Here is a 115,343-nt window from a genome sequence, read left to right as displayed (position 1 = left end):
TGATTACGAAAAACGCATTCAAATTAGTAAAGGAGAACAGCATTTTCATGCAAAGTTAAAGCCTGAAGTTACCGAGTTAAAAACAGTTGAAATTAATACCAATGCGCAAGCCATTAGGAAAAGTAGCGAAGCGAGAAATATCGACATTGTTGACCAAGAATTTGTGCAGCGCCATCTGGGCGGGAGCTTGATGAAAACACTTGATAGATTACCTGGAATTAGCAGTATTGGCATTGGCTCTGGGCAATCGAAACCCCTGATACGTGGTATGGGATTTAACCGTGTGGTGGTGGTAGATAAGGGGATTAAGCACGAAGGGCAGCAATGGGGCGCCGATCACGGTCTGGAAATAGACCAGTTTGCGGCTGGCGAGATAGAAGTAATTAAAGGCCCTTCCTCTTTTGTTTACGGTTCTGATGCCATTGGTGGCGCTATTAATTTGAAACCAGTTTCCGTACCGCTTAATCAAGACTTGGGGGGCAGCGTTAATTTGATCGGCAAAACCAATAACAAACATTATGGTGGTTCTGTAAATCTCTTTGGCAGTAATAAAAAATGGTTTTTCGATAGTAGAGTTACCTATCAAAACTATGCAGACTACCGTGTACCAACAGACAAAGTTTACGTTTACGACTATGCTGTAAATCTGCATAACAACCAATTACGCAATACTGCAGGAAGAGAAACGGGCTTACACTTTAGCACAGGCTATGTCGGTAAAACTTTTAAAACAGCATTTTATGCTAGCAATAGCTATGCAAAAACTGGATTTTTCGCCAATGCACACGGTTTAGAACCACGCAATGTGGATGAAGCTTTACATGACGCCTCTGATCGTGATATTCAGTTACCATACCAGACTGTTAATCACTTTAAGTTGATTAATCGCACTGAGTTTAACCATTCAAATAGTAAAACCGAACTAGAATTGGGCTTCCAACATAATTATAGACAGGAATTTAATCATTACACCGCACATGGTTTTATGCCGCCAGTTTATCCTACAAATATGTCTATCCCCATTAATTTGGAACGGGTTTACCACAAGTCTATTTATTCTGGAAACTTAAGGCATAGCTTTAGCATCAACAAGCATCAGTTACAGATTGGATTTAATGGAGATTATCAAGACAATAACATTAGCGGGTGGAGTTTTTTAATCCCAGCTTTTCAACAATTTAATGCTGGTCTGTTTGCTTACGATAAATATATCATTAACAATGATTTGATATTACACGGCGCATTACGCTATGATTATGGCACTTACCAATTTGAAAGATATGACGATTGGTTTCCTTCTCAACGTGAAGTAAATGGTATTAAAACAGAGGAAGTATTAACCAGAACCAGAGATTTCTCTAGAAACTTTAACAGTTTTGTTTGGTCGGTTGGTGCCAATTATAATCCTGGAAAGCTAAATGTTAAAGCAAATATTGGCAAGAGTTTTAGGATGCCTATCGCTAAAGAGTTAGCTGCAAACGGCGTAAACTACCACTATTTCAGTTTTGAGAGAGGAAATGAAAACTTAGATCCAGAGGTTGCCTACCAAGCCGATTTTGGAATTACTTGGACAGAGAAAAAATGGTCTGTTAATTTCAATCCGTTTTACAACTATTTCCCCAACTACATTTACCTGAACCCTACACCTTACCACGATCGCTTTTACGGAGCAGGAAATCAAGTTTTTGAATACCAACAAAGTAGCGTAGTGCGTTACGGTGCCGAATTGAAAGTTAATTATCAATTGCTACCAAGTTTAAGCACTGAGTTTTTAGGTGAATATCTGTACAGCGAACAGCTTTCGGGAGATAAGAAAGGCTTTACGATACCCTTCTCTCCTGCTCCATCTGCTTTGCTCAATTTAACGTGGTCGCCAAAATTAGGTGAAAAATTAAGCAACACGTATTTCTCTGTGGATTATCGCTTAACTGCAAGACAAGAGAATATCGTTCCGCCAGAAAAGAAAACACCGGGCTATCAAATAGTGAATTTACAGCTTGGCGGCAGCTTGGTTTTTAACAAACAAAACGTAGATATGAGTTTGCAAGTTCAAAATCTATTTGATGCCAAATATCTTAATCACACTAGCTTTTATCGGCTAATTGAATTGCCAGAAGCAAGCAGAAACGTAGTGCTATCCTTAAAAATACCTTTTAAAGTAAATGACCAATAATCAAAATTATCAATTAACAAAATCACAATAATCAATAATTCAATAATTCAATAATTCAATTAAGAAATGAAAACAAGAAAAATTACCCTAGCAGCCATGCTTTTATTTGTAGCAGCTTTTACCGCATGTAAAAAAGATAAGGACGATCCTATTCGAGAAGGAATAGAAAGAGCTGAACTTATTTTCACAGAAGTGGATGGTCATGCACACGGCGACCACTTTCATGACCTTGCCGACCGTACAAATGGCAAACAAACTGTGGTTAAGTTCAACAATAAAGGTGCTGCTATTTCTGGTGGACACCTACATCTAGAAGCCGAAGCTGTTTACAAGCTACAGCTGAAGGCTTGGGACTACACTGGCAAAGAAGTACAAAACGATTTTATCACAAACAAAGCAACTGCAGATAATTACAAGGCATTTTTAGTTGGCGGCAACTTCATTCTGAATGCAAATACAACCAACGAAAGCGGTGCTATTTTTCAACCAAGAGAAACCACTTATGGCGACGGCACAGCGGTATCTGGAAGTGGTGGCATTGCAACTACCGGTGTGGTAAGCTACTTCACCATTGGTCACAGTAATGAGGGAGCTACTAAAAATGTGAGTTTTATACTCAGAAAAGTAAATGCTGGCGTTAAGGCCACCATCACTAGAGCCGACTGGAACCGTAGCGATTACGCAACAGCATTTGCTGGACAAGACGTGCTGAAATTGAACTTTGAGATACACGCAGAACATTAAAATTATATCGAAAGGAGGATACCGACTAATCATTACCTTCCTCCTTTCATCTTAAAATAACTAATGATGAAAAAGACTTTAGCTTTATTTGCCCTAGTATTACTGATTTTCGCTGCTTGTAAGAAAGATAATCACGAAGAAAAAGACACTCAATATCCTGAAATTCTAGCAACAGCTAATTCATTTCCAACGCAATGTGGTGTGGTTACACGTGGGCAAACTTTCACTTTTAAGGCCACTTTTAGTGACAATAAAGAATTAGGAGCTTTTAGCTTGGATATTCACCACAACTTTGATCATCACAACCACAGTACAGAAGTTAACCAGTGTACTTTTGAAGCTAAGAAAGCTCCTATAAAGCCTTTCATATTTATTCAAAACTACAATATCCCAGCAGGCTCAAAACAACACGAAGCTACAGCACAAATTGTTGTACCTGCAGATGTTGACCCTGGAGATTATCATTTTATGATACGTTTAACAGATAAAGAAGGATGGCAAACCATTAAAGGATTAAGCATTAAGATACAATAGATGAAAGCAATTAGGATTTTAGCAATTCTCCTCAGTTTTACATTGATGAGCACAGGATGTAATCATGACCATAGCCATGAGGAAAAATCATCCGAAAAAGAGAAAGTAAATCAATCGCAAGGCGATGAAAAAGCACATGGCAATCATCGTCATTAAAGATAATAGTTTGTTTAGGTTGGTAGCAATAGCCCCGATGGATGTCGGGGCTTTGCTCGTTTATACCTTTATATAGATTTTCTTTTTATCTAATACCACACCAATAATCCACATCACCAACATATATACAATAGCAAACCATAATGAAGCATTAATTGGAGTTAGCCAATCTGTAAAACCCGCTTTGTACACAATACCCTTTAACGGTCTGCCATCAATACGAATTACCCCCATTGCACTTATGACTAACCAAGCCAGTACGTAAATAAATAAAGGGTTTTTGCCAAACACTTCGAAGAAATAAGCCCAACGTTTAAGCTGCCAAATCTCAATAATGAGCATTAATAGACCAATAATAATTAGGCAGTAGCCAAGTGAGCAAAGTACGTAAGTGCTAGTCCACAAAGCTTTATTGATTGGAAAGTAACTGCCCCATACTAATGATATAATTACTGAAACTGTGCCTACAGCAAACAATTTCCAAACAGAAGATAGATTATTACCGTTTTTTTGAATAAAAATTCCAGTAAAATAACCAGCAATTACATTTACAATAGCTGGCAACGTACTTAATAAACCAAGTGGGTCAAAAGGAATGGGATAATGTTTGTAGATATTTTTTATAGGCAAGTAAGCTAAATCTACTTTTCTTATTGCATTTCCTTCTAAACTGTAAGGGTCTGGTTGGTCTCCGAAGAAATACAATATGGCCCAGTAACCTAAAAGAATAGCAATGCTTGAAACAATTACAGTCGATTTTTTGAAGTAAAAAACCATCAAACTAGCCAAGCAATAACATAATGCAATACGTTGCAGCACGCCCCAAAGTCTAATATCCAATAAATTATTGAACACCATTTGATCTCCTTCGTAATGGAAGAATGGAAATCCATTTAGGAACAAACCTATTAAAAAGATGATTGCAGTTCTTTTAAAAACTTTTGGTAAAAACTGCGAAGAACTCAATTTCCCCATCTTTTTAAGGCTAAAGCTTAATGCGTTACCCACTACAAATAGAAACGCGGGAAACACCCAATCCGTAGGTGTAAAACCATGCCAATCTGCATGTCTTAGCGGAGCATAAATATTACTCCAATCACCGGGAGTATTTACCACAATCATTAAGGCAACGGTCAATCCCCTTAATACATCTAAAGAGAGGTATCTATTCTGCATTGGCTGTAAAGTTTGCTCGGCCATATCTTTAAAGCTATGAAGTTAACAAATGACTGCTATCCTTATCTAAGAACAACACCGCATTTGGGTGTGTTCTTAATATTGTAGCAGGATTTTCCGTACTGATTTCACTATTTAAGGTATGATTTACTGCTTCAGCTTTAGTTGGACCCGGAACTACGCAATTGATATACGTAGCACTTAACAAAGCTGGAATGGTTAACGTTAATGCTTCTTTTGGCACCTCATCCAAAGTCGCAAAACAACCATCGTTTACTTGCTGTTGTCTGCAAACTTCGTCTAGTTCTACTACTTTTACAATGTGCTTATCTTCAAAATCTGCTACTGGAGGGTCGTTAAAAGCCAAGTGTCCATTCTCTCCTATACCCATGCACACCATATCAACTTTGTTTTGATTTAATAAAGCTGCATACCTTTCGCATTCGGCAGCAATATCATCGGCATTGCCATTTAAATAGTTTACAGATTTAAAATTGAATTTATCAAATAATCGATGTTTCAAGAAATTACCAAAACCTTGCGGCGCATCGGCAGCTAAGCCAATATATTCATCCATGTGGAAAGCATTTACACGGCTCCAATCTAGGTTTTCATAATCTAGTGCTGCTAGAAATTCGTTCTGTGAAGGCGCTGCAGCAAATATTACATTAATTTCATCCTTCGTCTTTAGAAGAGCAGTTATTTCTTTAGCAAATTTCTCTGAAGCAGCCGCTCCCATGCTTTTTCTGTCTTCGTAAATTCTTACATCTAGTTTGGTTTCAACAAGGTTTGTCATCTTAATTTATTAGGGTTGATTGAGTTTTTTACTTAATTGATAGAAGCATTCCATTTCACTATCAATTAAATATTTAGCTAAATTAATATTTTTCGTGTACGTTAACGAAAAATTTATATTTTTGTTTAGTACACGTTTTTCAACAACCAAATAAATTAAGGAGCCATCACATGATGCTTCAAACCTGAACTATTAAAAATAATGAAGAAGACGATTTCGCAAAGGTATTTATCCTTAGATGTTTTACGAGGATTAACCGTTGCCTTAATGATTGTAGTAAACACTCCCGGCAGTTGGAGCCACATTTACGCACCTTTTAAACACGCAGAATGGCATGGTTTTACCTTAACAGACCTTGTATTCCCTACTTTTCTTTTTGTAGTAGGTAATGCTTTGAGCTTTAGCTTAAAAAAACTAGAAGAGGTTTCCTTTGGAGATTTCTTTAAAAAAGTAGCTAAACGAGCACTCATTATCTTTATCATCGGGCTACTACTCAATCTCTTTCCATTTGTAGTATTTGGCGAAGATGGCAGTGTTTCTTTAAAAAACTTTTTAGAGGTTAGGATATTTGGGGTTTTGCAGCGTATCGCCTTGTGTTATTTCTTTGGAAGTTTAATCATCTATTTCTTTAGAAAAACAACATCCATTGCCGTTATAAGTGCAGTAATATTACTTACTTACTGGGGTATTTTATACTATTTTGGTCAGCTGGGCAACCCTTACAGTTTAGAAGGAAATGCAGCCAAAGCTTTAGATGATTTCCTCTTCAACAGCAAAAATTTATATCAGGGTTTTGGTGTTGCTTTTGATCCAGAGGGATTACTGAGCACTTTTCCTGCCATCGTAAACGTATTAATTGGTTATCTTACTGGCAAATATCTGCAAAAACAAGGGAATAATCCTACCGCTGTTTATCGCTTAGTGGGTGTGGGCATAGCCTTTTTAGCCTTAGGTTTTGTGTGGAACTACAGCATCCCTATCAACAAACCTATTTGGACCAGCTCTTATGTACTTTTTTCTTTGGGTTGGGATTTAGTAATCACAGGCTTATTAATCGCATTAATTGACGTACTTAATTTCAAAAAATGGACTTACTTTTTTGAGGTTTTCGGTAAAAATGCACTGTTTATCTACATTCTCGCTTGGATAATTATGAAGCTTTTATACCTCATTAAAATTGATGGCTCTTCTTTACCATCTTTATTCTACAAAAATGGTTTAACCAGTTGGTTAGCCGATAAAAATGCTTCCCTAGTATTTGCAATATTATATATGCTGTTGCTTTGGATAATAGGATTAATCCTCGATAAGAAGAAGATCTACGTAAAAGTTTAATATCACCAGAACTAAATATAAAATATATGAAACAAAAATTATTTACGAGCTTTTGCCTTTTGTTAATTGCCGTTCAAACCTTTGCTCAGAAAAAGACACTACTTCAAAAAGTTAATTTAACTTGGAATATCATAGAAACAAACCATAATAACAGTGGCAATACACTTTCAGAATTGGTTTTAACGAACCCATCCTCTACTCCATTTCCCGCTAAAGGATGGAAAATATACTTTAACTCTGGCAATCCGCGTAATGCAGGTGCAGATTCGCTAAACTTACAAATTACCCACTTAAACGGCGATTTGTTTACGGTGTCGCCTGGCAAAAACTTTAAAGGCATTGCACCAAAACAATCTGCTAGTGTTAAAATATTATCGAGGAGTTTAAAAAACATCACCGATTATTCAGAAGGTTTTTACATCGTTTACGACAGTCAACCGTCAAAACCAGTAGCGTTATCTCTAAAAAATGTTTCTAAGGTTGATTATAGTGAGCAAGAAAAAGCGATTGCCAAGCAAATATTTGAGCAAAATAAATCAATTAAAAAAATAGCTACTTTTGCTGTAAGCCCTATTTTACCCACGCCTGTAAGCTACGAAAATCTTGGTGGTCAGTTTTATTTAGATCTCGATATTAACGTGATAGCCGATCCTGTTTTCGAAAAAGAGAGAGCCTATCTGATAGCAGAACTAGAAAAAGTGTTGGTTTCAGACAGGGTGACTCCGACCAAAGCTAAAGGAGCAAAAAACGGAGAATTTGATCCCTCAACAATTACCGTTGCTGCCTTAAGAGACGAGCTGATTATCTTAAAATTAAACCCAGCTTTGGGGTTAGAAGCTTACGAATTAGCCATTAATGAGAAAGGAATTCAAATCACAGCGGCTAAACCTGCTGGCATTTTTTATGGCATACAGTCTTTAAAAAGCTTAATGCCTGCCGATGCGTGGAAAGCTAGACAGTCGCGTATGGCACTCCCTTTCTGTAAAATTAAAGACGAACCAAGATTTGGGCATCGTGCTTTTATGATGGATATTTCGAGAAACTTCCAGCCAAAAGCACAAATTCTGAAAGTTTTAGACGTGCTATCGTTCTACAAAATCAATGTATTTCACCTGCATTTTAACGACGATGAAGGTTGGAGAATTGCCATAAACGGCTTGCCAGAATTAACCGAAGTGGGTAGCAGACGCGGACATACTTTAACTGAAAACGCACATCTGTTCCCCTCGTATGGTTCTGGTCCAACGGTGAACAATCCTTACGGAAGCGGTCATTTAAGCAGAGCTGATTTTATTGAAATTTTGAAATATGCTAATGCTAGACATATCAAGGTTATCCCAGAATATGAAACACCAGGACACGCCAGAGCTGCCATTAAAGCGATGGATGCTCGTTATAAACGTTTGATGAAAGTTGGAAAACCGAAAGAAGCCAAGCAATTTTTACTACGAGATTTAGAAGACCGATCTGTTTATCGTTCGGTACAAGGTTTTAACGATAACGTAGTTAACCCTGCACTACCATCCGTTTACAATTTTATTGGAAAAATTATTGATGAAACCGTAGCCATGTACAAAGATGCTGGTGCACCATTGCAAACTATTCATTTTGGTGGCGATGAAGTTCCTGCTGGTGTATGGGAGAAATCTCCAGCGGTTAAAGCTTTATTAGAAAAAGACAAGTCTATTGAAAATGTAGATGAGTTGTGGCATTATTATTTTACCAAGGTAAATGCCTTACTAAAAGCTAAAAATCTTTACCTCTCGGGATGGGAAGAAATTGGCTTGAAAAAGCAGTTGGTAAATGGCAAAAAACAGATGGTTTTAGATACTCGTTTTGCTAACGAAAACTTCCATACCGATGTTTGGAATAACTTAAAAGGTAACGAAGATTTGGCTTATAAATTGGCTAACGCCGGCTACAAAGTGGTATTAACCAATGTAAGCAACATGTATTTAGATTTGGCCTATAATAAAGATTACAACGAAATTGGTCAGTATTGGGGTGGTTATGTTGATGTAGATAAGCCTTTCAGTTTTGTGCCATTTGATTATTACAGCAACCAAGCCGAAGATCAGTACGGTAATCCATTACCTAAAAATTACTATAGTGGAATGGACAAACTAAACGAAAATGCGAAAGCAAATATTGTAGGCTTACAAGCGCCATTGTGGAGCGAAGTATTGCACAGCAAAGAGCGCTTCGAATATTTGTTTTTACCGAAGATAATAGGTTTGGCAGAACGTGCATGGGAGAAAGAACCTAAATGGAGTACCATATCTCAATCAAACGATGATTTGCGTAAACAGTTGTATAATTACAGTTGGTCTACTTTTATCTACAAAATGAGTAAAAACGAGTTACCTCGATTAAACCATTACGCTGGTGGTTTCCAGTACCGTATACCAACGCCTGGTTATGTGGTTAAAGATGATAAAGTTGAAGCCAATGTTTTGTACCCAGATTTAACAATACGATATACTGTAGATGGGTCTGAACCCACCGCTCAAAGCCTTAAATATGCAACTTCAATTGCTTACCAAGATAATATGAAGTTAAGGGTATTTAATGCTGATGGTAGAGGTGGTAGAACGGTGAAAGTGGTGAGATAGAAACACTTAAATCAACGTGAGTTTTGAATGTTTTTATTGTCTATCAAAAGGATTACGTCTGTGTGTTAATATATATATCTAACAAGGTACCTAAAAGCTGATGCTGAAATGAATTCAGCATGACGAACTGCCCATATACCGTCACCCTGAATTTATTTCAGGGTCAGTAGGGAGAATTAAGACCAAAACTCAGATTAATTAAAAAAACTCCTATTCATTTGATTAGGAGTTTTTTGTTTTATATACTTTGATGATTTATAGATTTGTATAGTTTTAGGATGATAAATAACACGCTACTAAATTTGTAAAATCGTTCTATTCTGTAGAGATTAGGATTATAAAGTATTGCATATTGGATAATTATTATTGATTTAAATTATACCGATGAATTCACAACGTATTCAAATTTTCCTTCTTGCCATTTTAACATTTGCAATAGGTTGCAATTCCTCAACTACTGAAAAGAGCTATATTTTGACAAAAGAAGAGAGAAATATTTGTGACTCATTACGACTTGACACTACAATTATCAAAGATATAAGAGATCTTAATACGAGTAAAATTGAACCCTTCCATTACTCTCTTTCAAAAATCATAACTAAAGACTCTGAAATTGAAGCAGATCCAATTTTTCTGAAAGGACTTGTTTTTTCTGAAGCTAATACTAAATCATATGACTTAGTATTTTCATTGAAGGATAAATTCAAACAAAAAGGATATAGCATTTTCCTTTTAGAAAACAACTTCAATAATAAACCTGACAACATTGGGGTTCTCAATACGATAGACAAGTTTACTATCCTTAAGCAGGTTGCAACTGACGGTATAAATTGGAACATAACTAATGATAGCTTAATATCAATAATAAAAGGTTTCGACAAAAAGTATTCCCTTGAACTTATTGGTGCTTCAGGTGACTGGTGTGAATTTATTATTCATAATGAGCCTAAAAATTGGGATGAATTTGCTAAAGAAGTTTATAAAGTGTGTCCAGACGTAGTTGATCAGGGAGCAGGCTCGGTTGAAGTTTTAGCTGACGAAATGAAAAAAACAAAACGACTATATTTTTGGTGGGATTAAAACTGCTGCTGATACGTATTCTTGCCTCGCTCTTCCAGATTTGTAATCTGGAAGCCCTATCAAAGGATTTGTAATCCTTAAACGAACTAATGTAGATTATAAATCCACCGATACAACTTCGCGATTACAAATCGCGAAGAGCAAATGTCTTTGTCATTTAGAGCATAGCGAAGACCGCGAAGCAGCTACGAAGTAAATCTATTAGACTAAAAGTAGATGTCTCGTAGCCTCGACATGACATAGGAGAATAGAAAACAGCTTAGTTTAAAGCCATCGGCAAACTATTAACTAAACTCCAGCTCTCCAAAAAATTCTTTCCTGTGAAAATCAGGTTTTTCGGCTTCTATCATATTCCAAGTAAGGAAATGAGGTTGCGGTAAACCATCGCCACATTTATAGAAATTACCTTTTGCTTTTAGGTTATTAAAAGAAGTGATTTGATGTTTGGTAAAAATCGCTTTAGGTATTACTAACATAATTTCCCAATCGAAACCGGTATTGCTATTAATGGTACTATTGGAGTTAATTTTAGAAGAAAAACTCAATTGCTTAATCACATCGACAGGCAATAATCTACGCCCATGCCTACCAGTTCCGTAACCTATTTTGGTAAAACCTAAGCAATTGAATTCTAAGTTATAATAGCCATGCTCATCAAAAGCAATAAAAAGCTCTACACAGCTGTCATTATGGATATTCCCGTTAGTTACTTCATTTGCTAAAAGGTATTTTTCGGCAATCACATATTTCAATAAAATAGATTGACCGTTATGCGCCATCGAAAACTTAGCATCGGCATTTGCCTGATAAGCAGGCCACGGATTACAATCAATAGGTGTTGTTTTCAAAGCATCCATTAACTGACTGATTTGTTCAACTTCCTGCACTCCATCTGTATCTAAAAAAGGTATCTCTAATCTTCTCACACTTTTTGTTATTAACCACAAAGACACTAAGGACACAAAGCTCTATTTCTAAAGCGAGCAAATTTTAGCGCTAAATAATTCAAAATATTATTCTTACTTAGTGTTCTTTGTGTCTTTGTGGTTTGTTATCTAAATTGCTATCTTCTCTTTACTGTAAACCACATTGCCTTTAACAATAGTGGTATCTATATTAATCTCCTCATCAAAAATTACGATATCGGCATCTTTACCTTTTACCAACTCTCCTTTCCTATCCTGAATATTTAAGATTTTAGCCGGTGTGGCACTAGCCATTTTAACGGCATCCAACAAAGAAACATCGGCTAATGCCATCATATTTCTCACCAATCTATCTGTTGTCGCTACGCTACCCGCAAACGCAGTACGATCTGGTAATTTGGCAACACCATCTTCGATAATGACGTCCAAACCATCTTTATAACTACCCAGTTTGCTTGGCCCTTCGGGCATTCCCGCACCTCTCATGGCATCGGTGATTAGGGCGGTGTGTTCTGTACCTTTTATTTTGTAAATTAATTTTAACAATGGCGCAGGTAAATGAACACCATCAACGATGATCTCAACCGTCATATCATCCATTAAATAAGCGCTTTCTATTACTCCCGCGTAGCGATAAGCGTAACGCCTAGAAACTCCCGACATACACGAATAAAAGTGTGTAGCATGGGTAAAACCAACTTCATAAGCTTTTACAACTTCTTCGTAAATGGCATCAGTATGGGCAATTGCAGCAAGCACGTTGTTTTGTTTCAAGAACTGACCAAACTCAATAGTTCCTGGCAATTCTGGGGCAGCACTCCACCTTTTAATATGTTTTGAAGCCGCCAGTATTTCTTTGTACTCTGCCGGATTTGGATTGCGGATATACCTTGGGTCTTGCGCTCCCTTTTGCGACATCGCAAAATACGGCCCTTCAATATGGATACCTAGAAAATCTGCGCCTTCTCGATTTAGAGCATCAGCCTGTTCGTAAATGGCAAGTGTGGTTAGTAAATCTTCTTTCTCGCAACTTAAAGTGGTTGGCATTAAAGCCGTGGTACCGTATTGCGCATGTGTTTTAGCAATGGTTAGAAAAGCTTCCAAGGTGTTGTCCATAAAATCGTGACCGCCACCACCATGTACATGCATATCTATAAAGCCTGGAGAAACGTATTTCCCTTGTGCATCTATTTCTACAGCGTTAGCTACCTCAATATTTCTGGCACTTATTTCTGCTATTTCTCCATCTGAAATTAATAGCGTACCATCATTTAAAACCCCATTTGGAGTGATAATATTGCCATTAAATATTTTGATATAATTACTCATGGGGGATTATTTTTTAGAAGCCCAACTTTTTAAAGTGTGACCATAGAAAGCGTAAAAAATTAAGTAGGCATAACAAGGGATCAATACCCAATAAGCTTCTCTTAAACTGTGGTAATCTGCCCAATAACCATATAATAGAGGCATAATAGCGTTACCACAAAGTCCCATAATTAAAAGGGATGCGCCTGTTTTAATGAACCTGCCTAAATTATCTAGTGCCAAAGGCCAAACACCTGCCCAAATCATAGAATTGGCGAAACCTAATAACACAATAAACCATACCGAAATATCGGTTTGATGACCGAACAAGGTAATTTGCCCGGAAAACAGTAGGATGCAACAGCTTAAGGTTAAACCCAATAAGGTGCAAATCTTCAGCGCTGTTTTTTGAGAAATAAGTTTTGGAATAAAGCTTATTCCCAATAAATAGCCAATAATAGTTGCGGTTAAAGTATAAGATGGAAAAGTTTTAGCTTCCATGAAATCCATTCCGTGGTGTGTGGCATAGTTTACAATACTATCTACCGCAATTACCTGTGAACCTACGTGAAAGAAAATCGCGATAGCGCCCAAAACCAAATAAGGAAAGTCTAGAATGCTATTTTTACCGGCATTTGCAGTAGAAACCTCATCAGATTCGCTATCCGTATCTATTTCTGGCAGTGGAGAATATCTTACAAAAAAGCCGAGTACCAAAAGTATTAAAGCAACTACACTGTAAGGCATTACCACACGTTGGATTAGTTCATCTAAAGCCGCAGCTTTTTCCAAACCTTGCATTAATTCTATTTGCTTAAACAAAGCGCTGTCTGTGGATTTTAACACCACCGCAGAAAAAAGCAAAGGCGCCAAAATACCCGCCATTTTATTACAGATACCCATTACGCTAAAGCGCTGCGCAGCTCTTTCTTTTGGTCCTAAAATGGTAATGTATGGATTGGCGGCTGTTTGTAAAATCGCTAAACCAATACCTAAGGTGAATAATCCTGTTAAGAAAATACCATAAGTTCTAGTTAAGCCGGCCGGGACAAAAAGCAGTGCACCGATACACATTGCCCAAAATCCAATCATCATTCCTTTTTTAAAGCCTACTTTTTTAAGGAGATAACCGGCGGGCAACGACATCACCAAATAAGCGATATAAAATGCAAAAGCAACTAAATAAGATTCGAAATGATTAAGCTCGCAAGCAATTTTGAAAAACGGAATAAGGATGGCATTGATCCAGGTTACAAAACCAAATATGAAAAACAGCAATCCTATTAAAGCAATAGAAATGAGCGTATCTTTCTTACTTAGCGAAGTTACCTGAATGGGGTTTTGTGATGACATTTTACGGGAGATTATGATGTGTTATTTTAGTTTGTTTAAACGCGCTACCAAGTCTATGTACCTAAAGTTTCTTAGTCTGGTTTCTTCTTTGATTTCATCATCATGCAAAAGCGACGCATTCAATTCTTTAAAGTCCTTGTCCACTTCTGCCGTGTTTAGTGCAGCCAATTTCTTCCATAGCCCAGCAGCATCAGTTAGTTTAAAAGTTGGTTGATTTAAGGCTACCTCTACTTCCATCGTGACCAAATAGTTATAACGAATATTAGACATAAGCAAGTAGTGGCTAAACTCATTTATATTTTTGGTTGGCTTCAATTTTCTTAAGGTATTCAGCGTAAACAAAGCACTGTCTCCCAATTGTTGCACCGTGAAATTTGGCTTGTTTACTTTACCTTGATTTACTTCGTAAGGAGCCAATTTTAGGGCATTCCAAAATGTTTTAGCATCAGCTTTGCTAAAACCATATTTTTCTACTGCATATTTCTCTACAAACTCATTCGGCTGAAATGGTTTTTCTGAAGCAACTGCATTTAAGAAACCATCGATTAATAAGTTAAAGCCCGATATTGGATAAACTCTTCTGATGGCATGCAAATCGATGAAGTCGCTGTGCGATTCTGCAATTTGGGTGTAGATACCCGAAGTAGACCATGAAGTCATTACCATTCCTTTATAGCCCAATTCTTTTCCTTGTGGGATAAATGTTTTGATGTTATTGAAGTGCTTAGCCCAATCGGTTAAGAAGTAATTATCTGGGTAGCTTCTAATGGCTGGCGAACCCCAAATTTCGAAGCCGCTTTTCATTAGCTTTTTGTGATCGCCAAAACGGTCTAATTCCCAACCGTAATTCCAATCTATAAAAATGGTTTGTTTGGGTAGTGATTTTAAAGCATCTGGATATTTTAAGGCGATATCTGCCCAAACTACAGGTTTTTTACCTAATGCAACTACCAATTCGCAGAGCATTTTGATATAATCACCGTATAAACGTCCCATGCCTAGCGAATCAGCTTTACGTTTAGATTCCGGTGAACGTCCCAACAAATAAGTTTCATCGCCACCAATGTGGAAATATGGTGATTTATGTGTACTTACCATATCCGCAAACAAATCGGCAAATAATGCTTTACACTGTTCTTCCTTGATTGGGTTTACCTGAGAATAATCTTTTTGGTCTTCCCTTAAATCTTTGTAGCGGTAATGTTTAAGAATATATTCTACGTGACCGAAACTCTGTTGCAGGGGTATAACATCAATTTTTAACGAATCGCAATAAGCGATGAAAGATTTTACCTCGGCTCTGCTGTAAGCATATTTATTAGAAATTACGGCATGTTTTTCATAGGGATAGGTTGCCTCCCACTCCATTACCAAGGTATTAATACCATTTTGGCTGAGTTTCTCTGCAAATGCCTTTAATGCAGGCATTTTCATGGCCTGTATCCTTAAATCAAGATGGAAGCCTTTTATTGGGAACTCTCTGGCAACAGCAGCATTGGTTGCATTGACATTTACCGTAAAACCCAAAAATACCGTTATTAAAACAATCAACCTCACTACATTTACTTTCATTACCACAATTCTTTTTAGTTTAAACCTAACCATTTGAGATGTTATTTAGACAATGGGTTTAAGAACATCAAACACTAAAATTATTAATTAAAAACAGCATAATGTGGTCTCAGATTTACATCCCCCGATTGTGTCTGAGACCGTCATCATTACACTGATATCTTTATGTTACTTTATAAATTTTGCAGCACTATTATTTCCTTTAGCGCCAAGTTTAATTAAATACAATCCTTTAGGCAATGCACTTACATCAAGCTTTGCTTGGTTTAAACCTTTAGTAAAATTCATTTTTTGAGAAATCAATTTCTTTCCGTTTAAATCAACAATGGTGATATCAGCATTTGTGTTTTCGGTAGCTTGATAAGTGAGCAATAAATGATGATCTGCATTTACAGAAGCTGCTAATTTACTTGTTGTCAAATCAAAACTTACGATTACCGGACCATATTCTTTGCTATTTCCGTTTAAGTCTACTTGCTTCAATTTATAGTAATTATTTCCGTTTAAAGGATTTTGATCTACGAATTGATAGTTGCTGTTTCCGTTAGTAGTTCCTTTTCCGTTTACTTTATCAATTGCTTTGAAAACACCATCTTGCGATGCTCTTAAAACCTCGAAATAATCATTGTCTTTTTCAGATGCGGTAGCCCAGTTTAATTCTGCGCCATTACTTGTTTTCTTTCCTGTAAACGAAGTTAAATCTGCTGGTAAAACACTTTCAGGTATCCAACCGAATTTGATGTTACTGATAGATATGTTACCAACACTACCAGATTTTAAGTTATATCCAGATATAAACATAGCATCTATTTTAGTATCTGCCGCTATTTCTGCTGATGCAGGAATATTAGAAATTTGATTTGGTGCTGTAATCTGTACAATTAACAACACACCATTTACATAAACATTATAAGTTCTCCCTGGTAATGTAATCGGTGCACCCCCTAACCTACTATACTGTTTATCAGTAGCAGTGTTGTTGCAATAAATTTCTACATCTAAATCAGATGTTTTGTTAAATATTGTGTTGCTGTTGCTTGGGGCATCTGCACCAGTATAACCGTAGGGAGAACCAACATTTGTTCTATAATGGCGTACTCCTCCGTTAGGAAGACCCCCAATTTGAAATCTAAACCCTCCAAATATTCCAGTCAGTACTTGATCCCACATTTGACTATTATTTTCAAAAATGTTATCGGCTGATGATTTACCAAAAGCTATAGTGATTTGAGTACGTTCTGAAGCATTAGCGACAGGCTGAGTATCAGCATTATTGAAATTCAATCTAAAAAAGATACTTGTAACTGCAGACGTATTTTCTAGACCATAAATAGCGAACTTATTTGCGTTTCCTGCTAGGTTACTAGCTGAGAAAGTTAGCTTTGAACCATCGATTGTAAACCCAGGACCTGCACTAGCTGCTGTGTGTACTTTAGCTGTTCCAGATGATGGCGCTACTAAAAATCCAACAGAAGAAGTGGTTGATAAAGAAGTTTTAGCTAGTGCCTCCGAAGCATAGTTAGCTCCCAGAGTTCCCGCAGCAACATTATAATCAAAAGATGTAGCCTGACTAGCACCCACCCAAGTACCATAAGTAGCTTGTGCTTTAGCCAAATGTGTGCCTACCAAAAGTAGACCTGTAGATAGTAGAAGTTTTAATTTCATAATGGTTGGTTTAAAGGTTGATATGTGATTAATTTTGAGTTAATGTACCTGCCTTGATATTGCTAATAGAGAAACTTAAAGTATTTTCGGCACTACTAGCACCAGATAGCATAAAAGCATCGATAGCCATATTTGCATCTAATTCACCCGTTGCAGGAAGATTTTCTGAACCGTTTAGCTTTAAAGCCTTATCGTTTACAAAGATTTTGAATGTTTGAGCTGGTATGGCGTAAACATTTCCTTTACGAGTGAACGACTGCTCTTCTTTAGAGTTGTTGCTGTAAATCTCTACATTTAGGTTTCCGTTTTTATCGAAAATATCAGTATCGTAAGGCTTGTGCATATAAGACGATCCGCTAGCCGACCTATGCTCGGGATTGGTATAAGTGCTACCTACCATAAATCTGATAGCGCCAAATAGCCCTTCTTGCTTTCTGTTGTTGTAGGCAGCTGCATTTTTGAACAAGCTTGTTTGCGAGTTACCGAAAGCTAAAACTGCAGTACCTTTTGTTCCATCGTTAAATGATAAAGTGAAAAACAAACTGCCCACTGGCGATGATTGAGGTATATCGGTTACCGAGAATTTGGTTGGTGCTTCTGAGTTACTAGCTCCAAAATTAATCGCCGATTTATTTACCGAAAAACCAGCACCAGCAGATGGAGCAACCACTACCCTAGCTGTACCCACTGCAGGGAATGGCAAAAAGCCAGGTTTGTCTTTGCTAGCTTCAGATGTTTTTGCTTCCGAACCTGCATTAAATTTCTTGCCAGAACCTGTTCCTGTTCCCAAATCGTAGTTCCAAGAAGTAGCTTCTTTTGAGCCTTTCCAGGTACCATAAGTTTGTGCTTTAACTGCGGTTACAGCTAGGCCCAAAATGGCTAATGTTAAAAATCTAGTTTTCATATTGTTGTTTAGTTTAGTTTCCTATTAATGATTTGATTTTGATATTGCTTACTGAAAAGTTCAAAGTGTTTCCAGTGCTGCTAGCTCCCGAAACCATGAAAGCGTCAATTGGCATGTAAGGCAACAGTTCGCCTGTTGAAGCGATGTTCTGTGAACCACTATATTTAACGGCTGTTCCATTTACATACATATGAAATGATGCAGCAGGTAAAGTATAATCTACCCCATCCTTTTTGTACACCCTAGGATTACCCGTGTTGTTGCAATACACCTCAAAGTTTAGGTCGCTTGTTCTAGGGAAAACATCCACATCGTGAGATCTATGAACATAAGAGCTGCCATCTAAATATCTGTATTGCGCATTTGACGAATTGGTGCCTACCAAAAACCTAATTGCTGCAAATAGGCCTTCTTGCTTGCTGTTCGAGTAAGCATCATTAGCCTTAAAAAGATTTCCGTCGCCACCACCAATTGCCAAAATTGCAGTACCGCTTACGCTATTGTTAAACGATAATTTGAAAGATAAATTCACCAAAGTTGAGGAACCTGCAATATCATACAACGAGAATTTATTAGGAGCGGCACCATTACTTGCACCAATAGTTAATACACCATTATTAAGGTTAAATCCAGCCCCTGCATTTGCCGCCACAACTGTTCTTGCTGCGCCAATAGCTGGGTATGGTAAAAAGCCAGGAGTACCAACTTTAGATTCTGAAACTTGAACAGCTGATGTAGCAGTTAAACTCGTTCCAGATCCAGTACCAGAAGCCAAATTGTATTCCCAATTCCAAGGCAAGTAATTTCCAGTCCAATTATCTACAGGTGTGCTTAACTGCGTTCTGATCCATTTTCCCGCTTCCTTCAAGTTTTCTTCGCTCCATGGTCCATTCGGGCATGTTCCTGTTTTCCAAGCTGCACCTGTCAGCGGACTATCAGAGTAGTTCCAGTTACACCAAGAGATCTTTCGTTCTTCCATGAATTTCATCCACTTGGCCGACATTACGAAATCGTTAGCACCATCGCCCCAGCCGTCTTGTGTTCCAAATTCGGTTACAAATACCGGAACACCATTGGCAATAGCTTTAGATACGTAGCCCATTCTTCTACCTTGGTGGTTGGCACTCCATTTATCTGCCGCATAGAAGTGCATGGTGTACATGATATTTTCAAAAGCCAGCTTGTTTCCAATTACCAAATCTGGCCTCGATGCGTGTTCTGGTGTACCTACAATGATGATAGATTGAGGATCATTATTTCTGATGATGGGAACAATTTGATCTGCATAGTTTTTGATCATTGGCCAAGTAACTTCATATTGCTTGTTATTTGGCTCATTACAGATTTCGTAGATCACATTGCCTTTGCTGGCATGTTTTTTAGACATGTGCTCAAAAAACACTTTTGCTCTCTCGGTATTATAATTTGGATCTCCAGGATCTAACATGTGAAAATCTACTAAAGCGTAAACTCCTTCTTTATAGCATTTTTCTACTAAATCATCTACAAATTTGGTAAAGTAAACCGGGTCTTTTTCATAGCCTCCCTCTTGTATGTACATCGAAATACGAAGCACATCAATACCCCAACCATGCATCAGAAGATTTAACGAAGTTTCATTATAACAATTACCTCTATACTGCAAGCCATGCGTACTCATACCACGTAATTGTATGGCTGCTCCTTTTTGGTTTACAATGTTTGTACCCGCCAACTTTAATCTTCCATTAATATCAAAAGGACTACCTTTTCTAATCGATACAACTTCTTCCTTTTTTTGGTCTTCGCCATCTGGTTTAACACTTTTATCTCCCTTACAGGACATAAACACAACAAGTAGTAAGCTTAATAAATTGAGTGTCTTCATCATTTCTTTTGGTTTATCACAATTGGCAATTGAATTTTATTTCGTAGCCTCTTTGTGGGTTTTATCAATTAGTGTTAAGAGTGAGTTTTGGTTATCGCTATCATACAATAAATGCCATATCATTATCCCACCTGCATCTTTTACAGCTAGTTCTGTTTTTTCCTTTATGGTCTTTTTGCCATTATAGTAAAATGTACCACCATTGTTAGGAAAAGGTATGGCGTCTGCATCTACCCAATCTGAATAATTCTGCTGAACCGTTTGCCAAGACATTTGCCTTAACGAAGCATTGTTGGTAAAAGCTGTTCCAAAGCCATAGCCATAGAAAGGAACCCCAAGCACCAGCTTTTCTTTAACCAAACCTCGTTGCCCGTGCCAATAATTAAGGTGCTGTACTGCGTAAGACAATGGAGAATGCTGCCCGGGGTTGGTCAAATCCCATGGACCTGTAGCATCGTAAGCCATAATGTTAATGAAATTAAATGCGTGTAGCGCTCTGTCGGTAACTCTAGCTCTTGTCCACCAGGCTACTGCCGCTGTTAATAGTTTATTACGCTCTACCAAAGGTGCTTTTAGTTCGGTTATAAAAGCTTCGTAATTGGCGTCAATATCATCCCCTTCTAAGTCTACATCTATGCCATCTAACTTGTATTTGTCAACAAAGTCGATGAAGTTCTTAACCAGCGTAGCACGCTTAGTCCTAAGCAATTCGGTGTAATACCTTTGAGGACTGCCTCCCCCGCACGAAAGCATAACATACACACCTTTTTGATGAGCAGTTCTAACCACAGTATGTAGCGCAGGCATATCCGCAAATGTTGCCTCAGTAGGATTTGGATTAATAAAAGCAATATTAAGATGGGTAATTTTATCAAAATCTACTTTAACCAATTCATCTAAGATATTTGCCCTAGACCAAATATATCCTACTACTTTAAAGTTTTGTTTTTTGGGTACAAAAGTTTCCTCCGCTACCTCTTCTCTGGGTGGCGATACCTCATCTTTTTTCTGCTTTTTACAAGCGATAAGGCATAGCAATAGCATAAACAATAAATATTGAGGAAATTTCATATCAATTTTATTTGCCTGAAACTGTTGTGTTTTTGTAAGTATTATTGATGAGATTTAATAGCGAATTGCTGTCGAAACTGTCATAAAGCAATTGCCAAATCATTACACCGCCACCCTGCCTTGTAGCCAGTTCCGTTTTCTCTTTGATGGTTTTCTTGCCGTTGTAGTAAATTGTTCCAGCACTGTTTGGCAGTACAATTTCATCGTGATCCATCCTATCTGGATATTTGGTTACCACATCGTTCCAAGAAATCTGTCTAAAGGCTCTGTCTTTGCTAGGTAATTCTCCAAAACCATAGCCATAAAATGGAAGACCCACATTTAAGTTTTCTTTCTTCAAACCTCTTTCGTTGTGCCAATAAGCTAAATGCTCTTCTGCGTAAGAAGTTGGGGAGTGTTGCCCTGGCACTTCTGGTTTCCAAGGGCCAGTTTTATCATAAGCCATGATGTTGATGAAATCGAACTGCGCCAATGCTACATCGGTAATACGAGCTCTAGTCCACCAAGCAACTGCGGAGGTTAAAAGCTTCTTTCTTTTGGTTAGAGGCTTGCGCAAACCAACTACAAAAGGTTCGTAGTTCGCATCAATATCATCGCCTTCCAAATCAACATCTATACCATCTAAATTGTATCTATCTACTACTTTAATAAAGTTTTTAACCAAATCTTTCCTGTATTTCTCTGTTAACAATTTAGCATAATAAGCATGACTGCTACCTCCGCCACAAGACATTAAAACCTTAATGTTTTTCTGGTGTGCAATTTGAACTACGGTATCTACGCCTGGTACATCTTTAAAATCTCCCTCTGGTGTTGGATTAATAAAAGCGATATTTAGATGGGTAATTTTGTCAAGGTCAATTTTTTTCAAATCTTGCACTATGTTTTTTCTAGACCAAATGTAGCCTACTACCTTAAATTGTGCCTGAGAAAATTCAGCAACCAGAAGTAAACATAGGGTCATTAAAATCTTCAGTAACTTCATTATTTTATAGTTTTTGAAATTGTTGCTATGATAGAAGTTGCATCGTCTACAGTGTCATTTTCGCCAGCCCATACGTAAGCTCCTAAAACGTTCTCAGTTTTTAGCAACTGCACTTTACGCGTTATTGTTGGGATACCATTATAATACACACCTCTCGAAATAGCAGCAGTATAATCTTCATTTACATTAGCAGAATTTTGTGCTATAATTTCTCTGTACGGTATAAAATTGAAGAAAGTGTTTCCCCAGCCATTATTAATTACATTCCCATTGGCCTGCGTTGTTGTTTGTAGGTGTCTAATTCCAATTGCTGGAATACCAACAACAATCTTATTTAGTGGCACTCTTGTTTTCCAATAATTAACCCCTTCTGCCATCAATTCGTAATTAGAAGGTTGGCCGTGTACGTTTACACCTCCCCAATAAGCAGACTGTAGATAAGCCCTAACATTTATCCAATTAGCATTATTAAATTGAGCTGGTAGATATTTTGCTACTACCCAAGTAGAATATACACCGGTTGCTCTAGTTAACGTTGGAGAAGCTACAGAAACCGTAATTATTTTATTTGGCCCAAATAGCGTACGTAAACGATCTACAAAAGCTCCAATAGCTTGTATGTTACCTTGAAAAGTTGCTTCAACATCATTACCAACGTCCGACATTCTTACTTCTACCCCATCCATATGGTGTAGGTTAACAAAATCAACTACTTTTTGGGCTATTTCATCTCTCTTAGCAGCATCTCTAAGTCTTACGCCAAAATCGCTACTGTTGTAAACACTCCAACCGTCTAGAGATAAAGTTCCACTAACTCCTAATAATGCAGAAACACCTTCTGAATGTGCCTTTTGCACAAAAAATTCTATCTTTCTATCAGTTGTAGCTTCTACAAAACTTACCTCGCCACCAGGAGTAACTGCAGCACCTTTAAACGCTGCATGTGTTACATCTTTCCATCTGATATTTTCATTCATTTGCACAAAGGTTGCGCTGGCAGAAAGATAAGACATCACTACTTTAGTATATGGTTTTTGTGTGAACGAAACCTGTCCGTCTGAAAACACAAAAATGTCTTTGTAACGATTTACTGTAATTCCTTCATAAGTGGCCTCTACTTTAATTCTGTGTTCGCCAGGTGTAGTTGCTTTGAAAATGTAATCTTCGCCAGTTGCTACTTGTACGTCGTCTACTTTCCAGATCACACTCACCTTGCCAGCCGGCGTAAATTGTACCGAAGAAAAATCAATCTCATCTCCAATGTCTAGTAATTGAGTTGTACCCGGTACAGGGAATATTGTTGCAGAGCTTCCTACTAAAATTCGGGGAATAAACGTACTATTTTCCTCCTGCTCTTTAACATCGTCTTTTTTGCATCCTAAAAACAATGCAAACGAAAACAATATATACGCTAGTAATTTAATTTTTTTCATCTCTTTTGATTTTTATATTACTGTTGTTTCTACATTAATAATCTCAATATTTTATTCTTGATCCCACCAAACACGTCTTGTCCAATCGTCGGCGCCTAAGCGTTGAATTGCAGCGTTAACGTTCGTTGTATTCTGTAACTTCTCATTGTTTGGATATTCAAATCTTCTTGGAATAGTTTGCGAAGCCGAATTATTTGTTGGCGATGGAATGAGAATTGGATAGCCACTTCTTCTCCAGTTGGCATAAGTTTCATTACCGTTTAGTAATAAAGCAATCCATAACTGGGTGTTAATTTGTTGCAATTCTGAACCAACAGTTAAAGGGTTTACTGCCTTAAAGTTGCTAATTTCTGTAGCCGTTACCACTGGACCATTTGGATATAAACTCAACTGCCTCATAGCTGCTTCTACTCCTCTGTGAAAATGCTCTTCAGCAGTTCCCCCTAAGTTTAGCCCAAAACGTACCGTAGCATCAGCCAGTAATAATTCAACCTCTGCATAAGTAAGGTGAAAAAATGGCGCATCATTTCTCAGTAGGTTATGATTAAGTTGAGGTTTTAAATCTAAACTAGTTGGTGTATAAGCACTTCCATTAGCCAGTGTAATTGTTCCAGATACAGTTAGTGGATTTTCGGAATTTGTAGCACCTGGTATGCCACCAACCAAGTTCATTTTAGCTTTAACTTGTGCTGTAATGTCTTCTCTTTCTAAAAATCTGGTAGGTGCTACCGGAACAAATTCTCTATAACATTTAATAATATGATTGAAACGTGGATCACTGGTAAGTCTGAGTGCATCTAAAAACGTGTTTACCACACGTCCCATCTCATTTTTACTATTCCAAGCTGCAGATATCCCATTAGGTCTGATATCTTGATAGCTATTAGGCACATTTTCATGCCTTATCATACAGATATCAGCATTGCTAGTAAACAAACCTGCATTATATGCCGCCTGTATTTCTAGTTTTGCTTTTTCTGGATCTCTTTTCCCTAAACGCATTGCTAAACGTAGGCGGAGGGAATTAGCAAATTTTTTCCAAGCTAAAATATTTCCCCTGTAGAAATATTCGTTTGGAACTGGGTCTTTAGTTGCATCCAATTGTGCCGAAGCAGCTGCTAGTTCTTTAAAGAAATCATCATAAATCTCTTTTTGTGTATCATACTTTGGTCTTATGATACCCGCCAAATTTCCCTTTCCAGCTTCAGAATATGGAATATCACCATATAAATCTGTCAATCGGGCAAATATGTAAACCTTCATAATGCGACACATCGCATTCAAATTTGTTTTATTGGCAACACCGTTGGTACGTTCTACAGCATCCACAATGTTAACTACATCATTCTGGTAACTGTTTTCAAATGCCCTCCACATTTGACTAGGTGTTTTATTATACACAGCCCCGAAGCTCATGTTAAAAGCACCTGCAAACTGTTGCATCATTGGTATGAGCAAAAAATAATTCGTTCTTTCTTGTATACCTAAATCCCCAGAAAAGTAAGCTTGTGTAAACATCAACTGGCTTGTTGGATCTAGATTAGTTGATCTGGTAAGATCTGTATTCTGATCGGTAATTTTCTTGCAGGACAATGCACTTAAACCAACCGTTAGTAATACTATATATTTAATTTTTTTCATCTTTTTAAGTTTATCTCTACTACCTAATAAGTTTATTTATAACCGCTTGTGAGATGCTCATTTTACTTTGTTTAGAACTTTACATTAAGGTTAAAGCCCCAACCTCTACGCGTTGGTAACGAGCCATATTCTAAACCCTGACCATTACTGTTGTTGTAGTTAGAATCTGGATCTACGTTTGGTACGTCTTTATAGATGATGAATGGATTTCTGGCTACCAATCCTAAAGAAGCCCCTTTAACACCTAATTTCTTGTTTAGTGTTTGAGGTAAAGTATAGATGAATGTTAACTCTCTTACTTTTACATAACTGGCTTTATAAACAAACGGAGGAGCTACCATAGAACCGTCGGTAACGAAAGTAGACCAATATAACGAAGGGTCCATAGCTCTTGTATTGGTAACGTAAACAGGATTTGCTTCTGTACCGGTATTAATTACTCCCTTTGGTACAAATCCACCAACTTTGCCTTCTGCCTGCCATTGGGCAAATGTTTTCTTTTCTGCCAAACGTCTTTCTTCAGAAAGTATCCATTCTTCCCTACCTTCTAGCGTGGCGTTGGCAGATCCTCTAGCATGTAGAAACAAATTGGTCATCGAGAACATATCTGCACCAAATTTTACGTCTAATGCTGCACCTAAGCTAAAATTACCATAAGACACTCGGTTGGTGATACCACCAGTCCAGTCGAAAATACCTTTACCTAATACTCTCAGTGTTGGATCTATAATTGGTAATAAACTGCTAGAATTTAGGATAACGTTGCCGTCAGGGTCTCTCTTAAAATCGGTACCCATTAAGGTTGCATATTGCTCACCCGGCTTGGCTACCACTTGCAAACCAGCCCAACGTGCTTGCGACAGCGTTAAGAAATCTCCTACACGATCGGATAGAGATTTTATTTCGCTTCTATTTCTAGCAAAGTTTACACTTACATTCCATTTAACTTTGCTTTTATTTGATAATGGACTACCTGAAATCAATAATTCAATTCCGTGGTTGGTAATTACCCCAGCATTAATTAATTGGTTGGTAAATCCAGAAGATTCTGGTGCTGGCACTCTGTTAATCTGATCTCTAGAATCTGATTTATAGAAAGTTGCATCAAAATTGATTTTATTCTTAAAGAACCTCATGTTTGTACCAAACTCAATAGATCTTGTTCTTGTTGGTCTTAAATCACTTGGAGGTATAACATTAGAAGATATTTTGCCATTCAATTGTCCGTTAAATGGAAGCTGGTTCAACATGTAGTACATGTCTAACATAAACGGATCTGTATCACTTCCTACCTCAGCTATAGAAGCCCTCAGCTTTCCGAAAGATAAAATATCACTCTTTATATTAAATGCATCTGTAAAAGCAAAACTGGCAGATAAAGAGGGATAAGTATAACTGTTGTTGCCATCTGGTAAGGTAGAAGAAACATCATTTCTAATAGTAGCGTCTAAAAACAAGTAGTTTTTGAAACCAACAGTTACCAAACCATACACAGATCTAATTTCACGAGGAATGTAACTATCTAACACAGATTTATCTATGTAGCTACCCGGGGTAATTGCATCCTTAACAACCATATTGGAGAATGCGGAAACTGTCCCTTTTTGGATACGTTTGTTGATACTTCCGCCCATTCTTGCAGATAAATTAAAATCTTTATTAACCTGTTTGGTGTAGCTAGCTAAAACTTCTACTTGATTAGTGGTAAAAGTTCGCTTGGTTTGATCTAGTTGACCACCAAGAGCGCCCGGAGTGGTCATTGGTCGGTAACTCTCATAATCTAAAAAAGTGATATCGGTGGCCGCCTTTGCGTTGATACTAAAAGCTTTTGTAAACTGATAGGTAGCATTAAGCGCCCCAGTAAGTCTATCTTTATCCGTTTTGTTATACATCTCGTTAATTACCCAATACGGATTTAAACGAAATTGTCCTCCACCCCAATCCAAATAATCGCCCTGCGGATTTGTATAATTGGTGGCAAATAATTGTTGATCGATATTGTTAGCTAAACCATTAAATGCCCAACCTATATTAGATGGAGAATCTCCTAAGCCAGCTCTATTATTTACGCGTTCATCCATGTAAGAAGCTCTTACATCAAGCGTGAGTTTATTACCAAATTTAGAACGGCCAGAAAAAGTGTACGTATTTCTTCTGATATCACTTGCTGGCACAATATCATCATATCTAAGATCTGCAGCAGAAAATCGGAAGCTCGATTTGTCTGTTGAACTAGATAAAGCAATGGTATTGTTGAAAGATGATCCGGTACGGAAAAAATTCTGGATGTTATTCTCAACCAACGCATATGGTCTTGTTATGCCATCAAAACCAACATAACTAATATTAGGATCTAATCTTGCACCGAAATTAACGAACAGTGAGTTAAATGCAGTAGCTTGGTCTGTTGGTATTAATTGATTTCGGCCCTGCCCATACAGATACTGTACATCATCGTATCTAGTTAACTGTGTTTCAATGGTATTAGTACTGTTAAAATCTATTCCTAACTCTTTATTGTTCGTACCTTTTTTAGTAGTGATTAGTATTACACCGTTACCGGCCAAACTTCCATACAATGCAGCTGCAGCTGGGCCTTTTAATACAGAAATACTTTCAATATCATCAGGATTGATAGCAGAAATCGCATCGCCCATATCTACACCAGCGCCATATTGATCAGTTCCTACTTGGCCGTAGTTAGAATTATCCATAGGAATACCGTCTACTACGTACAAAGGCTGATTGTTACCAGTAATACTCGTTGCGCCCCTAATTACTACTCTCGAAGAGCCCGCAGGTCCGCCTGCACCACTATTAATTACCAACCCAGCCACCTTACCAGATAAAGAGTTCATTATGTTGGTTTCTTTAGCCTTGTTGATATCATCGCCGTCAACTTGGGTAACAGCGTAGCCTAATTCCTTTTCGCTCCTCTTGATACCAAGTGCTGTAGTTACCTGTACAGCTCTTAATAATTGTACGTCTTCCTTAAGCGAAATATCAACTCGCTTCCTTGTATCTCTGGCCACAAATGTTTGGGTAGCATATCCTGTCATCCTTACCTGTATTGTATCGCCATTAGATGCTCTAATGCTATACCCACCATCTACGTTAGTTACAACAGTCTGTTTGGTTTTCTTGTTAAGTACAGTTACTCCTGGCGATTTAAAATTATTCTCATCGCTTACTGTACCTACTACCGAAAATTGTTGCTGGATATTGACCACCCCTTTATTAGCAACAACATTTTTTATAGAAAAAGTGCTGAAAATGGTGGTTAATAATACCAGCAGGATCAATTTGAATAGTTTGTTTTCTTTCATTGTTTGCTTGGTTTAGGTTGTTATATTTTTACGTGTACGTACACGTTTTTAGTTGGAAAAATATGTTTGATTAGTATTGTCTTTCAAATTTTATCAGGGTGCACAAAACATTTACATGAACTATCTTTTCTTTTGAATGAGAAATATCGCCAGATAGTGATAATGTCTCATTAAACCAATTAAAATAATAAATCCCTTGCTCTTTATGTAGCATTAGTTTACTTTTTACAAATTTCAGGAATATAATGCTGCGAAATCCTAGTATCTTAAATGCAACAGGTAAACCATTAGCCTTTAAGTAAGATAATAAAATTACAAATGAAGAAACACAGTAAGCTTCTAAAAACCCGTGATGTTTTAACATAATACAGTAGTTAATATTTATAAACTTTATACATGAGGATATATCCCTTTGCACATACAAAATATAGAGTACAGTTATATTTGGTTATCGGTAACGTACACGAAATTAGTAATTAATATTTTACTTCCAAATTTTAAGACAAAAAAATATTGATTTGTTAGATTTTTATGCAAAAAAGAGCACTAATTGCTATAATAAAGATAATTCTCTTTGGTAATGATGTCAATTGGCATAAATTGCTCTTTCTCTATGTTTGAATGAAGCACCAAATGATAATATAAGCTCATTAAACCCCTGTAGCCCTGCTCCTGCGGCTTCTGACAGATTAAAAAATCGATAGTTTTATTTTTCAGGTAGTTGATATTATCTTCCAAAAAATCGTAACCAATTAATTTGATATCCTTGATTTTATTTTCTTCAAAATACCTAGCTACCGTAGAAACCCTAGAATTGGTTACAAATACCACATCGTATTTATCCTTTGCCAATTGCTCGTTTAATTTTTGTTGAATGTGTGCATATCCAGTTTCTTGAATATCGATTTTGGTCAATTTGTTAGTGTTTCCGTTTTGCTCAAAATAATTTCTAAAACCTTCTTCTTTACGTAGCAAGTGATGATGTAAATCTATCTCTTTTGAAATATTCACAACAAGGGTTTTCTTATTAGCTGGCGAGAGGTAGTTGACTATGTGCGCAGCTAAATAACCACTCTGGTATAAATTAGGACCAATGTAGCACAAGTTGCTGTGACCAGGAATATCAGAATTAATGAATACCAATGGAATTTTCTTTTCCTTACAGTCTTCAATAAAAGCAATGCTCTCTTCTTCGAACATTGGTGCCATTAGTATACCATCGAACTCGCCCGCTCTAATTTTTACAGCACTTTCATTAAAGGTAGCTTTGTCATTTTGATCAAAAAAGAATGGGGCTACCTCAATACCAAAATCTTTGATTTCTGCCGCTGCTTGTAAAATACCATTCAACGGAGCCTCCCAATACTTAGTTTCTGCTGACACTTGTGGGATTAAAGTGGCGAAGCGAAGTTTTTTCTTTGAAGCGAGCCTTCTGGCAAAAATGTTGGGCTGATAGTTAAGCTCTTCGATAATCTTCAGGATCTTAGCCTTTGTCTTTTCAGACACGCCTACCCTATTGTTCAGCACTCTGTCTACCGTTCCGATAGAAACATTAGCCAAACGGGCAATTTCCTTAACACCTGTAGCTCCTGAATTATTTTTTTCCATTTTAACAAAACTAATAAACTTTAGTCGATATAAATAATTGACCAAGAGAATGAGTGGTCTGTTAAATTAAAGCTTTCATTTAAATGAAAAAAGCCTCAATGCTATTTGCATCGAGGCTTGCTTTGTACCCAGGGCCGGGATCGAACCGGCACGGTTTCCCATTGGTGTTTGAGACCAACGCGTCTACCAATTCCGCCACCTGGGCATTTCTCCGTAAGCGGGAGCGCAAATCTATAAAAACACCAGCTATTACGCAAGTTTTATTTAAAGTATCGGCGAATTATTTTATTAAAATTTTGTTTCGCACAGATATACAGTGTATTAATTTGCTATAGGATCTTCTTCTTTCAGCTTTTTTTCTACATAGAAAGGTACAAATGGAAGTAAAGACGCTATAAATAACATCACAACTTTTAGAAAACTCCACTTTCTCTCTTGCCAAGCCATCACCAAACACGCAATATAAAGCACAAATAACAGTCCGTGTGCCCAACCCACATATTTTACCGCTAGCGGCATATCTGCCCAATATTTAAGCGGCATGGCTATAAACAATAATAAAATGTAAGAGATACCTTCTGCAAGGGCAACTTTTCTGAATAGATTTAAAGAAGACATAATTTGAATTTTCTGCTAAATTAGTTGATTTAGACAGAAGAGCCTCGCTTAATCTAGTTTAATGACAATACAACAACTAAAGCTTAGCCAAACTTTCCTTCAAACGTTGGATGTATTTATTTCTGTAGTAGATATCCTTGATATTCGCGAGCGTAGCCTGTTGCTGGAAAAGTTCTTGATTTTCGAACTGGGCAGTTTGATTGTTCAATTCGGTATTTAATGATTGCTCTATCTGAGCTATTTCTCCCCTCACATCCGCCAGTTTTGCAGCATCAGGATCGAATTGTAAATCCACGATGGTTTCATTCACATCCATCATCTCCATTAGGAAAGATTGAGGTAGCGTGTAATTTTCGCCTTCGCTAATTACTCCTTTCAGTTCCAATACATATTGAAGCACTTTTTGTGGATTTTTAAGTACCTGAAATGCTTTGTTGTTTAGTGTTGATAGTTCTAGAACTTCGTCTTGCTTTTCCTGACTTTCATTGATATAAAAATCTGGATGGTACTTTTTGCTCAGCGCATAAAATTGCTGTTTCACCACATTTTGATCTGGATGAAAAGAAACTGGCAATTGGTAAAGTTCGAAGTAATTCATTTTTAAAAGTGGAGGGATGAAAGGCGGAAGGTACAAGGCGTTGGGAGAAACCCTAAACCCTATACCTTCCACCTTAAAACTTTCTATATTCCAAATTTCTTTAATATATCGTTACCGAAGGCAAATACCATTAAACAGAGCAAGATCACGAACCCCACAACCTGTGCCCGTTCCATAAATTTGTCGCTCAACGGTTTTCCTTTTATCATTTCTATGATCAAGAACACTACATGACCACCATCTAACGCTGGAATTGGCAATAAGTTCATGAATGCTAAAGCCATCGAAATCAACCCTGTTAAAGTCCAAAACTTCTCCCATTCAAATGTGCTTCCATAAGCATCCATAATACCAATAGGGCTACTAATGTTACGAGCACTCAATTTACCCGTAATCATCTTCCAGATACCTTTGGCATTGTCTGTAAACGATGTCCAGCCTTTATCAACACCAATAGAAAACGATTCGAAAAATCCATAATGGATTGTTACCATTTCTGGCCTAACTGGTGGAATTACAATAGCCAAAGTTCCCTGTTTAGATACTGTTGGCGTCAATGTCAATTTTTCAGCACCTCTCCATACTTCAACTGAAATCTTCTTAGATTTATTGTTAGAAATTTCAGAGGTAATTTCATCGTGAAACTTAACAAGCTTGCCGTTAATTGCCAAGATGCTGTCGCCAACTTTCATACCTGCGGCATGGGCTGGTGCCTCTACACTTACGGGCTCCGGCTTAACAAAAATTGCTTTAATTTTATCTAAAAAGCCCATTTTTGGTTGCAACTCTTCTGGAGTTGGCACTCCAGCTATTTTCATTGCTACCATTCTAGGACCAACAAACTCTCTAATTTTATATTTACTGATGCTGTCTAAAACAGACTCTGGCACTCTTAAATCTATTGCCTTCCCTTCGCGAGAAATAGTCAACTTGGTGTTGTTCAATAACACTTTAGAGCTCAAAATCTCATCCAAATAAATCAACTTCTGACCATTTACCGCCAAAATTTTATCACCTGGCTTTAAGCCCATCTGTTTACCCACTATACCCGGACTAATACCATTTGCCAGTTTATCGTTAGGAATAAATGTATTGCCGTACTTGAAAGCCACCATCCAAAAAATGAAGATACCTACAATCACGTTTACAATGATACCGCCCAACATTACAATTAAACGTTGCCAAGCTGGTTTCGAACGAAATTCCCAAGGTTGTGCTGGTGCAGCCATCTGTTCAGTATCCATGCTTTCATCTATCATTCCTGATATCTTCACGTAACCGCCCAGTGGTAACCATCCCACACCGTATTCTGTATCTCCTACCTTAAAGCTAAAGAGTTTAAAACCCCAAGCATCAAAGAAAAGGTAAAACTTTTCAACTTTAATCCCAAAAGCTCTTGCTGCTAAAAAATGTCCTAATTCGTGTAAAATTACTAGTATCGATAACCCCAGCAACAGCTGGCCCGCCATAATCAATCCGTCCATATTTTATTTGTCGTGTATTTCTATTTTAGATGTGTAATACTCTGTTTTGTTACTAATTCTTTAGCAAAGGTTCTTGTCAGTTCATCTGCTTTTAAATAATCGTTTAATGTTGGATGAGATACAAATTCAATTTCGTCCATACATTGTTCAATTACATCACTCATTTCCAAAAAGCCTATTCTGTCCTTCAAAAATGCATCTACAACTATTTCGTTAGCTGCGTTTAGGATGCAAGGCATATTCCCTCCCCTTTCCATTGCGATGTAAGCAAGCTCAAGGTTACGAAAACTTTTTGTATCTGCCTTAGAAAATGTCAATTCTGGATATTTCAAAAAGCTAAAACGCTCGAAATCTGCCTTTAATCTTTGCGGATAGGCTAAGGCATAGTGAATAGGCAATTTCATATCTGGCAAGCCCATCTGTGCTTTGATAGAACCATCCGTAAATTGCACCATAGAATGGATAATCGACTGCGGATGAACTACCACTTCAATTTGCTCTGGTTGAAGATTGAACAACCATTTTGCCTCGATAGCTTCCAAACCCTTATTCATCAAGGAGGCCGAATCGATAGTTATCTTCGCTCCCATCACCCAATTGGGATGTTTTAAGGCTTCATTTTTAGTTATCGTAGCTAAAAAACCTCGATCTTTTCCTCTAAACGGACCTCCAGAAGCGGTCAGTAAAATTTTTTCAATTTCGTTCTGCTCCTCGCCCACCAAGCACTGAAAAATAGCGGAATGCTCAGAATCTACCGGGATGATTTTAACGCCGTGTTGTTCGGCCAATTGCATCACCAGCTCCCCTGCTACCACTAAAGTTTCTTTATTGGCAAGGCCGATGTCTTTCTTGGCTTCAATAGCAGCAATGGTTGGTTTTAAGCCTACCGAACCCATTACAGCAGTTAAAACCAACTGTGTTTGTGGTAAAGTTACTGCAGCTATTAAACCTTCTTCGCCAGCAATAACTTGAGTATTTGGCAAAGCCGATTTCACTTGTTGATATAAACTTTCGTTACCAATTACCACCAACTCTGGTTTAAATTCCAGCGCTTGAGCAATTAGTAAATCAGCATTGTGCTGTGCAGTAAGAGCGTCAACTTTGTACAAACCAGGGTTTACCCGCACTACTTCAAGTGCTTGCGTTCCTATTGAACCTGTTGAACCTAATATGGATATGTGTTTATTGTCCAATTGTAATCTTTTTGAATTGTTGCAATTCTATTTTTCATCTACAGAACCTCAAATGTACTACCTTCTTCTTACATCCCGAAGGGATGTGATGTTTATAGCATATTCGTTTCTGTTAACATACGACCCCGTCGGGGTCGCACCTAAAGCATATTTATTTTATCTATAAACATAGAACCCCTTCGGGGTTTCAAACCAATTTCCAGCGTCGGCGTCCTATTTTCTTCCAATTTTAATAATTCCTGGTATAAACACATCATCATTTGTAAGCCTTCAGTCCAACCATTCAAATAAATATTCGTCTTTATGTTCAATATTAAACTTCACCAAGAATTCCTTGTACTCTTGTTTAAATGTTTTCTTTTTATGATGTTCTTTTTGACAGCTAATATATGCTATTACATCATCTAATAAAGAATGGCTATAAGAGAACGCTCCATACCCCTCTTGCCACTGAAATCTGAATTTCGAATAATGCTTCTCGTTCACAAATTCGTTTGACGATTTCTTTATTTCTCGAACTAAATCAGACAAACAGCATGACGGCTTTAATCCAACCAAAAAATGGATATGATCCGGCATTCCATTAATTGCCAGCATTTTTTGCTCTTTGTTTTTAACAATCCCAGAAATGTATTTGTACAAATCCTCTTCCCAAATCGAGTTTATTAGGCTCTCCCGCCCTTTTACTGCAAAAACTATTTGTATGTAAATCTGAGAAAATGTTCCAGCCATATCAATCAAACAATATAATTCTCCAACCCCTCGGCTATTTTTCTATCGTTACTTAGCCTTGGCACTTTGTTTTGCCCGCCTAATTTACCTTGCGATTTCATGTAATTCACGAAAGCATCTTTGGCTAGGGTTCTTATTTTTAAAGGCTGAAGAATATTTCCTTCAATCAAGTCAAAATAGTAAATATTTTTCTGTTGCAAGGCTTTATCTACTTTTAGAGCGAACGCGATTAAGTCTGCTGGTGCTTTTGCAAATTCTACAAACCACTCGTGAAAAGGCAACTCAGCGTTCGGAGCATTTACTTGCGGAGCCACGGTAAACTCCGTAATCTCCACTCCTTCTTCATTAGCTACCGATAGCAAAGCATGTTCTACTTCTTCACCAATAACGTGTTCTCCAAAAGCGGAAATAAAGTGCTTAATTCTACCTGTTACTACAATTTTGTAAGGACTTAGGGAAACGAACTTTACCGTATCGCCAATACTGTAGCCCCATAAACCAGCGTTGGTGTTCAGAATTAAAGCGTAGTTTTTATCTAGCTCTACCTCTGCTAAACTTAACCTTGTTGGCTTCTCGTTATAGTATTCTTCCGATGGAATAAATTCGTAGAAAATTCCTGCATCTGCCAGTAACAATAAGCCTTTTTCAGTTTGGCTATCTTGATAAGCAATGAAACCTTCGGATGCCGGATACGTTTCTATTGCATCTATTTTTTTACCAATGCTAGCTTCAATTTTTGCACGATATGGTTCATAATTTACGCCGCCATATACAAACAATTGGAAGTTTTTAAAGATGTCTTTGATTTTTTTTCCGCCCGATTTCTCCGTTAGTTTATCGAAATACATCTGTACCCAAGGCGGAATACCCGAGATCAACCTCATGTCTTGATGGAACGTTTCATCCACAATGGCATCCACTTTTTGCTCCCAATCTTCAATGCAGTTAGTTTGATAACTTGGCAATCTATTCTTCTGTAAATACGCAGGCACCAAATGAGCCACAATTCCAGATAACCGACCGATATTAATCCCGTTCTTTTTCGTTAAAACCGGACTGCCTTGTAAGAATATGATTTTTCCATCTACAAAACTTGCATTGCCAGTTTCATGTATATAGGTTAATAGCGCATTACGGGCAGCTTTAACATGTTCTGGTGTAGATTCTTTGGTAAGTGGGATGTACTTTACACCAGATGTAGTACCCGAAGTTTTAGCAAAATACAAAGGTTTACCTTTCCATAAAATATCTGGTTCTCCCGCTACTACCCTTTCTATATAAGGTTTCAGATCCTCGTAATCTCTTAAGGGAATGTTAGCTTTAAAATCTTGGTAGTTTTTGATTTCCGAGAAATAATGGTCAACACCAAAAACGGTATGACTTGCTTCTTTAACAAGTTTCTGTAATGTACGTTCTTGTGCAGCAACAGCATCGGTTTTCCAACGCTCAATTCTTTTCACTACAAAAGACGCAAACACCTTACCTAAAACTGATTTAATACCCCAACCCCTAAAGGGGCTTTTTTTTTCCATAGCCATATTATCTCTCTTAAATACAAGTCCCCTTTAGGGGATTTAGGGGTTTACATGATATTATGAATAATATCAGGATGTTCATCTCCTTTATATTCGTTCATTATTTTACGATAAGCTACGGCAAAGAAAGCAGTAGAAAAAGGTACAATCACAAACGAACTAAATACCACTACAATTAACGAACTGTACTGACTAATATCGTAATCTAGAAATAGGTTCACTAGTCTAAAGCCCATCAAAATTACGATGTAGAAAAAGCCAAAAACAATAGCTTGAACCACTACCAAACCTAACAAAATCATTAAAAGTTTAATAAAATTGCCCTTTGTTGTGGCCAGGCTTAGCTTAATAGATTCCCAAGGCGAGCTGTGTTTATCTATAATAAAAAATGGAAAGAAAATTATTCTGATAAAAGTGAAGAAAATGCTTAGTACGGCTATACCTACTGCAATATTTACGATAATTTTGCCCGTTTCAGCGTAGCCATCAATTACACCTTGATTAACCAATAACTTCAACAGCAAGTCTAGCAGGTAAAGCACTGGCATCAGTAAAATACCAACAAAAAAGATGCTCAAACCAAAAAATACTGTTGCAATTAAAAACTTGATAATTTCATTTCTAGTTGGCAATGTCTCTATAATCTGTATATCAGCATTTTCGGTGTCTAACAGCTTAAAAATATATTTAATTAGGCAAAGCTCTACCACACAATAACTCATCATAAAAATTAACAGCATGATAAATTTAATCCCCATGTTTACATCTTCCATAAAGAAAGCCATAAACGTTGAAGTTGAAGCTGTTAGAAAAATTAGAAAGCAAAGCGTAGCGATAGAAAAGTAGTTCTCTTTGGTTACTTTCCAAGCTTGCATAATCACATCCTTTACAGCAAAGGTGCTTTCTTTTAAGTAGTTAATCATTGTCTTATTGTTATTCGTCTGGCGATAAGCATTTGGCGTTGATGTAAAATCGCCAAACGCTTATCGCTTTACTTTCTAAACACCACCCTCTTCACAAAATCCTGTATAAAACCTAGTCCATAAGCGGTAAGTTGGATAAAGGATGCTATTACACTCAAAAATGCAATTTTTATTGATTTATTTACCTGCCAAGCATGAAAAAATATCAACAAAAAGTAAAGTAACAGAAAGAAATTACAAACGTATGCCAAAGGGCGATATAACACATTACATGCAATGGTAAACCCCAATCCTAAAGTGAAAAATGCAGGAAAGAAATGTACTGCTTTTAGCTCTGAAGGGAAATGTTTGTAAATATTGATACGAGCCCTTCCAAAAAAGTGCAATTGTTTATAAAACTGCTTAAAACTCGTTCTGCGTTTATGATAAACTTTTGCCGCTGGAATTAAGCCAATTTTAAATCCACTTTCATGGATACGAATACTGTACTCGATGTCTTCGCCCAAACGAGTGAGTATAAATCCACCTACTTTTTCATAGACCTCTCTAGAAAGCCCCATGTTAAAACTGCGTGGATGAAATTGTCCGATATGTTTTTTATTGCCTCGAATACCACCCGTTGTAAATGGCGATGTCATGGCGTAACTGATGGCCTTTTGAACCGGCGTAAAACTTTCGTGTGCAGCGTCTGGACCGCCAAAAGCATCTAATTGGTGCTCAAACAAATAGTCCTTCACGGTTTCCAAATAATCAGAAGGAACTAAAATATCCGAATCGAAGATAATGAAGTAATCGCCTTTGGCACGTTCGAAGCCAAAGTTTCTAGAAAAACCCTGTCCAGAATTTTCTTTATAGAAGTACTTAACATCAAGCTTATTCTCAAAACTGGCAACAATATCCTTCGCATCTTTTACAGAACCATCTTCTATTACCAATACCTCAAACTGCATGTAAGTTTGTTTACACAAAGTGGATAGCAGTTCTTTAATTTCCTGCGGACGGTTGTATAAGGGGATGATTATTGAGAAAAACATACGTAAAGGTTGAAGGTAGAGGGCGGCAAGGCAGAGGGGTTAGGCGGACAAAACCTTCCGCCTTCTCTCCTTCTAGCTTATCTCTTTTTCTATTAAATACTGATTTCTTTCTGGGGCGTTACGACCAACTAACTCGGCTACAAAACCTGCTAAAAACATCTGTGAACCTACCACAATAGCCACCAATGCTAAATAAAACAAGGGTTGGTCTGTAGAATTGCGGTATGGTAAATTGTTCCAGATATGCACCTGCTTTTCTACCATAATATAGATAGCCATGATGATACCGATGAAGAAACTTAACACGCCCAAAGAACCGAAAAAGTGCATGGGGCGCTTACCAAACTTACCTACGAAGAAAATAGACATCAAATCTAAAAACCCATTGATAAATCTACTTAGGCCAAACTTGGTGACACCGTATTTACGAGCTCTGTGTTCTACCACCTGCTCTCCTATTTTAGTAAATCCAGCCCATTTGGCCAATACGGGAATGTAACGGTGCATTTCGCCATAAACTTCGATGGTTTTAATAACGTCGTTACGGTATGACTTTAAGCCACAGTTGAAATCATTCAGTTGGATGCCACTCATTTTACGCGTTGCGGCGTTAAACAATTTTGTAGGGATGGTTTTTGTAATTGGGTCGTAGCGTTTTTTCTTCCAGCCCGAGATTACATCATAACCTTCGTCTTTAATTCTACTGTAAAGTGCTGGTATTTCATCTGGACTGTCTTGCAAATCGGCATCCATAGTGATGACAACATCGCCCTGCGCCGCAGCAAAACCTACATTCAAAGCTGCAGATTTACCATAGTTACGTCTGAATTTAATAGCTCTAATACTTGCGAACCTCAATTTCAGTTCTGTAATTACCTGCCAAGAACGGTCGGTACTTCCGTCGTCAATAAAAATGGCTTCATAAGAGAAATTGTTTTTCTGCATTACATCATCTATCCAAGAAATTAACTCGGGCAGCGACTCGTCTTCGTTATATAGCGGTACTACAATTGATATGTCCATTCGTTAGTATTGAGTATTGCGCATTGCGTATCGAGATCAATCATCTAAACATACAATCGCCATAAAAAAATAACGTGCAAATTTCATCAAATAAATTGAGATAATTTGCACGTTTAAAATATAATTCGAAATGTCTTAGTTCGTTCCGAAATTTGGATCGTTTTGACCAGCAAATGGGTTTGGATTGCTACGTTTGAAAATCAATGCAAAAATAAGCGCACCAATAAAATACATAATTGCAGATATTCCGAACGCCATTACCGCTTGGCTAAATGTAGGCGTAAACTGTTGATCTAGATTTTCGCGAGTTTTATCCAACGCCTTTGCAGCTTCTTCATCACTTAAACCAAATGATTTCATGGTGGCTTCTGTCTTAGTCATTACCATTTCTTTCATCTGTTCTGGATAAGTCGTATCAATAAACTTACCGAAAAGTATGTTAAATACGAACATCAGACCCATTGCGAATACGAACATCACAAAAATTGGCCACAGGGCTTCTCCAAAAGTCCAATATCCGCCTAATTTCTTACGCATATCTAAGCAGAAAAATACAGCCAGCACCAAACCTATTATTAGGGAGAATGCTGCATACCAATAAGAACTCATTAAGCTTGGCGCCACGTACCAAGTCACTAAAAAAATTACAATGTTAATTACGCCCCAAATTAATCCGTTTTTTAAGGCTTCACTTTTGATGTTAATTGTTTTGTCCATAATTAGTTTGTTATCTAGTTTGGTTAAAATTAGTAATTAAACTATAAACAGACGCATCAAAAGCCTTATTGTTACTATATTTTTCGAAATCTTTAAAAGCTTGCTCTGTTGCCACTGGTTGTAAGAAAAATGCCATGAAGGGCACAAACAGTTCTTGCATTTCTTCTGCTAAGTTTAAAATTTTGGCATTTTCGCAAATTTCCTGAATGCTTGTTTCTGCCAATTGTTGGTTGCTTATCAAATCTTCGTAGATATGAAATTCATCTTGGAATTCATCTTCATCAACCAATAAAAACTCCTTCAAGAAATCTTCCAGTTCTGGTTTTATCTGCTCGTCGTGGCACTCGTTGATGTACAATAGCAAGTTCAATAATTCAGTTCCCCTATCAATGGTTTCATCTTCTATAGCCTCCCATTCTTTCGATTCTAGATAATCTTCTTCCAATTTATTTACATCGCTGGTAAAGAAATTGATCATCAACAAATCGAAAAATACCTCCCTTAGCTCTTCGAACTTTGGATATTCATCAAAAACTGCATCAAACTTTTCTACTTTATCCATAAAATCAGCATCAGCTTCGAAAACTGCTGTCAATTTATGCGTTATTTCAACGCTAGCTGCCTTATTTACTTCACCAAACTTGGATAATGAAGCTGTTATTGTCTTTTTTACGATGTTGTTCATTTTGCTTTTCTTTATTCGTCATTGCGAGGAATGAAGCAATGTTAAGCACCTTGTCATTCCCACGTTAGGAGGAATCTGTTTGTTTTTAGATTCTTCGCTTTGCTCAGAATGACAGGCAGGAGATTGCTTCGTACCTCGCAATGACGACGTATATTTTAATATGTTATATACTTCCCGTTATTATAAACCAATTCTACTTTTCCTTTTAATGTTTTATTGAACAAAGGCGAGTTAGCCGATTTTGATTTATTCGTTTCGTTATTGAATTTCCACTCTTTGCTAGCATTGAAAACTGTAAAATTTGCTACTGCTCCTACTTTAATTACAGGAACTTCCAATTTAAGCAAGTTTCTTGGTGCTACAGCCAATTTTTCTACAATTAACGCGGTATCTAAGCCAGCTTGTACTAATAACGGTAGTACCGTCTGCAGTGCAATAATACCGTAATTCGCAATCTCAAATTCAACATTTTTAAACTCAATTTCGTGCGGACAGTGTTGCGAAGAAATTGCATCAATAGTTCCGTCTTTCAAACCGTTAATTAAAGCCTTATTATCGGCTTTGCTACGTAATGGCGGCTTTACTTTGTAATTGCTATCGAAATCGTTCAGCAATTCTTCTGTAAATACCAACTGATGTGCGGCAACATCGCACGTTACTTTTACGCCATCTTTCTTGGCTTTTTTAATTAACGCTACCGAACCTGCCGTAGAAATATTGCTGATATGAATTGGAGCATTATGGTATTGCGCTAGGAAAATATCCCTAGAAACCTGCATTTCTTCGGCCAATGCTGGAATACCTTTCATGCCCAACAAAATAGTAGTTGCACTCTCATTAACGTGCGCTTTTCCGGCCAATGCCTTATTTTCTGGATGGGTAAACAACAAACCGTCGAAACCTAAAGCATATTGCAAAGCTCGGCTCATAAAACCATCGTCGGCAATTGCCTTTCCAGCCTCTGCAAAAGCAACGGCACCTGCCTGTTTCATATCGAACATCTCGGCCAGTTCCTTTCCTTCCAAATTTTGGCTAATTGCACCTATCGGATGTACATCTACCAAATTACCTTTAGCTCTGTTCAAAATGTATTCTACCTCACCTTTACTGTGCACTACCGGTTTTGTATTTGGCATAATGGCAATTCCTGTGAAGCCACCAGCTGCCGCAGCCGCAGTACCAGTTTGAATATCTTCTTTAGTTTCTAATCCCGGATCGCCGAAAACGCAATTCAAATCGAAAAAACCTGGCGATAGAACGGCACCGTTACCTTCAAAAACTGTCTCCGATTTCTGTGCTTCGAGTTGACTTTCAATGGCAACAATGTTTCCTTTATCAACTCTCACATCGCAAGTTTTTCCGCTAAACTCGCTATTAGCATCGGCAATGGTAATTCCCTTAATTAAGAGGCTCATGAATTTCTATTTTTATTTTTCAACTTTTAACCACATAGACACATTAGTTAACCTATGTTCCTATGTGTTTATTTTTAATCCGATAAAATCTGACCAACAATATCTCTGCAGCTATGAAAATTAAGCTCAAAATTAGGCAAAGTTTCCATAACTCAGTTCCGTTATTTTTTTCGGCTATGGCCGATGAAATATTTTCCTTTTTGACATCGATGAAATTGATACGACTTGTACCAAGACGTTCTCCGAAACGCTCTTCTAAGTCGGCTTGGCTATCATATTTCATGTTAGATTCTGCTCTATCATCATTAAAAGCAACAAGCGCTATCGTTGAGTCTGCCTTTTTAACGTTGTAAAATCCAGATTTTTGAATTTGGTCTGCTACATATAGTAACGTTTTGCCATTTTGGTGGCTGATATCGGGAATAACTTCAAAACCATCACCAATTAATTTTAAAGATTGATTTGCCCCAAGTTTAACCGATGGTAAAGTGATCAAATTATCTTTAGAAATAGTGTAGAACAATGGCTGATCTTTAGCACTTTCGAAAGCTATCTTATACATAAGCGGTACAAAAAGTGGATGTTTAGAAAGATTTCCATCCTCTTCTTCTAAACCTGTAGTCGCTAAGAAAATTTGCCCCGACGACATGGGATAGCGAGCCAAATAGGTTTTTCCAGCGGGTAGTTGTAACAAAGGTTCTTTGGCTATCCTGCTGTTATCAGTATAAGTAAAATATCGATTAGCCAAGGGTAAATCCATGTTTTTTGGTAAACTTTCGAAAACATCTTTAAACAGTGGATGTTTCAATTCTATTTGCGAAACCTTAGTTGGCTCAGTCACTAAACCTGCAACCACTGGTAAATTCAATGTGTTTAGGAATGCGGAGTAAGTGCCAATATCAACAGATGTAGATGGCAGAACAACTACTGAACCACCATTATTCACATAATTTTTAAGTTCTTGCGCTAAACCACTAGAAGGTTGGGCAATTCCATTCAGTATAATTAAGCTGTAATTTGAAAAAGCGGCGTAGTTGATGTTATTTTCAGAAACTGATGTCAATTGAAAATAAGGATCTGCATTGAAAAGTGCTTCTATGTATTTAGCAGTTTTATTGCCATTAATGCTAAGCACTTGTTGATTGGCATTGACTTGAAAGCTGAAATTCAGTTCATCATCGAACGTTAAAGGAAAATCTTTAATGCTCAACACTCCTTTTTGCCAGCCCAAACCTAAGCCACTGTAAGAAAGTGTATCGATGGCGGTTGCTCCCGCAGCTACGTTAATACTTCCAACAGCTTTCTGTTGATTGTTAATTGTTAACTTTAGCGGAACATTTTTCGCTTCTTCATTGCCAAAGTTTTTTAGACGAACAATGATTTTTTCTGAAACATTTGGCTGGTGCACAGGAGAAAGAAACCATACACTATCTACCGAAATATTAGGCAATTCGTTAGCACTTAACTTCACTAAGGCAAGCTGCGTGCTTTGCTCTTTTTTGATGGGTTCTTTGCCGGCAAAGTTTTGTTGAAAATCGGAAATTACGTAGGCATAACGATTGGCTGTGCCCGTAAAAACGCCTTGTTGTCTATTAACGACCTGCTGCAAATTCCTGCTAGCAGCAGATATCTTCACTTCATCTACTGCTTGTATAAACTCCTCCGAATTTAACAGGCGCTGGTGCTTCCCTTCAAAATCGTTAGTTAGCAGCTGGAAACGATCATTAAGCTGGTAAGCCTTTACAATTTCTTTCGCTCTGCGTTTGGCTTCATCTAACAAACTTCCCTCTTTATTTACGGCATCCATACTGTAAGAATTATCGAAATAGATGCTTATAATATTGCCGTTTGCCTTATTCGTTTCGGCGTTACCGCTGATAAATGGGCGGGCAAATGCAAGCACCAAAAAAACGATAGCCAAAATACGAGCGGCTAAAATCAGTAGGTTTTTAAGTTTTTCTCGGGATGAGTTTTGCTCTTTTACTTCCTTAAGAAATGCTACGTTGCTGAAATAGACTTTCTTGAATTTCCGGAAATTGAATAAATGGACGATTATCGGGATTGATACCGCTAAAAGTGCAAAAAGGAAGCCCGGATAGAGGAAATTCATTAAAAACCAAAGGTACAAAAGATTTTCGATTTTATCCCGTACGCAGGGGAACCATTTACAATTTTATAGCACAAAGCATTTAACGCAAAGCGATAAGGTATTAATACCCATTATTAAAAAGTAATTAACAAACTTAAACCTGAAATGTTATTTCTTTAAAGATAAAACGATGAAAACCGATAAAAACAAAACGACCAAAGAGGATAAAAGCAAAAAGCCAAGGTTGCAAACGGATAAACCGCTAGCTGAAAAGGATGAAGTAAAACAAGCGGAGGCTAACCAAAGGAAGAAAAGTGAGAAGTAGTTATAGGTAAGCAATTTTAAATAGCTTCAGTTTTAATTCTCCCCTTTCCCCTCGGAAAAGATATGCAACTTGCCTAAACCTAATTTCAATTAAAGTGGAAATGCCATTTATGTTAATACAGATTGGTTTAGCTTTTCTAAAATTTCTTTAATCGAAAACTTCGCACCGCAAATAAATTCATCGGCTGCGCCATAATAAATGATTAGTTCGTCGCCATTAACGATATGTCCATCGGTGAAAATTACCGAACCAAAAAAACCTTCTAGTTCGTAGCTTGCTGTTGGCTCCATAATTGGGTTTTCGGTGCGGGCAATAACTATGGCAGGGTTTTCCAAATCTAATAACACCGCACCCAAACAATAACGCTGATCTTCATTTGCTCCATGGTAAATCTCTAACCAGCCCTGCTCGGTTTTTATGGGCGCTGCCCCTGCCCCAACTCTAGCACTGTCCCAATAACCGGCTCTGGTTTTCACAATACATTGATGATTTCCCCAATGCAAACCATCGTGCGACTCGGCCAACCAAATGAAATTACCACCAATACTTGTGCTAGATGGCCTATGCAAAGCATAAAACTTACCATTTACTTTTTCCTCAAAAATTGCGACATCTTTATTATGTGGAGGAAAAATTAGACCATGGTTCTGGAAACTATCCCAATCAGTTGTAGTACGTAAACCTACAGCAACACCATTATCTGAAACTGCAGTGTAAGTGAGGTAAAATTTCCCTTCGATGTTACTAACACGACAATCTTCTATTCCAAACCGTTCTGCATAACCTTTTCCATGCAGTTCCAATGGTTCAGGTTTGAAATTGACACCATCATCGCTACTAAACAAATGCAAATAAGAAATAGTGGTAAGATAATCTAAGCCTTTGTAATTAATCACCCGTGGATCATCGGCAATTAAGTCGGGATCGTCCAACTTCAATTCTAAAATCTCTAATAAATCTGAAGTAGAGCGCATAGGAACGAAGATTTTTCCTTCTTGCGGGGCAACATTTTCTGCCACCCTAACCAAAAGGCAAGTTTTACCTTTCCAAGAAAACACACCCGGATTAAGTAAACAAACTACTTGTAGATTAGTAGCGCTTGGTGCCAAATCTTTGGGTTTAAGCAGTGGATTTCCTTCAAATCTACGAGCTATATCCATCGCCAACTACGCTCCTTTTTTACTTAAACTTTGCATTAATTGTTCGTACAAATCGTCGCTCACACGTTTTTCTGGTCGCATTTTCTTCACTACAGTTTTCTTACCTTTTGCCTTGGCACGAATGATTTTCATTAGCTCTTTGCTGTATTCATCTTTAAAAGCGGAGATATCAAAACCTGAACTATATTGCTTAATTAATGCCATTCCTACTTCCAGCTCTTTAGGTTTAACGGTTTGTAAGTCTGCCTCAATTTCTTTACTACTTCTAATTTCTTCATCAAATCTAATTTTAGTAATAACTAAAACATTACCTAAAGGATGGATTACACATAGATTTTCATTGTTACGCAATACAAAACGGGCAACTCCCGCTTTCTTAGATTTCTGCAACGCTTTTAACAATAAAGCATAAGCCTTTTTGCCCTGCGGTTCGGGCTGGGTGTAGTAAGATGTTTCGTAGTAGATTGGATTGATTTCTGAAATATCTACAAAGTTTTCGAGCTCTATCAATTTGGTTTTCTCTGGCATGGCACTGGCAAAATCATCGTCTTCTAAAACAACATAGTTGTCTTTGAGCAAAAAGCCCTTAACAATTCTTTCGTAGGGTACTTCTTTACCGCTACTTTCACTTACTCGTTGATATTTAATTTTCGACAGGTCTTTCCCATCGAGCATATCTAAATCTAAGTTGCTATTTTGAACTGCCGAGAACAGTTTCACCGGAATATTTACCAATCCAAAACCTATGGCTCCTTTCCAAATTGATCTCATAACCTATTTTTTAATGATTTATACCATCTAAAAAACAGCGACTAAAGCGAATAGTTTTACTAAAAAAGCGCTATTGTATCAGTCCGTGCATTACGCCATACCGTATCAGTGCAGCTGAGTTTTTGCATTTGGTTTTATCCAGTAAACTTTGACGGTGCCCTTCAATTGTACGCTTGCTAAGAAACAGCTTTTCAGACATTTCTAGATTGGTTAAGCCCTCGGCAATAAGCTGTAGAATTTCTAGCTCACGCAATGAAAAATCAATTTCATTATCTGGCATTGCCATTAAATATTGTTTGCTTTGCAGCATTTTATCCATAAACGACATGGTAAGTTCTGCGCAAAGATATTTTCGTCCCTGGCTAACAAATTTAACGGCAAAAATTAATTCTTCTGCCCCAATATTCTTCAACAGATAACCTTCTGCATTATTTTTAAAGGCTTCCATAACGTACTTTTCATGATCGTGCATAGAAAGCATCACCACCTTAACTTTCGGATATTTAGATTTAACTTCCTTCAACAATTGAATACCATCCATTTCTGGCATGTTGATATCCGCTAGAACCATATCCACTTCTTCTGAAGCCAACTGCTTCATTACCTCTATACCATTAACTGCTTCTCCAAGAACCTTAATACTTTCATCAGATTCTAAAAGCATTTTAATGCCATTTCTAACGATATTATGATCTTCAGCTAATAAGATTTTTATCATTCTTGTTCTATATTTTGATGTGCCTGAATTTTCCAAAAGGTCGAAATTATGTAAACAATAAATATCAAATTGGTGTGGTAACAATGTTGAGGGCAATAATGTTATTTGCAGCTCAAAAACAAGTATTATATGGTATTAATACCGTACAAATACCCCCTATGTTCTGAACTGTATCTTTAATATTTCGTCATATTGCCGCATTTCTTCCAATGCTTTTAGCACTTTTTCTTGTTGCTGCTTCTTGTCGAAACTTAATACAAAATCATTGGTCTGTGTAGCTTGGTCTACCGAAAAACTTACTTCATCAAAAGGAATATGATGTTTTCTAAATAACTTCTCTATCTCTGTTATCCTTGAGAGTGCTCCTACCGGCATTTTAAGCTCTACAACGGTACAGCTGCCTTTTATAAAAAAGCGTTTTTCAATCCATTTAATGCCGCCAAGCACAAAGAGAATTAGCAAGGTTGCTATCACTGCTGCCCAATACATTCCGCCACCAGCGGCCAAACCAATTACTGCCATGCTCCAAATAGATGCAGCTGTGGTTAACCCTTTAATTACTTCCTTCTTTAAAAAGATGATAGTACCAGCACCTAAAAAACCAACACCACTTACTACTTGCGCCGCCACCCTTGACGGATCGATATCGAAGCCGCTTTTGCCCAGCACATCTTCATAACCGTGAATGGAAACTATCATTGCCAAGGCCGCACCAACAGTAACTATAATATGTGTACGCAAACCAGCAACCCATTCCTTCTGCTCTCTTTCGAGTCCTATTATCCCTCCTAGAACCGCAGCTACAATAATTCTTATCAGAATTTCCTTTTCATCTATATGTGAGCTTTCCAGGTTCATTTACAGTTATTTAATACTACTTATTCCTAAAATGCAAAGTGTCTTAGTTTTGTTTTAAAATTTTTCTAAAACGTTATTAAATGTTAAGTAACTGTTTCAAAATGACATCGATATTTTATAGGTTGAGTTTTGCAATAAATCTGAACAAATACAACATCAACAAAATCTATTGGTACTCTATAGACGGATGTTTACGCACCCCTAAACATCTTGCTCCTTAGAAATTTAAACAGTTTATAAAATGCTAGAACTTATTTCGCTACTTGGTGTTTAGATAGATAATAACCAAGCAAAATGTCGAACCCATTAGACACTTCACTGATTTTAAATGCTATTCCGCTGGCGTGTTACATGCTAGACAGAGATGCTAATTTTAGCTACGTTAACGACAAAGCTTTACATTTCTTTAAAATGAAAAGAGAAGAAATGTTAGGTAAAAACGTTTGGGCAATGTTTCCCGAATCGGTAAAAACCAATTACTACAAAGAAATTAATGACGCTATAGTCCATCAAAAAGAAATTACTTTCGAATATATTTCGGTTTTTAGCAAAAGTTGGATCAAGTTATCTGTAATGCCACTGTTAGATGGTGTAGTTATTAGCTTTAGCTGCATTGAACGGGATAAACACAACGAAAACCTGTACAAAACTTTGGTAGAAAACACACCTGACATAATTACAAAATGGACCAGAGATTTAGAATTAAGCTATGGCAATTCGGCTTTTGAAGCTGCTGCAGGCATATCGCTTGCAGATGCGTTAGGCAAAACACATCAAGAAATTTGGCCGAATACAGATTTTAATGCTTTAATTAACAAGGCAAAAACAGTTATAAACGATGGAAATTCGCAAACCGTTGTAATTCCAATCACCACTACAGATCGTGAAATTTTCTACGATATTAAGCTATCTCCAGAGCTTACCGTTGGTGGAAAAGTAGAAAGCGTTATTGAAATTAGCAGAGATATTACCAGCCTTAAAATTAGCCAAGATGCTTTTAGCACTGAGCTGAGAAATAAGTACAAATCACTTTTTAATTCCATCAATCAAGGATTTTGTATTATAGACGTCATATTTGATGATCACGGCACTGGTATCGACTATCGTTTTATAGAAGCTAATCCCGCTTTCGAAAAGCAGACAGGTATAAGCAATTACGAAGGTAGAACCATGAAAGAAATATCACCAAACCACGAAAAACATTGGTACGAAATTTATGGTGATATTGTGAAAAACCAGAAATCCGCACATTTTGAATTACCTGCCTTGGCACTTATTAACGGTTGGTATGAAGTAGAAGCCTTTCCTATTTCGGTATTAGGAGACAATGTGGTTGGCATATTATTTAATGATATTACAGAAAGAAAAAGGGTGCAAGAGGTTCTAATCCAAAACGAGTTAAAGGACTTTGAAAAAAAGCAACAAAAAGAGATTTTGAAAGCTTCCCTTAATGCTCAAGAAGAAGAAAGGCAGCGCATTGCCGAAATGCTGCATAATGGCTTAGGGCAGGTACTCTATGGTGTTAAGGCTAATTTGGAGCGTTTGAAATTAGAGGATGAAAATGCGTATGAAGAAAATTTGAAAGTACTTGAACGTTCCAAAGAACTATTGGGAATGTGCATTAAGGAAAGCAGAAGAATTTCTCATGAGTTAATGCCTTCAATTTTAGAAGATTTTGGACTGAAAGCTGGTGTGAATGATATATGTGCGCAGCTTAAAGGAAAAACGCGTTTTAAATGTACTTTTTCGGGTTTAGATGCGCCCTTGGATAAATACTTGCAACTAGCTATCTACAGAATTATACAAGAACTTGCATTAAATATTATGAAACATTCTGAAGCTCATCATGCTTCTATAAATATAACTGTTGAAGACAATCAGGTTAATGTAACGGTTAAAGATAATGGTAAAGGTTTTGATGTATCAGAAAGGCGAGATAAAGGAATTGGACTAAAAACTATCGAATCGAAGGTAAAATTGCTTAATGGTAAAATGACCATTACCTCTGTACCTCAGCAAACAACTGTTCATATCCAATTCCCTTTGTAAGTTAAGCTGGTGAAAGACCACCTAAGAAATCATCATAATCGAAAGTGATAGAGTTCCAATGGTTGCGTTTAGTTGCCGTAAATCCCTTCACTTCTTCATCTTCCTCCTGCCCTCTTTTTTGTATACTTGGTTCACCATCCCAATCTTGGTCAGCGTCGCTGCCTTCAATTTCAGATTTCGGAATACCACTTAGTGCTCCTTCATCATTGCGTTCGCCATTACCACCATTCTCTTTCTTAGACGAGCCTTGCTCATCCTGATCATTTTCGTTCAAGTATTCCATTTTAATTATTTAATTATCTTTCTAAACGTAAGCGGTAGGTTTCTACCTCTTTCAAAGCTTCTAAAATGCCTGTTCTTTGCTTTTGCAATAGTTCTAAGTGATCTGCATGATTTTCTTCGTCTGCTATCACACTATCGTATTTTTCTATTGCTGCTTTTTCGCCAGTTTCTATGGCTGCTAAAATAGCTTCGTCTTCCTTGCTGCTCAGTGCTTGTTTAATATCAATCCAAGTTCTGTGCAAAGCGCCTAAAATTCCACCCTCTTTATTATTGCTTTCTCCTCCATGCAACTCAATGTGACTTTTTAATTCATTTGCATAGGCAACACGCTGTGAAGATAAACGAAGAAATAAATCTCTTAGCTCTATACTTTGGGTGGTATCACTTGCTGATAGATAGCCTTCTTTGCCATCGTTAACAATGTTTACTAGTCCTTTCAAATCTTCAATCGCTGCATTATTCGCTATCATCTTGTTCCTCCTTATCTTCGTTGTTTTTTCTATCGTTGTAGTTTGGATCCTCACCTGTTGGCTTACTTTCACCTTCAGAAGAATCTTGCTGCTCGCTTCTAACACCGGCAACAGCAGAAGATTTTTCATCTCCAATATCACTGGCATTACCTTGTGCCACATCAGCAGGCCTACGGTCTAATTCTGGCCTATCGCTTTCCAAGGCTTCTCTATTTGCCATTCTGATATTTGGATCTCCTTCCCTACCTTGAGGTTGTCCTTTTTCCCCTTCACGAGTATTCTCAACAGAAGGTTCATCTCTGTGCGATTGGTTAAAATTTTTGTTCTGTTCGAATTGAATTTCCATAGTTCAAAATTTTATAGTTTCGTTTTACTGTCTTACACTATCTCTGTTTACTGTAGTGCTTCTGTTTACCGTATCCATAGAACTTGATGCAGAATTATTAGAACCTGATCTAGTTCCAGAAGTGCTTCCAGTAGAGGTATCGCTCATGTCCATGGTATCAGCATCCATCATCATAGTGCTATCTGCCATGCTTGTATCATCCATTTGATCTTGTTTATTTTCTGAACTGCAGCCAATAGCACTTAAACATATTGCTACTGCGCTTAAAAAAATTACTCGTTTCATATTTATTGATTTTAGTTGATTTGCTAACTAAATAACAGAAATGGATGAAATGTTCTTTATATATAGAAATTGGGTATTTAGCTTTGTGCAAGGGTATTTGTCACATCAAGACACTTTTCTTGCTTTAAACAACTTTTTGATTTTTCTATTTAGATAATTTCCCTTAGAAGTTGCGGCTTTAAATTCTTTATAGATTTTTTCTGGAACCTTTTCATAAACGTAAACATCACCTGATAGGAAAACTACAATTAAAATTTTCTCGTCTGTTTGATAGTTGATATTTGCTATTACTGATGACGGCATAACAGAGTTGATATTGATGATGCGATTTACACTAAAAACCTACGTACTTTACCACACAAATACCCGTTTTAATAATAAATAGTAGTTGAAATAATGATATTGTTATATTTGGATTAAACACAATTGACATGGATAAAACGGATAAAAACAAACAGGCCATGGACAGCTTGCTGGAAAAATCAAAAGCTTTAAGGGCAAAGTCTAAAGAGACAGAAACTAAATTAAATGAGCTAAAGGCCAAAGTAGATAAGTTTATTCACTCAGATAAAACCGAATCTGATACTGAAGAAAATAAAGTTTAAACTTAAGATACATACGTTCATCACCTCAATCTTTGTAGCTAGTTAAGATTTCTTCTCTGGCACTTTTGCTCCCTCTTCCTTAGCTTCAGATAAACCAATTGCTATTGCCTGCTTTTTTGAAGTCACTTTTTTACCAGTACCTGTCTTTAGCTTACCTGCTTTCATTTCGTGTATTGCTTCGCCAACTTTTTCGCCAGCTTTTTTCGAATATTTTGCCATGATTTTCAAAATTTATTAAACACAGTAATAAGCTGTTTTTCAATATTTTGTTTAAGTTAACACAACAATCGAGTATTAGTACCTAGACCAATTTGTAAAATACTTGTTTTCTCGCTTCTTCAAACAAAATGCCCATCATTTTCATTTAGTAGATACAAATTGATATCGACATGAAAAATCTACTATTTTTTATCTATAGTGCTGCTTTTACATTTATGATTGCCTGTAGTTCGCAGTCTAAAGATTCAAAGGAGCTGGCCGATAGTATAAACTCAGCAAAAGATACAGCAACTTCTACCACAGATATTATCACCGTTCGTGAAAATGAGGCAGAATTTGCAACAAATGCTGCTGATGCGGGTTTGGCAGAAATCAACTTTGCAAACTTGGCCATTAGTAAAACCAACAACCCAGAAATTAAAGCCTACGCCAATATGATGCTAAAAGATCATGGCACTGCAAACGATGAACTAATGGCCTTAGCTAAAAGCAAAAATGTAACCTTACCGGTTGCCATGAGTGCAGAGAATCAGAAACGTAGAGAAGATATTAGCACTAAGACGGGAGCAGATTTTGACAAAGCTTACGCCAAATTAATGGAAGAAAATCACGTGAAAGTATTGGCTTTTATGGAGCACCAAGCTAGAAAAGGTACTGATCCGGATTTGAAAGCATTTGCTGCCAAAACGGTTCCAATGATTAATGCGCATTTAAATGCGATCAGAAAAATTAAGGATGGACTTAAATAATTGTTCTTAAAAACATCCGCTTCTATTTGAAAATTGCCGTTACCCAAAAAGAAAATTAAATCGATGAAAATAGCTTATATCAGTACCTCTTTACCAAACGAATGCGGAATTGCAACTTTTAATGCAAACCTATCTAATGCAATTAATCAACACAAAACTATTTCCAAAGACAGTTTTGTAATTGCTTTGAGCGATTCGGAAAGCTTGGACGCGTATAAATATCCTAGTGATGTGAAGTACATCATTAGACAGAGTAACCAAAAAGATTATTTAAGGGCAGCTGATTACATTAACACTAGCCAAGTGGATGCTTGTATTATTGAGCATGAATTTGGCATTTATGGCGGAGAAAGTGGTTTGTACTTGCTTACACTGATGGCAAGGATTAACAAGCCTATTATCACCATTCTGCACACTGTACTAAAACAACCAACTTACATTCAGCAAACCATTATACAACAAATTGCTAAACGGTCTGCCAGCATTGTGGTAATGAGCCAAAAGGCAATTGGTTTCTTAACAAGCATTTATCAGGTACCTAAAGATAAGATTAAATATATTGAGCACGGTGTACCTGATTTAGAACCTGCAAAAGATAACCCAATTAAAAAAGCTTATCCGTTTAAAGATAGCAAGGTGTTACTCACTTTTGGTCTAATTAGTAGAGGAAAAGGACTTGAAACCGTTGTTGAGGCACTGCCAGAAATTGTAAAACGTCACCCAGAAGTAAAGTACGTGGTGTTGGGAAATACGCATCCGGGCGTAGTGAAAAATGCTGGAGAAGAATATCGCGACAGCTTAAAACGTTTGGCTAAAAAACTGAACGTAGAAAATCATTTGGTATTTGTGAACAAATTTGTGGATGAGCAAGAATTACACCACTACCTTTCTGCTACCGATGTTTACATCACTCCCTACTTAAACGAAGCGCAAATTACCAGCGGAACTTTATCTTATGCTGTTGGTGCTGGTGCGGCGGTTATTTCTACACCTTATTGGCATGCCCAAGAACTGTTAGCCCAAAAGCGTGGTCTGTTGTTCGATTTTAAAGACAGTGCACAGTTAGCTACAATGGTTAGTGAGCTGCTAGAACAACCTCAAAAGCTCAACGAGCTTAAATACAATGCCTATCAATATGGTTTAACCTTACGTTGGCCAGCAATTGGCAAAAATTTCATTAAAGTACTAGAGAAAGCCATCCAAGAAAAGCAAAAAACTACTTTGGAAAACAGAAACATCATTGATGTTGATTCTATTCCAACTTTTGATTTAGGACACATTCGTCGTTTAACAGATGATACCGGAATTGTACAGCATGCTAAATATGGCATTCCTAATTTAAAGGAGGGTTACTGCTTAGATGATAATGCTAGGGCACTGATTATGGCTTTAATGGCTTTTGAGCAATACAAAAGTAAAGAAGCACTTGATTTGCTACCCATTTACTTGAGCTATATTCAGTATATGCAAAAGGAAGATGGAAATTTCCGTAATTTCTTGAGCTTTAACCGTAACTACTTAGATGAAGTTGGCTCTGAAGATTCTTTTGGCAGAACCATTTGGTCGTTAGGTTACCTGATTAATTTTGCGCCAAATAATTCTTACAAGGAATTTGCTGTAGAACTGTTTTTAAAATCAGTACCCCACTTTTCTCAACTTGAGCATTTAAGAGGCGTTGCAAATACCATCATTGGTGTAAATCACTATCTCAAAGCTAATCCACACGATGAAAGTATTGTTAATGAATTAAATCAATTGGCTATCCCTTTGGTAAATGCTTATCAAAATAATAAAGATGGAGAGTGGCATTGGTTTGAGCAAACGCTTACTTACGATAACGCTTTATTGCCTTTAGCACTGCTTTGCCATTATGAAATAAGCGGAGACAAACAATCGTTGGATATTGCTTTGGAGGCACTTGAATTCTTAACGGACAAAACTTTAAGCTTCGGTTTCTTAAATCCGGTAGGTAATGACGGTTGGCTGGAGAAAAATAAACCAATGGCACAGTACGACCAACAGGCAATTGAAACAATGGCAATGGTTTTGGTTTACTTTAAAGCTTATGAAGTAACCAAGGATGAAAAATACATGCACAATCTGTATCAAAGCTATCAGTGGTTTTTGGGCGAGAACAGCTTGAACCTCCCCCTTTATGACCATGAAACCAAAGGCTGTGCAGATGGCTTGCAAAACTTGGGCGTAAACCGTAACCAGGGAGCAGAAAGTACGTTAGCTTATTTAATATCTCATTTAGTAGTCTTTAAGGCTTTAGAAATCGAATATCGCTATTTAGCTGATGACCAAAAGTTGAAAGCAGATATGTTGGAAAAATAGAATTCTCTGCCAACTTTAGTTAGAATATATTCTAGCCCACGATTTAAATAGTGGGCTAAAAAAGTAAACACTGTTAAAATGCCAAACCTACATTTTAAGTCTTCAGAACACCCGTAAATAAATACTAGCAAATCCCTCCGACATTTCGGAGGATGAACCTATGGTAGAAGATTATAAAACGTCAACAAGTACCGTCGGGCAATATCAATTAAGTTAAGTGTGTAGCAGACCCCAGCGGGGTCTAATATTTATAGAAAAGCATTATTTTAGTCGTTCGACCCCGATGGGGTCGCATCATAAAACACATTAACCTGATGCTATAAACATTAAAATCCTACGGATTTCCTTAAATAATGACATTGCCCCTAGGGACGACCATTTGGTTGATTTAGATTTAAAGGTCGCACCTACGGCGCTTTGCTGAGATGCTGCATAAGGCTACCAAATGTGAGCTCCTCTGGAGCTATTTGCTAATTATAGTAGAAGTTAGCGATTTTTCACTACTACACCGAACTACCATTATTAGTCTCCATAATTCGCTCCAACAATCTTTCCAGATTTACGGAGGCGAAAGAAGAGCAATAATCAGACAAACCGTAGGGAATAATTAATTCGCCATTGTGGATGATAGACCCGCAAGAGTACAATACATTAGGTACGTAACCTTCCCTTTCGTCTGGATTTGGCACCAACAGCGGCTCATACAACCTTCCAATTTCTATAGATGGATCATTTAAATCTAGCAAACTTGCCCCCAAACAGTACCTACGCATTGGACCCACCCCATGTGTAATAATTAACCAACCAGCTTCAGTTTCTATTGGCGAACCGCAGTTGCCTATTTGTATAAACTCCCAAGAGTACAAAGGCGACTGCAATTTTATAGGCTGATCCCAAACGGTAATTCTATCAGAATACATGATGTAGTTATTCCAGCCATCAATTCTCGACATCATAGCGTATTTGCCGTTAATTTTCTTAGGGAATAAAGCTAGGTTTTTGTTTTGCGCACCCTTTCCATGCAGCGGACTAACCTTAAAATCGTAAAAATCGGTAGTCTGCATCAGCTTCGGAATAATAAAAGATCCGTCGAATGCGGTATAAGTTCCGTAATAAATAATACTACCGTCGTCTTTTGTAAAACGTACAAAACGGGCATCTTCTATTCCCTTACGTTCAAACTCAGAAATTGGAAAAATAACCCGATCAGAAATATCTGTATCTTTAGAAAAACAGATTTCGTGATAAGTATCCGATAGCCAAAGTATCCTATCGTATTCTAATTTCTCCGAATCTTCTTTCTGTTGTTCTTTGGCTTCGAGCACTAATTTTCTAAGCTGGGTATAGTCAAACTTATCTCCTAAATGCGCATTTACGTCTACAATTACGTTCATAGATATATGAGCATCAGCAGCCTTTTTTAAGAATAGCTTTTTGTTATAGATGGCATTTTTAACCACTTCGGCTTCATCAATATAATTTCCTGCCGGCAAAACGTGGATATTGTTGTGAGCATCAATCAAAGCTCTTCTAAAAACCACCGAAGAAATATGACCTTCTCCAACAGCTCTAAAACTAATGATTACACGCTTCTCGCCTTCTACCAAATTAGACTGGTCTGGATCTTCTACAATTGAAGGATTAAAAAATGCCGCAGATTCGATAGAATATTCATGGGTAAAATAGGAACCGATGAGATATTTAGTAAATTCATCCATCTCTTTGTATTCAATTCCCATTTCTTCTATTAACCACTGGATTTTTTTACAGTGCTTTAAAAATACTTTAGTGATGTTGCGGTGGCGCTTAGAAAATTCCTGAAGCAAGGGCGATACAATATTGAAAATTTGCCGATCTGTAAGGCTCGTTACCTTAGAAATCACTTCTCTGGCTCGTTCATCGCCGTTATAAAAAAATCTTGCTATTACTCTTCCAGGATCTGGATATACCTTAATGGGTTTTCTGCTAACTGTTATCCTCATATTAGAATTGGGTTGAAAATGGATAACAATTCACAAAGCATAGATGTTTTAAGTAATGAAAAGCATTGGCAAAAACTAAATCGTAAGTAGAATGTTAGTACTAAAAAAAGACTATGAATTCACCTCACGAAGATTTTTATATCATTGCGAAAATTGATGGGCAAGAAAAGCACCTTAACGTTATACAGCTTGAAACCACAGATGGCGTGCCGTATTATGCCTGCCATATTGGCGATACCGAAATTACGCAGCTAAGAAACGAAACTTACGGAAAATGGGAGCAGCTTTGGGGCAATCTAGACGACAAAACAATTCAGGACATTGGACTAAAAATAGAAGAAAAAATCAAATCTTCTTAAGCATAGTTCAAAATGCCGTTGGTAATGCAGAATTTAACTAAAGCAGCAGTGTTACGAACACCTGTTTTGGCAATCATTTGCAATCTATGCCCCTCTACTGTACGTTTACTAGTAAACAATTTATCGGCAATCTCCATGTTGGTGTAACCTTCGGCTATCAACTCTAAAATTTCAATTTCTCTGGTAGAAAAATCTATTTTAACTGTTTTATTGTTTGATATTTTTATGCCATAATTGCCCAACAAGCTTTTATTTAGTAATTGATGCGTTAATTCGGCACAAACGTAAAACGAATTGTACATTACCTGCTTAATAGCAAATACGAGTTCATCTTCACTTACACTTTTAAGTAAATAACCTTTAGCACCAGCTTGTATTGCCTGCGACACGTATTTTTCATGATCTAACATAGAAAGTATGAGCACTCTTACGCTTGGAAACCTATCTGCAATATGCTGAGATAATTGTAAGCCAGTCATATTTGGCATATTGATATCAGCTAATACCAAATCTATTGGTTCCTCATTAGTTTCAAGGATTTTTAAAATTTCGTCGCCATCGGCACCTTCGCCAAGTACGTTAAACTCATTGTACTTTAGCAACAAGGATTTAATGCCGTCTCGTACCAAATGATGGTCATCGGCTAATAAGATGTTAATTTTTTGATTATTCTGCGCCATTTAGAGGAATATTCATTAATACTTTTGTGCCTTTACTAGGTTGAGAGAAAACTTCAATAACGCCATTCAAAAGATGCAGGCGATTAACTATGCTCTTTAAACCAAAACCTTCTTTTAAATCAGATAGTACTTGGGTGTCCATACCTTTTCCATTATCAGTCTGGCTAACATAAAGTTCTTCTTCTTTCTGTAGCACCAGAACATTTACGTGAGTAGCGTCGGCATATTTGATGGTGTTATTTAGCAATTCTTGTACAATACGGAAAATCACCACTTCCATGTTAGTATTTAAGCGATCGCCTTTAATATTAAAGCTTAAATTGAAGGAAATTTGCTGAGGATCGAGTTTTCGTTCTAACATATCTTTCAGTGCAACTTCCAAGCCCATATCATTAAGTAATACCGGCGTTAGTTCAAAAGAAATTTGCCGCACTTTCTTTATAGCAGTGTTAAGCAAAGCCCTGCTTTCCTTTTCAGATGGACTAAGTTTCAATTGCGCCGCAAATAGCAATTGCCCAATTTCATTATGCAAATTTTCGGCAATATTTCTCCTTTCTTCTTCTTGCGCACTAATAATGGCTTTAAAAAGACGTCGCTGTTGTGCAGCCTTTAATTTAGTTTGTTCATCTATCAGCCGCTGGCGTTCTTCATTTAATATAATTTGCTCTGTAATGTCTTGTGAAATACCGATAATATGTATTGGAATTCCAAACTCGTCGCGTTTCAGGACTTTTCTTTTCGTAGCTAGCCAGTGGATTTTACCTTCGTGATCTATAATTCTATATTGCAGTTCATGCACCTCATTATCTCTCGCATTACGCAAATTTTGAATACTTTCGAAATACTGGTGTTGGTCTGCCGGATGTACAATTCTTTCGAAAAAACGCATGCCCATTTCGCTAATTTCCCTACGCCCCATTTTAAATAATTGATGGATACGCGTATTGGAATAAACCTTTCGCATCTGCTGGATATCGGTAACATAAAGCATATCTGGCACTGCATCGGCAATTTTAGAGAAAACTGTTGATTCTAGCTCAAAATTCTCCATCATTATCTGATGACCTAAATATTGTTCGATAACAGTTGTATCTTTACGTTTCTCCATAAATCTTTCCAATTTATCAACCTTAAATATAAGGAAAAATCTAAACCAACACTCTTAAAAGTTGTAACACACATCAGTTAACAGCTAACTATTTTTTCACTAAAATGTGTTATGCAATTCATAAAATAGCCTAAATCAAAAGGTTTAGCTATAAACAAATCCATATAATTGTTATAACTGCCTAATTTATTTAGTGGATAGGCAGAAATAACAATTAGAGGAACATTCGGAAAACATTCCTTAATTTTTTCGCATAAGTTTTGTTCATCAGTTATTGGTGCCGACGAATGATCTAGTAGAATCATTTGCGGATTAAAGGAGTTCAACATCCCTATCGTATTCTTCGAAACAAATTCTAGATGAAATTTTTCTGGTATTAATGCCGCAGAGAGAACAGTTTGCATACTATTCTCATCTTCAAAAATCAATAATTTACGTTTTTCAGTAGCCTCGATAGCGATATTAGTCATAAAATTTAGGTTATCTCATCAAGCATTTGACTTGTTCCCGCCATTGCCAGCTGCTCTTCTTCTTGTTGTTTATTATGGATAATCACTCTTATTAGATTTACCACTTTTTGGGCATCGCTTTCTAAAGCCTGTGCCAATAGAGAAGTGTAGGCCGTGATTTGATATTGCTGTATTTGCTGCATACCCACTATTAATCCAGCATCTCTTATAAAGCTATTTCGAGGGGTAACATCTATAATATCGTAACATTCATCAATAAGAACTTCAACATCTTTATTTGCAACTTCTTCTACAGCCACATTAATTGTTTCGAAAATACTTTCTAAGCGGTGGATATGTTCTTTGCCTTCCTTTTGGAATTTATCCAGCGTTTCGAACAGATCTTCGCAGCCCACTGCCAATTGCAAAATTGGCAATACAGCTAACCATTGCTTTTCGGCGCAGTAAACCTGTTTTAAACTATCTATTAAAGATTTACTACTAAAATCTCCTTTGTTGAGCGTCTTTTCATTGAAAGTGTTAGACTGAATTGTTACCATAACTAACTATTTAAAAATCAAAGAATAACCATCTCACTATGTGATGATTTCTATTAACTAATATCCGATATCGTATTGGTCTTAAAAAGGATATTTATACTAAAAAGCAACGTATTAATACCCTATTTAATTGTGGCTTTTTGGTTTTAAAATCATAAACAATTTACTGAAGCCTAGTGTTTTGATAAATATGAACATCACCGAATTGACCCTAAAAGAACTGAGCGAATACTGCGTAAGAGAACAAATTTCTATTGCAGTAGCAGAAAGTGTAACTGCTGGATATTTACAGTTTACACTGAGCCAAATGCCGCATGCGCTAAACATTTTTAACGGTGGAATTACCACCTACAACATAGGCCAAAAAGTAAAACATTTAGGTTTAGATTTTACTTACGGATCAATTTGCAACTGCGTATCGAGCGATATTGCAGCAACTATGGCATTGCAGGTTCGCAAGCTATTAAACAGCAAAATGGGTATCGCAATTACCGGATATGCAAGCCCCGTTCCAGAAGAGAACATAGATGAACTACATGCTTTTATGGCCATTGCAATAAATGACAAGATAGTGCATACCCATAAACTGCTTACTAAAGAAAATTCACCTGCCGAGGCACAGAAAGACTATGTTCAACAGGTGATAACAGAAGTGTTAGCTTACTTTACTAAATCGTAATCCGACCGCCAGTTACCGGCAGTACAGCTCCCGAAATGAAACTGGCTTCGGTTGATGCCAAAAATAAATACGCAGGCGCAATTTCTACTGGTTGCCCAGGACGCTCCATTGCTGTATTTTTACCAAAGTTTTCTACGTTAAATTTTGTTGCTGGAATAAGCGGTGTCCAAACTGGGCCAGGAGCTACCGAGTTTACCCTAATTCCCGTGCCTTGCTTCAACAGAATTTGACTGAGATTTGCGGTTAAATTAACTACTGCACTTTTGGTGGCAGAATAAGGCAATAGATCTTCAGATGGATCAAACGCTACTACAGAGCTGGTATTGATAATGCTACTACCTTTTGGCATGTGCGGCACTGCGGCTTTGCACAAATAGAAAATTGCGTTAACATTGGTAGCAAAAGTAAAATCCCACTCGTCAGTCGGGATATCTTCAATTTTTTTACGGCTAATGTGAAAAGCAGCATTGTTAATCAGCACGTCTATTCTTCCAAATTCCGTTACAGCTTTCTCTACAATGGCCTTACATTGGCTTTCTTCAGTAATATCTCCTTTCATTAAAATGGCCTTTCGTCCGGCTTGTGTTACGTGATCTGCGGTTTCTTTAGCATCCTTATCTTCCTCATCAGAGAGGTAACTGATTAGCACATCTGCTCCTTCTCTGGCAAATGCAATAGCTACTGCCCTGCCAATTCCCGAATCGCCTCCGGTAATGATCACTTTCTTATCCTCAAACCTACCGTAACCAACATAGCTATCTTCGCCATGATCTGCTTTGGGGTCCATCTTTTCCTCCGTACCCGGATATTTCTGCTCTGGAGTATTAAACGGTGGAGCCGGGAACAATTCTTTTGGATCTATATTTTCGCTCATAATTTCTTCATTACTATTTAAAGATGAACGATTGACTAAAAGAAAAGTTCCATCGATTTAATTTTCGAGAACAAATACTAATCGGATTGCGTATTTATACGACAATAAAAAAGCCGTAAACAAATGCTTACGGCTTCAAAAAAACATATCTTTAACTGTTGTGCATTTAGCCACAGATGCACAGATTTTTTTGTTTTTAAATAAAATTGAAGCGAAATATTGTCACTCAATAAAGTGTTCTAGTTCAAAAGTTCAATTCTTGTATGTTTTAAATCTGTATTTCATTTGTGTATCTGTGGCTAAATCTCACAAATGCACAAGAGGTATCTTTATATTAGTTAACGGCTTTTACAAAGTTCATTACAACATAAGCAGTTTTACCACTATACTCAATCGGTGATTTAATTGTCATTGCATCATCATTTGCACTGGATAACACCAAACGATAACCTTCTGCTACATTCTTAGCTTTTTCACCTTCGTACAGTTTTTTAAATTGGAAAGTTTCGTCAGCAGTGCTTACCGACCAAAAAATATTTTGTGTTTTAGCTGAGCAACTAGCACTAGCAGGCAAACTATAGCTACCGTTACCGCTGTTGGTTAATCGCCAAGTACTACCAACAAAGCATTTGTAAGAGCTTTCGCCAAGAAACGATCTCACCGCTACATCAGGAATACCTTCGAAAGTAATATTGTTTAACATCCAGTTGCCTGTAACATTACCTCTTCTAACCGCAGGTGCACCCGTAGTAGTTTTTGGAGAGCAGCTTTCTAACACCACTAACGATGCAGAAAATAAAGCGATTGCTAAAAATAGTTTTTTCATTGTTTTTGATTTTGTTTTCATCTGTAATGAAGCTATCCCGATAAATCGGAATGGTTTCATTGTTTTTCTGTTATTTTCATTTGTAAAGAAGACATTCCAATGGAATGGTTTCATAATTTGATTTTTGATTGAAGTGGAATGCTTATCAAATCCAACTCCACTTTGTATAATTTTCGTGAAACTCTTTACATAAATCTTGCCAAAAATGAGTTATTAAAGCTATTTGCGCTACATTTGTTTTAAAACATCTCAAAATCGAATTTCATGAAACCAGAAACTACTGCTATCCACGCTTCTAACCTAATAAAAACAGCCACAGGCGATGTTACTTCTCCAATTCATTTATCTACCACATATTTTAGAGGCGAAGATGGTGGCTATCCTGGTGGTCATATGTATAGTAGAGTAAGCAATCCAAATCGTTCTGCGCTGGAAAAAGTGATTACAGAGTTAGAAGGCGGTGCTGACACGTGTGCTTTTTCATCTGGCAACACTGCTGGAATGGCTGTTTTTCAAGCCTTAAAACCAGGCAGCCATATCATTGCTCCTGACGATATGTACTGGGGATTTAAAAAGCAGTTACTAACTATTTTTGCAGATATTTTGAGCTTCGACTTTGTTGATTTAACAGCGGTTGATTCCGTAGAAAGCTTTGTAAAACCTACTACTTCACTACTTTGGGTAGAAACGCCATCTAACCCTTTATTAAAAATTACAGACATTGAAGCTTTGGGTAAGATAGCCAAAAAGCATCAACTGATTTTTGCAGTGGATAGCACTTTTGCCTCTCCAATTTTACAAAATCCAATTGCTTTAGGAGCCGATATTGTGATGCATTCTACTACCAAATATATTGGCGGACACAGTGATGTTTTAGGAGGTTCGTTAACTTTTGCTGCTAAAAATGAGTTCTTCGATAAAGTTAAAAACATACAAGAAACTGGCGGTGCCGTACCTTCTCCGTTCGATTGTTTCTTATTGCTTAGAAGCATCAAAACTTTGGCTTACCGTGTGAAAGGACACTGCGAAAATGCAGAGAAATTAGCGAATTACTTAAATGAGCACCCAAAAGTAGAGGCTGTTTATTATCCAGGACTACCATCGCATCCACAATATGAAATTGTGAAAAAACAAATGAGAGGCTTTGGTGGCATGCTTTCTATTTTAACCAAAGGCGATGCTGAATTTGCCCGAAAAGTGGTTAACAGTGTGAAAATTTTTAGTCAGGCAACAAGTTTGGGGGGTGTAGAAAGTTTGATTGAGCACCGTGCTTCCGTAGAAGGGCCAACTAGTAAAACACCACAGAACTTAATTAGAATTTCTGTTGGCTTAGAGCATATTGATGATTTGATTGGGGATTTGGAACAGGCTTGGGTTAAGTTGAAAGTGTAAAGTTTAACGCATACCTAGACAACATCGTCATTGCGAGGCACGAAGCAATCTTACTACGAAAATATATAAACGTGCCTTAGGATTGCTTCGTGCCTCGCAATGACGGTCTAAATCTTAATTGAAATGACGGATTGTATATCTACCCAAACAAGTCACTGCTTAAATACCTATCACCTCTATCGCAAGTAATAAACACAATCAATCCGCTTTCTAACTCTTCCGCTAATTGCAAGGCACAATGCAAAGCGCCACCACTGCTCATACCAGCGAAAATACCTTCTTTTTTTGCTAAAGCTCGTGCTGCTAAAGTTGCATCTTGTTGGGAAACATCCATAATTCTATCTACACGTTCTGGCTCATAAATCTTTGGTAAATATTCAATAGGCCAACGACGAATACCTGGAATAGACGACTCTTCTGTTGGTTGACAACCTACAATCTGAATATCTGGATTTTTCTCTTTCAGATATCTGGAGTTCCCCATAATACTACCTGTAGTACCCATGCTACTCACAAAATGAGTGATTTTTCCCTCGGTTTCTTCCCAAATTTCTGGACCCGTAGTTTTATAATGTGCTAAATAATTATCAGGATTAGCAAACTGGTTCAGCAGAAAATAGCCCGGCTGTACTCCTTTTTCTTCTGCATAGTCTCTACAAACTTCAATAGAATCTAACAAAGTCACTTTAGCGCCAAAAGCTTCCATCGTTAAAGTGCGTTCTCTGGTTGAGCTTGAGGGCATTACCAATTCAATATCGATATCATAAATAGAAGCAATCATGGCTAAGGCAATTCCTGTGTTTCCACTTGTTGCTTCAATCAATTTGGTATTTTTGTCTACTTCTCCACGTTCCATCGCACTGCGTATCATATTCAACGCAGCTCTGTCTTTTACACTTCCACCAGGATTATTTCCTTCTAGCTTCGCATAAATTTTAACCTTCGGATTGGTGTTCAGATATCTAATTTCTGCCAATGGCGTATTTCCGATGCAATCTATAATGTTTTTCATATCTATATTTTTTACCCGCTGATTTTCGCAGATGATAACGCAGACTTAAGATGATTTATATTCTCGCCCAAAACTATTAACCATCGACTATTAACTATTCTTTTCTTTAATTTTAATCTCCACTTGATGGTAAACTGTCGAACCTTCAGGTACACTTACCGTTAACCAAACATTACCACCAATCACACTATGATCGCCAATTACCGTTTCTCCTCCCAAAATAGTAGCTCCAGAATAAATAATGACGTGATTGCCAATAGTTGGGTGTCTTTTGGTGTTCGACTTCGATTTATCCACGCTTAAAGCGCCTAAGGTAACCCCTTGGTACAATTTCACATGGCTACCAATTATGGTGGTCTCACCAATTACCAAGCCTGTACCATGGTCAATGTATAAATATTCGCCAATTTCTGCTGCCGGATGGATATCAATTCCAGTAACAGTATGTGCGTATTCGGTAATGATGCGAGGAATGTGAGGTACTTCTAACAAATGTAGTTCATGTGCAAAACGATACATCGCCACAGCAAAAAAACCGGGATAACACCTAATAATTTCAAACTCACTTTGTGCCGCCGGGTCGCCATCAACAAGCGACACCAAATCGGTATTCAACTTACGATAAACTTCAGGCAGTCTATCAAAAAACGCATCGGCAATTCCCTTATTTAACGCTTTATTAGGCGATTTTGTAGATTTCAGTATCAACTGTAGTTCTTCCTTCAATTCAAAGAAAACACCCTTCAATACATCTTGGTTGTAATTGGTAGACGCTCCCCTTTCTGGGAAAATCAGATTTAATAAAGACTGCGCCCAGTTTGCAATCATCTGATTAGATGGCACAACCTGCTGTTGGTTTTGGCGCTGAATAATGCTATTTAGAAATTCGGTGTTCAATTTTTTAAATTGTATAGTAAGTCTACAAAGTTAGTATTTTATTCTGCCACTGATATACATTAGGAACATTCAAATGTCTTTTTAGCAACGAATGCACAGATAATTTGATGTAGATAAGGTTTTAAAATATGGTTATCTGTATATCTGTTGCTAAAATCAAGTCCATAACACCAAACACAATACGTTAAAAACCAGACTAATAATTATTTTTCGAAATTTTATTTTGCAGGGAAATAAAAAACAACCTATATTTGAAACATTATTTGGAGAACCAAATAAAAGTCAATCACCGCAAGGTTATTGATTTATAAAGAAGTGGCGAGAGACAGGCTCAAAGACCCACTGGCAACCCTCAAAAAGAGAAGGTGCCAATTCCTGACCAAATTGCATGGTGCATTTTGGAAATATAAATTAATAAGATGAAACTAATTAATTCAATTTCTTCAAGAAACACGTTTCCCGAGCAGGTCGGACAAAATTCTATTGCTACTTCTATTATTGGTAATTGCTGCAACATGCAATTGATGATGTGTATGTGCATTCGCATGTACTAAAATCAAAAATCTTCCACTTGTAATTTTCTAACAATTAGGAAGGCCCTACCAAACTAGGGTACGCAACATCAACCTACGCCTAAAACCTAGGCCAACAGCAAATCGTAATTCGTAAATCTAAACTCGTAATTCCAATGTCAACTCAACATAAATTCGAAACACTACAAATCCACGCTGGACAAGATATAGACCCAACAACTGGTTCAAGAGCTGTTCCAATCTATCAAACAACATCATACGGTTTTAAAAACTCGGAACACGGTGCAAATCTTTTCGCACTAAAAGAATTTGGGAACATCTACACCCGTATCATGAACCCAACTACCGATGTTTTCGAAAAACGCATTGCCGCTTTAGAAGGCGGAGTGGCAGCTTTAGCTGTAGCTTCTGGGCAAGCGGCACAATTCATTGCACTAAACAATATCTTGCAGGCTGGCGATAATTTTGTTTCATCTAGTCACTTATACGGCGGTTCTTACAATCAATTCAAAGTTGCTTTTAAACGCTTAGGAATCTCCGTAAAATTTGCCGATGGCGATAATCCATCAGATTTTGAAGCGAAAATTGACGAAAACACCAAAGCAATTTATTTAGAAACAATCGGTAATCCATCTTTTAGCATTATCGATTTCGAACAAATTGCTGCCATTGCCAAAAAACACGATTTACCTTTAATTGTAGACAACACTTTTGGTGCTGCTGGTTATTTGTTCAGACCAATAGAGCACGGTGCAAATGTAGTGGTACAATCTGCCACAAAGTGGATTGGCGGTCACGGAACCAGCATTGGCGGTGTAATTGTTGACGGTGGTAACTACAACTGGGGCAATGGAAAATTCCCAGCATTTACTGAACCTTCTGATGGTTACCACGGTTTAGTTTTTAACGATGTGTTTGGGCAAAATGGTCCTTTCGGAAATATCCAATTCATCATCAGAGCACGCGTAGAAGGTTTGAGAGATTTTGGAGCTTCGCAATCTCCGTTCAACTCTTTCTTATTGTTGCAAGGTTTGGAAACACTTTCGTTGAGAGTTCAGCGCCACGTAGAAAACGCACTGGCTTTGGCCAAATGGCTAGAAAACCATCCGGCAGTTGCCAAAGTAAACTACCCAGGATTGGAAAGTAGTCCTTATCACGCTAACGCGAAAAAATATTTATCAAACGGTTTTGGTGCGGTATTAAGCTTCGAATTGAAAGGCAATAAAGAAAATGCAATTGCATTGGTTGACAACTTAAAATTGGTAAGTCATTTAGCCAACGTAGGCGATGCAAAAACTCTGATTATTCAACCTGCAGCAACTACGCACCAACAATTGAGCGAAGCAGAGCAGTTAGCTGCTGGCGTTACACCTGCATTATTAAGAGTATCAGTTGGCATTGAGCACATCGACGATATTAAAGCTGATTTTGAACAAGCATTTGGCGCTCTCGCTTCCTTAAACTAACACACAACAACACAACCACCAACAATGAGTACTTCGTTAACCTATAAATATCCAAAAATATTCAAGCTAGAAAGCGGTAAAAAACTCCGCAATCTGGAAATTGCATATCAAACTTATGGTACTTTAAACGCTAAAAAGGACAATGTAATTTGGGCTTGTCACGCATTAACGGCAAATGCCGATGTATTAGATTGGTGGAAAGGCTTATTTGGCACTAAAGATTTGTTCAATCCAGAAGAACATTTCATTGTATGCGCCAATGTTTTAGGCTCTAATTATGGCACTACTAATCCGCTGAGCGTAAACCCAGTGACTGGCCAACCTTACTATTTGGCTTTTCCGGAATTTACCATTAGAGATTTAGCGGCGATACATCAGTTACTTGCCGAGCACTTGGGTATTAAAACGGTAAAAACGTTAATTGGTGGTTCGTTGGGAGGTCAGCAGGCTTTAGAATGGTCTATCGCAGGCAAAACTGAAATCGAAAACTTGATTTTAGTAGCAACCAATGCGGCACACTCACCTTGGGGGATTGCATTTAACGAAAGTCAGCGATTAGCAATTGCAACAGATAGAACTTTCTACGCCAACAAACCAGATGGTGGTTACAAAGGCTTGAAAACAGCAAGAAGCATTGCTCTGCTTTCATACAGAACTTACGAAGCTTACAACGAAACGCAACTAGAAAGTGTAAACGATAAAGTGACCGATTTCAGGGCTTCTTCTTACCAAAACTACCAAGGCGAGAAATTATGCAAACGCTTTAATGCCTACAGTTATTGGTATTTAAGCAAAGCGATGGATAGCCATAATGTTGGCAGAGGCAGAAAAAGCGTAGCTGATGCACTCAAATTAGTGAAAGCAAATACTTTGGTAGTAGGAATTGAAAACGACATCCTCTTCCCTATTACAGAGCAGCAATTTTTAGCCAACAACATTAACGATGCACAATTTGCCAGCATTAAATGTGCTTACGGACATGATGGTTTTTTGATAGAAACGGATAAGCTAACGAACATTATTGGCAATTTTTTAAAGGAAAACATAAAGAAAAAAGTAATTAAACTACAACACATCGCCTAGCGGAAAAAGAAGAGCGCTTGGCATTGAGCAACATATCTCAATACGCAATACGCTTATCTCAATACTAATTAAACACATGAGCAAGAAACTTAAAATAGGATTATTTGGATTTGGAGTTGTTGGACAAGGTCTACACGATATCATAAAAGCGCAAAACCTAAATCTAGAAATTGTTAAAATAGCCATCAAAAACCCTGAAAAGAAAAGAACGTTAGATGCACATTTGTTTACCACCTCACATGATGAGATATTAGACAATCCAGAAATCAATACCATTGTAGAGCTAATTGATGATGCGGATGCGGCTTACAACATCACAAAAAGAGCATTGAGCAGCGGTAAAAATGTGGTATCGGCCAATAAAAAAATGATTGCTACACATTTGGCAGAATTAGTGCAACTGCAAGAAGATTATGGAACTTCGTTATTATACGAAGGTGCAGTTTGCGGCAGTATTCCAATCATCAGAAACCTAGAAGAATACTACGACAACGAACTTTTACACGGCATCAGCGGAATTTTCAACGGTTCTTCTAACTACATTCTTTCTAAGATATTTAACGAGGGAGCAAGTTACGATGCCGCTTTAAAGGAGGCACAAGATTTAGGTTTTGCAGAAACCAATCCTATTTTAGATGTTGGTGGTTACGATCCGAAATTCAAATTAACTATTGCTACAGCCCACGCTTATGGTTTGTTCTTAAATCCTGACAAGATCTTGAACATCGGTATCCAGAACTTAAGCGATGCAGATATCCAATACGCCAAAGAGAAAAATTACAAAATCAAGTTAGTGCCAACTACCAGAAAAATCAGCACTAAACAGGTAATCACTTTTGTATTGCCAAAGTTTGTGAAGAGCGATGATTTCCTTTACAATGTAGAAAATGAATATAACGGCGTAACGGTACAAGCTGCTTTTGCTGATAAACAATTCTTCTTCGGCAAAGGTGCTGGCGGTCATCCAACAGGTGCAGCCGTACTTTCTGATATCGCTGCATTGCGTTACGATTATCGTTACGAGTACAAAAAGTACAAGCAACAAAACGGCTTAATCCATACCGATAAAGTGAGTTTGGAAGTTTACCTACGCTACCAACATGAGTACACTGTAGAGAAACTGCAAATAGAAAACATTTCAGAGCGCTTCTCTCGCAACGATTATAAGTATGTAATTGGAAGCGTAAGTTTAAAAAGCCTTTTGGAGAACAAAGATATCTTAGTAAACAAGGATGTTTTTATTGCCCAAACAGGCAAAATTAGCTATAGCGAACAAGATATTAAAGCTATAGCCGAAGAAGGAATTTTAGTGAATGGTTAAAAGCTTGTTGGCGGGGACGCCAACAACTGAACTGCTTGCGTTGACGTCCTCGCCAACGTATCAATTAAGTCGTAACTTCAACTAGTTATTCAGTAAATTAAATTTTTATATTGTTTTGTTTTGATAGTAAAATGCCCAGATGGATGTCTGGGCTTTTACATTTTTAAAGGTCTCTTGTCAGTCTTAGCTCCGATTAATGGGAATAGGTTATCGAAGACTATTCATTTCTTGAAGAGCAATTTCAGTACAACTATTTCCCGAAAGTCTGGCTGTTCGCTACAACTCCTCGCCCTCCGCCAGCTGGCGGATTGGCTGTGGGGTTTCCACTTCCATCCAGTCTAGTTAACTTAATTCTGTGTAAGAAAGGGCGTTTTCCGACATACCCAACTCGATTGGGTATCGTAATGCGAAAGCTAGTTAAAAACAACAAGTAGATTATACCTAAACACCCCGGTCTTCGACCACCCCTCTAAAAGAGGGGAATGGCATGATTAATTCCCCTCTTTTAGAGGGGTGCCCAACGGGCGGGGTGTTTTTTTTTGCGAATTATTGCACAGTTTTTTGTTCATTAAACCTGATAGTAGCGAGCACTTTTGGCAAACCAATATGGTTTGCCAATAAGTAAAGCGGATAGCAGGGCTATAGCCTCCGATGGAATGATGACTTTCATTTTCTAGAAAAAAAAAATCCCGACAAAAAAATTCGTCAGGATAGATTTATATCATTCAAATAGAAGTCTAAGAAATTTCTCTGTTAATGTCCCAGTTCTCTAGATAATCTGCTACTCGGCGCACAAAAGAACCACCCAAAGCGCCATCTACTACCCTATGGTCATAAGAAAGTGAAAGGAACATCATGTGTCTAATTGCAATAACATCACCGTGTTCGGTTTCTAAAACTGCAGGCTTCTTTTTGATTGCGCCAACCGCTAAGATAGCCACCTGCGGCTGATTGATAATTGGCGTTCCCATCACATTGCCAAAAGAACCAACGTTTGTTAAAGTGAAAGTTCCATTTTGCGTTTCGTCTGGCTTTAGCTTCGAGATACGTGCTCTGTTAGCCAAATCGTTTACCGCTTTGGTTAAGCCCACCAAATTCAGTTGGTCGGCATTTTTAATTACCGGCACAATTAAATTACCCGATGGTAAAGCAGCCGCCATACCAATATTAATATCTTTCTTCTTAATGATTTGCGTTCCGTTTACAGAAACGTTAATCATTGGAAAATCTTTAATCGCTCTTGCTACCGCTTCTACAAAAATTGGGGTAAAAGTGATTTTTTCGTTCTCACGTTTTTCGAAAGTATTCTTCACTTTGTTGCGCCACAATACCAAATTGGTTACATCGGCTTCCACAAATGAAGTTACGTGAGGCGAAGTGTGCTTGCTCATCACCATGTGGTCAGAAATGAGCTTGCGCATTCTGTCCATCTCTATAATTTCATCGCCGCCGCTTACGCTAGTTGCAATTTGAGCTGGCTGAGCTAATTTCTCTTGTTTTGGAGTTTCTACAGCAGATTTTGCCTGCGCTAAAGTATCGCTAATTCTAGAAGTAGAACCTCCTTTTTTAGCTTGAATATGGTTTAGTAAATCTTCCTTAGTCAAACGACCCTCGGCACCAGAACCTTTAATGCCATCTAGTTCTTCAATAGAAACACCTTCTTCTTTGGCTATATTTTTCACCAATGGCGAATAAAATCTATCAGAAGATTTAAAATCTACATTAGCTGGTGCTGATGTATTTTCCGTGAGCAGTTGGCTAATGCCAGGAATTGTTTCTGCAATTGGCTCAGCCTTCGCTTCTGCCTGCACTTCCACCTGAGGAGCTGGTGTTTCACTAACACCACCTTCAATCTCTATAATTGCAATTACTGCCCCTACCTGCACTACATCATCGGCAGCAAAAAGCTGTTTTACCAATTTACCTGCTACTGGCGAAGGCACCTCAGAGTCTACCTTATCGGTGGCAATCTCTAAAATGGTATCATCTAAATCTATGTTATCACCTGGCTGTTTAGTCCATTTAATAATGGTTGCTTCGGCAACACTCTCTCCCATTTTAGGCAATAACAATTCGTATTGAGCCATATATTTTTCGTTAGTGTAAATTTGGTTACGACTACAAAAATACGTTTTTTAATGCTTTATTAAAAGTAGTTTTCAGTTTGCAGTTCTCCGCTTTCGGTTTAAACAGTTAACCAGTTTAAACAATTAACCACTTAACCGCCTTTCAAATCTTGTTTCAACTGCACAAAAAGCATCATTAAAGCAGCCATTGCAGCACGTTCTATATTTTGTAACCGCTGACTGGCGAATTTATACATTTTCGCATTCACCTCAGCTTTGCTTGCTACGGCAATCCAAACCGTGCCGACAGGTTTTTCTGCAGTGCCACCATCTGGACCAGCAACACCAGTTACAGCAATAGCATAATCGGTTTTAAAATTGTTAACGGCACCTAAAGCCATTTCCTTTGCAGTTTGTTCGCTAACAGCACCAAATGTTACTAGTGTTTCTTCCTTTACTCCTAGCACCGTTTGTTTTAAAGCATTAGAGTAAGTCACCGCACCTCCCTGAAAAACAGCAGACGAGCCAGAATGTTGGGTAAACAGATGAGAAATATATCCGCCAGTACAACTTTCGGCTAAAGAAAGTGTTAAACCGTGTTTACCCATTAAGTTTAATATCGCTTTTTCGAACGGTACGTCTTCCGTTAGCACCACAAATTTTTCTACACGCTCTACTATTTTTTTGGTATAAAATGCCACTTCGGCTAGCAAAGCTGGTTCATCACTACCCGTTGCGCTTAATCTCAACCTCACCAAACCTAATTTTGGCAGATAAGCCAATTTAATATGTGATGGTAAAGCATCTTCGATATCAGCAATTTCTTGCGCTAAGAATGATTCGCCCAAACCCGCAGTTAAAATAGTTTGATGAACGATAAATGGCATTTGAAACCGTTGTTGAATGCGAGGAATAATTTCATCCTGCATCAAGTATTTCATCTCAAAAGGTACACCTGGCATAGAAACAATGATTTTACCGTTGTGCTCAAACCACATACAAGGCGCTGTGCCATTTTGGTTTTTAATTACGGTACAACCATCTGGCACTTCTGCTTGCTTGATATTTACATCAATCATTGGGCGGTTTAGCTTCTCGAAAAATAGCTTTACATGAGCCAAGGTTTCTTCATCTAAACGCAAAGGCATATTGAAATACTTCGACAAAGTGTGCTTCGTAATATCATCTTTAGTTGGACCCAATCCACCAGTAATTAAGATAATGTCGGCACGCTTTTGAGCTTCATCCAACGCACTAACAATGTGTTCCGCATCATCAGAAATCGATGTGATTTGCTTAACCTTCACTCCAACTTTATTAAGTTCTATCCCCATCCATGCAGAATTAGTATCTACAATCTGACCAATTAGAATTTCATCACCTATGGTTATAATTTCTGCAAACATGGCTTTTAATGAATTTTGAATGATTAAATGAGAGATGATTAAATTTTGAATGACTGAACGAGAGAGTGATTGAATTAAACTTACAACTTAACAACCTTACAACTTAACAACAGCTTAATACGTGGTATAAAATCCTTTACGTTTACTCAATTTTAAATCTTGTAGTACTGAAGCTCTTACTCTAATATCGATTGAATAACTTTGATAAAGTCCAAAAGGAACCCAAGTAGCGCTTAAATCCCAGCAATGTAAATCTCTGTAAATTGAGAAATTAGTCTGAGAAAGGTTCTTTGCTTTAAAATCGTAACCTGAGCTATAGGTGATTTTCCATTTTGGCGTTAAGTTAAAGTCGCCGCTAAAGTTTAGGGTATTGGTAACAGTTCTCGTTTCTGGTCTACCTAGCGGATTGTTATAATCAAATCGGTAACTAAAAGAAAAATTCCAAGGTATGTTAAAATCTACAAAGGCATTTGGGTCTCGGCTAATGGCGTTTAAAGCATCTATTTGTGCCTGTGTTCTACTTGCGGCTGGCGCTTGTTGGTTCAACTGATCCAGATTTTCATTTCTGCGTTTAAATGCTTCGGGGTTTAAACTGTAATCAAAAGAAAAACCAAAATTGGTTAAACGAGGTAATTTTCCGTCTTGCCATACGAACCTATCTATTTCTCGGTAGGAGAAAGTAGTTACTGCATCGGCGCCAGTTCCCGAAGTAAATGGCACTTCACCAACAGTATAAGGACTAAAAATACCGTTGAAGTTAATCCCTAATTTCTCAGTAAACTGTGAACGACCACTAAAATTGATTGGTGCAAGTTTCTTTTCTTTTGCAAAGATGTTATAAGAAGTATTAAACGTAAGACCTTGCAAAATTGCTAATTTACGTTCACCTACTCCTGTAGTATCTTTTCTATCCCTAACTTTTAACTCAACATTGTTATCTACGGAGAAACCTATGCTACCATTTCTACCTTGTGAAGGACCTCCATTCATAAATACAGAATACAGTAGCGGATTCCCTAAATTATCCCTAACATATTCGCCAGTTGGCACACTCATTCCCGGTCTAAGATCATCTGTGTAATACTGGGCTGGCAAAAAGTAACCTAAACTTTCTCTAGAAAAATCTGGCGTATAGCTGAAACTAGCGGTTGGGGTCATTACGTGGCGCATTGCTTTTATGGCTCCGTTACCCTTAAATTGCTTGATACCATAGATTTTGGTAGACATTCCGGTACTTAAGCTATATTGTGCACCGCGTTTAAAACCGTTAATCGTATCGGGTCTTATTTCATATCCAGAATTGGTTCTGATATATCTGTTTCTTACAGTTTTAAAATCCCATTTTTCAGAATAATTTACACTAGAAGTGAAGTTAAGATACTTTAAAAGTGTGAATGGTAAACTGATAGGTACGTTGTGATTTACGCTATTGGTAAACCTATTGAAACCTCCTTTGGTAAATAACAAATCTTCTGTAGTACTTACATTATTGGTTGCATTCATGCTGTAACCCAAGGTTAGCCTTTGATACCATTTAGCTTCGCCTACTCTTTTTTTAGAGTCAAATGGACTAATGGTTGTCATGTTTAAACTTACATCGGGCAAGGTTAAACTCACATTTCTAGTTTGGGTTTCCTGCGAGTGTGATAAAGCAGAAGTAAAGTTGAACAAACCATCGCCAAAAACTCTACCGTACGAGATACTGGAACGGAGTGAATTTTGCAAAAATCTATTAGGATCGTAAGTACCGTTACCAGCAGTTAATGCGTTGTGCCTGCTAGAACCTGCATTTACCGATGCACTAAAGGTGCTTCCGGGCCTTGCATTTGCGCCTTGACTGTGCGTCCAGCCAATCATGATGGTTTTCACGGGTTCAAACTCTGGTGTACCTTCCAATCCGTTACGCGTACTCGAATAAGTTAGATTTAAATTACCGTTGTATTTGTATCTTTTGGTGTAGTTAGATACCAAATTCATGTCATAAGAACCATTGGTAAATATATTTGTAATCAATCTAGCATCCATATAATCATTAAACGCTAAATAATAACCACCGCCCAATAAAGAGAATCCTTTGGTAGCATCCTCGCCTGGAGTAGGCAAAATAAAACCGGATGCCTTTTTGTTAGGCTTCGGGAAAAATGCGAAAGGCAAACCCAACGGCATAGGTATATCTTCAAACTTCATATACACCGGACCGGTAATGATATGCTTTTCTGTAGCGATACCTTTAGATATTTGTATACCAAAATGTGGATGCGGTAAATTACAAGTACTGAAGGTCGTATTATGAACATGAAATTCGTTATCGGGCTGCATTTTTGTTCTACCTCCAGAGAAAAAACCACCCTCTTGCTCAGTAAATACGCCATGCACTACACCATTTCCTATTTCGATATTATAGCTTAGTGAATCGGCCATAGAAGTACCTTGTCCTTCCATTTTAAAAATGGGCCGCCCAAAATACCTTCCCTTATCGTTTGTACTACCTCTTGCAAATACAAGCTTGTTCTTATTATCGAACCTAATAAACTCTGCATCTAATTCCAAACCTTCATATTTTACACGTGCACCACCATATAAGTACTGGATTTCATTTTTTTTATCTACCACAACCGAGTCTTTTGCATAGTACTCTAACTTAGAGTCGAGGCTACTTTTCTTCATCGGCCTTTTGGTAGTGTCTCTTCTTATGGTATCTGATTGTTGTGGTAAAGTCTGAAAATATCCTACGTTTGCAGATGCAAAAACTTTAGTATCAGCCAGTACGACTAACAACACCAAAAACGTGGAAAAAATGAGTGTCTGTAAAAGTTTCAAATTTGTGTGTGAATGTTTATTTTGCAATAATCTTTACCACAAAACGTTCAAAATTAATGAAAAATATACCATTGAATAGAGCAAAAGAAATATTGATTGTCTTATTTTCGATTTTAACGACATTAACACTTGTAAATCAGTCATTTGCACAACAATACAAAATAAAAACAATTGTGCTTGATGCTGGCCATGGAGGGAAAGATGGAACAACCAGAGGCGCCTATTCTACAGAAAAAGATGTTGCACTTAGAACAGCATTACGTTTAGGCAAGCTAATTGAAGAAACTTTACCAGATGTAAAGGTAGTTTATACCAGAACAGAAGATGTCTTTGTACCGCTTTATGAGCGTATCGGTTTAGCTAATCAGGTTAAGGCAGATTTATTTATTTCGATACACTGCAATGATATGCCTGTAATTACACAACGCTATATTAGCGGTTATACCAAGAGTAAAAAAGGCAAGAAAATTCCAATTTATAAGACCAGACATGCCAAAAGCACTTCTACAAGAGGTACAGAAACCTTTGTATCTGGTACTGGCAGAATAGACGAACAAGACGAAGCTATCAAACGTGAGAATGCTTCTATCTTTTTAGAAGATAACTATAAGGAGAATTACGAAGGTTTTGATGCTACAGATCCGGAAAGTGCAATTATTCTATCTTTAATGAAAAACACCTTTAGAACACAAAGTTTAAAGTTCGCCAAATCGATACAAGATCAATATGTAAAGGTTGGAAGAGTAAATAGAGGCGTGCAGGAAAAGAGCTTAGCGGTATTAGCCAGAGCTGGGATGCCTGCAGTACTTACAGAAATTGGTTTCTTGTCAAATCCTGGCGAAGAAGACTACATGAACTCGGAAGCTGGTCAAATTGAGATTACAAATTGCTTACTAAAAGCTATTCAGGCATATAAATTGAGTGTAGAAATCTAATAATTTGTATTTTTGCAAAAAACACACAAAATGCGATTAAAAAATAGCTTACTATTCCTCACTTTTTTATTAACTTTTTTTTCGTTCTCTAGCGTTTTTGCACAAGGCTATAAAATTAAAACCATTGTAATTGATGCAGGGCATGGCGGCGTTAAACCAGGTGCAAAGGGTGCTTACTCTTGGGAAAAAGATGTAGCTTTAAAGGTAGCACTTAAATTAGGAAATAAGTTAGCAGAAGAATTGCCAAGCATTAAAATTATACAAACCCGTAAAACAGATGTAGATGTAGATTGGTATCGCAGAGCGGAAATTGCCAATGATGCCAAAGCCGACTTGTTTATTTCGATACACTGTAATTCTATGCCTCCAGGAAATGGACATGTACGTGGCACTGAAACTTTTGTTGGTGCGTATAGACGTATCAATGAGATGGATGCAGGTTTAAAGGAAAACGAGGAAATCATTAAAGATAAAAACTACAAAAAACAAGGCACTTATGATCCAACAGATCCAGAAGAAGTAATCTTGTTGTCGTTATATAAGTCGCTTTATCGTTCAAAAAGCTTAGCTTTGGCTAGCCATATTCAAAAAAATTATACAGAAGTAAACAAAAGGGTTAATAGAGGTGTTAAAGAGCAAGGTTTGTTAATATTACAGCGTGCAGCTATGCCTTCGGTACTTACAGAAATTGGTTTTATTTCTAACAGAGACGAAGAGAAATATATTAACTCAGACGAAGGACAGGAAGAAATTGTAATGGCGATAGTGAATGCCATAAAACAATATAAAAAAGAAGTTGAAAATTAAAGCTTGCTGACATTAGCAAAAAACGATTATAATACCCATCAATAAATCGCTACAACACAAATGAAAATAAAAAACGAAACTAAAGTAGGTGTACTAGCTGCCTTCTCTATTGCCCTACTCATTATCGGATATAACTTTTTAAAAGGGAACAGTATATTTTCTAACGAAACGATTTTGTTTGCTAGATATTCGCAGGTTGATGGATTGACAGTTTCAAAACCTGTTTTAATCAATGGTTATCAAATTGGTAGAGTTGCTGCATTGGAACTGCAACCAGATGCAACTATTAAAGCAACCTTGAAAATAAACGGCAAATACGAAATTCCGAAAAACACCATTGCTCGTTTAGAAGGAACCGATTTACTAGGCAGCAAAGCCATTGTTCTAACGTTAGGTAATGATAAAAATTTTGCAGAAGATGGTGATTATTTAGAAACCAACGTAGAAAAGGGCTTAATGGAAACTTTCCAACCAGTACAAAAGAAAGCAGAGCTGATCATTACAAAAATGGATTCCATCCTTTCTAGTGTTAATACCATTTTAAATCCTAATTTACAGAAAAACATAGATAAGAGCTTTACTAGCATTGCCGGTACGCTTGGTTCATTAGAATCTACATCTAAAAAAGTTGATGCTTTGGTAGGTGCTGAAAGCTCAAAACTATCTGCTATCTTATCGAACGTAGAAGCAATTACCGCGAATTTTAAAAGTAATGGAGCTAAGATTGATGCCGTGATGAATAACTTAAATACAGTTACTGATAAAGTTGCTGCGTTAAACTTTGAGCAGACGGTTAATAACGCTAATAAGGCAATGGCCGACTTACAAGCCATACTAAGTGATGTGAAGAACGGCAAAGGTACCTTGGGTGCCTTACTAAACGACAAACAGATGTATGACAACCTAAATAATGCTTCGAAGAATTTAGATGCATTAATGATTGATTTAAAGGCAAATCCTAAGCGTTATGTACACTTCTCGGTATTTGGAGGCGGAAATAAAAAGGATAAATAATAATAGCTGAATAATCTTTGGCTAAAAAAGCGAAGACTTAAATGTAAAGTCTTCGCTTTTTTTATTTAAATACTTGACATTAAGAAGCTGTCAAAATTTTAGTGATTTTTTTCATTTGTCAGTCTGAGCTTAGCCTGTGCCGATTTAATCCTATCGTGTGGGCACAAATATTAGCAAATGTCATTTTCCTCCCCCTGCCCCCTCGGAGAGGGGGATATGCAAAATGCTTAAGCGCTACGTGTCCCCCTTTGGAGGGGGATTCAAGGGGGAGGAACGAGATGTGTCCACACGATAGGATTTAATCGGTATCTAAGACTACTTGATGAAGAATGTTTCGACGAGCTCAACATGACACCTGTATTTTTTGCAAAGGAAATTTAAACAGCTTCTTAAAATAAACTACAAAAAAAAGCATCCACTAAATTAGCGGATGCTCATAACAATGTATGAAGGATAATATCTTAGCTTATCTTAACATTTACTGCATTTAGGCCTTTTTTGCCTTGCTCTACATCATAGCTTACCGAATCATTCTCACGAATTGCATCGATCAAACCTGATACATGGACAAAAATTTCACTATCGCCATTTGCTGGTACGATAAATCCAAAACCTTTTGTCTCATTGAAAAATTTTACTGTTCCTTGTTGCATTATATTCATTTTTAATATGACGCAAACCTAAACATAAATTATTGAAAATCAGTAAATTTTAAAAAATAAATAAAATTAAAGTTTAGTAAAGCTTAATGACAAAGCTAACTAAATGCAGTTTAAATGCTTTTAAAGATGTCTTATTGAATAATAAAGGTGTTCGCCTCAATTATTTATATCTCAAAAGTTCTACCTTCAGTTGCCAATTCGGTGCTTTCAAATCCGTTTCGGGCTTCTTCTAATAAACCTTCCAAAGTTTTATATCGCGAAGAAAAGTGACCAATAAGCAACTTCTTTGCCTTTACTTTTGTAGCGATTTCTGCTGCTTGTTGTGCAGTGGTATGATGGGTTTCGTTTGCCCTATCTAACATTTCATGCAAAAATGTGGCTTCGTGATATAAAGTATCAGCTGCTTCTATTTGTGCAAAGTAACGCTCATCGTACATGGTATCTGAGCAATAGCAATAAACTTTAGGTGTAGCAGAGTCTGTAGTATAATCTAAGTGTTTGATGTTTCTGCCATCAGGTAAAGCTATATCTACACCTCGTTTAAGCATAGGATAATACTCGATAGGAACCGCATCTTGCTCTAACTTCTCTACAATGAGCTTCCTTAAACGCTTTTTCTCTGTAAACTTAAAACCAGTACAAGGAATACGGTGATTTAGAATAATCGTTTCTACAATCACATCGTTATTCTTAAAAATCACCTCTGGTTTAGCAGGATTAAGTGGATAAAAATTAATTGGATAGCGCAAATGCGTATCAGAATGCAAGAATTGTAAATCGATAATATCTTTAAGTGCTGGTGGAGCAAAAAGATGTAGGGGTTTGGTACGTCCGTTTAAGTGTAAGCTCGATAGCAGACCTACCAAACCAAAAAAATGATCGCCATGCAAATGGCTAATAAATATAAAATCTATTTTAGAAGCCTTAAACCCATACCTTATCAATTGTTGTTGTGTTCCTTCGCCACAATCAATTAGATAATGGCGCTCATTGCAATTCAGCAATTGCGCCGTTGGATTTCTGTTATAAACTGGTGTAGCTGAAGCGCTACCTAGAATCGTTACTTCAAATTTCATTCAATAAAATTACCCTTTGTCCACTCCTCCGCGAAGCTCTTTTTCGATCTCTTCCATGAAAATCAGATCTGTTGCTTCGTCTAGTTTATTAACAAACGTAACAGATTGATGAAGGTTTGACATTTGGATAATTTGTGCAATGCTTTTATTTACACAGCAAACAATAAATATACCATCAGCAGCTTTACAAAGTCTATCGCCAGCAAGTAATGCGCTCAAATCTTGCGCATCATCGCACTCTTTCACAGCAGATAAATCTAAAACAATATTTCTATAGCCTTCTGTATTCAACAGAACAAACTCAGATTTTAAAGCGGGTGTATTATCGTTAGTGAATTTCGGCTCCTCTAATTTCAACACTACGTATTTCTCGTGCTTATCTACACTAAATTTCATAAGTTTTATTTTTGGGTTAACTGTTTTAATTGTTTAACTGGTTAACTGAATAATAGTTTAATTGGTTAATTGTTGCGAACTGCCAACTGAAAACTGTTTATGACAACAACTTTTCAACTGCAGTTTTTGTATTCTCTTCTATCCTATCTAAAATATTTTCCGAAGGATTTTTCACAAATTTCTCCCCGGTTATTTGCTCATAAAGCTCAATATAACGATCTGAAATCGATTCAACAATTTCTTCGGTCATTAATGGCACCACTTGCCCGTCTTTACCTTGGAAACCATTCTCGATTAACCACTTACGTACAAACTCTTTTGAAAGTTGTTTTTGAGGTTCGTTAGCAGCTTGTCTATCGGCATAACCTTCCGCATAAAAATAACGTGATGAGTCTGGTGTATGGATTTCGTCGATCAAATAAATATCATCGCCAACTTTACCGAACTCATACTTCGTATCTACTAAAATCAAACCTCGCTCTGCGGCCATTTCTACGCCTCTTTGGTACAATGCATGGGTATAAGCCTCCAATTTCTCGTAATCCGCCATTGATACAATGCCTTTGGCTAAGATATCTTCTTTTGAAATATCTTCATCGTGTCCCACAGCAGCCTTTGTAGTTGGGGTAATAATTGGCTGAGGTAGTTTATCGTTTTCTTTCAATCCATCAGGTAAAGCAACTCCGCATACTTCGCGTTTGCCTAAAGCATATTCGCGAGCTGCATGACCAGCTAGGTAACCTCTAATTACCATTTCTACTTTAAACGGCTCGCAAATACGCCCAATGGTTACCATTTCATCTGGCGTAGCCAAAACCCAATTAGGCACAATATCTTTTGTTGCCGATAAAAATTTTGCCGCAATTTGATTAAGCACTTGACCTTTATAAGGAATTGCTTCTGGTAAAACCACATCAAATGCCGAAATTCTATCGGTCACCACCATTGCCATCAACTGATTATCAATAGTATATACATCGCGTACTTTGCCTTTATAAAAACTACTCTGTTTTGGGAAAGTAAATTGGGTTTCTTTTACTGCTTTCATGAGGGTATAAAAATAGGAAAAAGATATGAGTATTGAGATGGAGAGTTGAGATTGAGGTTGAGGTTAGAGTCGTCTATTTTGAGTTTATATAGCTACGACCATAAAAAAAGTCCGAAGACAGCATATTCAAACTAACATTCGGACATTATCATCATTTTTTATTGGCCGTATTTGCTAGGTTAAGATTCAAATATTGCTTAATAATTGACTAAAGCTATTTAAAGCAATTCTTCCTATTGAAATTTTATTAACAATAATTTCAACCTCACCATCTAACTTAACAAGCTGAAGACGACCTTTAAACAACATCTGATCGTTACCAGCTAGAAATGCCTTAAGTTTACTTACTCGCTCTATCCTACAAGCAAGTTCATTATCCGCTTTTACAACCACCAGCCTAATCTTATTTTCCACAGGTTCAATTACCAAAGTTAAATTTTCATTTAAGCTGATACTTTTCATTATTGGATATCTCCGTAAGCTTTCAAGATTTGTTTCACTAATTTATGGCGTACCACGTCTTCTCCAGTTAGGTAAATGATATCGATACCTTTAATATCTCCTAGAATACGAAGCGCATTATGCAAACCAGATTGTGCCTTTTTAGGTAAGTCAATTTGGGTAATATCGCCAGTAACAATGAACTTTGCTGTTGGCCCCATACGAGTTAAAAACATCTTTAACTGTAGATCTGTAGAGTTTTGCGCCTCATCTAAAATAACAAAACAGTTATCTAAGGTACGCCCACGCATAAACGCCAATGGGGCAACTTCGATAGTCCTGTTCTCTAGGTACAGCTTTAACTTATCTGGTGGAATCATATCTTCTAGGGCATCGTACAGGGGACGTAAATATGGATCTACCTTTTCCTTTAAATCTCCTGGTAAGAAACCCAAACTCTCCCCCGCCTCTACCGCGGGACGAGTCAAAATAATACGTTTGATTTCTTTATTTTTCAGTGCTCTAACAGCTAACGCTACCGCGGTATAGGTTTTACCCGTTCCAGCAGGCCCAATAGCAAACAACACATCATTCTTATTAATGCTATCTACCATTTTGCGCTGGTTGGCGGTTCGTGCTTTAATCATTAAGCCGTGATTGCCATACACAATAACTTCGCCGCTACTAATTGGGGCAGTTGCAGTTGTTTCGGGAGATGTTTCGGCAGATTTTTTAGAGCCTAAAATAGAATCGACATCATTACTTGATAATGTTCTGAACTGATCTAGGTGAGCCACCAAAGCATTCATCTTCTGCTCAAACTTCTTCAGCTCTGCTTCGTCACCCAAAGCTTTTACTTCACTACCACGAGCTACGATTTTAAGCTTCGGAAATGCAGCTTTGATTAACTCGTAATGTTCATTGTTCGCACCCCAAAATTGTATTTGATCGGTGGTCTCTAGTATCAATTTTATTTCGTTCAAAATATTGTCTTTTTTAAGTTGCGCCCTATGTAATTCGATTTAAATTTGAATATTTGTAGGCAATTTACCTATACGCAAGAATAAGCATAAAAATTTAATTTTTAATGGCGATCATAACATTAACGACAGATTTGGGCTCGAAGGATTTCTATCAGGCTGCTTTAAAAGGCAGTATCCTGAGTATCCTACCAAATGTTAATATTGTAGACGTCACTCACGAAGTACCTGCCTTCAACATTTCGTACGCTGCTTTTGTTTTGAAGAATGCGTACACCTACTTTCCTAAAAACACCGTTCACTTAATTGGAATTGATTCTGTTTTTAACGAAAACACTAAATATGTAGCACTGCGCTATAAAGATCATTACTTTGTAGGCGCAGACAACGGAATTTTCTCACTACTTTTTGATGAACAGCCCGACGAGTTGGTAGAGCTAAATATCATGCAGGATTTGAAGTTTTTACACTTTCCCTTGGTTGATATTTTAGTAAAAGCCGCGGTACATTTGGCCAAAGGCGGTAAACTGAAAGAAATCGGTATCCATGCTGATAATATTGAGCAAAGAATGCTATTACACCCTGTTATAGAACGGGATATCATTAGAGGCAGTGTAATTTTTATCGATACCTTTAACAACGTAATTACCAATATTACCAAAGATCTGTTCACAAAAGTTCAGCGTAATCGCGATTTCACTTTGTATTTTAGAAAGAGTGAAACCATTACACAACTGAGCTGGCATTATAACGAGGTGCCCGAGGGTGAAAAGCTTTGTCTGTTTGGTATTAGCAACCATTTAGAGATTGCTATCAATAAAGGTAAAGCAAGCGGTTTGTTAGGCTTGCACCTCAATGATATTGTAAGGGTAGAGTTTCATCCGTAGCTACTCGCTAAGTAATACTACTTAAACTAAAAGCCCGGTAACAATACCATAAAATCCCCCTATTACATGAAATATTTTTGTACATCATAATCATATGTACAATAACTATTTCTTATGCTTCAAAAACTTGCTTTAAGGTATTTTAACAACTACCTTATCTCTACAACTTTCGTTTGTATTTTTATTATACTGTTAGCCACCCAAAGTAAAGCACAAAACTGGATACCTATTGGCTTACCGAACAGTACACGTACATCAGATTACATGATGCAAAACATATCTACGGCGATACATACCAATGGAGATATGTTTATGGCCTATCATGGCCAATACACCTCGGTATACGTTAGAAAGCTGAATAGAACTACAGGAATTTGGGAAGATATTCGGTCTTTTTCGCCAATGAGTGGCGGCGCAATAGCTACTGCCATTGCCATTACTAAAGACGGTTTACCAATAGTTGCCGTTAAGCAGTGGGGCACGCCTTGGAATATTTTGGTGTATAAAATTGGCCCTAACAACCAGTTAGAACAACTTGGGGGTTTTAACGGCACTTTATATTCGCAATATCAAGCGAATCGTATTTCATTGGCGTTAGATCAAAACGATGTCCCCTATATCATGTACCAATCTACAGAATCTGCCATTTTCATAAAGAAGCTTCAAAATAATGAATGGATAGATATTGGCAATCAGTCTATAGGTATTAGAAATAATACAGACTACATTAAATTATTGTTTGATCACAATAATGTTCCCACAATCTGTTATTCACACAACTTTACCACTAATACTAAAAACGTAGTGGTTAGCAGACTTAATGGAGCCACATGGCAAAATATTAGCAACCAACTTTTGGTTGGTTGGGGCACTAGAGATGTCCTTTTTGATATTGATAGACAAAACGTACCTTATGTATGCGTAGTGCATCAAGATGGAATAACGCTTAAACGCTTAGGAACAGACCAAAATTGGACTGATGCTAGCGCTTTGTTTTCTGGCATTTCCGATGAAACATTCATGCATATCGACAAGGATAACAACATATACATTTCTGGCATAAGAAACTCAAATATACGTAGATTATCTGTCGCAAAATTCAATAGACAAGCGGGATATTTTGAATTTGTTGGCACCCCTCATTTTACTGGCATAACTTACGAAAACACCTTGCTTAGCGACAGAGAAGGAAAAATCAGCTTGATCTGTACCGATAGGAATGTGCGCCCGTATATGTCAACTCGAACTTTTAACCCTAGCAACAACACTTGGGAGATTATTGATAATCCTGGAATTGATGCCACACGAACAGAACGTATTGTTAATGTAATGGATAGAAATATGATTCCTCACGTAGCATATTCTGAGAAAACTGGCAGAAAAGCTGCAGTTAGAAAACTCAATGGAACTGTTTGGTCAAACCTTGGACCCGAAGGTTTTTCTACGGGCACGGTCGAGGGCATTTCGATGACATTTGACAGCCAGGGCGTACCATTTGTATGCTTTTCCGATGGCGACCACGAAAGAAAAGCTACAGTGATGAGATATAACCAGGGGGCTAACAGCTGGCAAGTATATGGTGCGGCAGGTTTTTCTGAAGGAGGCGTTAAAGACCCGTTCCTGAATATAAACCGTAACGATGAAATGTTTATCACATTTATTGATGAAGCAAGAGGAAATAGAATTTCTACAATGAAGTACAACCCAAGCAATCAAGTATGGAACTATTTGGGAGGGCAAGGTTTCTCCTCTCCTGCAAAAAGTATTGCTACCACATTCGACAATCAAGGGAACCCAGTAATTGCCTACGTTAACCACAATGATGAACTTACTTCTGTAAGATGGAACGACAACACATGGACCAACATTGGTACAGGAAATGCTACTACGTCTCGAGTCGCCTTTCCATCAATAGCGATAGATCCTAACAACAATGTAATTGTAGGCTATAAAGACTTGGAAACGAACAAAGCATCAGTTTCAAAAAACATTATTAGCGACGACAATTTTTCGTTCAACAAATCTGGACCAGAATGGGTTTCGATAGGTGAAATTGAAGAGAACGAACACAATCCAGAAGCGCTATCAATTGCGGTAGAAGGTAATGGCACACCTTACATTGCTTATATTGAAAAAGCACAGAACAGCAGAGCAGTCATCAAGCGATTCCATAACAACAGCTGGAAATTAGTTGGGGAACAGGGACATCTTTCGTCTGGGGGTTTAAATCAAATCTCGCTGGTAATTTCGGAAACAGGACAACTTTACGCCGCCTATAATGCCAATGGCATTTTTATGCAAAGCTTTGACACTGGTGTGCTCCCAATCAGGCTCAGCAGCTTTACCGCCAAAAAGGCTTTAAATACAATAACATTAAACTGGCAAACACAAATGGAGCGAGACAATAAAGGCTTTGAGATTGAAAGAAAACATGGCGAACAACAGTTTAAGACTATTGGATTTGTAAGTGGAAATAATATTCCCAGCAATTATTCTTTCATAGACAAACAGCCTAAAGCTAGTGTAAACTACTATAGATTGAAACAGCTTGATTTTAACGGAAACCACAGCTATAGCGATGTGGTAAGCGTTAACTTATCAATTGATGAGAACATGATTTCGGTTTATCCTAACCCAGCGAGCAACTACATCAATATTACAAACATCGACCAGCAACAAACCGCCATCATCTATAACGCATCGGGACAAAAAGTGAAAGAGATTAAAATATCTGGAAATCTGATAAATATACAAGAACTGAAAAATGGTGTGTATTTTATTGTTATTGCAGGCAAAAAAATAAAGTTTATTAAAGCATAAAATGCTAAAAATCTCCCTTACAGCATGATACAATTTTTAAAAAAAACTTGGATATTCGCTTTTATACTTGTTTCAACATTAATTGTTAATGCGCAAGTAGTTCCTACTAGCAACATTGTTTACGTTAAGGAAAATGGCATTGGAAATGGTAGCTCATGGGCCACGCCAAGCAGTCTTGCTGTGGCCTTACAGTGGGCCCAAGCGAACAAAGATAATAACCTATGGAATAGTAGCGATCCATTAAAAATCTACGTAGCTAAAGGTCTTCATAAACCAAGCATTCATCCTAGTACAAACACGCATACAAATGGCAGAGACGCCACCTTTTTGATGGTTAAAAATGTGGAATTGTATGGTGGTTTTCCAGATGGAGGTACACCAACAATGGCTGATCGAAATTGGACAGAAAATGGTACACTTCTAGATGGCGAAACACAAAGTGGATTCCCTGCTTATCACGTAGTACTTGCTGTTGGCAGCCTAGAAAATGTAGTTTTAGACGGTTTTGCAATAAGTGGTGGCCATGCAGATACAAATATTGATATTGTTGTAAATGGGGAGCTAGTTAATCATTCAGATGGCGGTGGGATGCTTAATATTTCATCTTCACCTAAATTAACTAATGTGTTTATTAGGTGGAACTCAGGGCAAATAGGTGGTGGGATTTGCAATCGCCAATCATCACCCTCGCTAAATAATGTTATTCTAGCTGAAAATCATGCATCAATGGGTGGCGGAATAGCCAATTGGTACTCGTCTCCAAGCATGACAAATGTAAATATAGCTGGTAATCAAGTAGGTTTCTATGGTGCAGGAATGTGGAATTTAAATTCCTCACCCACACTAAATAACATATCAGTAACCGGAAACCTAAGTGACTTGTCTGGTGGTGGATTATTTAACACCGCTCATTCTTCACCGATTTTAACTAATGTAACTATCAGCGGAAATCGATCTAATACTGGTGGTAGCGCAATAGAAACTCAAGATATGTCGATGCCCAAACTACAAAACTGTATTGTTTGGGGGAATAGTGGAACTACCATATTTGGACTGATTGATGCTGCTAGTAGTCACAATTTAATTGAAGGCACTACCACAACCAACATACCTAGCGGACTAAAGGCTACAGATATCTTTATCGTTCCACAGCCTTCTATCGATGCTCCTACAATTGCAGGGCTTTATGGCTTAAGAAATGGTAGCATAGCTATTAATAAAGGCAGCAACCACCTATATAGTGGTCTAGATAATCAAACAAAAGATTTAGAAGGGAACAGCAGGGTTTATAAATTTGATAATGGAGGCATAATTGACTTAGGAGCTTATGAATTTCAGGGAGCCCCCCCTATACTCCCGATTAGACTTAGCAGTTTTACAGCCAAGAAGACCTCTAATACCGTAACATTAAACTGGCAAACACAAACCGAACGATACAACAAAGGCTTTGAGATTGAAAGAAAATATGGAGAACAAGAGTTTGGGAAAATTGGCTTTGTGCCTGGAAATAATATTCCCGACAATTACTCTTTCATAGACAAGCAACCTAAAGCAGGCGTAAACTATTACAGGTTGAAACAAGTTGATTTTAACGGAGACCATAGCTATAGTGATGTATCAAATGTTTCTTTTGACCTAGAACAAACCAAAATCTCTTTTTTCCCTAACCCTACCCGTAAATCTATCAATCTGGTAAGTCCTTCGCAAGAAAAAACAGTGAACATTTATAATACCAATGGCGAAAAAGTGAAAGTGGCAAACATTGTTGAGCAACAAATAGATGTAGAAGACCTAAAACCTGGCGTATATTTCATGGTACTATCCAATACAAAAATAAAGTTCATTAAACTTTAAAATAGTGATATGAATAATATTAAAAAATTACTAGTGGTATTTCTTGGGGCTTTAACTTATAAAGCAAAAGCTCAAATTATCCCCAACAACAACATCATTTATGTACGTGAAAACGCAACAGGTAGCGGTGCTTCTTGGAGTGTTGCCGCTAATTTAGCGACTGTTCTACAGTGGGCACAGGCTAATAAAGATTCAAATCTTTGGAATACAGATAATCCTTTAAAAGTCTATATTGCCGAAGGCAGCTACAAACCAACAATACACCCGAGTACAAACACCATAACCCGAGATGAAAATGCAACATTCTTAATGGTGAATAATGTACAACTATACGGCGGTTTCCCAAACACAGGAAACCCTGACATGTCTGATCGCAATCATCTTGTTAATAGCACTGTGCTAAATGGCGAAACATTAGGCGGAACTCCAGCATACCATGTCGTTCTATCAGTGGGTAATGTTGAAAATGCTCTTCTAGATGGTCTTTCTATTATAGGTGGCAACGCATGTGGCGATACAAGGTCTATTGTTAACGGACTAACAATTGAACATCAATACGGAGGAGGAATGCTAAATATGTTCTCTTCGCCACATTTAAATAATATCTCCATCAAATGGAATATGGCAGTCCTTGCTGGTGGAGGCATGTATAACGATAACGCATACCCCACTTTGATGAGGGTAGCTATTTCAGAGAATTCAAGTGATGTTGGCGGAGGCTTAGCAAATGTAAGTTCATCACCCTTAATAGCCAATTCAGTTATTTGTGGCAATTCGTCAAACTTTGAAGGAGGTGGAATATTCAATTGGAATGGCTCTCCCAATTTACACAGTGTTTCCATCATCGGAAATAAAGGAGGTTTTCATGGAGGCGGAATACGTAATTGGCATTTTTCCTATCCTCAACTTACCAACGTAACTATTAGCGGAAACTGGGCTCAAAATGGTGGAGGAATATCAAATCTCAGTACAGAGCCTATCGTATTAATAAACAATAGCATTGTATGGGGTAATAACACTTCACAATCGATATTAGGAAGCATAGATTTCGACAGTAGTAACAATTTAATAGAGGGAAGTACTATTGGAAATATCAATAATATTCCTTTAGATTTAACTGCCGCTGCTATCTTTACAGCTCCCGAATCTTTCCAAACTGCGCCTACAATTGCTGGCAACTACGCTTTGAAACCAAACAGCATAGCCATTAATACAGGAAGCAATGATTTATATAATGGCCTTAGTAACCAAACAAAAGATATAGCAGGGAATGCTAGGGTATACAAACTTGATAATGGAGGTATAATTGATCTAGGAGCTTATGAATTTCAGGGAGATCCTCCCATACTTCCTGTTTCCCTTCTTAGTTTCACGGTAAAAGCGCAACAAAACACAGCAAAAATAGCTTGGCAAACTAGTTCAGAAAGAGACAATAAAATGTTCGTCATCTATCGTAGCAAAGACGAATCGAACTTTACCGCATTAGCAACAATAACCGGCGCTGGCAATTCATCAACGGCAAGTACCTACGAATACCACGATACCCGCCCTTTTAATGGCAATAACTATTATAAACTGGTGCAAGTAGATAATAATGGTTATCAAAATGAACTTGGTGTAAGAATGCTTAACTTTAGCTTAAATACACCAAAGTTTCAAATCTTTCCAAATCCTACCCAAAACTTTGTAAACCTAATATTTGATGCTGGAAAATACAGCATTTTAACTTTGGTAGATATGAACGGCAAAATACTACAGAAGGTTAAAATAAAACCTCACGAATCTGAGCTTAGTCTGTCATTAAGTAATTATGCCAATGGTGTTTATCTTTTAAAATTAGTTGGCAGCGAAACCATTATCCAAAAACTTGTAAAGAAATGAGAAGGCTTGCGTATTAAAACTAAAACACTAGCAAATAAGGCATAAATTTTGATTGCGAATTTGGTATGAAGACAACATATCTTATTTTCCTGTTTTTGCTAGCTTCTTGCCTTAACTTATTAGCACAAGACACCACAGCCTACCAGCTACAACGCAATAAAATTAACGCCATGTTGGCTGAAAGAAGTGCCCGTTTTGGACAATATGATGAAAGCTTGAATGCCAGAACAGGAATTTTTGGCTTTCAAACTAAAAGGGATATTAAAAATTCAAATGAGATCTTAAGACAGATCGCTATTAATGACAACAACATTTTCACCGAATTAAAAGTGCTATTAGACTACAAAGACTTACAATTTCAGGAAGTAAAAACAAATATTGACCATAGTCAAGTAAGAATTGACAGTTATAAAAAGACCATCAGAGATTTGCAGGTAAAGAATGAAGAATTGTTGACTTACAATCAGAAAATTGGTAAAAATGCAGATTATTTACAACTTTTTTTGGCGCTTTTTGTTGTTTCAACAGCGGTTTGTATTTTCATTATCTATAGAAAAAACAAAGCAATGAAAGCTAAAGAGCCGAGTAGTGAAATTAAAGTTTTATAATATGAAGAGAGCGTTTTTGAGAGCATTTTTTAAGGCATTAGTCAAACTCAACAATTTAGTAATGCCATCGTTATATAAAGAAGATCCAATGAAGTTGAGCACTTTTCAAAAAGCTGTGCTAGGGTTTAGATACTGGGCTTTGACAAATTCGATGAAATAAGCAGAAAGCTAAAAGACCAAAGCAGAAAGAGCCAAACAGCAGGCTATCTAAATGCGCTTTAGTCTTTTAGCTTTAAGCTTTATGCTTTCCTAAAATGATCGATAATCAAATTAGCTAATTCTGTACCTATACGTTCTTGTGCCTCGTTAGTTGAAGCACCAATATGTGGTGTTAACGAAATTTTAGGATGTGCTAAAAGCGCAGCAGCCGGAGTTGGTTCGTTATCGAAAACATCTAAACCTGCGAAGGAAACCTTACCCGAGTTTAATGCTTCTATTAAAGCTGGCTCATCAATAGTACCACCACGTGAACAGTTTACCACACCTACCCCATTTTTCATTGCAGCAAACTCTGCAGCACCTAAAATTGGTTTATCGGCAAATGGCGTATGTAAAGAGATGAAATCACTGTTTGCTATTACTTCTTCTAAAGACACTGTAGTTACCGGAATTTCGACCTTAATACCTAAAGTTAGGTTCAAAGTAATGTTACCGCTAAACGGGAATAAATCGTAAGCTAGTACGTTCATTCCTAAACCTAAAGCTACCGCAGCAGTTTCTCTACCAATTCTACCAAAACCAATAATACCGATAGTTTTACCTCTTAACTCAATACCTTTTGCATAAGCTTTTTTAAGATCGTTGAATTTAGCACCACCTTCTACAGGCATTTTACGGTTAGCATCTTGCAAGAAACGCACACCAGTAAATAAATGAGAAAATACCAATTCTGCAACCGACAAAGATGAAGCTGCAGGTGTATTTACAACTGTAACTCCCTTCGAACGAGCATATTCTACATCGATATTATCCATACCAACACCACCTCTACCAATTAATTTTAGGTTCGGACAAGCATCAATAACGTCTTTTCTAACCTTGGTTGCACTTCTAACGGTTAAACCATCGTAGTTTTGCAACGCGGCAATTAATTGGTCTTGCGGAACAGTTTGTGTATCAACTGTAAAACCAGCATCTTCTAATAATTTTTTTCCTATTGGATCTATGCCATCATTGGCAAGTATTCTAGCCATTTTTTATTTTTTGTGTTGTTCTTCGAAACTTTGCATTAAATCTATTAGCGCATGTACGCTTGTAATTGGCAGTGCATTATACATCGATGCCCTGAAACCACCTACGCTTCTGTGTCCTTTTAGACCTTCAAAACCATTTTCATCAGCATATTTGGCAAAAGGTTTCTCCAATTCTGGATCTTCCATCACGAAACAAATGTTCATACGAGAACGATCTTCAACAGCACAAGTTCCTTTGAAAAGTGAGTTTCTATCTATCTCCGTGTACAATGCTTTTGCTTTCGCGATATTTTCTTTCTCCATTTCGGCAACGCCACCTTTAGATTTTAACCATCTTAAGTTTAACATTGCTGTATAAATTGAGAAAACCGGAGGTGTATTGTACATAGAACCACCATCAATATGCGATTTGTAGTCTAACATCGAAGGAATTGATCTTCCAGTTTTACCCAAAATTTCATCCTTAATAATTACTAAAGTTAAACCAGCGGGGCCGATATTTTTTTGTGCACCAGCGTAAATGATATCATATTTAGCAACATCAATTTCACGGCTCATAATATCTGAAGACATATCGCAAACCACGGGAACTTTAGTTACCGGCAATTCAAATAACTCTGTACCGTAAATAGTATTGTTAGAAGTGTAGTGGAAATAAGCACTATCTTCTGGAATTACATAATCTTTAGGAATGAACGTGTAGTTGGCATCTTTAGAAGAAGCTACCACGTTAGCCTTGCCAAAGTGTTTCACTTCTTTGATGGCTTTGCTTGCCCAAACGCCCGAATCTAAGTAAGCAGCGGTTCCGCCTTCTGGCAGTAAGTTCTGCGGCACCATAGAAAATTGCAGGCTCGCTCCTCCTTGTAATAACAGCACTGAATATCCGGAAGGCACATTCAAAAGTTCTTTTACCAATTTTACTGTCTCCGCTACCACACCGTCAAATTCAGGTGAGCGATGCGAGATTTCTAAAATTGATAATCCGTCTTTAAAATCTAGTACTGCAGCAGAAGCTTGCTTAAAAACTTCTTGCGGTAAAATACATGGACCAGCTCCAAAATTATGTCTCATTTTTATTGTTTTTGATTGGCGTAAAATTAACACTTTGACATTAAATATTCGGCTTTTTTATCAACTAAATAACTAACATGACAAACGTTTGAGAAAAACGAAAAACACAGTTTTACTATATTAACCAATTATGATAGTATATTAACTTGTAGCAGACTAGTAAAACAGTGAAATTCAGTGTCTTTTTTTTTTGAAAATCAATTTCGGTAATTCTTCGGTTTCACTAGTCCCGTTTTACGCTTACTTCTCCCGATGAGATCGGGATCGTGTGGACACAAATATTAGCAAATGTCATTTTCCTCCCCCTGCCCCCTCGAAGAGGGGGATATGCAAAATGCTTAAGCGCTGCGTATCCCCCTTTGGAGGGGGATTCAAGGGGGGAGGAACGAGATGTGTCCACACGATAGGATGAGATCGTGCTCGCTTCAACCGGGTTTAGTTAACTCGCAACATTGCAAAACACTTAATGTTACAGACTAGAACATATAACGATTCGCAATTCCTACTGCTTTGCAAGCACTTAAATGTTCATAAAATGTAGAAATATTACAATTATAAAACCGTTGAAATGGTCTATTCTTAGAATATGTCACTTTAGCCTACGATTTAAATCGTAGGCGATCTGCCTCTAGTCAGTGTTATCACTAACTGGGTCTACGAAATTCAAATTCATTGCCGTCTTGCTTTAGCCCAATCTTAAAAAGGTCGCTCCTACGGAGCTTTTACCTGCATGCTTTGGCTTATGCTACCAATAGGTCGCTTCTAAGAGGCTTTGGCTTGTTATATCGCATCCGCATATTGTTCTCGTTAGTCGGAAATAATAAATCCCGTGTGTTAAACTTTGTCAATCTTATTGATATTATGCCTATTAAGATTGACAAAGTTAACAGCTATAAAGCCTCTTATTAAGATGAGCTTAGGGAAGCAGCAGGTTATAAATGGCAATAGCTTTTGCCAATTAAACCCGATAGCAGCGAGCATCCCGATTTTATCGGGATAAAGCGAATAGCGGGACTGCCATTAAAAATGTGACCAACAGTGCTTTTCAGAAAAGAATGAAACTTAAAATTAACGTGAGTTTTGGTTTTCTTTTACTTGTTTATCAGACAATTTAAATAAGCATTAAAAATATGGCTTTAAAAAAGAACCTAAAAGCTGATGCTGAAATAAATTCAGCATGACGAACCGTCCGAACAGTCGCTCTGACCATGCAATAGCTGCGAAGCAAATTTATTTCAGGATCATTTATCTAGGATTAAGCCCCATCATTCGCGTTAAACCTAATAATACCTATTTATTCTTCAGCTTAAAAATAAGCTTAAAATTCAACTGTCTTCCAGTTAAATAGTTTGGAATACCGTAGTTAACATTATTCACATCTTTAAGCCAAAGATAAGACACTGTGTTATTGATATTCAGCAAGTTGAAAACCTCTGCATAAGCTATTACAGAACTGAAATACCTACTTAAAAACTGAGGTTTCTTTAACGCTTCGGCATCTAGAAAATCATTAGAAAAGCCTATATCTACCCTTCTGTAAGCGGGAATACTGAAATTATCTGTATAAGTTTCTATTTGTGGCGAACCTATTGGCAACCTAGAGCCATAAAGTAAGTTTACGTGTACTTTATAGGTTGGGCTTTTAAATAGCCTGTCTTGAAAAAACATCGAAAAGTTAACCCGTTGGTCGGTTGGCCTTCTCAAATATCCAGGATAAATGGTTTCATTGCTTCCTTCGGCATTTCTTGTTAGGTAACTATCTCCAATAACATCTTGGTTGGCACTTAAAAATGAAACCCTAAAAAACGACATCAAATCTTTGATTAATTCTCCACCTAGAGAGAAATCTGCTCCGTAAGTATGCCCTTTAGCAACATCTGTAGCTAGATATTTAATCCTCACGTTATCTATAACATAAGGGATCATCCTATCGGCATATTTGTAGTACAATTCTGAGGTAAACTTCAAACGAGTTCCCAATCCATTAAAGGCAAAATCGTAGCCGGTAGAAACATTATACGATCGTTGAGATTTCTGATCTAAGAACAGTGAACCATCCAAATCTCTAATACTTCTGTAACTTGGCGCCTGACGATAAATACCCGCCGTAAATCGCCAAAGTTTATACTCTTCTGGTCTGTAAAGCATTAAAAACCTCGGACTAACCAATACCTCACCACTTAAATCGTTGTAATTTACTCGAACGCCTAACTGTACATCTGTTTTACTAGATACGGCGTAACTGTCTTGTAAATAAGCAGAAATAGAATTGATTTTGAGGTTGTTATTAGAGAAGATGGCATCTTCAAAAGTGAAAGAGTTGGTATTTGCAGGTAAAATGTAACCAGCAGAATCGATGTAACTATATTCGTTTATTCTGTCTGCATATTTTGCTTGTTCAAACCTGCCACCGTAGGTAAAATCGTGTTTTCCTACACGGTGTTCGATCTTTAATTCTGTACTTGCAATGGTAGATTTTAAGCTGTTGCGGGCGTAGCTGTAATAACTCCCCAAACCTCTATTTTTACGGATTGGACCAAAACCCCCATCACCGTAATTATTATCTACTTCCTCGAAAACGTAGTTACCATCAATATCAAAACGTTCACGTTCATCAATCTCGAAGTAACTGTTGATCCACTTTACTGAAACATCTTTATTAGGCTGAAACAAACCAGTAACTGCACCGCCATAAGTATAGTAATTATCAATCTCCTGCCCTTCGTAATCTACCTTTAAGCGTATTGGATTATTGATGGTACCGAACTGCGTTTCCCTACTTTCTGGCACCAGCCTAAAGCTTCCAGAGTTGAAATTAAGCAAAGTATTGATACTAAATTTGGAACTAAAATTATGTTGGTACAAAGCCTGAAAGTCGTTAAAACTTGGTCTGTAACTTCCCCTTGTATCTTGTGTACCTAATATATTTCGGTTATCCTTTCTTCTAAAGCCCAGCAGTAAATGACTGTTTTTAAATGCTGTTTTTGCAGTGGCAGATATCCCCATTAAACCAGCAGTTAAAATATATTGATTGCTATCTGGCTTGTTGTACCTTACATCGAGAACTGACGACAGTTTATCATTGTATCTAGCATTAAAGCCGCCAGCAGAAAAGCGAGCACTGCTTACAAAATCTGGATTGATGAAACTTAGACCTTCTTGTTGTCCATTTCTTATGAGGATGGGTCTGTTAATCTCAATATCGTTAACGTAGATCAGGTTTTCATCGAAATTACCGCCACGAACGTTATATTGCGAACTTAATTCGTTGTTAGTTGAAACTCCTGGCAAGGTTTTTAAAATGGCCTCGAAGTTCATTGAAACCGTTGGCAAACTAGCAATATCAACTACGTTAATACTTTGGGCATTGTTCAGTTGGTTCTGCTTATTAGTAACCTTAACGGCTTTTAACTCCTTAACATCAGGTTTTAGCATGATGTCTTTAATAATTTCTGCTCCTTTACTTTCACTAAACTTAATGGTTTCTATTTTGTAGCCAACCAACTTGTACCGTAGGCTAAAGTTAGATAAGCGAGATTGAATGGTATATTTTCCATTTTCATCGGTAATACTTGTACCTGCCAATCCTACTAAAGTAACTGTTACTTTGGGTAGCGGCTGATTTTTTTCATCGTAAACCACACCACTCACTTTTATTTGAGCAGCAGCAGTAAGTGAAAAAGCAACAAAGAGGAATAGAAAAAGCGTCTTCGTCATTTATTAGGTTAGATGTGTTGAACAGAGGTTTGAACTTGCTTTAAATCGGCAATCATTTGTGTTGGACTTGGTGCTGCAAAAACGGCATTACCTGCCACGAAAACATTTGCACCAGCTTCAATTAACGAAGCAATGTTATGAATACCTACTCCGCCATCAACTTCTATCAGTAAATTTGGATTAGCTTGTAAAGCCATTTGCTTTAACTCGCTTACTTTATTTAAGGTTTGGAGGATAAATTGTTGCCCGCCAAAACCTGGATTTACCGACATCACCAAAGCTAAATCAATATCGTGCAGCACATCTTTTAAAAGAGAAACCGGTGTATGTGGATTTAAAGCCACACCAGCCTTACAACCTACAGATTTAATTAATTGAATGGTACGATGCAGGTGTGTACAAGCTTCGTAATGAACGGTAATGATATCAGCTCCAGCTTTTGCAAAATCTGCAACGTACCTATCTGGGTCAACAATCATCAAATGCACATCAAACGGTTTTTTTGCATATTTTTTTGCTGCAGTGATTACCGGGAAGCCAAAAGATATGTTTGGTACAAAAACACCATCCATTACATCAACATGAAACCAATCGGCTTGGCTTTGGTTAATCATTTCTATATCACGTTGTAGGTTGGCAAAATCTGCCGATAATATGGATGGGGCAATTAGGTGTTTCATTTATATGGTTTTATCGTCTTTTCGTTTGCTGTCATTACGAGGTACGAAGCAATTCATTTTAAGATTGCTTCGTACCTCGCAATGACGAATATATTGACATTATTGCAAGCACAAAACAACCACTGCAAGGTACAAAAAGAACTCGGAAATTTAATAGTTCTAGAGATCCTTTTGGCAGCCATTTACATCATGCATAATAGCGCCAATGGTGCGACCCCAACATCTATAAGGCCATGTTAGCACCAGAACTAATTACCGGAAGGCAAATAGTTGCAATAGTTCCCCTACCATCCTTACCGGCTGAGATGTTAAAACTTGCACTTTCTTGTTTATCTTGAATGTTAAGCATTTCTATCCTTTCTTTGATAGACGATAAACCTATAGATGTTTCCTTAATGCTACTTTTTGTTGCTGATTTTTTCTTGTTGTTCACTCCAACCCCATTATCCTCCACTGCTATACAAATTCTACCATCATGTAAACTCATCCTAACATCTAAATGATTGTCAGCATTTTGCGATTCGATCAGCCCGTGTAAAATTGCATTTTCTATCAATGGCTGTATCAACATCGGTGGGATCAGGCACTCCTTCAAATTTATTCTATCATCTACCTTAAAAGTATAGGTAAATGAGTTACTATACCTATCTACCTCAAGTTCAGTGTACAATATCAAAGCCTTCCACTCCTTTTCTGCGGTCACTAAACTTTTTGATGAGTTCTCTAAAACCAATCTACTTAGCGAAGCAAACTTCTGTATCAGCCTAGAAGCTGCATTTTTATCATTATCCATAATATACGATTCGATGGAATTAAGCACATTGAAGATAAAATGAGGGTTCATTTGCGAACGAATAGCTTTCAGCTCGCTTTGCGAAAGCCTTTGCCTAAACAAAAACTGGTCTTGAATAAAGGCGATTCTCCGCTTTAGCAAAACCACCACAATTAAAATAACCAAGCTAATACATAGTATAATAAACCAGTTTTTTTCGTACCAAAAAGGTAATACGGTTATTAGCAGCTGTTCTTCTAAACTATATACCTCATCGTTGTTACAGCCTTTTACGTGAAGGGTATATTCGCCATGTGGCATACTTCCCAAAGCAATATCACCATTTTTTACCTGTTGCCAATCAGCCTCTTTACCAACTTTATAAAAGAATTTATTCTCTTGCGTTGCGGTGTAACTTGTAATTGCAAAGTGAATATTTACAATTTTTGTTCCTGCCTTTAATGTAATTATTTTTTGCTGATCCTTGGTTTCAATCTGTTTATCTTGTCCATCAGCACTAATATCCATAAAAATAACCTTTGGAACTGCTGTATTAGATTTCACATAATATGGATTAAACCTGGTTACGTAACCGCTGTAGCTTAAAAGATAATTTCCAGCCCGGTCTGGCTCAAAAAAACCATGCCCTTCGTACTGAAAAGGCAAACCATTGTTAAAATTGAAATAGGTAAATGTCTTCTTTCTATCGTACTTAATAATTCCCTGTTGCGATGGCAACCACAAATACCCGAGCGTATCCACCATTATGCGTTTCAGATTATTTTCGGGCAGTCCCATTTTATGGTCAATTAGCAAGCCCGTTTTATTTTTCTTATCAATTTTCAACAAACCAACTTCCGAAACAGCCCAAATTGTCTTTTCCTTGTCTTGCGCAATATCAGTTACCCAAGTCACTTCACGTATCTTGCCATCCTTATCTTTTACTATAATTTTGGTAAAAGCATCCCTAGGTTTATCGTAAAGACTTATGCCTTTTGTGCCACCAATCCAAAAATCTCCCTGCTTATCTATCAAACACGAATAAATAGAACCTTCAATACTTTTGCCATTTGGCGGATAATGTTTAATGAATTTTTCTGCCTTTGGATCGAAAACATAAATACCATTTTGTCTTGCTCTAATCCAAAATTTACCGTCTTCTCTTTTATATAATTTCGATACAAACAGGTTTTCTTTAATATTCAAATCTAATGGCGGAAGGAAAATTTTGTAACTGTTCCCTGTCTTCCTCACTAGTCCCGAATCGGTACTGAACCACAAGTTCTTTTCACTATCTTGATAAATGCTGCTTATAGATTTACTAAGGAAACTTTTAGAATTTTCGGGCACTTGCGGAATGTGTGACAGCAGCCGCCAGCTTTTATCAAACGCGTAAATCCCTTTAGCGTAGTAACAGGTGATATAAAACCGATCTTCTGTTTCTAGCATGTTATTAGGTATGCCTAAAAGCTTAGGATTGGTTAGTTTAGCCTGCTGGTAAACCGGAATATTTTCAAAATTTTGATAGTTAGGATCAACGATGCTAATGCCGTTATCGGTAGATAGCCACAGCCTATTCTGGCTGTCTTTGGCAATATGGAATATAGTGAAGGCATTTAATGAAGACGGATTTAATTCATCAGACACGTATGCCTTAATTTGGTTATTCTTTAAATTTTTAAGTACTAAACCACCATTTACAGCAACGCACAGCCAATTTTGTTTTAAATTATCGGTCCACTCGGAAATGCTATTTATCCTGGTTATTGGCCCTTTAAATGGAATATCAATTGATTTTACAACGCCATCTTTCTCAAAATACTTTAGTCCATTTGTTGCCTCCCCTAAATAAACACTACCATTTGAAGTTTGATGAAGTGCAAGAATATGATCTTCTTCCTTTTGATGGTTTACAGTTCTGTTCTTCTGATCTATCAAATACAAACCATCATGACCAAGTGCCCACAACCTATACTCCCTATCTTCGGCGATGTGATGAAAACCAACACTATGTTTAACACCCTTTTTAAAAGTTACATAGTTAGTGAAACGATTGCTTTTATAGTTAAACAATTGAATTCCTACAGTTGTAGCCAGCCATAAATTACCTTTGCTATCTACAAAAGGCACACAGTTTTCATCAGCAGCTAAACTATTTTTATCTTTTGGATCGTTAAAAAAATTAGTGGCTTTCCCCGTAATTGGATTAAAACGAGAAAGCCCTTTAGCAGTACCCAACCAAAGGTGATGATCTCTATCCTGTACAATTTTATTTAGTGCATCGTTACAAATAGTTGTAGTATCATTATTATTATGCTTGTATTCTTTTACACCAGTACCATCGTAGCGGTTTAAACCTTTACTAGTAGCTACCCAAATAATTCCGTTTCTATCTTCATAGGTGCATTTTACTGCATTGGTACTTAACCCATCTTTTACGGTTATTTGGTTGAATTTTAGGTTTGGAAATGACTGTGCAATAGCCGTAAAGCTGCCCAAAAGCAGTAATAGCAAAGTGCTTATTAAGTTTCTATAGCTGCAGGCAATCTTTTTTTTCATTTGCGTACATCTCTATGGTTTAGGCTACTGTATTTTCAAAATGCGGAAGAAAAATTTCGGCGACAGTTCCGCTACCTTCCGCTTTTGAACTTATTTCAAAGCTTGCGAAAAATTCGCGTCTTTGCGCATTTATTATCGCAATTCTTTCTTTAATTGATGATAAACCTATAGATTTTTCCTTCACACCTACTTTCGAATCGTCTTTTGTAACATTAGAAATTCCATTTCCATTGTCCTCAACAATAATGCGAATACCTCCTTCATGCTTCTTAAGCTGAACTTCAATGTGTGCATCTGGCTTAGGATTTACGATAAGACCATGCAAAATTGCATTTTCGATTAAGGGCTGAATTAGCATTGGTGGCAAAAGCAATGTACGTAGCTGCAAGCTCTCATCGGCCTCAAAATTAAAGCTGAACGTATTGTTATAACGCATTGCTTCTAGCTCTGTGTACAGTTTTAATGCTTTCCACTCCCTATCAGCAGTAACCAAACTTCTGGTAGAATTTTCAAGAATTAATCTACTTAGTGATGCAAATTTTTGTATTAACCTAGAAGCGGTGTGTTTATCATTATCCATAATATAGGCTTCAATAGAATTAAGCACATTGAAAATAAAATGTGGGTTCATTTGCGAACGTATGGCTTTTAGCTCGCTTTCTGTTAACTGAAATTGATGCTTAAGCAAAAGTTCATTCTGCAAAGCTTCTTGCTTTTGCAGTGCATTCTTAAAACGCAACTGCCTAATTCGATATAAATTAATTAAATATACAATTACTGAACCTAACACTAAAATAGCTAAAATACCATAAAGCCACAGCTGTTTTAACTCTAAACGATTAAGCTCTTGTTCTTGAGACAATGCTTTTACTTTGTTAGATTGAAGTTTTTCATTGTTTTGGGAGATAATGAGCTGCTTCTCCTTTTCCTTATTAATTAACTGTTCGTTTTCTAAAGATATTCGCTGCAAATCCCTAAACTGAACACCCTTTTGAATTTCGGCTTTGTTTAGTGCCAACTGTAAGGCCTGTTGTTTCAACTGCTCGTCTGCCAATAATTGTTTCTGTTGATAAGACAATTCCTTTCGATCGAAATCATATTGCAAACCCATTCTAGTAATTTCAGTTTTCTTTTTATCGTTGCCAATGCTGTCAGAAAACTTAAAAAACTCTTTATGGTAAAAAAGGGCACTATCGGGCTTTTTAAGTACTTCGTAAACCTCACTTAACCCCAAACTTGCATCTCTCTTAAGTTCTGTTACATTCAAATCATTACCTATCTTCAATGCGTTAAGCCCATAGGTTTTTGCTTTCGTAAAATCTCCTTTTTTTAAGTACGCAGATGATACATTTTGGTAATTGAAGCCTAAACTCTTAATACTGCTTATTTTTTTATTCAATTCGATAGCCTTTAGACCGTATTCTAAAGCTAAATCTGGCTGTTTTATGTTGGCATAATACGCAGATAAGTTTCCGTTTTCTCTAGCAACAGATCTAATATCTCCAACCGAATCTGCTAATTTCGCTGATAGCTTACCATATTTAATAGCCTCGGCAACGTTCTTATTTTTGAAATGTATAGTAGCAATGTTAGACAGCGCATTAGCTTGTCCAATATGGTTGTTGTGCTTTTTTAAAATGAGATAAGACTTCTGATATTGTTCCATGGCTAGTGTCAAATTGTTCATTTCATTATAAACGGTTGCCATGTTCATATAAGTGATAGCTACTTCAAGTTCATTTTTCTCTAAATCAAACTTTTTTAATGCAGACAAATAATACCTTAATGCATCTGGATATTTAGATTGTGCCATATAGACAATACCAATATTAGCATAGCCGCCAGCAATTCCGTAATCATGTTTGATCAGTTCATCAATACTTACGGCTTTATGCAAAAATTCAAGCGCTTCAGGATATTTAGATAGATAAAACAAAGCCATTCCTTTTACTCTATAAGCTGCAGATACAATTTGCTTTTTCTTTATTTTATCTTGAAAAGAGATAATCTCTTCTACATATCGTATGGCAGCTTTTGTATCTGGATGAATTGTTTGTGCAGCTAAATTAAACAATGTTGTTGCCCGCTCATCATCTTGTTGCGGATGCTTGTTCAATGCAATAATTAACGAATCTATTTTTTTGTTCTGTGCTTTTGAATTAGGAGCAAAAAGAACACAGCTAATGCAAACACTTAAAAACGTAAAAATATTTCTTGACCTATTAAAAAGGATTTTTATCGACATGCAATATTGTATTAAACTATCCTTATTAATTATAACATAATATAATAAATTAACATAAAGTTAAACTAAGCTATATTAGGTATTTACTCATTTATACTACTTATTCGCTCAATGCATTAAAAAAATTGATAAGTCCTAAGCTTAAATTTCTAAATTATACCGAATAATTACATTAATTGGCAAGTTTGTTTTCTAACTGCTTATCATGTTTCGCTCATTAAAAAAAGACTTTTACTCATTATGTTAAAATTTAAGCGCTGTACTTTCTAAGTTTAGTTGATAAAAAAGCTTAAGCTGTAAAAAAGTAGCCATCTTTTTATAATACGCATTAAAAGATGGCAGACTTTCTAAATAAATTGACGAAATTGAAGTAAACAAAATACCATGTTAAAAGCAGCGATTTTAGACGACGAAATTAAAGGAAGCAAGTTACTTGCGCATAAACTCGATATTTTCGAGGATGAATTACAAGTAATTGGCATATTTAATGAGCCTACAAAGGCATTAGACGCAATTACAACATTAAATATCGACGTACTGTTCTTAGATGTAGAAATGCCCGGAATGAATGGTTTTCAATTTTTGGAAAGATTGGGCACTTTTAACTTTGAAGTTATTTTTTCGACGGCTTACGATAGCTACACCCTAGAAGCGTTGAGAATTAGCGCTGTAGACTATCTGTTGAAACCCGTAGACCAAGACGATTTGAGAACTGCTATTACACGGTTAAGGAAACGGGTTGCAGAAAAACATATGTACAAGGCTATAAAACAAGATAAAAAACAGAGCAACCGACTGGCTTTACCTACTGCAGAAGGAGTTTATCTGGTAGAAAAATCGAACATTTTACGAGTTGAAGCCATGAGCAATTACAGCGTGTTCTTGCTTACAGATGGAAAAAAAATTGTAGTTTCTAAAACGCTAAAAGATTACGAAACAGCATTAGATGACGAGCATTTTATGCGAATTAACCGCTCGGTCATCATCAACCTAGATTATGTAGTGAAATACCGCAAAGGCGATGGAGGAACCTTAGAACTATCAGATGGTGCTGAAATTGAGGTATCGCCACAAAAGAAAGACCTTTTATTGCAGCGTTTATTTTAAGCACAAGGCGATAGAATTTCGAAACACGAGAACCAAAGATTTTTTGAAGGTTGTTTATAGATCTTCCAATGAAATAGTTAAAACCCTTCTTAAGCATATTTTTCCAAGCCCACGATTTAAATAGTGGGCTAAAAACGGAGGATAAAAAACACAGCATGTTATCCATAAACTAAAAATCCCTTCCAGTAAAACTGAAAGGGATCAAATTTATCTCTTTTCCGACTTTCGGATTTTCTGACTGATACTATCCTTGCGGAGCTGAAGGAGCAGCTTCTGGCTTCGGTGGACGAGGCAATAACACTTTACGAGAAAGTTTCATTTTACCTTGTTTGTCGATATCCAATAACTTCACTTCAATGATTTCGCCTTCTTTCAATACGCCATCCATGGTTTCAAGACGTTTCCAATCAATTTCAGAAATGTGCAATAAACCATCTTTACCAGGCATAATTTCTACGAAAGCACCAAATGGCATAATAGATTTAACTTTACCTGTGTAAACCTCACCAATTTCTGGCTTAGCAGCAATAGCACGGATACGGGCAACAGCAGCATCAATAGCAGCTTTATTGTCAGCAAAGATCTCTACGATACCTTTGTTATCAACCTCTTCGATAGAGATAGATGCGCCAGTTTCGCGTTGCATTTCTTGGATAATTTTACCACCTGGGCCAATTACAGCGCCAATAAATTCTTTCTCGATAGTTAGAGAAACAATACGTGGAGCATGTGGTTTATAGTCTTCAGCAGGCGCAGCAATCGTTTTCTTCATCTCGTTTAAGATGTGTAAACGACCATCTTTAGCTTGCAACAAAGCTTTAGTTAAAACTTCGTAAGACAAACCATTGATTTTTAAGTCCATTTGACAAGCAACAATACCATTTTCAGTACCAGTTACTTTAAAGTCCATATCTCCCAAGTGATCTTCATCACCTAAAATATCTGAAAGGATTTGATATTTACCAGTTTTTTCATCAGTAATTAAACCCATTGCAATACCTGATACCGGAGATTTAATTTTGATACCTGCATCCATTAATGCTAAAGTACCAGCACAAACCGTAGCCATTGACGAAGAACCGTTAGATTCTAAAATATCAGATACTATACGGATCGTATATGGATTTTCAGCACCTTCTGGTAATACTTTTTTCAACGAACGTTGCGCCAAAGCACCGTGACCAATCTCTCTACGACCAGCACCTCTATTAGGTCTAACTTCGCCAGTTGAGAAACCAGGGAAGTTATAGTGCAATAAGAATTTGTTGTAACCATTAATGAAAGCACCATCAATCATTTGCTCATCGTCTTTGCTACCTAAAGTAACCGAAGTTAAAGATTGAGTTTCGCCACGAGTAAATACCGCCGAACCGTGAGCTGCAGGCAAATAACCTACTTCGCTCCAAATTGGACGAATTTGCGTAGTTGCTCTACCATCTAAACGGATACCTTCATCTAACAATAAAGCACGTACAGCATCATATTGTACATCATGATAATAATGTTTAGCCAATGCTTTAGTTAAATCTGCTGTATCTTCTGGGAAAGCTTCTAAAATTTCGTTAATGATAGCCGTAAAGCCTTCAGAACGCTCATCTTTACCTAAACCAGATTTAGCAATAGCATAAACTTTATCATAAGTTTCTGCATAAATTCTTTCTTTTAGAGCTTCGTCATGGTCTTCGTGGCTGTATGTACGTTTAACGGTTTTACCTGTTGCTTCGGTCAATTCAACCTGAACAGCACATTGAACTTTAATTGCCTCATGAGCAAATTTCAATGCTTCAACCATTTCTTCTTCTTGAATTTCGTCGCACTCACCCTCTACCATCACGATATCGTTAGCAGAACCAGCAACCATAAATTCTAAAGTTGCACGCTCTAAATCGCTAGCATAAGGGTTAATCACTAAGTTACCATCAATTTTTGCTACACGCACTTCAGATATTGGCCCGTTAAAAGGAATATCTGAAACTGCCAATGCTGCCGATGCCGCTAAACCAGCTAAACAGTCAGGCATGATATTTTTATCAGCAGAAATTAATGAAATCATCACCTGTGTATCAGAGTGATAATCTGAAGGGAACAACGGACGTAAAGCTCTATCTACCAAACGAGAGATTAAAACCTCGTAATCAGATAATCTAGCCTCACGGCGTAAAAAACCTCCCGGAATACGACCAGTAGCCGCGTATTTTTCTTGATAATCTACCGATAAAGGTAAAAAATCGGTACCTGGTTTAGCACCTACGGTTGATACTACCGTTGCTAACAACATGGTATCGCCCATTTTAACTACAACAGAACCATCAGCTTGTTTCGCCAACTTACCTGTTTCAATTTCTACAATTCTTCCATCGCCCAAATCGAACGATTTTTTTATTACATTCATATTCTAATGTTGTGGACTGTTTTTCCTCTTTCGAACAGACCGAGTTTATATTTATTGTTTCGAGTATTAAAACCAAAAAAGCCATCTGCCTATTGGCGATGGCTTTTATAACATTACACCGACTTGATGATATCTCTAAGCGATAAAGCTTTGATGATAGCACGGTAACGGTTAATATCTTTTTTGTAAAGATAAGCTAAAATTCCACGACGTTTACCCACTAATTTTTGTAGAGCTAACTGCGTAGAAAAATCTTTACGATTTTTTTTCAAGTGCTCTGTTAAGTGAGCAATACGGTAAGTAAACAATGCTACTTGACCTTCTGCAGAACCAGTGTTGGTTGCAACTTCGCCGTGTTTTGCAAAAATTTCGGCTTTCTTTTCTGTACTTAAATACATTCTTGAATAATATTAAAGTTTTTAAAATTAATTAATTGTGGCGCAAAGATACGCTATTTTTCCGATTTGAAAAATTGTTTCGTTATTATATTTATTTGAAAATCAACGGCATTAGTTCTTGGATACTGTAGCCCTACTATCCGCTTCAATCTTTTTGCTTTCCGTCCTCCGTCATTTCGAACGCAGAGAGAAATCTAGCGCTTAGTTTGCTTCTTGTTAGATTTCTCAGTCGTTCCTTCTTCGAAATGACGCACAAAAAGTATTTCCACTTCTATCAGGTTTAAAGAACAAAAGATTTTGAAAGAAACCTAGCCTTTTTTATTAATGCGTTCTAATTCTTGCACATCCAACTGGTCTTTAATCCTATTGGTCGCTTTTTTATTTCCAACAAATGATATCCAAATCACCTGTAGTTCTATTGTAACCATATCTGTTTACAGCAAAACCACCTACAATTAGATAATCTACTTTGTGTTTTTGGAAAACACTCAATAGCTGCAGCATTTCAGCACTTTCTTTATCAAAAGACATGATTTAAATATGGCTTACTTTACGGATAAGGAGACCCTTACCCTGAGGCTGTTTTAAAGGCTTACCGCCATTTAATTGGACAGCAACATGATTAAGCTGCAATAAGGCATAGATTTTTTGTTCTGCAGATTTACTCAAGTACAAAGCCTCTCTCTCAGCCAATATGCTTTCGCGAGGAATATCAGTATTATATATTTTCAATCTGCCCATTACCCAAAAATACAAAAAGATTAAGTGAATAAAAAACATCTGTGCATCTGTGGCTAAAAAAATCAAACAACTTTCAAATAACATCGTTATAAAACTGATTGTACAAAAAACTATACATTTCATAAAAAATAATATCTTCGCATAGAAAATTTTTCAACCTATTATGGCAAAACTGCTAATCATTGATGATGAGAGAGCGATACGAAGTACGCTTAGAGAAATACTAGAATACGAAAACTATGAAGTTGATGACGTAGACAACGGTATCGATGGATTAGAATTAATCAAAAAGAACGATTACAATTTGGTTCTTTGCGACATTAAAATGAATAAAATGGACGGTATGGAAGTGTTGGAAACAGCACTTGGCATTAAGCCAGACTTGCCTTTCATTATGATTTCTGGCCACGGAACGGTAGAAACTGCGGTAGAAGCCAGTAAAAAAGGAGCATTCGATTTCATCTCGAAACCACCTGATTTAAACCGTTTATTAATTACTGTACGCAATGGTTTAGACCGCGGCTCGTTAGTTACCGAAACTAAAGTTCTAAAAAGAAAGGTTAGCAAAACCCGTGATATTCTGGGTAATTCTGATACTATCGGAAAAATCAAAGAAACCATTGAACGTGTTGCTCCTACCGAAGCCAGAGTGTTAATTACTGGAGCTAATGGTAGTGGTAAAGAGCTGGTTGCACGTTGGCTTCATGAAAAATCTAGCCGTGCAGATGGGCAATTAATTGAAGTTAACTGCGCTGCTATCCCCTCAGAATTAATTGAAAGTGAATTATTTGGCCACGAGAAAGGTTCATTTACTTCGGCAGTGAAACAACGTATTGGTAAATTTGAATTAGCAAACGGCGGCACTTTGTTCTTAGATGAAATTGGCGACATGAGCATGTCGGCACAAGCAAAAGTTTTACGTGCCTTGCAAGAACATAAAATTACCCGTGTTGGTGGCGAGAAAGAGATTGATGTGAACGTAAGGATTGTAGCAGCAACCAACAAAGATCTTTTAAAAGAAATTGAAGAAGGCAACTTTAGGATGGACTTGTACCACCGTTTAAACGTAATCAACATCCACGTTCCTCATTTAACAGAGCGTACAGACGATATCCCGGTAATTGCACAAAGCTTTTTGGAAGAAATTTGTGGCGAATACGGTATGCCAGCTAAAAAAATTACTGATGGCGCCATGGATGCTTTAAAACGTTTGCCTTGGACAGGTAACGTTCGTGAGCTGCGCAACATGATTGAGCGTTTGATTATTTTGAGTGATAAGACCATTACAGAAAATGATGTAGTGGCTTTTGCAACCCCTGGTGGCGGTACTAACGTTGGCGCTGTGTCTCAAAGCAGTGGAAATGGTGCCCCAGGAGGTGCTTTCAATTATGATGGCTTCAGTAATTTCCAAGAATACAAAGATTTTGCGGAGAAAGAATTCATCAAATTCAAATTGGAAAAGAACAATTGGAATGTTTCTAAAACTGCCGATGACATCGACATTCAACGAAGTCACTTGTATAGTAAAATTGAAAAATTTGGTCTGAAAAGAGCTGAGTAAACATAAAAAGGAGCTTAAATTAAGCTCCTTTTCTTTTTGAACTTTGTAAGGAAATATTTTTCTCAACAAACCAATACAAATACTAATATTCTTATTAATTTTACTAAAAATATTAGTATTTAAAATGCAGAGTTTAGCCCAAAAAACAATCATAGATCGCTTGCAAAAGCAAATTCTCGATTTAGAGGGTTACAAAAGTGAAGCGCAACAACAGCAATCAAAACTTGATTTCGCTATTATCGAGAAGCACTTTCCAAATCAAGTTTTCCCAACAGGAACCATCCACGAGTTTGTAAGCGGACAGCCGGAACATATGGCCTGCACAAGTGCTTTTATTTTTGCTTTACTATCAAAATTACATAGTAACAAAGGCATTTACGTATGGATTGGTAAGCAACGCCAACTATTTGCTTCTAGTTTGATTTTCTTCGGTATCCATCCCCATCAAATCATTTTCATCAACCTTGTTAAACAAAAAGATATACTTTGGGCTACCGAAGAAGCTTTAAAATGTAGGAGTTTAAGTGGCGTAATCAGCGAGTTAGAAGGTATTACCTTTGCTCAATCGCAACGTTTACAACTTACGGTAGAAAAAAGCAAAGTCACCGGCTTTATTTTACGCACACAAACAGATCGCATTCATGCTACTGCTTGTGCCGCTAGATGGCAAATTACACCCATCATTAGTGAAAACCAAGAAAACCTACCCGGAGTTGGCTTTGCCCGATGGAAAGTAGAACTGTTAAAAGTACGTAATGGTAGCACGGCCAGCTACACAATTACTTACAAACACAGAAAATTTGCTACCGAACAAGCTGCCAAAACCTATCCGTTTACACATCAAGCCATCGGCTCATGAACAGGCGTTACCTAGCGATATGGTTTCCGCATTTGCTTACCGACCAAATGGCTATTCGGCAAAAAGAGCTGAAGGGACAAACCTATGCGCTGATTACACAAGAGCGCAACAAACAAATGATTGCAAGTGTAAGCTATGAGGCAAAAAAACTAGGTTTACGCCCCAATATGCCTCTTGCTGACGCTAGGATAACCTTACCTTCACTAGAAGCATTTAAATATCAGCCGCAGAAACAGCAAAAGCTATTAAAGGAAATGGCCGAATGGTTTATTCGCTACTCTCCACATGTAGCTTTAAATCCCCCAGATGGGTTATTTTTAGATATTACAGGCTGCACCGTTTGGAAAACTGAGGAACAACATATAGCAGAAATTAGCAAACGTTTTGAAGAGAAATACCATATACAATTGGCCATAGCCGATACTTTAGCAGCCGCTTGGGCACTAGCACATTACGCTACCACCAAAATTGCTAAGCCAAATGAACAACTGCAGGCACTATTGCCTTTACCTCCAAAAGCTTTGCAGTTGGACGAAAATATTTTACAGCGTTTGGCCAAATTAGGCTTTCATACTATTGATAGTTTTATACATATTGCCCCTTCTATCCTCCGCAGGCGTTTTGGCGATGAAATTAACTTAAAAATTGGACAGGCATTGGGACAAAAACCCGAAGCATTTGAACCAATAAGAGAACCACATCCCTATCAAGAAAGATTGCATTGCTTAGAACCTATTCAAACAGCTAAAGGCATTGAAATTGCTATTGAAAACCTATTAGAAAAGTTATGCGATCGCTTAAAAAATGAAGATGTTGGTTTGAGAAAGGCCAAGTTAAATGCCTATCGGCTTGATGGCAAACTGCAACAAATTAGCATTGGCACTAATCAAGCCTCTATCAACATCAAACATCTTTTTAAATTATTCGAGCTTAAAATTAAACAGATTGAACCCGATTTAGGCATTGAACTTTTTGAAATGATAGTTAGCGAAGTGGAGGATCTGCCTAAACAACAAGAGGCTTTATGGCAACTGCAAACACAAACCGATTTAGGAGAAATTGCCGAATTGCTAGACCGCATCAGTATAAAGGCAGGAAAAAATGCCATCAGGCGATATTTGCCCCAAGAGCATCACTGGCCAGAAAACAGCATTAAGGCAGTAACAGATTTGCAGCAACAGCCCGAAACAGCATGGCAAACACACAAACCTAGGCCAACGGTATTGCTTAACCAACCCGAACCTATACAAGTGAGTGCGCCTATACCCGATTATCCACCAATGACATTTACTTACAAAAATGAAATGCACCGTATTGCCAAAGCGGATGGCCCAGAACGTATTGAGCAAGAATGGTGGCTAAACGAGGGGAAACATAGAGATTATTATTATGTAGAGGATGAAAAAGGACAGCGGTATTGGCTATTTAGATTAGGGCATTATGATAGCCAAATCCCTGCACAATGGTTTATTCATGGATTTTTTGCTTGATGGAATGACCTACGTAGAACTACAAGCCACCAGTAATTTCAGTTTTTTGCGTGGCGCATCGCACCCAGAAGAATTGGTAGCCAAGGCAATTGAGCTGGGCTATCCAAAAATTGCCATTACCGATAGAAACAGTTTGGCCGGAATTGTGCGTGCGCATGTGGCTACCAGAAAGCACAACATTAAACTGATCCCCGCTTGCAGGCTCGATTTATTGGACGGACCATCATTACTGGCTTACCCTATCAATAAAAGCGGCTATAGCAATTTATCAGCTTTGCTAAGCTTAGGCAACAGCAGAGCCGAGAAAGGGCAATGCCACCTCTACCAAGCAGATGTTTGGGCACACAAAGTGGATATGCTGTTTATCGCCATCCCTCCAAGTAACTTAAATGAAAACTTTGATTTTGAGACCGACTTTAAAGCACATTTAAAGCAGTATAAAAAAATTTTGGGAGATCATTTATATTTAAGCATCAACAGAAGTTATACCGGATTAGACCAAAAAAGAATGTTCCGTTTGGCACAACTAAGCGAGCAATTCAATATCCCATTAGCTGCCAATAACGATGTGCATTACCACGAGAAGGAACGTCGACAGCTGCAGGATATTCTTACCTGCGTAAGAGAAAAATGCACCATCTACAATGCAGGTTATCGGCTCCACGAAAACGCCGAGCGTCATCTTAAACCCGTGGAAGAAATGTGCCGTTTGTTCAGAAAATATCCGCAAGCCATTAACAACACACTCGAAATTGCAGAGCGATGCCAATTTTCTTTAGATGAACTGAAATATGTTTATCCAGAAGAGTTAACCAGCGAAGGCAGAACACCTCAAGAAGAATTGGAGCATCTAACTTGGCTAGGAGCTAAAAATAGGTTTCAAAAAGGTATCCCTGACGAAATTTTAAAAAACATCAATTACGAATTAGAATTTATAGCCAGAAAAAACTATGCATCGTACTTTTTAACGGTTCATGATTTTGTACGCTTTGCCCGCAGTCGCGATATTCTTTGTCAAGGCAGAGGCTCGGCAGCCAATTCTGTGATTTGCTATTGCTTGGGAATAACTTCGGTAGACCCTACAGAAATTAAACTACTTTTTGCCCGCTTCATGTCTGATGCCCGCAACGAACCACCCGATATAGACGTAGATTTTGAGCATGAACGCCGCGAAGAAGTAATGCAGTACATCTATGAAAAATATGGTAGAGACCGAGCTGCTATTGTAGCTACAGTTACACAATTGCACAGCAAAGGCGCTGTTAGAGATGTAGGCAAAGCGATGGGTTTATCGGTAGATACGCTCAATATTTTATCGGCAACAGTAAGCAGTCATTATGAAGAAGGTTTTGATGCCGATCGCTTAGAATCTTACGGATTGAACCCTAAAGATCCTTTACTAAGGAAAACTTTAGAGTTAACCATGCAGATGGTAGGTTTTCCGCGTCAGTTGGGGCAGCACACAGGTGGTTTTATTATTACCCAAGGCAAACTCACCGACTTATGCCCTACTTTAAATGCCCGTATGGAAAACCGTACCTGCATAGAATGGAACAAAGACGACATAGAAGCTTTAGGCTTTTTAAAAGTGGATGTTTTGGCTCTAGGAATGCTGACCTGCATCCGCAAGGCTTTTACTTTAGCTAAAAACCATTACAATAAAGATTACAACCTGCATAATATTCCTCACAAGAAAGGCAACGAAGTATATCAAATGATTAGCAGAGCTGATACTTTAGGTGTTTTTCAAATTGAAAGTCGTGCACAGATGTCGATGCTACCTAGGTTAAAACCAATGGAGTTTTATGATTTAGTGATTGAAGTAGCTATTGTTCGTCCTGGGCCAATACAGGGAAATATGGTTCATCCTTATTTAAAAAGAAGAAACAAAGAGGAAGAAGTAGACTATCCTTCAGAGGAGCTTAGAGCAATATTAAAAAAAACTTGTGGTGTGCCGCTTTTTCAAGAGCAAGCCATGGAAGTAGCTATTGTTGCCGCTGGATTTACACCTACAGAAGCCGATGAATTGCGAAGAAGCATGGCTACTTTTAAAGCAGTTGGCAAAGTAACCGATTTCAAGAAGAAACTACTTGAAGGAATGGACAAAAAAGGTTACAAACCGGAATTCGCTTTGCGTCTTTTTAAGCAAAT

General features: G+C 37.4%; 97 protein-coding genes, 1 tRNA gene and 1 riboswitch (2 of these 99 cut by a window edge). Of the genes, 30 read left to right on the top strand and 68 right to left on the bottom strand.

What is annotated here, in order from left to right; translation table 11 throughout:
* The 3 genes from REI64_RS02185 to REI64_RS02175 all read left to right on the top strand — a co-directional run.
* A protein-coding gene (locus REI64_RS02185; RefSeq protein WP_308848444.1) for a TonB-dependent receptor crosses the window boundary here: on the top strand, window positions 1-2,173 show its 3' portion. 227 nt of this gene lie to the left of the window's left edge; the window shows 2,173 of its 2,400 coding nt (coding positions 228-2,400); its start codon lies beyond the left edge, outside the window; its stop codon occupies window positions 2,171-2,173.
* Window positions 2,174-2,239: 66 nt separating this feature from the next.
* Window positions 2,240-2,917, top strand: coding sequence for a hypothetical protein (locus REI64_RS02180; RefSeq protein WP_308848443.1), 678 nt, complete (start codon window positions 2,240-2,242; stop codon window positions 2,915-2,917).
* Window positions 2,918-2,983: 66 nt separating this feature from the next.
* Window positions 2,984-3,451, top strand: coding sequence for a DUF4625 domain-containing protein (locus REI64_RS02175; protein ID WP_308848442.1), 468 nt, complete (start codon window positions 2,984-2,986; stop codon window positions 3,449-3,451).
* A gap of 216 nt (window positions 3,452-3,667) precedes the next feature.
* Here REI64_RS02175 and REI64_RS02170 read toward each other — a convergent pair whose 3' ends face one another.
* Together REI64_RS02170 and REI64_RS02165 are read right to left on the bottom strand one after the other, a co-directional pair.
* Complete coding sequence (locus REI64_RS02170) at window positions 3,668-4,807, bottom strand: heparan-alpha-glucosaminide N-acetyltransferase domain-containing protein (protein ID WP_308848441.1); 1,140 nt, start codon at window positions 4,805-4,807, stop codon at window positions 3,668-3,670.
* Between the two features lie 10 nt (window positions 4,808-4,817).
* Entirely contained in the window at window positions 4,818-5,579 is a 762-nt protein-coding gene (locus REI64_RS02165) for a glucosamine-6-phosphate deaminase (protein ID WP_308848440.1), read from the bottom strand.
* Between the two features lie 201 nt (window positions 5,580-5,780).
* On the opposite strand from REI64_RS02165, the gene REI64_RS02160 reads away from it, so the two are divergent.
* From REI64_RS02160 to REI64_RS02150, 3 genes are all read left to right on the top strand, one after another.
* Entirely contained in the window at window positions 5,781-6,914 is a 1,134-nt protein-coding gene (locus tag REI64_RS02160) for an acyltransferase family protein (protein WP_308848439.1), read from the top strand.
* 26 nt (window positions 6,915-6,940) lie between these two features.
* Window positions 6,941-9,526 carry a family 20 glycosylhydrolase gene (locus tag REI64_RS02155; protein WP_308848438.1) on the top strand — a complete coding sequence of 862 codons (2,586 nt, stop codon included), beginning with the start codon at window positions 6,941-6,943 and terminating at the stop codon, window positions 9,524-9,526.
* Window positions 9,527-9,910: 384 nt separating this feature from the next.
* Window positions 9,911-10,606 (top strand): DUF4253 domain-containing protein, encoded by a 696-nt coding sequence (locus REI64_RS02150; protein WP_308848437.1) that lies wholly within the window; start codon window positions 9,911-9,913, stop codon window positions 10,604-10,606.
* 284 nt (window positions 10,607-10,890) lie between these two features.
* On the opposite strand, the gene REI64_RS02145 is transcribed toward REI64_RS02150, so the two are convergent.
* The 28 genes from REI64_RS02145 to REI64_RS02010 all read right to left on the bottom strand — a co-directional run bounded on the left by REI64_RS02145 (window position 10,891) and on the right by REI64_RS02010 (window position 44,332).
* Complete coding sequence (locus REI64_RS02145) at window positions 10,891-11,532, bottom strand: carbohydrate-binding family 9-like protein (RefSeq protein WP_308848436.1); 642 nt, start codon at window positions 11,530-11,532, stop codon at window positions 10,891-10,893.
* A 129-nt stretch (window positions 11,533-11,661) separates the two neighbouring features.
* Window positions 11,662-12,861, bottom strand: coding sequence for an N-acetylglucosamine-6-phosphate deacetylase (gene nagA, locus REI64_RS02140; protein ID WP_308848435.1), 1,200 nt, complete (start codon window positions 12,859-12,861; stop codon window positions 11,662-11,664).
* 6 nt (window positions 12,862-12,867) lie between these two features.
* Entirely contained in the window at window positions 12,868-14,193 is a 1,326-nt protein-coding gene (locus tag REI64_RS02135) for a sugar MFS transporter (protein WP_308848434.1), read from the bottom strand.
* Between the two features lie 21 nt (window positions 14,194-14,214).
* Window positions 14,215-15,798 carry a beta-N-acetylhexosaminidase gene (locus REI64_RS02130; RefSeq protein ID WP_308848433.1) on the bottom strand — a complete coding sequence of 528 codons (1,584 nt, stop codon included), beginning with the start codon at window positions 15,796-15,798 and terminating at the stop codon, window positions 14,215-14,217.
* Window positions 15,799-15,933: 135 nt separating this feature from the next.
* Window positions 15,934-17,430: a T9SS type A sorting domain-containing protein gene (locus tag REI64_RS02125; protein ID WP_308848432.1), complete on the bottom strand. Its 1,497-nt coding sequence runs from the start codon at window positions 17,428-17,430 to the stop codon at window positions 15,934-15,936.
* A 28-nt stretch (window positions 17,431-17,458) separates the two neighbouring features.
* Window positions 17,459-18,334, bottom strand: a complete 876-nt coding sequence (locus REI64_RS02120) for a hypothetical protein (RefSeq protein ID WP_308848431.1) — start codon at window positions 18,332-18,334, stop codon at window positions 17,459-17,461.
* Between the two features lie 13 nt (window positions 18,335-18,347).
* On the bottom strand, window positions 18,348-20,204 hold the full coding sequence (locus tag REI64_RS02115) for a glycoside hydrolase family 5 protein (protein ID WP_308848430.1): 1,857 nt from the start codon (window positions 20,202-20,204) through the stop codon (window positions 18,348-18,350).
* Between the two features lie 33 nt (window positions 20,205-20,237).
* A complete protein-coding gene (locus REI64_RS02110; RefSeq protein ID WP_308848429.1) occupies window positions 20,238-21,272 on the bottom strand; it encodes a glycosyl hydrolase family 18 protein in 1,035 nt (344 codons plus the stop codon).
* Between the two features lie 7 nt (window positions 21,273-21,279).
* Entirely contained in the window at window positions 21,280-22,257 is a 978-nt protein-coding gene (locus REI64_RS02105) for a glycosyl hydrolase family 18 protein (protein WP_308848428.1), read from the bottom strand.
* Window positions 22,257-23,690: a glycosyl hydrolase family 18 protein gene (locus REI64_RS02100; RefSeq protein ID WP_308848427.1), complete on the bottom strand. Its 1,434-nt coding sequence runs from the start codon at window positions 23,688-23,690 to the stop codon at window positions 22,257-22,259. Before REI64_RS02100 ends, REI64_RS02105 begins: the two co-directional genes overlap by 1 nt.
* 51 nt (window positions 23,691-23,741) lie before the next feature.
* The gene (locus REI64_RS02095) at window positions 23,742-25,331 is read right to left on the bottom strand and encodes a SusD/RagB family nutrient-binding outer membrane lipoprotein (RefSeq protein ID WP_308848426.1); all 1,590 of its coding nucleotides are present in this window, start codon (window positions 25,329-25,331) and stop codon (window positions 23,742-23,744) included.
* Window positions 25,332-25,402: 71 nt separating this feature from the next.
* Window positions 25,403-28,657 carry a SusC/RagA family TonB-linked outer membrane protein gene (locus REI64_RS02090; protein WP_308848425.1) on the bottom strand — a complete coding sequence of 1,085 codons (3,255 nt, stop codon included), beginning with the start codon at window positions 28,655-28,657 and terminating at the stop codon, window positions 25,403-25,405.
* A 70-nt stretch (window positions 28,658-28,727) separates the two neighbouring features.
* Entirely contained in the window at window positions 28,728-29,021 is a 294-nt protein-coding gene (locus REI64_RS02085) for a hypothetical protein (RefSeq protein WP_308848424.1), read from the bottom strand.
* A 182-nt stretch (window positions 29,022-29,203) separates the two neighbouring features.
* A complete protein-coding gene (locus REI64_RS02080; RefSeq protein ID WP_308848423.1) occupies window positions 29,204-30,265 on the bottom strand; it encodes a LacI family DNA-binding transcriptional regulator in 1,062 nt (353 codons plus the stop codon).
* A gap of 125 nt (window positions 30,266-30,390) precedes the next feature.
* Window positions 30,391-30,470 (bottom strand) — tRNA-Leu (locus tag REI64_RS02075).
* A gap of 116 nt (window positions 30,471-30,586) precedes the next feature.
* A complete protein-coding gene (locus tag REI64_RS02070) occupies window positions 30,587-30,883 on the bottom strand; it encodes a DUF3817 domain-containing protein (protein WP_308848422.1) in 297 nt (98 codons plus the stop codon).
* 76 nt (window positions 30,884-30,959) lie between these two features.
* Window positions 30,960-31,481, bottom strand: coding sequence for an iron-sulfur cluster co-chaperone HscB C-terminal domain-containing protein (locus tag REI64_RS02065; protein WP_308848421.1), 522 nt, complete (start codon window positions 31,479-31,481; stop codon window positions 30,960-30,962).
* An 83-nt stretch (window positions 31,482-31,564) separates the two neighbouring features.
* Entirely contained in the window at window positions 31,565-32,965 is a 1,401-nt protein-coding gene (rseP, locus tag REI64_RS02060; RefSeq protein ID WP_308848420.1) for an RIP metalloprotease RseP, read from the bottom strand.
* Between the two features lie 20 nt (window positions 32,966-32,985).
* A complete protein-coding gene (locus tag REI64_RS02055) occupies window positions 32,986-34,158 on the bottom strand; it encodes a 1-deoxy-D-xylulose-5-phosphate reductoisomerase (RefSeq protein ID WP_308848419.1) in 1,173 nt (390 codons plus the stop codon).
* Between the two features lie 270 nt (window positions 34,159-34,428).
* On the bottom strand, window positions 34,429-34,890 hold the full coding sequence (gene tnpA, locus REI64_RS02050; RefSeq protein WP_308848418.1) for an IS200/IS605 family transposase: 462 nt from the start codon (window positions 34,888-34,890) through the stop codon (window positions 34,429-34,431).
* A gap of 5 nt (window positions 34,891-34,895) precedes the next feature.
* Window positions 34,896-36,422 carry a GH3 auxin-responsive promoter family protein gene (locus tag REI64_RS02045; RefSeq protein WP_308848417.1) on the bottom strand — a complete coding sequence of 509 codons (1,527 nt, stop codon included), beginning with the start codon at window positions 36,420-36,422 and terminating at the stop codon, window positions 34,896-34,898.
* A gap of 50 nt (window positions 36,423-36,472) precedes the next feature.
* On the bottom strand, window positions 36,473-37,348 hold the full coding sequence (locus REI64_RS02040) for a hypothetical protein (RefSeq protein WP_308848416.1): 876 nt from the start codon (window positions 37,346-37,348) through the stop codon (window positions 36,473-36,475).
* A gap of 68 nt (window positions 37,349-37,416) precedes the next feature.
* Window positions 37,417-38,382: a glycosyltransferase gene (locus REI64_RS02035; RefSeq protein ID WP_308848415.1), complete on the bottom strand. Its 966-nt coding sequence runs from the start codon at window positions 38,380-38,382 to the stop codon at window positions 37,417-37,419.
* 72 nt (window positions 38,383-38,454) lie between these two features.
* Window positions 38,455-39,405 carry a glycosyltransferase family 2 protein gene (locus tag REI64_RS02030; protein ID WP_308848414.1) on the bottom strand — a complete coding sequence of 317 codons (951 nt, stop codon included), beginning with the start codon at window positions 39,403-39,405 and terminating at the stop codon, window positions 38,455-38,457.
* A gap of 135 nt (window positions 39,406-39,540) precedes the next feature.
* The gene (locus REI64_RS02025) at window positions 39,541-40,122 is read right to left on the bottom strand and encodes a DUF4199 domain-containing protein (protein ID WP_308848413.1); all 582 of its coding nucleotides are present in this window, start codon (window positions 40,120-40,122) and stop codon (window positions 39,541-39,543) included.
* 10 nt (window positions 40,123-40,132) lie between these two features.
* Window positions 40,133-40,807: a hypothetical protein gene (locus REI64_RS02020; protein WP_308848412.1), complete on the bottom strand. Its 675-nt coding sequence runs from the start codon at window positions 40,805-40,807 to the stop codon at window positions 40,133-40,135.
* A gap of 155 nt (window positions 40,808-40,962) precedes the next feature.
* Window positions 40,963-42,222: a dihydroorotase gene (locus REI64_RS02015; protein ID WP_308848411.1), complete on the bottom strand. Its 1,260-nt coding sequence runs from the start codon at window positions 42,220-42,222 to the stop codon at window positions 40,963-40,965.
* Window positions 42,223-42,274: 52 nt separating this feature from the next.
* Window positions 42,275-44,332 carry a BatA domain-containing protein gene (locus REI64_RS02010; protein WP_308848410.1) on the bottom strand — a complete coding sequence of 686 codons (2,058 nt, stop codon included), beginning with the start codon at window positions 44,330-44,332 and terminating at the stop codon, window positions 42,275-42,277.
* Between the two features lie 169 nt (window positions 44,333-44,501).
* Here REI64_RS02010 and REI64_RS02005 point away from each other — a divergent pair, with 169 nt between their 5' ends.
* Window positions 44,502-44,636 carry a hypothetical protein gene (locus REI64_RS02005; protein ID WP_308848409.1) on the top strand — a complete coding sequence of 45 codons (135 nt, stop codon included), beginning with the start codon at window positions 44,502-44,504 and terminating at the stop codon, window positions 44,634-44,636.
* A 107-nt stretch (window positions 44,637-44,743) separates the two neighbouring features.
* Here the strand turns inward: REI64_RS02005 and REI64_RS02000 are convergent, their stop codons facing one another.
* The 4 genes from REI64_RS02000 to REI64_RS01985 form a co-directional block, all read right to left on the bottom strand.
* The gene (locus tag REI64_RS02000) at window positions 44,744-45,796 is read right to left on the bottom strand and encodes a glycoside hydrolase family 130 protein (RefSeq protein ID WP_308848464.1); all 1,053 of its coding nucleotides are present in this window, start codon (window positions 45,794-45,796) and stop codon (window positions 44,744-44,746) included.
* A 6-nt stretch (window positions 45,797-45,802) separates the two neighbouring features.
* A complete protein-coding gene (locus REI64_RS01995) occupies window positions 45,803-46,567 on the bottom strand; it encodes a Ku protein (RefSeq protein WP_308848408.1) in 765 nt (254 codons plus the stop codon).
* A 70-nt stretch (window positions 46,568-46,637) separates the two neighbouring features.
* Window positions 46,638-47,285: a response regulator transcription factor gene (locus tag REI64_RS01990; protein WP_308848407.1), complete on the bottom strand. Its 648-nt coding sequence runs from the start codon at window positions 47,283-47,285 to the stop codon at window positions 46,638-46,640.
* Between the two features lie 156 nt (window positions 47,286-47,441).
* Window positions 47,442-48,143, bottom strand: a complete 702-nt coding sequence (locus REI64_RS01985) for an MgtC/SapB family protein (RefSeq protein ID WP_308848406.1) — start codon at window positions 48,141-48,143, stop codon at window positions 47,442-47,444.
* A 294-nt stretch (window positions 48,144-48,437) separates the two neighbouring features.
* On the opposite strand from REI64_RS01985, the gene REI64_RS01980 reads away from it, so the two are divergent.
* Complete coding sequence (locus tag REI64_RS01980) at window positions 48,438-50,192, top strand: PAS domain-containing protein (protein ID WP_308848405.1); 1,755 nt, start codon at window positions 48,438-48,440, stop codon at window positions 50,190-50,192.
* Window position 50,193: 1 nt separating this feature from the next.
* Here the strand turns inward: REI64_RS01980 and REI64_RS01975 are convergent, their stop codons facing one another.
* The 5 genes from REI64_RS01975 to REI64_RS01955 form a co-directional block, all read right to left on the bottom strand.
* Window positions 50,194-50,475 (bottom strand): hypothetical protein, encoded by a 282-nt coding sequence (locus tag REI64_RS01975; protein WP_308848404.1) that lies wholly within the window; start codon window positions 50,473-50,475, stop codon window positions 50,194-50,196.
* A 13-nt stretch (window positions 50,476-50,488) separates the two neighbouring features.
* Entirely contained in the window at window positions 50,489-50,944 is a 456-nt protein-coding gene (locus REI64_RS01970; protein WP_308848403.1) for a PA2169 family four-helix-bundle protein, read from the bottom strand.
* The gene (locus tag REI64_RS01965; protein ID WP_308848402.1) at window positions 50,931-51,290 is read right to left on the bottom strand and encodes a hypothetical protein; all 360 of its coding nucleotides are present in this window, start codon (window positions 51,288-51,290) and stop codon (window positions 50,931-50,933) included. Before REI64_RS01965 ends, REI64_RS01970 begins: the two co-directional genes overlap by 14 nt.
* 24 nt (window positions 51,291-51,314) lie before the next feature.
* Complete coding sequence (locus tag REI64_RS01960; RefSeq protein WP_308848401.1) at window positions 51,315-51,575, bottom strand: hypothetical protein; 261 nt, start codon at window positions 51,573-51,575, stop codon at window positions 51,315-51,317.
* Window positions 51,576-51,680: 105 nt separating this feature from the next.
* Window positions 51,681-51,878, bottom strand: a complete 198-nt coding sequence (locus REI64_RS01955; protein WP_308848400.1) for a KTSC domain-containing protein — start codon at window positions 51,876-51,878, stop codon at window positions 51,681-51,683.
* 128 nt (window positions 51,879-52,006) lie between these two features.
* On the opposite strand from REI64_RS01955, the gene REI64_RS01950 reads away from it, so the two are divergent.
* On the top strand, window positions 52,007-52,180 hold the full coding sequence (locus REI64_RS01950) for a hypothetical protein (protein ID WP_308848399.1): 174 nt from the start codon (window positions 52,007-52,009) through the stop codon (window positions 52,178-52,180).
* 42 nt (window positions 52,181-52,222) lie between these two features.
* On the opposite strand, the gene REI64_RS01945 is transcribed toward REI64_RS01950, so the two are convergent.
* Window positions 52,223-52,399 (bottom strand): DUF6496 domain-containing protein, encoded by a 177-nt coding sequence (locus REI64_RS01945; protein WP_308848398.1) that lies wholly within the window; start codon window positions 52,397-52,399, stop codon window positions 52,223-52,225.
* Between the two features lie 170 nt (window positions 52,400-52,569).
* On the opposite strand from REI64_RS01945, the gene REI64_RS01940 reads away from it, so the two are divergent.
* Window positions 52,570-53,148 carry a DUF4142 domain-containing protein gene (locus tag REI64_RS01940; protein WP_308848397.1) on the top strand — a complete coding sequence of 193 codons (579 nt, stop codon included), beginning with the start codon at window positions 52,570-52,572 and terminating at the stop codon, window positions 53,146-53,148.
* A 63-nt stretch (window positions 53,149-53,211) separates the two neighbouring features.
* A complete protein-coding gene (locus REI64_RS01935) occupies window positions 53,212-55,485 on the top strand; it encodes a glycosyltransferase family 4 protein (protein ID WP_308848396.1) in 2,274 nt (757 codons plus the stop codon).
* 503 nt (window positions 55,486-55,988) lie between these two features.
* Here REI64_RS01935 and REI64_RS01930 read toward each other — a convergent pair.
* On the bottom strand, window positions 55,989-57,467 hold the full coding sequence (locus REI64_RS01930; protein ID WP_308848395.1) for a glycoside hydrolase family 130 protein: 1,479 nt from the start codon (window positions 57,465-57,467) through the stop codon (window positions 55,989-55,991).
* Window positions 57,468-57,580: 113 nt separating this feature from the next.
* Here REI64_RS01930 and REI64_RS01925 point away from each other — a divergent pair, with 113 nt between their 5' ends.
* Window positions 57,581-57,826: a hypothetical protein gene (locus REI64_RS01925; protein ID WP_308848394.1), complete on the top strand. Its 246-nt coding sequence runs from the start codon at window positions 57,581-57,583 to the stop codon at window positions 57,824-57,826.
* On the opposite strand, the gene REI64_RS01920 is transcribed toward REI64_RS01925, so the two are convergent.
* The 4 genes from REI64_RS01920 to REI64_RS01905 form a co-directional block, all read right to left on the bottom strand.
* Window positions 57,823-58,506 carry a response regulator transcription factor gene (locus REI64_RS01920; protein ID WP_308848393.1) on the bottom strand — a complete coding sequence of 228 codons (684 nt, stop codon included), beginning with the start codon at window positions 58,504-58,506 and terminating at the stop codon, window positions 57,823-57,825. The two genes, REI64_RS01925 and REI64_RS01920, sit on opposite strands and share 4 nt — an antisense overlap.
* Entirely contained in the window at window positions 58,493-59,614 is a 1,122-nt protein-coding gene (locus REI64_RS01915; RefSeq protein ID WP_308848392.1) for an ATP-binding protein, read from the bottom strand. Before REI64_RS01915 ends, REI64_RS01920 begins: the two co-directional genes overlap by 14 nt.
* A 77-nt stretch (window positions 59,615-59,691) precedes the next feature.
* Window positions 59,692-60,084 (bottom strand): response regulator, encoded by a 393-nt coding sequence (locus REI64_RS01910; protein ID WP_308848391.1) that lies wholly within the window; start codon window positions 60,082-60,084, stop codon window positions 59,692-59,694.
* Window positions 60,085-60,089: 5 nt separating this feature from the next.
* Window positions 60,090-60,623 carry a DUF892 family protein gene (locus tag REI64_RS01905; protein ID WP_308848390.1) on the bottom strand — a complete coding sequence of 178 codons (534 nt, stop codon included), beginning with the start codon at window positions 60,621-60,623 and terminating at the stop codon, window positions 60,090-60,092.
* Between the two features lie 190 nt (window positions 60,624-60,813).
* Between REI64_RS01905 and REI64_RS01900 the strand changes: the two genes are divergently transcribed.
* Complete coding sequence (locus tag REI64_RS01900) at window positions 60,814-61,302, top strand: nicotinamide-nucleotide amidohydrolase family protein (RefSeq protein ID WP_308848389.1); 489 nt, start codon at window positions 60,814-60,816, stop codon at window positions 61,300-61,302.
* Here REI64_RS01900 and REI64_RS01895 read toward each other — a convergent pair.
* Together REI64_RS01895 and REI64_RS01890 are read right to left on the bottom strand one after the other, a co-directional pair.
* Window positions 61,292-62,176, bottom strand: coding sequence for an SDR family oxidoreductase (locus REI64_RS01895; protein ID WP_308848388.1), 885 nt, complete (start codon window positions 62,174-62,176; stop codon window positions 61,292-61,294). The genes REI64_RS01900 and REI64_RS01895 overlap by 11 nt on opposite strands.
* 334 nt (window positions 62,177-62,510) lie before the next feature.
* Window positions 62,511-63,002, bottom strand: coding sequence for a lipocalin family protein (locus REI64_RS01890; RefSeq protein WP_308848387.1), 492 nt, complete (start codon window positions 63,000-63,002; stop codon window positions 62,511-62,513).
* Between the two features lie 264 nt (window positions 63,003-63,266).
* Between REI64_RS01890 and REI64_RS01885 the strand changes: the two genes are divergently transcribed.
* Window positions 63,267-64,394: a PLP-dependent transferase gene (locus REI64_RS01885; protein WP_308848386.1), complete on the top strand. Its 1,128-nt coding sequence runs from the start codon at window positions 63,267-63,269 to the stop codon at window positions 64,392-64,394.
* Window positions 64,395-64,533: 139 nt separating this feature from the next.
* On the opposite strand, the gene cysM is transcribed toward REI64_RS01885, so the two are convergent.
* Window positions 64,534-65,406, bottom strand: coding sequence for a cysteine synthase CysM (gene cysM / locus REI64_RS01880; protein WP_308848385.1), 873 nt, complete (start codon window positions 65,404-65,406; stop codon window positions 64,534-64,536).
* A gap of 90 nt (window positions 65,407-65,496) precedes the next feature.
* Window positions 65,497-66,303, bottom strand: coding sequence for a serine acetyltransferase (locus tag REI64_RS01875; protein WP_308848384.1), 807 nt, complete (start codon window positions 66,301-66,303; stop codon window positions 65,497-65,499).
* Window positions 66,304-66,605: 302 nt separating this feature from the next.
* Window positions 66,606-66,716: riboswitch (SAM riboswitch) on the top strand.
* 275 nt (window positions 66,717-66,991) lie between these two features.
* Here REI64_RS01875 and REI64_RS01870 point away from each other — a divergent pair.
* The 3 genes from REI64_RS01870 (at window position 66,992) to REI64_RS01860 (ending at window position 70,706) form a co-directional block, all read left to right on the top strand.
* On the top strand, window positions 66,992-68,302 hold the full coding sequence (locus tag REI64_RS01870) for an O-acetylhomoserine aminocarboxypropyltransferase/cysteine synthase (RefSeq protein WP_308848383.1): 1,311 nt from the start codon (window positions 66,992-66,994) through the stop codon (window positions 68,300-68,302).
* Window positions 68,303-68,326: 24 nt separating this feature from the next.
* Window positions 68,327-69,385 carry a homoserine O-acetyltransferase gene (gene metX / locus REI64_RS01865; protein ID WP_308848382.1) on the top strand — a complete coding sequence of 353 codons (1,059 nt, stop codon included), beginning with the start codon at window positions 68,327-68,329 and terminating at the stop codon, window positions 69,383-69,385.
* 76 nt (window positions 69,386-69,461) lie between these two features.
* Window positions 69,462-70,706, top strand: a complete 1,245-nt coding sequence (locus REI64_RS01860; protein WP_308848381.1) for a homoserine dehydrogenase — start codon at window positions 69,462-69,464, stop codon at window positions 70,704-70,706.
* A 737-nt stretch (window positions 70,707-71,443) separates the two neighbouring features.
* On the opposite strand, the gene REI64_RS01855 is transcribed toward REI64_RS01860, so the two are convergent.
* From REI64_RS01855 to REI64_RS01845, 3 genes are all read right to left on the bottom strand, one after another.
* A complete protein-coding gene (locus REI64_RS01855; RefSeq protein WP_308848380.1) occupies window positions 71,444-72,793 on the bottom strand; it encodes a dihydrolipoamide acetyltransferase family protein in 1,350 nt (449 codons plus the stop codon).
* Window positions 72,794-72,924: 131 nt separating this feature from the next.
* The gene (locus tag REI64_RS01850) at window positions 72,925-74,178 is read right to left on the bottom strand and encodes a competence/damage-inducible protein A (RefSeq protein WP_308848379.1); all 1,254 of its coding nucleotides are present in this window, start codon (window positions 74,176-74,178) and stop codon (window positions 72,925-72,927) included.
* Between the two features lie 114 nt (window positions 74,179-74,292).
* Window positions 74,293-76,998 (bottom strand): putative LPS assembly protein LptD, encoded by a 2,706-nt coding sequence (locus REI64_RS01845; protein WP_308848378.1) that lies wholly within the window; start codon window positions 76,996-76,998, stop codon window positions 74,293-74,295.
* A 56-nt stretch (window positions 76,999-77,054) separates the two neighbouring features.
* Here REI64_RS01845 and REI64_RS01840 point away from each other — a divergent pair, with 56 nt between their 5' ends.
* Genes REI64_RS01840 through REI64_RS01830 form a run of 3 tightly spaced genes read left to right on the top strand, consistent with a single transcriptional unit; the run spans window position 77,055 to window position 79,754 of the window.
* Complete coding sequence (locus REI64_RS01840; RefSeq protein ID WP_308848377.1) at window positions 77,055-77,933, top strand: N-acetylmuramoyl-L-alanine amidase; 879 nt, start codon at window positions 77,055-77,057, stop codon at window positions 77,931-77,933.
* Between the two features lie 30 nt (window positions 77,934-77,963).
* Window positions 77,964-78,740 carry an N-acetylmuramoyl-L-alanine amidase gene (locus REI64_RS01835; RefSeq protein WP_308848376.1) on the top strand — a complete coding sequence of 259 codons (777 nt, stop codon included), beginning with the start codon at window positions 77,964-77,966 and terminating at the stop codon, window positions 78,738-78,740.
* A gap of 60 nt (window positions 78,741-78,800) precedes the next feature.
* Window positions 78,801-79,754, top strand: coding sequence for an MlaD family protein (locus REI64_RS01830; RefSeq protein ID WP_308848375.1), 954 nt, complete (start codon window positions 78,801-78,803; stop codon window positions 79,752-79,754).
* 461 nt (window positions 79,755-80,215) lie between these two features.
* Here REI64_RS01830 and REI64_RS01825 read toward each other — a convergent pair whose 3' ends face one another.
* The 6 genes from REI64_RS01825 to REI64_RS01800 form a co-directional block, all read right to left on the bottom strand.
* Complete coding sequence (locus REI64_RS01825; protein ID WP_308848374.1) at window positions 80,216-80,407, bottom strand: cold shock domain-containing protein; 192 nt, start codon at window positions 80,405-80,407, stop codon at window positions 80,216-80,218.
* A 173-nt stretch (window positions 80,408-80,580) separates the two neighbouring features.
* Window positions 80,581-81,492: a ribonuclease Z gene (locus REI64_RS01820; RefSeq protein WP_308848373.1), complete on the bottom strand. Its 912-nt coding sequence runs from the start codon at window positions 81,490-81,492 to the stop codon at window positions 80,581-80,583.
* A 9-nt stretch (window positions 81,493-81,501) separates the two neighbouring features.
* On the bottom strand, window positions 81,502-81,888 hold the full coding sequence (locus tag REI64_RS01815; protein ID WP_308848372.1) for an STAS domain-containing protein: 387 nt from the start codon (window positions 81,886-81,888) through the stop codon (window positions 81,502-81,504).
* A gap of 97 nt (window positions 81,889-81,985) precedes the next feature.
* A complete protein-coding gene (locus REI64_RS01810) occupies window positions 81,986-82,936 on the bottom strand; it encodes a phosphoribosylaminoimidazolesuccinocarboxamide synthase (RefSeq protein ID WP_308848371.1) in 951 nt (316 codons plus the stop codon).
* A 186-nt stretch (window positions 82,937-83,122) separates the two neighbouring features.
* Entirely contained in the window at window positions 83,123-83,398 is a 276-nt protein-coding gene (locus tag REI64_RS01805) for a hypothetical protein (RefSeq protein WP_308848370.1), read from the bottom strand.
* A complete protein-coding gene (locus REI64_RS01800; protein WP_308848369.1) occupies window positions 83,398-84,360 on the bottom strand; it encodes a PhoH family protein in 963 nt (320 codons plus the stop codon). The genes REI64_RS01805 and REI64_RS01800 overlap by 1 nt, the downstream gene beginning before the upstream one ends.
* A 104-nt stretch (window positions 84,361-84,464) precedes the next feature.
* On the opposite strand from REI64_RS01800, the gene REI64_RS01795 reads away from it, so the two are divergent.
* The 5 genes from REI64_RS01795 to REI64_RS01775 all read left to right on the top strand — a co-directional run bounded on the left by REI64_RS01795 (window position 84,465) and on the right by REI64_RS01775 (window position 92,407).
* Window positions 84,465-85,244, top strand: coding sequence for an SAM-dependent chlorinase/fluorinase (locus REI64_RS01795; RefSeq protein ID WP_308848368.1), 780 nt, complete (start codon window positions 84,465-84,467; stop codon window positions 85,242-85,244).
* 114 nt (window positions 85,245-85,358) lie between these two features.
* Window positions 85,359-88,064, top strand: coding sequence for a T9SS type A sorting domain-containing protein (locus tag REI64_RS01790; protein ID WP_308848367.1), 2,706 nt, complete (start codon window positions 85,359-85,361; stop codon window positions 88,062-88,064).
* A gap of 24 nt (window positions 88,065-88,088) precedes the next feature.
* Window positions 88,089-89,918, top strand: coding sequence for a T9SS type A sorting domain-containing protein (locus tag REI64_RS01785; RefSeq protein ID WP_308848366.1), 1,830 nt, complete (start codon window positions 88,089-88,091; stop codon window positions 89,916-89,918).
* A gap of 9 nt (window positions 89,919-89,927) precedes the next feature.
* A complete protein-coding gene (locus tag REI64_RS01780; protein WP_308848365.1) occupies window positions 89,928-91,799 on the top strand; it encodes a T9SS type A sorting domain-containing protein in 1,872 nt (623 codons plus the stop codon).
* A gap of 65 nt (window positions 91,800-91,864) precedes the next feature.
* Window positions 91,865-92,407: a hypothetical protein gene (locus REI64_RS01775; RefSeq protein ID WP_308848364.1), complete on the top strand. Its 543-nt coding sequence runs from the start codon at window positions 91,865-91,867 to the stop codon at window positions 92,405-92,407.
* 239 nt (window positions 92,408-92,646) lie between these two features.
* Here the strand turns inward: REI64_RS01775 and REI64_RS01770 are convergent, their stop codons facing one another.
* The 6 genes from REI64_RS01770 to REI64_RS01745 form a co-directional block, all read right to left on the bottom strand.
* Window positions 92,647-93,600: a D-2-hydroxyacid dehydrogenase gene (locus tag REI64_RS01770; RefSeq protein WP_308848363.1), complete on the bottom strand. Its 954-nt coding sequence runs from the start codon at window positions 93,598-93,600 to the stop codon at window positions 92,647-92,649.
* A gap of 3 nt (window positions 93,601-93,603) precedes the next feature.
* Complete coding sequence (gene serC / locus REI64_RS01765; protein ID WP_308848362.1) at window positions 93,604-94,671, bottom strand: 3-phosphoserine/phosphohydroxythreonine transaminase; 1,068 nt, start codon at window positions 94,669-94,671, stop codon at window positions 93,604-93,606.
* A 1,290-nt stretch (window positions 94,672-95,961) separates the two neighbouring features.
* Window positions 95,962-98,388, bottom strand: coding sequence for a carboxypeptidase-like regulatory domain-containing protein (locus REI64_RS01760; RefSeq protein WP_308848361.1), 2,427 nt, complete (start codon window positions 98,386-98,388; stop codon window positions 95,962-95,964).
* A gap of 8 nt (window positions 98,389-98,396) precedes the next feature.
* Window positions 98,397-99,068 (bottom strand): ribulose-phosphate 3-epimerase, encoded by a 672-nt coding sequence (rpe, locus tag REI64_RS01755; RefSeq protein WP_308848360.1) that lies wholly within the window; start codon window positions 99,066-99,068, stop codon window positions 98,397-98,399.
* A gap of 223 nt (window positions 99,069-99,291) precedes the next feature.
* A complete protein-coding gene (locus REI64_RS01750; RefSeq protein WP_308848359.1) occupies window positions 99,292-102,399 on the bottom strand; it encodes a two-component regulator propeller domain-containing protein in 3,108 nt (1,035 codons plus the stop codon).
* 19 nt (window positions 102,400-102,418) lie between these two features.
* Entirely contained in the window at window positions 102,419-104,644 is a 2,226-nt protein-coding gene (locus REI64_RS01745) for a tetratricopeptide repeat protein (RefSeq protein ID WP_308848358.1), read from the bottom strand.
* Window positions 104,645-105,028: 384 nt separating this feature from the next.
* On the opposite strand from REI64_RS01745, the gene REI64_RS01740 reads away from it, so the two are divergent.
* Complete coding sequence (locus REI64_RS01740; RefSeq protein ID WP_308848357.1) at window positions 105,029-105,751, top strand: LytTR family DNA-binding domain-containing protein; 723 nt, start codon at window positions 105,029-105,031, stop codon at window positions 105,749-105,751.
* Window positions 105,752-105,995: 244 nt separating this feature from the next.
* Here REI64_RS01740 and pnp read toward each other — a convergent pair whose 3' ends face one another.
* From pnp to REI64_RS01720, 4 genes are all read right to left on the bottom strand, one after another.
* Complete coding sequence (gene pnp, locus REI64_RS01735; protein WP_308848356.1) at window positions 105,996-108,143, bottom strand: polyribonucleotide nucleotidyltransferase; 2,148 nt, start codon at window positions 108,141-108,143, stop codon at window positions 105,996-105,998.
* Between the two features lie 113 nt (window positions 108,144-108,256).
* Window positions 108,257-108,541: a 30S ribosomal protein S15 gene (gene rpsO, locus REI64_RS01730; RefSeq protein ID WP_308848355.1), complete on the bottom strand. Its 285-nt coding sequence runs from the start codon at window positions 108,539-108,541 to the stop codon at window positions 108,257-108,259.
* 378 nt (window positions 108,542-108,919) lie between these two features.
* Window positions 108,920-109,072, bottom strand: coding sequence for a hypothetical protein (locus REI64_RS01725; RefSeq protein ID WP_308848354.1), 153 nt, complete (start codon window positions 109,070-109,072; stop codon window positions 108,920-108,922).
* A gap of 3 nt (window positions 109,073-109,075) precedes the next feature.
* Window positions 109,076-109,366, bottom strand: coding sequence for a hypothetical protein (locus REI64_RS01720; RefSeq protein ID WP_308848353.1), 291 nt, complete (start codon window positions 109,364-109,366; stop codon window positions 109,076-109,078).
* 79 nt (window positions 109,367-109,445) lie between these two features.
* Here REI64_RS01720 and REI64_RS01715 point away from each other — a divergent pair, with 79 nt between their 5' ends.
* From REI64_RS01715 to REI64_RS01700, 4 genes are all read left to right on the top strand, one after another.
* Window positions 109,446-110,843, top strand: a complete 1,398-nt coding sequence (locus tag REI64_RS01715; protein WP_308848352.1) for a sigma-54 dependent transcriptional regulator — start codon at window positions 109,446-109,448, stop codon at window positions 110,841-110,843.
* Between the two features lie 124 nt (window positions 110,844-110,967).
* Window positions 110,968-111,702, top strand: coding sequence for an Error-prone repair protein ImuA (locus REI64_RS01710; RefSeq protein ID WP_308848351.1), 735 nt, complete (start codon window positions 110,968-110,970; stop codon window positions 111,700-111,702).
* The gene (locus REI64_RS01705) at window positions 111,699-113,192 is read left to right on the top strand and encodes a DNA polymerase Y family protein (RefSeq protein WP_308848350.1); all 1,494 of its coding nucleotides are present in this window, start codon (window positions 111,699-111,701) and stop codon (window positions 113,190-113,192) included. The genes REI64_RS01710 and REI64_RS01705 overlap by 4 nt, the downstream gene beginning before the upstream one ends.
* Window positions 113,143-115,343, top strand: partial view of an error-prone DNA polymerase gene (locus tag REI64_RS01700; protein ID WP_308848349.1) — the 5' portion only. It continues 1,012 nt past the right edge of the window; only the first 2,201 of its 3,213 coding nucleotides appear in the window; its start codon is at window positions 113,143-113,145; the stop codon falls past the right edge of the window. Before REI64_RS01705 ends, REI64_RS01700 begins: the two co-directional genes overlap by 50 nt.

The organism is Pedobacter sp., from assembly GCF_031119335.1.
Lineage (GTDB): Bacteria > Bacteroidota > Bacteroidia > Sphingobacteriales > Sphingobacteriaceae > Pedobacter.
The sequence above is the reverse complement of the archived record's forward strand: the minus strand, read 5'-3'. Positions and strand labels throughout refer to the sequence as shown.

Excerpts from the sequence above, each read along its gene's own strand:
- REI64_RS01850 (WP_308848379.1), bottom strand. The coding sequence starts at position 74,178 with ATGTTTGCAGAAATTATAACCATAGGTGATGAAATTCTAATTGGTCAG.
- REI64_RS02155 (WP_308848438.1), top strand. The coding sequence starts at position 6,941 with ATGAAACAAAAATTATTTACGAGCTTTTGCCTTTTGTTAATTGCCGTT.
- REI64_RS01945 (WP_308848398.1), bottom strand. The coding sequence starts at position 52,399 with ATGGCAAAATATTCGAAAAAAGCTGGCGAAAAAGTTGGCGAAGCAATA.
- REI64_RS01935 (WP_308848396.1), top strand. The coding sequence starts at position 53,212 with ATGAAAATAGCTTATATCAGTACCTCTTTACCAAACGAATGCGGAATT.
- REI64_RS01995 (WP_308848408.1), bottom strand. The coding sequence starts at position 46,567 with ATGAGATCAATTTGGAAAGGAGCCATAGGTTTTGGATTGGTAAATATT.
- REI64_RS02010 (WP_308848410.1), bottom strand. The coding sequence starts at position 44,332 with ATGAATTTCCTCTATCCGGGCTTCCTTTTTGCACTTTTAGCGGTATCA.
- REI64_RS01905 (WP_308848390.1), bottom strand. The coding sequence starts at position 60,623 with ATGGTAACAATTCAGTCTAACACTTTCAATGAAAAGACGCTCAACAAA.
- REI64_RS01745 (WP_308848358.1), bottom strand. The coding sequence starts at position 104,644 with ATGTCGATAAAAATCCTTTTTAATAGGTCAAGAAATATTTTTACGTTT.
- REI64_RS01715 (WP_308848352.1), top strand. The coding sequence starts at position 109,446 with ATGGCAAAACTGCTAATCATTGATGATGAGAGAGCGATACGAAGTACG.
- REI64_RS01785 (WP_308848366.1), top strand. The coding sequence starts at position 88,089 with ATGATACAATTTTTAAAAAAAACTTGGATATTCGCTTTTATACTTGTT.
- REI64_RS02175 (WP_308848442.1), top strand. The coding sequence starts at position 2,984 with ATGAAAAAGACTTTAGCTTTATTTGCCCTAGTATTACTGATTTTCGCT.
- REI64_RS01965 (WP_308848402.1), bottom strand. The coding sequence starts at position 51,290 with ATGGAAATTCAATTCGAACAGAACAAAAATTTTAACCAATCGCACAGA.
- REI64_RS01855 (WP_308848380.1), bottom strand. The coding sequence starts at position 72,793 with ATGGCTCAATACGAATTGTTATTGCCTAAAATGGGAGAGAGTGTTGCC.
- REI64_RS02015 (WP_308848411.1), bottom strand. The coding sequence starts at position 42,222 with ATGAGCCTCTTAATTAAGGGAATTACCATTGCCGATGCTAATAGCGAG.
- REI64_RS01930 (WP_308848395.1), bottom strand. The coding sequence starts at position 57,467 with ATGAGGATAACAGTTAGCAGAAAACCCATTAAGGTATATCCAGATCCT.
- REI64_RS01900 (WP_308848389.1), top strand. The coding sequence starts at position 60,814 with ATGAACATCACCGAATTGACCCTAAAAGAACTGAGCGAATACTGCGTA.
- REI64_RS01980 (WP_308848405.1), top strand. The coding sequence starts at position 48,438 with ATGTCGAACCCATTAGACACTTCACTGATTTTAAATGCTATTCCGCTG.
- REI64_RS01740 (WP_308848357.1), top strand. The coding sequence starts at position 105,029 with ATGTTAAAAGCAGCGATTTTAGACGACGAAATTAAAGGAAGCAAGTTA.
- REI64_RS02065 (WP_308848421.1), bottom strand. The coding sequence starts at position 31,481 with ATGAATTACTTCGAACTTTACCAATTGCCAGTTTCTTTTCATCCAGAT.
- REI64_RS01970 (WP_308848403.1), bottom strand. The coding sequence starts at position 50,944 with ATGATAGCGAATAATGCAGCGATTGAAGATTTGAAAGGACTAGTAAAC.
- REI64_RS02170 (WP_308848441.1), bottom strand. The coding sequence starts at position 4,807 with ATGGCCGAGCAAACTTTACAGCCAATGCAGAATAGATACCTCTCTTTA.
- REI64_RS01840 (WP_308848377.1), top strand. The coding sequence starts at position 77,055 with ATGAAAAATATACCATTGAATAGAGCAAAAGAAATATTGATTGTCTTA.
- REI64_RS02035 (WP_308848415.1), bottom strand. The coding sequence starts at position 38,382 with ATGTTTTTCTCAATAATCATCCCCTTATACAACCGTCCGCAGGAAATT.
- REI64_RS01950 (WP_308848399.1), top strand. The coding sequence starts at position 52,007 with ATGGATAAAACGGATAAAAACAAACAGGCCATGGACAGCTTGCTGGAA.
- REI64_RS01895 (WP_308848388.1), bottom strand. The coding sequence starts at position 62,176 with ATGAGCGAAAATATAGATCCAAAAGAATTGTTCCCGGCTCCACCGTTT.
- REI64_RS02095 (WP_308848426.1), bottom strand. The coding sequence starts at position 25,331 with ATGAAAAAAATTAAATATATAGTATTACTAACGGTTGGTTTAAGTGCA.
- REI64_RS02070 (WP_308848422.1), bottom strand. The coding sequence starts at position 30,883 with ATGTCTTCTTTAAATCTATTCAGAAAAGTTGCCCTTGCAGAAGGTATC.
- REI64_RS02150 (WP_308848437.1), top strand. The coding sequence starts at position 9,911 with ATGAATTCACAACGTATTCAAATTTTCCTTCTTGCCATTTTAACATTT.
- REI64_RS01915 (WP_308848392.1), bottom strand. The coding sequence starts at position 59,614 with ATGGAGAAACGTAAAGATACAACTGTTATCGAACAATATTTAGGTCAT.
- rseP (WP_308848420.1), bottom strand. The coding sequence starts at position 32,965 with ATGGACGGATTGATTATGGCGGGCCAGCTGTTGCTGGGGTTATCGATA.
- REI64_RS01985 (WP_308848406.1), bottom strand. The coding sequence starts at position 48,143 with ATGAACCTGGAAAGCTCACATATAGATGAAAAGGAAATTCTGATAAGA.
- REI64_RS02020 (WP_308848412.1), bottom strand. The coding sequence starts at position 40,807 with ATGAACAACATCGTAAAAAAGACAATAACAGCTTCATTATCCAAGTTT.
- serC (WP_308848362.1), bottom strand. The coding sequence starts at position 94,671 with ATGAGACATAATTTTGGAGCTGGTCCATGTATTTTACCGCAAGAAGTT.
- REI64_RS02030 (WP_308848414.1), bottom strand. The coding sequence starts at position 39,405 with ATGGACATATCAATTGTAGTACCGCTATATAACGAAGACGAGTCGCTG.
- REI64_RS01760 (WP_308848361.1), bottom strand. The coding sequence starts at position 98,388 with ATGACGAAGACGCTTTTTCTATTCCTCTTTGTTGCTTTTTCACTTACT.
- REI64_RS02025 (WP_308848413.1), bottom strand. The coding sequence starts at position 40,122 with ATGGACAAAACAATTAACATCAAAAGTGAAGCCTTAAAAAACGGATTA.
- REI64_RS02180 (WP_308848443.1), top strand. The coding sequence starts at position 2,240 with ATGAAAACAAGAAAAATTACCCTAGCAGCCATGCTTTTATTTGTAGCA.
- metX (WP_308848382.1), top strand. The coding sequence starts at position 68,327 with ATGAGTACTTCGTTAACCTATAAATATCCAAAAATATTCAAGCTAGAA.
- REI64_RS02100 (WP_308848427.1), bottom strand. The coding sequence starts at position 23,690 with ATGAAAAAAATTAAATTACTAGCGTATATATTGTTTTCGTTTGCATTG.
- REI64_RS01795 (WP_308848368.1), top strand. The coding sequence starts at position 84,465 with ATGGCGATCATAACATTAACGACAGATTTGGGCTCGAAGGATTTCTAT.
- REI64_RS02165 (WP_308848440.1), bottom strand. The coding sequence starts at position 5,579 with ATGACAAACCTTGTTGAAACCAAACTAGATGTAAGAATTTACGAAGAC.
- REI64_RS02005 (WP_308848409.1), top strand. The coding sequence starts at position 44,502 with ATGAAAACCGATAAAAACAAAACGACCAAAGAGGATAAAAGCAAAAAG.
- REI64_RS01920 (WP_308848393.1), bottom strand. The coding sequence starts at position 58,506 with ATGGCGCAGAATAATCAAAAAATTAACATCTTATTAGCCGATGACCAT.
- rpsO (WP_308848355.1), bottom strand. The coding sequence starts at position 108,541 with ATGTATTTAAGTACAGAAAAGAAAGCCGAAATTTTTGCAAAACACGGC.
- REI64_RS01705 (WP_308848350.1), top strand. The coding sequence starts at position 111,699 with ATGAACAGGCGTTACCTAGCGATATGGTTTCCGCATTTGCTTACCGAC.
- REI64_RS02110 (WP_308848429.1), bottom strand. The coding sequence starts at position 21,272 with ATGAAATTTCCTCAATATTTATTGTTTATGCTATTGCTATGCCTTATC.
- REI64_RS02000 (WP_308848464.1), bottom strand. The coding sequence starts at position 45,796 with ATGGATATAGCTCGTAGATTTGAAGGAAATCCACTGCTTAAACCCAAA.
- REI64_RS01955 (WP_308848400.1), bottom strand. The coding sequence starts at position 51,878 with ATGCCGTCATCAGTAATAGCAAATATCAACTATCAAACAGACGAGAAA.
- REI64_RS02080 (WP_308848423.1), bottom strand. The coding sequence starts at position 30,265 with ATGGAAAAAAATAATTCAGGAGCTACAGGTGTTAAGGAAATTGCCCGT.
- REI64_RS01750 (WP_308848359.1), bottom strand. The coding sequence starts at position 102,399 with ATGAAAAAAAAGATTGCCTGCAGCTATAGAAACTTAATAAGCACTTTG.
- rpe (WP_308848360.1), bottom strand. The coding sequence starts at position 99,068 with ATGAAACACCTAATTGCCCCATCCATATTATCGGCAGATTTTGCCAAC.
- cysM (WP_308848385.1), bottom strand. The coding sequence starts at position 65,406 with ATGAAAAACATTATAGATTGCATCGGAAATACGCCATTGGCAGAAATT.
- REI64_RS01810 (WP_308848371.1), bottom strand. The coding sequence starts at position 82,936 with ATGAAAGCAGTAAAAGAAACCCAATTTACTTTCCCAAAACAGAGTAGT.
- REI64_RS01805 (WP_308848370.1), bottom strand. The coding sequence starts at position 83,398 with ATGAAAAGTATCAGCTTAAATGAAAATTTAACTTTGGTAATTGAACCT.
- REI64_RS02125 (WP_308848432.1), bottom strand. The coding sequence starts at position 17,430 with ATGAAATTAAAACTTCTACTATCTACAGGTCTACTTTTGGTAGGCACA.
- REI64_RS01820 (WP_308848373.1), bottom strand. The coding sequence starts at position 81,492 with ATGAAATTTGAAGTAACGATTCTAGGTAGCGCTTCAGCTACACCAGTT.
- pnp (WP_308848356.1), bottom strand. The coding sequence starts at position 108,143 with ATGAATGTAATAAAAAAATCGTTCGATTTGGGCGATGGAAGAATTGTA.
- REI64_RS01725 (WP_308848354.1), bottom strand. The coding sequence starts at position 109,072 with ATGTCTTTTGATAAAGAAAGTGCTGAAATGCTGCAGCTATTGAGTGTT.
- REI64_RS02045 (WP_308848417.1), bottom strand. The coding sequence starts at position 36,422 with ATGGAAAAAAAAAGCCCCTTTAGGGGTTGGGGTATTAAATCAGTTTTA.
- REI64_RS01780 (WP_308848365.1), top strand. The coding sequence starts at position 89,928 with ATGAATAATATTAAAAAATTACTAGTGGTATTTCTTGGGGCTTTAACT.
- REI64_RS02085 (WP_308848424.1), bottom strand. The coding sequence starts at position 29,021 with ATGTTAAAACATCACGGGTTTTTAGAAGCTTACTGTGTTTCTTCATTT.
- REI64_RS01830 (WP_308848375.1), top strand. The coding sequence starts at position 78,801 with ATGAAAATAAAAAACGAAACTAAAGTAGGTGTACTAGCTGCCTTCTCT.
- REI64_RS01870 (WP_308848383.1), top strand. The coding sequence starts at position 66,992 with ATGTCAACTCAACATAAATTCGAAACACTACAAATCCACGCTGGACAA.
- REI64_RS02090 (WP_308848425.1), bottom strand. The coding sequence starts at position 28,657 with ATGAAAGAAAACAAACTATTCAAATTGATCCTGCTGGTATTATTAACC.
- REI64_RS01825 (WP_308848374.1), bottom strand. The coding sequence starts at position 80,407 with ATGCAACAAGGAACAGTAAAATTTTTCAATGAGACAAAAGGTTTTGGA.
- REI64_RS01860 (WP_308848381.1), top strand. The coding sequence starts at position 69,462 with ATGAGCAAGAAACTTAAAATAGGATTATTTGGATTTGGAGTTGTTGGA.
- REI64_RS02040 (WP_308848416.1), bottom strand. The coding sequence starts at position 37,348 with ATGATTAACTACTTAAAAGAAAGCACCTTTGCTGTAAAGGATGTGATT.
- REI64_RS01775 (WP_308848364.1), top strand. The coding sequence starts at position 91,865 with ATGAAGACAACATATCTTATTTTCCTGTTTTTGCTAGCTTCTTGCCTT.
- REI64_RS01975 (WP_308848404.1), bottom strand. The coding sequence starts at position 50,475 with ATGGAATACTTGAACGAAAATGATCAGGATGAGCAAGGCTCGTCTAAG.
- REI64_RS02130 (WP_308848433.1), bottom strand. The coding sequence starts at position 15,798 with ATGGTTAGGTTTAAACTAAAAAGAATTGTGGTAATGAAAGTAAATGTA.
- REI64_RS01910 (WP_308848391.1), bottom strand. The coding sequence starts at position 60,084 with ATGACTAATATCGCTATCGAGGCTACTGAAAAACGTAAATTATTGATT.
- REI64_RS01790 (WP_308848367.1), top strand. The coding sequence starts at position 85,359 with ATGCTTCAAAAACTTGCTTTAAGGTATTTTAACAACTACCTTATCTCT.
- REI64_RS01720 (WP_308848353.1), bottom strand. The coding sequence starts at position 109,366 with ATGTTATTTGAAAGTTGTTTGATTTTTTTAGCCACAGATGCACAGATG.
- REI64_RS01710 (WP_308848351.1), top strand. The coding sequence starts at position 110,968 with ATGCAGAGTTTAGCCCAAAAAACAATCATAGATCGCTTGCAAAAGCAA.
- REI64_RS02115 (WP_308848430.1), bottom strand. The coding sequence starts at position 20,204 with ATGATGAAGACACTCAATTTATTAAGCTTACTACTTGTTGTGTTTATG.
- REI64_RS01885 (WP_308848386.1), top strand. The coding sequence starts at position 63,267 with ATGAAACCAGAAACTACTGCTATCCACGCTTCTAACCTAATAAAAACA.
- REI64_RS01960 (WP_308848401.1), bottom strand. The coding sequence starts at position 51,575 with ATGAAACGAGTAATTTTTTTAAGCGCAGTAGCAATATGTTTAAGTGCT.
- REI64_RS01835 (WP_308848376.1), top strand. The coding sequence starts at position 77,964 with ATGCGATTAAAAAATAGCTTACTATTCCTCACTTTTTTATTAACTTTT.
- REI64_RS01890 (WP_308848387.1), bottom strand. The coding sequence starts at position 63,002 with ATGAAAAAACTATTTTTAGCAATCGCTTTATTTTCTGCATCGTTAGTG.
- REI64_RS01815 (WP_308848372.1), bottom strand. The coding sequence starts at position 81,888 with ATGAAATTTAGTGTAGATAAGCACGAGAAATACGTAGTGTTGAAATTA.
- REI64_RS01925 (WP_308848394.1), top strand. The coding sequence starts at position 57,581 with ATGAATTCACCTCACGAAGATTTTTATATCATTGCGAAAATTGATGGG.
- REI64_RS02105 (WP_308848428.1), bottom strand. The coding sequence starts at position 22,257 with ATGAAGTTACTGAAGATTTTAATGACCCTATGTTTACTTCTGGTTGCT.
- nagA (WP_308848435.1), bottom strand. The coding sequence starts at position 12,861 with ATGAGTAATTATATCAAAATATTTAATGGCAATATTATCACTCCAAAT.
- REI64_RS01770 (WP_308848363.1), bottom strand. The coding sequence starts at position 93,600 with ATGGCTAGAATACTTGCCAATGATGGCATAGATCCAATAGGAAAAAAA.
- tnpA (WP_308848418.1), bottom strand. The coding sequence starts at position 34,890 with ATGGCTGGAACATTTTCTCAGATTTACATACAAATAGTTTTTGCAGTA.
- REI64_RS02120 (WP_308848431.1), bottom strand. The coding sequence starts at position 18,334 with ATGAAAACTAGATTTTTAACATTAGCCATTTTGGGCCTAGCTGTAACC.
- REI64_RS02135 (WP_308848434.1), bottom strand. The coding sequence starts at position 14,193 with ATGTCATCACAAAACCCCATTCAGGTAACTTCGCTAAGTAAGAAAGAT.
- REI64_RS01940 (WP_308848397.1), top strand. The coding sequence starts at position 52,570 with ATGAAAAATCTACTATTTTTTATCTATAGTGCTGCTTTTACATTTATG.
- REI64_RS01990 (WP_308848407.1), bottom strand. The coding sequence starts at position 47,285 with ATGATAAAAATCTTATTAGCTGAAGATCATAATATCGTTAGAAATGGC.
- REI64_RS02160 (WP_308848439.1), top strand. The coding sequence starts at position 5,781 with ATGAAGAAGACGATTTCGCAAAGGTATTTATCCTTAGATGTTTTACGA.